The sequence below is a fragment of the Rhizobium indigoferae genome (assembly GCF_034554815.1).
GTDB lineage: Bacteria > Pseudomonadota > Alphaproteobacteria > Rhizobiales > Rhizobiaceae > Rhizobium > Rhizobium leguminosarum.
The window spans coordinates 1,288,238-1,401,551 of sequence record NZ_CP140635.1 but is presented as its reverse complement, the minus strand read 5'-3'; the positions used below and the strand labels follow the sequence as shown (position 1 = coordinate 1,401,551).

Sequence of the window (113,314 nt, the reverse complement as noted above, 5' to 3'; positions counted from 1 at the left end):
GAGCCAATCCTGAAGCCGCTCTGGCACGCCTATGAGGTGATGAAGCGCGGACGCGACCGGCGCCAGCCGCTCGAACTCGACATGCCGGAGCGCAAGATCCTGCTGAAGCCCGACGGTACGGTCGACCGGGTCGTCGTGCCGCCACGGCTCGACGCGCACAAGCTGATCGAAGAGATGATGATCCAGGCGAATGTCTGCGCCGCCGAGACGCTGGAAAAGAAGCGGCAGCCGCTGATCTATCGCATTCATGACGGCCCGACGCTTGCCAAGCAGGAGATCCTGCGTGAGTTCCTGGCCACGCTCGGCATCTCGCTTGCCAAGGGCGGCAACATGCGCGCCAACAACTTCAACGGCATCCTGGCGAAGGCGGACGGCACGCCGCACCAGACCATGGTCAACGAGATGGTGCTGCGTTCGCAGAGCCAGGCGATCTACGGCCCTGAGAATATCGGCCATTTCGGCCTCAATTTGATGAAATACGCCCACTTCACCTCGCCGATCCGCCGCTATGCCGATCTCATCGTGCACCGCGCGCTTGTCGGCTCGCTCGGTTTCGGCGAAGGCGGCATCACACCCGACGAAGAGGCGGCGCTCGACGATATCGCCGCCGAAATCTCGACCTTCGAGCGCCGGGCGATGGCAGCCGAGCGCGAGACCGTAGACCGGCTGATCGCGCATCACCTCAGCGGCCGCGTCGGCGAGGAGTTTGCCGGACGGGTCTCGGGCGTGACGAAATCGGGGCTTTTTGTCGCCCTGCCAGACTATGGCGCCGATGGTTTCGTCCCTATATCTACGCTCGGCACCGATTATTTCATCTATGACGAGGCGCATCAGGCACTCTCGGGTGAACGAACAGGGCTCGGTTATCGCCTGGGCGATAGCGTTACCGTGAAGCTTGCCGAAGCGATCCCGCTTGCCGGCGCGCTGCGTTTCGAGATGATCAGCGAGGGCCGCGAGATGCCTGCAGCGGTGCGCTCCTTCCACAAGGCGGGCCGCCGCGACAGAGGCCAGGTCCGCAAGAAACCTGGAACAAGGCCGCCACGCGGACGCCACTAAGCATCGCGCCGAAAGCGGACGCTGGTTTTCGGCAAAACGCTGCAACAACGAAGATCGCCGGCGTTGGACGTGGTTCACAAGACGAATCCGATGCTTTCGGCTGAAAGAGGAACATGCGATGAGCACACCGACCGATCCGGTTGCCCGCTACGGGGATGCGCCCGAGGTCGAGCGTCCGCTTGGGCGCTCCATCATGCGCGGGCTGATGAACCGGTGCCCGGCCTGCGGCAACGGCAAGCTCTTTCGTGCCTTCCTGAAACCGGTCGATCATTGCGCGGCCTGCGGCGAGGCGATGCATCACCAACGCGCGGACGACCTGCCGCCTTATATCGTCATCCTCGTCCTCGGCCACGTCGTGGTCGGCGGCTATATGCTGACCGACATGACTTTCGTGCTGCCGGTCTGGGTGCATATCGCCATCTGGGCGCCGATCACCGTCATCACCGCGCTTGCCTCGATCCAGCCGATCAAGGGCGGGGTCATCGGTCTGCAATGGGCGCTGCGCATGCACGGCTTCGGTGGCGAGAGTGACGGTCCGGACGATTATGACATCCCCGGCCGGCCGAATTAGCGCCTTCACCTTCCAGACATATTTAACGTGTAGTGCCAGCCCTCCACCGACCACCACCCGAATGCGAGAGCCGAAGATCCTCAAGACCCGACATGGTAAGCGTTTCTTGCCCCAACGGGCTTTACATTCCGCAGATGGTCACTCACATCGGAAATACTGCGAAGCGGCATCCGTCACCTGGATTTGGCACGTCTGTGTCTATCTATCTGACGGGAATTGGCCGTTTCGTTCGCGCAGCTTTCTAAGGATGGATAAATGTCTCAGCCGAGAACCGGCACACCGGGCGATGTCGAAGAAATCCATTGGCCTTCTCTGGTGGCAGCCATCTCGTCCATATCTGCCGTTGGCATAGCAATCGGCCTCGGTCTCCCGCTTCTCAGCATCATCCTCGAAAAACGCGGCGTCTCGTCCACCCTGATCGGGCTCAACACGGCAATGGCCGGGGTCGCGGCGATGGCCGCCGCACCGATCACCACCAAACTCGCCCATAAATACGGCGTTGCGCCGACAATGCTCTGGGCCGTGCTGATTTCGGCGCTGAGCGCGCTCGGTTTCTATTACGCCCAGGATTTCTGGATGTGGTTTCCGCTGCGCTTCGCCTTCCATGGCGCGACGACGACGCTGTTCATCCTCTCCGAATTCTGGATCAACGCCGCTTCGCCGCCTTCCAAGCGCGGTTTCGTGCTCGGCATCTATGCGACGGTGCTTTCCCTTGGCTTTGCGGCCGGACCTCTGCTCTTTTCGGTCCTCGGCAGCGACGGCATCTTCCCATTCCTGATCGGCGCCGCCGCCATCCTGCTTGCGGCCATCCCGATCTTCATCGCCCGCGACGAGAGCCCGGTGCTCGAGGAAAAACCGGAGCTGCATTTCATGCGCTACGTTTTCCTGGTGCCGACGGCGACGGCGGCGGTCTTCATCTTCGGCGCGGTGGAGGCCGGCGGGCTGTCGCTTTTCCCGATCTTTGCCGTGCGCGCCCATTTCACCGAATCGCAGGCCGCGCTGCTGCTCACCATGATGGGCGTCGGCAACGTCATCTTTCAGATCCCGCTCGGCCTGCTTTCCGACCGCATCGCCGACAAGCGGCCGCTTCTGGCCGGCATGGCGCTGATGGGCTTCATCGGCTCGATGATGTTGCCGCTACTGCTCGACAACTGGCTTCTGATGGCCGGGCTCCTGCTTTTCTGGGGCGGCTGCGTCTCAGGCCTCTATACGGTCGGCCTCAGCCATCTCGGCTCGCGGCTGACCGGCTCCGATCTTGCGGCAGCCAATGCTGCCTTTGTCTTCTGTTATGCGATGGGGACCGTGGCCGGTCCGCAGGCGATCGGCGCGGCGATCGATGTCGCTGGAAATAACGGGTTTGCCTGGGCGATTGCCGCTTTCTTCGGTCTTTACGCCCTACTTTCGGGCATCAGACTGATGTTCATTCGAAAACGGGCTTGACTTTTCGGGCGGGATTCGTAGTTTCGCGCCAGGATTTGCCGTGGAGCCCATCCGGCTTCCACGGCTTTCATTTTCTTAAAGGCAGGACGACCATGGCCAAGGCTACAACAATCAAGATCAAGCTGCTGTCGACAGCCGACACCGGTTTCTTCTACGTCACCACGAAGAACAGCCGCACGATGACGGACAAGATGACGAAGACGAAGTACGACCCGGTTGCAAAGAAACATGTCGAGTTCAAGGAAACCAAGATCAAGTAATCACTTGGCCTGACGGATTTCACAAAAGCGCGCGCTTTCGGGTTGCGCGTTTTTTATTGTCCGGCTTTGTGGTTTTCAAGATGATAGCGCAAACAGACAAAACGCCGCCCTTCCATCGTCGGGAAGTGGCGGCGTTTTCTTGAAAGGGGGTCGGCCAGCATGCAAAACGGCACGAGGAACCGCTATAACTTGCCTACTAGCCGACCGACCCCACGACCCAGGAGATGCGGCGGACCTGAGCATCATGGGGTATCGACAACTCCTCAACGGGAGCGCTTCTCTTATGAGCCGATAATTTGCGCAAAAATGAAAGAAAATCAACAAATTCTTAATGATGAATTTTCTCATCTTGATTCTATGGTTAAAAGTCCAGATTTGGGACATACAAAGATTTGTCGTCTCTGCTTTGGATCGAAGCGTAGCACCTGCTCTTTCCAAGAAATTCGACAATATAACTTAATAACTTACGCCACCCCTCCCCTTACGTGAGGTGACGCCGCCGCAATCTATTTGACCCTGTCGGCGGCAGGCATTTTTTATAGTCTTCATTTCATTTTGAGCTACGGCCTGACGCTCTCAAGACTATCGCGCGGCGCCACATCCGCGGCAACGCGGCGAGTCCATTTTTGAGCTATTGAGCTGCAATTTTTTCGCCCCGCAGTGCACAGGCGAAGATTAAAAATCGGTAACAATTCGCTTACCGCAGTGGAAAACCCGCAAATGGCGCATATGGCGGCAAGTGATTCGTCAGGCGGCTGCGGCGACCACACGGTTGCGGCCGGTATTTTTGGCCTCGTAAAGGGCCAGATCCGCCTGTTTCATCAGCTGGTCTGGTGTCAGCACCGACGTAATGCGCGAGGCGATGCCGAACGAAGCAGTGACATTCAGCGCTTCTCCGGCGTGTTTCAGCATGAAGGGAGCGTTTTCGATCGCCGCACGCAGGCGCTCGGCGACGGCGGCGGCAATTTCCGGCGAGGTGTCCGGCATCACAACAACGAATTCCTCTCCACCGTAGCGGCAGGCGAGATCGGCACCGCGGATGGTCGAACGGACGCGATTTGCGAATTCCCGCAGCACCTCATCGCCGCCGTCATGGCCGTAGGTGTCGTTCACATGCTTGAAGCGGTCGATATCGGTGATCAGCACCGAAAGCGGCCGGCCCCGCGCCATAGAACGGTTGAAAAGCACGTTCAGGTGATTGTCGAGATAGCGCCGGTTATAAAGGCCGGTCAGCGGATCGGTCACGGCAAGCTCGATCGTCTGCTTGACGCTGGCGCGCAGCCGGTCGTTGTAGCGCTTGCGGCGGATCTGCGTCAGGCTACGGGCGACCAGTTCGTTGGGATCGACCGGGCGGATGATGTAGTCGTTGACGCCGAGATCGAGCGCGCGCACGACCATGTCGTCAGCGCCTTGCTCAGTGATGATCAGGACCGGCAGAAAGCGCGTGCGCTCCAGCGAACGCAGCTGCGAGCAGAGGCGAAGCGGATCGTAATCGTCGAAGTTGGCATTGACGATGACGAGATCGAAGGCGCTTTCGGCCGCCTCGAAGAGGGCGGCCTGCGGATCGGAGAGGGCAAGCACGTCGGCGACGGGCTTCAGCGCCTTGATGATGCGCTCCTGCGAATTGGCGCGGCCGTCGACGAGCAGGACCTGAGCGGTCTCGTCGGCGCGGCCCTCGCCTGCCCGCGTGAGGTCGTCGATGCCCATCGTATGGGCGGTGTCGGCGCGGATGCGCAGCTCATCGCTCAACGTCTTCAGCCGCAGCAGGCTCTTCACCCGGGAGATCAGCTGCAGATCGTTGACCGGCTTGGTGAGAAAATCGTCAGCGCCGGCCTTCAGGCCGCGTACGCGATCGGTCGGCTGGTCGAGCGCGGTGACCATGACGACTGGAATATGGGCGGTCTTCTGGCTGGCCTTCAGCCGCTCGCAGACCTCGAAACCGTCTATGCCGGGCATCATGATGTCGAGCAGAATGAGATCGACTTGATTGCGCTCGCAGATCGCCAGTGCCGTGTAGCCGTCCGCTGCGGTCATCACGTCGAAATACTCCGCAAGCAGCCGCGCTTCGAGCAGCTTCACGTTGGCCGGAATATCGTCAACCACCAGTATTCGCGCAGTCATAAGCGTCTTTCCGATGCGTCAGGCATCGCCCAGATAGGTCTTGATCGTCTCGATGAATTTCGGAACCGAGATCGGCTTTGAAACATAGGCCTCGCAGCCGCCTTGGCGGATCCGCTCCTCGTCCCCCTTCATCGCGAAAGCCGTAACGGCGATGACGGGAATCACGTGCAGCTCGTCGTCTTCCTTCAGCCACTTCGTAACTTCGAGGCCGGAGACCTCGGGAAGCTGAATATCCATCAGGATGAGGTCGGGACGATGCTTGCGCGCCAGATCGAGCGCCTCCATGCCGTTTCTGGTCTGGATCGTCGTATAGCCGGACGCCTCGATGAGGTCGCGAAAGAGCTTCATGTTGAGCTCGTTATCTTCTACAATCATCACCTGTTTGGGCATGACAAGCTGTCCCTACGTCCGTTCGCGCAGCGGTTCGTCCCATGACAAAGGCACATGCGGACAAATAGCTCCGTGAAACCGATAGCGCACGCTACCGGTATTTGGTTGAAGAAAAGGTAACTTACCCAGCGAAATGCAAAGCAACTTCAAGACTTCGAAACAACAGGCTGCCGACCCGCACGAGACGGCGATCGCCGTGCTCGGCTGGCTTGCCGACGATCCCGAAATGTTCGGCCGCTTTCTCGCCCTGACGGGCGTGGCGCCCGGCCAGGTGCGCAACGCCGTCAACGATCCGGGATTCCTCGCCGGCCTGATGGATTTTCTGATGAACCACGAACCGACAGCCATGGCCTTCTGCGCGGCGAGCGGCATAAGCCCGGAGACGGTGACCGGCGCCTGGCAGCATTTCTCTTCGCCGGGCCTCGATTCCGGAGAATACTGATCGTGGCCTCCGAAGAATTCGATATCTCGCACATCCGCCTCGGCAAGCGGCCGTTGATCGTCTGTGACGTCGACGACGTCGTGTTGCAGTTCATCGGTCCCTTCCAGCTTTTCCTTCAGAGCCGGGGCCACACCTTTCTGCCGCGATCGTTCCGGCTTCATGGCAACATCGTCTCGCAAGCCGACGGCGCGGAGATCGAAGATCATGAGGTCAGCCGGCTGATTGAGGAATTCTTCGAGGCCCAAGAGCTGTGGCAGACGCCGCTCGACCGCGTGGTCGAAACGCTCGACCGACTTTCGGAAGAGGCCGACATCCTTTTCCTGACAGCCATGCAGCCGCGGTTCCAGGACCAGCGCCGTCGGCTGTTGGACAGGATGGGCCTGCTCTTTCCGCTGCTTGCCACCGAACAACCCAAAGGGCCGATCGTTCACGCATTGCATGCCAGCCGCTCCCTTCCCGTCGTCTTCATTGATGATATGGCGCGCAATCTGCATTCCGTTAGGGAACACGTCGCCGATTGCCTGCTGATTCATCTGATGCCGAACTCGCCCGTCCATCGTTTCGCGCCAGCGGCGGCCGACGACATCACCCGCGCCACCGACTGGACGCACGCGGCCGAGCTCATCGAGGCGCATTTTGTTTCCGGCACGTTCACGCGCGCAGTTCCAGCCGCATGAGCGGACGACCGTCCTTGCGCCGCGCTACTGTCTCGAAACCGGCCGCATCGAAGATCGCCGTCGAGCCGATGCAGAGCGTCACTGATTTCGACTGCTTCACATGATCGATCGGACAGGCTTCGAGCAGCCGTGCTCCCTGGCGCCGCGCATGGTCGATCGCGCCAGCGAGCAGGCGGTGGCTCATTCCCTTGCCGCGCAGTTTGGGCAGCAGGAAGAAGCAACTGACGGCCCAGATAGATGGATCATGCGCATCTCCCTCTTCCAGCGGCCGCGAGACGGTGCGCGGCGAATTGAACTGCGGCACGTCGTGGCGCGGCCCGACCTGCACCCAGGCGACCGGCGCGCCCTCGGCATAACAGAGGATGCCAGGCGGCGGACCCGCGTTAATCCGTCCCCGCATATGCGCCTTGCGTTCGTCGGCCGCCATCTCAGTCCTTATCGCATGCGGCAGGCGCAGCGCCACGCACCAGCAATTATAGAAGGCACCCTGCGGCCCGAACACGATTTCGAAATCGTCCCAGCGTGCTGGCGTTACCGGCTCGAAACGAAGATCGTTATCCAAAGGCAAAGCTCCCGCCCTCTCTTGAGACTCGGAAGCTTAAGGCGTAACCTCGCCACGTTCAATCTTTGTTCTCATCATGACACCCGCCCCTGACAAGACACCCGGCTTCTGTCGCGACTGCCTTGCCGAGCAGAAGGGCGAGGCGCGCCGCTGCGTTTCCTGCGGCAGCCCCCGTCTCGTGCGCCATCGCGAACTCTACGCATTGACGCTTGCACATATCGATTGCGACGCCTTCTACGCAGCAGTGGAGAAACGCGACAATCCGGAGCTTGCCGACAAGCCTGTCATCATCGGCGGCGGCAAACGCGGTGTGGTTTCCACTGCCTGCTATATCGCCCGTATCCACGGCGTGCGTTCGGCCATGCCGATGTTCAAGGCGCTGGAGGCATGCCCTGAAGCGATCGTCATCCGCCCCGACATGGAGAAATATGTCCGTGTCGGGCGCCAGGTGCGCGCAATGATGCAGGATCTGACGCCGCTGGTGCAGCCGCTATCGATCGACGAGGCCTTCCTGGAGCTCGGCGGTACCGAGAGGCTGCATCACGATCCCCCGGCGCGTACGCTGGCCAAATTCGCTCGTCGCATCGAAAGGGAGATCGGCATCACCGTTTCGGTCGGGCTTTCCTACTGCAAATTCCTCGCCAAGGTCGCCTCCGACCTGCAGAAGCCGCGCGGCTTTTCGGTCATCGGCCGCGAGGAAGCGGTCGAGTTCCTGGCACCGCGTCCCGTCACCACGATCTGGGGCGTCGGCAAGGCCTTTGCGGCGACGCTGGAGGCGGACGGCATCCGTACCATCAGCCAATTGCAGCAGATGGAGGAGAACGACCTGATGCGCCGCTACGGCAGCATCGGTCAGCGGCTCGCCCGGCTGTCGCGCGGCATAGACGACCGCGAAGTGCATCTCAACGATGCGGCCAAGAGCGTCTCGTCCGAGACGACTTTCTTCGACGATATCTCACGTTATGACGATCTGGTGCCGATCCTGCGCAACCTCTCCGAAAAGGTCTCCTGGCGGCTGAAGCAAAACGGCATTGCCGGCCAGACCGTGGTTCTGAAGATGAAGAGCGCCGATTTCAAATCGCGCACCCGCAACCGCAGGCTCGAAGACCCAACCCAGCTTGCCGACAAGATCTTCCGCACCGGGCTCGAGCTTCTCGAAAAAGAGACTGACGGTACGAAGTTCCGCCTGATCGGCATCGGCGTCACCGATCTCGGCGATGCCGCCCGCGCCGATCCGCCCGATCTGATCGACCAGCAATCGGGCCGGCGAGCGGCGGCCGAAGCGGCGATGGACAAGCTGCGCGACAAGTTCGGCAAGCGGACGGTCGAGACCGGCTATACGTTCGGCAACAGCAAGCGCGATCACTAGCGCATAATCCCGAAAATCTGCATCGATTTTCGGGGTTATGCGCAGATTCAAAGTGATAGAGCGTCCTTAGCGCGTCAGAAAAGACGCACGGCGCTCTAACGCGTGAGGCCTGTCAGCCAGGCGGCCTATAAAATCTTCCTTAAACTTCGTCCCATAATGTGCCGGGCAAGTATTGCGTATGGTTGGGTATCATGTTCTCGCGTCTCGTCTTCGGCCTCGGCTTGCTGTCGGCCACCGCACTCGTGCACCCTGCTCTTGCCGCGGATGCTGCGCGCACGCTGCAGATCTTCGTCTCGAAGGACAAGCAGTCGCTTGCGGTCTATGACGGCACCGAGGTCGTCGCGACCTCGAAGGTCTCGACCGGCAAGGACGGCCACACGACGCCGAGCGGCATCTTCTCGGTGCTGGAAAAGCAGAAATACCACGAATCCAATCTCTATTCGGCGGCCCCGATGCCGTTCATGCAAAGGCTGACCTGGTCCGGCATCGCGCTGCACGAATCCAATTCCGTGCCGCGTTATCCGGCCTCGCATGGCTGCGTGCGCATGCCCGGCGCCTTCGCAAAAATGCTCTATGGGATGACCGATCCCGGTGTCCCCGTCATTATCAGCGACGGTGAACTGGTGCCGCAGCCGATCGACCATCCGACCCTTTTTCATCCGGATGCACCGGCGGCGATGCCACTGCTTTCGGACGTCGAACTGCGGCCCTCCATGCCCGACAGCCCCGAGAAGCCGGTGCAGGTGGCGATGAACGATACCGCTGCAATGCCGATGCCGGCAGCGCAGCCGATTGCGGCGCCCGAACCCGAGCCGCCGTCCGAGCCGATCAGCATGCTGATTACGCGCCGGACGCTGCGCGAGACGGTGATCGACATCCAGACCCTGCTCAACCAGCTCGGTTTTTCCGCCGGCAATCCGGACGGCTTGCTCGGTCCGTCGACCGTGCAGGCGATCAAGGCTTTCAAGACGCTGCGGCCGGCGGAATTTGCCGCCGACAAGAGCCTGGTCTCCGACACGCTCCTCAGAGAAGTCTATGCCGCGGCTGGCAAGGGCGAGCCGCCGAACGGCGTCATCATGGTGCGGCAGGCCTTCAAGCCGATCTTCGAAGCGCCGGTGACGATCACCGATCCGGGACTGGCGCTCGGCACACATTTCTTCACGCTGCATGCAGTCGATGAAAGCGCCGGCACGGCCGACTGGCTCGGCATCACGCTCGAGAACAATCTGTCTCGCGAGACGATGAAGCGGCTCGGCATTACCAATCAGGAAAGCTCGATCATTACAGGCAAGCCGATCGCCCGTTCGCTCAGCCGGATTACCATCCCCGATGAGACCCGCCGCAAGATCGACGCCCTCATCGCGCCCGGCTCGACGCTGACAATCTCCGATACCGGCCTCGGCCGGGAGACCGGCGAAGGCACGGATTTCATCACAATCACCCGCGGGTGATGCGCATCACGCTAATGCGTGTCGCCAAAAGTGCGCAGCGGTTTTGGGATAACGAGATGCACAAATCAAAGACTTAAAGCGCGCGCATGAATCCGGAATGACGCGGCGCGCTTTAGGCTGATCAGACAAGCTCGACGTCGACGACGCCGGGGGCCGCACGAAGGGCGGCGGCGATCTCCGGCGTGATGCGGTATTTCTCCGGCAGCGCCACTTCCACCTCGCGTTTGCCCTCCTCCTTGATGACGATGAAGGAAACGAGGCCGTCGCCCTTGGCGTTCAAATGGCCGGCAACCATTCTCAGCGGTCCGGAATCGCGGACATAGACGCGCAGCGCCTTCTGCATCTGCAGCGACTTTTCCTCCAGCGACTGGATCGTCTGGATGCGCAGGCCGATGCCCTCCGGCCGCTCCTCGCCCGTCGCGGTCAGCACGAAGGATTTGCCTGACTCCAACACGTCGCGATACTGGTTCAGCATTTCCGAAAACAGCACCGCTTCGAACTGGCCCGAAGAATCCGAAAAGACGATGATGCCCATCTTGTTGCCGGTGCGAGTCTTGCGCTCCTGCTTGGAGATGACGGTGCCGGCAAGGCGCGCATTGGCCGCGCCCTGTTTGATGGCCGCGGAAAATTCGGCAAAGGTCTGCACCCGCATCTTCTGCAGGATATTGTTGTAGGAATCGAGCGGGTGGGCTGTGAGATAGAAGCCCAGCACCTGGAATTCCTTGAGCAGCCGCTCGGAGGGGAGCCAGGGCGAGAACGGCGGCAGGGAGATCTTCTCAGGCCCCGACGTCAACGTACTGCCGAAAATGTCCGACTGGCCGCTCAGCTTGTTCTCCTGGGCGCGCTGGGCATAACCGAGAATGCGGTCGAGGCCGGCAGCTAGCTGGGCGCGGTCCATGTCGAAACAATCGAAGGCGCCGGCATAGATCAGGCTTTCGAGCACGCGGCGATTGACCTGACGCGGATCGATGCGCAGGCAGAAATCCTCGATGCTGGCAAAGGGCTTGTCGCCACGCACCTCGACGATATGGTCGACGGCGGATTCGCCGACGCCCTTGAGGGCGGCGAGCGCGTAATAGATGCGGTTATTGCCGGTCTCGAAATGGCGGAAGGAGGTCTGCACCGAGGGCGCGATCACCTCGATGCCGAGGCGCTTGGCATCCTGACGGAAATCATTGACCTTTTCCGTGTTGGACATGTCGAGCGTCATCGAGGCGGCGAGGAATTCGACCGGATAATGCGCCTTCATGTAGGCCGTCTGGTAGGAGACGATGGCATAGGCGGCGGCATGCGACTTGTTGAAGCCGTAATTGGCGAACTTCGCCAGCAGTTCGAAGATATTGTCGGCCTGCGGCTTCGATACGCCATTCTTGACGGCGCCAACGACAAAGCGTTCGCGCTGCTGGTCCATCTCGGCCTTGATCTTCTTGCCCATGGCGCGACGCAGAAGGTCGGCTTCGCCCAGCGAATAGCCGGACAGCACCTGGGCGATCTGCATCACCTGTTCCTGGTAGACGATGACGCCCTGGGTTTCCTTGAGCAGGTGGTCGATCATCGGATGGATCGATTCCAGCTCTTCGTCGCCGTGCTTGCGGGCATTGTAGGTCGGGATGTTCTCCATCGGGCCGGGACGGTAAAGCGCCACCAGCGCGATGATGTCCTCGATGCAGTCCGGCTTCATGCCGATCAGCGCCTTGCGCATGCCGGCACTTTCCACCTGGAACACACCGACCGTCTCGCCGCGCGACAGCATCTCGTAGGTCTTCTTGTCGTCGAGAGGAATGGCTGCGAGATCGACCTTGACGCCGAGCTTGGCGACGAAATCGACCGCGACCTTCAGCACAGTCAGCGTCTTCAGGCCGAGGAAGTCGAACTTGACGAGGCCCGCCTGCTCCACCCATTTCATGTTGAATTGGGTGACCGGCATGTCCGAGCGCGGATCGCGATACATCGGCACCAGCTTGGAAAGCGGCCGGTCGCCGATGACGATGCCGGCGGCATGGGTCGAGGCATGGCGGTAAAGCCCCTCGATCTTCTGAGCGATGTCGAGCAGCCGCGCGACAACAGGTTCTTTCGCCGCCTCCTCCTGCAGCTTCGGCTCTTCCTCGATCGCCTTGGACAACGGCGTCGGATTGGCGGGATTGTTCGGCACGAGTTTGCAGATCTTGTCGACCTGGCCATAGGGCATTTCCAGCACGCGGCCGACGTCGCGAAGGGCGGCGCGCGCCTGCAATGAACCGAAGGTGATGATCTGCGCCACCTGCTCGCGGCCATACTTGGCCTGGACATAGCGGATCACCTCTTCGCGGCGATCCTGGCAGAAGTCGATGTCGAAGTCGGGCATCGAGACGCGTTCCGGATTGAGGAAGCGCTCGAACAGCAGCGAAAAACGCAGCGGATCGACGTCGGTGATCGTCAATGCATAGGCGACCAGCGAACCGGCGCCCGACCCGCGGCCGGGACCGACCGGAATGTCATGCTGCTTGGCCCATTTGATGAAGTCGGCAACGATCAGGAAGTAACCGGGGAAACGCATGCGCTCGATGACGCTGAGCTCGAATTCCAGCCGCTCGCGATAATCCTTCTCCTCGTAACCCGGCGACATGCCCAGCGTCGAAAGCCGCATGTCCAGCCCTTCGACCGCCTGGCGGCGCAGCTCGCTCGCCTCGGCGCGCTCGGCCTCCTCGGCATCGTCGGTCGCACCGGTGAAGCGCGGCAGGATCGGCTTTCGCGTCTTCAGCACGAAGGAGCAGCGCCTCGCGATCTCGATCGTATTTTCCAGCGCTTCCGGCAGGTCGGCGAAGAGCTTGGCCATCTCGGCCCGGCTCTTCAGATAATGATCCGGCGTCAGCCGGAAGCGGCTGTCGTCGGACACGATGGCGTTGTGCGCGACCGCCATCAGCGCATCATGGGCGTCGTAATCGTCGCGTGTCGGAAAGAACGCCTCGTTGGTCGCAACCAGCGGCAGGTCGTGGGCATAGGCAAGCCCGACAATCTTCTGTTCGTGCCGCTTGTCGTAAGTGCCGTGCCGCTGCAGCTCGACATAGAGCCTGTCGCCGAAGAGACGCTTCAGCGTGAGCAGCCGGGCTTCCGCCTGAGCGGGATGGCCTTCCTTGATCGCCACGTCGACCGGCCCGGTCAGGGCGCCGGTCAATGCGATCAGCCCTTCCGTGCCTGCCTCCTCCAGCCAGGAGGCGCTGATATGAACGGCCTGATTGCTCTCGCCGCCGAGATAGGCGCGGCTGACGAGATCGACCAGCCTTTCGTAACCGGCATCCGTCGCAGCGAGAAGAACGATCGCCGGCAGCTTGACCAGGGCCTGCTGGCCACCGCGCTTTTCCGTTTCCAACCCGTCTTCCATGTCGATCGAGACCTGACAGCCGATGATCGGCTGCAGGCCGTCCTCCATCGCCTTCTGGGAGAATTCGAGGGCGACGAACAGATTGTTGGTGTCGGTAATCGCAATTGCCGGCTGGCTGTCGCCGGTCGCCTTGTAGAGAATCTTCTTCAGCGGCAGTGCGCCCTCGAGGAGCGAATAGGCGGAATGGACCCTCAGGTGGATGAAGCCCGGCGTGCCGCCGGTCGCCTCACCCGTTGAACCCTTTGCCGTATCCGCCATGACATGCCTTCCCAATCACCCGAATGAATCGGACGCATTGTCGGCATAGAGGGCGATGATGTCCAGAAGAAGTCCCGCATCCGGACCGCATGATGACCATGCGGTCCCCTGAAAACTTTAGAGCGCCATGACGATGAGCGAGAAGCTGGCAACGAACATTGCGATGGAGGTGAATGCTGCGATATCACGGATCATGTCAGTCATCGGGCTCTCCTTTACTCGTTATGTTGTCAATTTGTTCCATGTATGTTCTGTTGTCAACAGGAATCTTTTCCTTCTTTCTTGTGTTTGAAAAATGCCGGGATGCGCACCTTCGAATCGCTGGGAGCCAGTACCCGATGATATGGGCGGCAGCTGTCCCTTCTGGCCTGCCACAGATCGGTCATGGCGCCTAGACGGCCAGCCTCCTCGAGGCGACCCGTTTATTTCAAATCTTTGTTCCTCTTTTGTTCTTTACACCTCGCAGCATATTTGCCAGCATCCAGCCGAGAAGAGGAGAACGAGATGTTCGATATTCCGATGCTGAACGAATTCGTCGTGGAGGCGAAGGCTGCGACCTATGTCGGCGGCGGCGTGGCGCGCGTACCCTGCCGGCCGAGCTCCCACGATATCGGTTACGAACGCGGCGACTGGCGCTATCTCGACAGCTATTTCGGCGGCACCGATTTCGCCGGACAGGAGGTGGTGTGGCTTGCCGACGAGCCCATCTGGGCGATGAATTATTTCGGCTGCGTCATCGCGCCGAAGCTCATCGACGGCACAGTAGCCGGGACGGTGATCAAGGCTGCACTTTCGGCGATGTATCGAGAGGGCCGATTTCTTGGCGGAATGGAATTCGACCATCCGTTCGGCCGCTATCTCGATCGCAACGAAGGCGGCTGCGAGCGGTTCAGCGGCCACGAATGCATCATGGTCGGCGGCCAGAAGGCCTATGCGCTTGATTATCGCGGCGGGCTGATCGTGCCCTGATCACAGCCTTAAAGTGCATCGCGTCAATCTGGATTCATGCGATGCACATTAAGTCTCTGATTTATGCATGTCGTTATCCCAAAACCACTGCAGGCTTTTGGGCGACATGCATCAGAAATCGACGATCTTGCCGTCAGAGATCGTCACGCGGCGATCCATGCGGCGGGCGAGCTCGTGATTATGGGTGGCGATGAGGGCAGCAAGGCCGGACTGGCGCACCAACGCTTCCAGCGCATCGAAGACGTAGCTTGCCGTTTCGGGATCGAGATTGCCGGTCGGCTCGTCGGCAAGAAGAAGAGTCGGCGCATTGGCGACGGCACGGGCAATCGCAACGCGCTGCTGCTCGCCGCCGGAAAGCTCGCCCGGGCGATGCGAGCCACGATGGCCGATGCGCATATAATCGAGAAGCTGGCCGGCCCGCTCTCCGGCTTCCTTCCAGGACAGCCCGGCGATCAGTTGCGGCATCATGATATTTTCAAGCGCCGAGAATTCCGGCAGCAGGTGATGGAACTGGTAGACGAAGCCGATTTCACTGCGGCGGATCGCGGTGCGTTTCTCGTCGCTCAGGCCGTCACAGGCATGGCCGTTGATGTTAACTTCACCGCCGTCCGGATGCTCCAGCAGGCCGGCGATATGCAGCAGCGTCGATTTGCCGGTGCCGGAGGGCGCGACAAGAGCGACGATCTCGCCCTTCGACATCGAAAAATCCGCGCCCTTCAGGATCGGGAGCAGCGTATCGCCCTGCCCGTATTGGCGCTCGACGCCGGTAAGCTTGAGAACGACGTTGCGTTTCATGAAGGCGGCATTCCTTATTCGTAGCGCAGGGCCTGCACCGGATCGAGCCTGGAGGCACGCCAGGCCGGGAAAATGGTCGCGATGAAGGAGAGCGTCAGCGCCATGATGACGATCGAGATCGTTTCGCTGAGATCCATCTCGGCCGGCAGCTGGCTGAGGAAATAGACCTGCGGATTGAAGAGCACGGTGCCTGAGATCCAGGAGAAGAACTGGCGGATGGATTCGATGTTGACGCAGACGAGGACGCCGAGCAGAACGCCGGCAATGGTACCGACGATGCCGATCGCCGCCCCGGTCATGAAGAAGATGCGCATGATCGCACCGGCGCTGGCGCCCATGGTGCGCAGGATGGCGATATCGCTGCCCTTGTCCTTCACCAGCATGATGAGGCCGGAGATGATGTTCAGCGCCGCCACGAGCACGATCAGCGTCAGGATCATGAACATGACGTTGCGCTCGACCTGCAGCGCCGAGAAGAAGGTCTGGTTGCGCTGGCGCCAGTCGGTGATGGCGATCTGGCGGCCGGCTGCCTCCTCCACCTTGGGCCTTAGATTGTCAATATCGTCGGGGTTGTCGACGAAGAGCTCGATCGACTGCACCAGTCCCTCGGCATTGAAAAAGAGCTGCGCTTCCTCGAGCGGCATGAAGATGATCGAGGAGTCATATTCCGACATGCCGATCTCGAAGAGCCCGGAGATCTTGTAGGACTTGATGCGCGGATTGACGCCCATCGGCGTGATGTCGCCTTCCGGCGAGGTCAGCGTGATGAGGTCGCCGACGCGCAGACCGAGCTGGTCGGCCATGCGGGTGCCGATCAGCACGCCTTCGCCGGAGGCATAACCCACCATGTCGCCTGATTTGATGTTGTCGGAGATCGTCTTGAGCTTGGTCAGGTCCTCGGCGCGCGCGCCACGCACCAGCGCACCGGTGCTGCCGCCGGCCTGGGCGGAGGCGAGCACCTGGCCTTCCACCAGGGGTAGCGCCATCTTGATGCCGGGTACGGCGGCGAGCTTGCCGCTGAGGACAGGATAATCGGTGAAGGGGCCGTCGACCGGCTGGACGATCATGTGGCCGTTGATGCCGAGAATACGCGAGACGAGTTCGGTGCGGAAGCCGTTCATCACGGCCATGACGATGATCAGCGTCGCAACACCCAGCATGATGCCGACGAAGGAGAAGCCGGCGATGACTGAAATGAAGGCCTCCTTGCGGCGGGCGCGCAGATAACGCCACGCCACGAGGCGTTCAAAGGTGGAAAATGGCTTGCCAGCCGGACCCAAGCCGGATTTTGAACTCCGGTCCACTGCTGCCTCTGCCATTTCGCCTCCGTTTCCTAAGCCACAAACCGATTGATCGCCGCTTCGATGGTCATCGTTTCGCGGGCGCCGGTCTTGCGGTCTTTCACCTCAACTTCGCCGTTTGCGACCGCGCGCGGGCCGGCGATGATCTGGACAGGCACACCGATCAAGTCGGCGGTCGCGAATTTGGTGCCGGCCCGGTCGTCGGTATCGTCGTAGAGCACATCCTTGCCGGCCTTGGTCAGCGCGGCATAGATCAGCTCGCAGGTATCGTCGCAGGCCTGATCGCCCGCCTTCATGTTGATCACAACGATATCGAAGGGCGCGACCGATGCCGGCCAGATGATTCCGTTATCATCATGCGATGCTTCGATGATGGCGGGAACAAGGCGTGTCGGGCCGATACCGTAGGAACCCATGTGAACGAAGTGTTCCTTGCCATCAGGTCCCTGCACTTTCGCGCCCATCGGCTCGGAATATTTCGTGCCGAAATAGAAGATATGGCCGACCTCGATGCCGCGTGCCGACAGGCGGTCGCCTTCGGGAACGGCGTTGAAGGCCGCCTCGTCGTGCATTTCCGAGGTCGCCGCATAGAGCGAGGTCCACTTGTCGAAGATCGCCTGCAAACCCTCGACACTGTCGAAATCGGTATGTTCACCAGGAATATCGAAATCGACGAAATCCTTATGGCAGAAGACCTCGGATTCGCCCGTGTCGGCGAGGATGATGAATTCATGGCTGAGCTTGCCGCCGATCGGGCCGGTGTCGGCGCGCATCGGTATGGCGCGCAGGCCGAGCCGGTCGAAGGTTCTGAGATAGGCGGCGAACATCTTGTTATAGGAATGCTCCGCCCCTTCGCGGGTCAGATCGAAGGAATAGGCATCCTTCATCATGAATTCGCGCGAGCGCATGGTGCCGAAGCGCGGACGGATCTCGTCACGGAACTTCAGCTGGATATGATAGAGATTAAGCGGCAGGTCCTTGTAGGACTTGATGGAGGAGCGGAAAATATCCGTCACCATCTCTTCGTTGGTGGGGCCGTAGAGCATCGGCCGATCCTGACGGTCCTTGATGCGCAGCATCTCCTTGCCGTAGGCGTCATAGCGGCCGCTTTCCTGCCAGAGCTCGGCCGATTGCAGGGTCGGCATCGAAAGCTCGATGGCGCCGGCACGGTTCTGCTCCTCGCGGATAATGGCGTTGACCTTGTCCAACACGCGTTTGCCCAGCGGCAACCAGGAATAGATGCCCTGTGACTGCTGGCGGATCATGCCGGCGCGCAGCATCAGCCGGTGCGAGACGATTTCCGCCTCCTTGGGATTTTCCTTGAGGATGGGCATGAAATAACGGGACAGACGCATGGCGGATTCCGGAGCAGTTGAGATCCCGCGGCAGGCGGAATCGAAGGCAAGTGTTGATGTGGGAGCGTTCATAGCCGCTTCGCGGCAGGAAGGAAACCCGCAACGGATGTCGGCAACCTCCCGGAAGCGCATGTTCGCACCCGCAAAATGGAAGGGCGTGAAAAAGCGCGTGTTTATAAGGACTTGAACGAAAATCTTGTCAACAGAAAAATTTTGCTAGAGTGTAGCAAAAATGCAAAAAAAGCTGATGACAAAGCCCAATGTTTGAGCTAGTTTTAGCTCACAAAACAGGCAGGGAGTTAAATTCTTGCCGAATTCGCGGTCAAGTCTTGGGAGGATCAGATCTTAGGCGCGCTCGTCGCAGCCCCGGCAACGGTTACAGATCACGCGATACTTAAAACAAGGCTTTTAGCCTTGTTTTTTTTTGGCATTTCGGCCTCGCCCCATCCAAAAGTCCCGCCGACTTCCGTAACGGGACGATCCTCATTCCGTTACGCGAGCTCTTTGCCGCAACAGCATGACGCTGGTATGACGAAGTTCGCTTTCATTAAGCTTGCATCTGCTCAAAGTTTGAGCAAAAGCCACAGTTCAATAGAAGCTGGGGCCGAGTTGCGGCAGTGCGTCGAAGCCCCAGCCGAAATAGGTGTCGCAGACATACCATAGGCCGTAGATCAGAGCCGAAATCAGCGTCGTCAGTGAAAACACGAAAGCAGCGCGAAACCGGGTGGGCGCGCTCGGAACGGTGCCGAGCACCACGTCGTTGTCGTCCGCCTGGGTGCGCAGGCCGATCGGCAGGACGGCAAAAAGCGTCATCCACCAGATGATGAAGTAGACGGCAAATCCCTGAAGAAAGATCTGGAGCATTATGGTTCCCGTTGATGCCGCGCTGATATCGCGTCCTTATACGGCGGAATGGCGACCAACTCAAAGCAGGCGAAGCGTTTAACCGCCTTCTGGTCACTCTGCCGCAGCAGGGCTGCAGGCTCAGGCCTGTTCGAGTTCGATCAGCGTGCCGAAGAAATCCTTGGGATGCAGAAAGAGCACCGGCTTGCCATGCGCGCCGGTTTTCGGCTGGCCGTCGCCGAGCACCCTGGCACCCGCCTCTAGCAGTCGGTCACGGGCGAGAAGAATATCGTCCACCTCGTAGCAGATGTGGTGCATGCCGCCGGATGGGTTCTTTTCGAGGAAGGCTGCGATCGGCGAAGTATCGCCGAGCGGCTGCAGCAATTCGACCTTGGTGTTCGGCAATTCGACGAAAACGACGGTGACGCCATGCTCCGGCAGAGCCTGCGGCTGCGATACGGCAGCACCCAGCGTATCGCGATACGCCGCCGTCGCCGCGGCCAGGTCGGGCACGGCGATGGCGATATGGTTGACCCGGCCGAGCATGGTCAGACCCTGGTGACGAAGGCGGTGACGACGGGCTTCTTGCCCCAGGCCTGGTTCGCAGCAGAGCGAATGGCGCGGCGCACGGCCTCCTGCAGCATATCGATATCCTTGCGACGGGCGCGCGGAATGCTCTCGATGGCGCTGATCGCGGCGTCGAAGAGGGTGTCCTCCATCTCCTCGCCCTCGTCGTCATATACCGGCAGGCCGATCGAAACGAGATCGGGATCGCCGACGATGTCATAGCGGGCGTCGAGCACGACGTTAACAGCGACATGGCCGACATAGGAGAGCTTCTTCCGCTCGCCGATACCCATCTCGTCGAAATCGCCGATCAGCGTGCCGTCCTTATAGATGCGGCCATGCGGCGCCTCGCCGATCACCTCGACGGGACCGGGCGCCAGCCGTAGGATATCGCCGTTGCGCACGCGCGGCACCACGGCGATGCCGGATTGCTCGGCAAGTTCCTTGTGCGCCGTCAGATGCGTCGCCTCGCCGTGCACCGGCACGACGATCTTCGGCCGTGTCCACTCGTACATCCTCTGCAACTCGTTGCGGCGCGGATGGCCTGAAACGTGGACCAGCGCCTCGGTATCGGTGATGATGTGCACACCTTGCTCGACGAGGCCGTTCTTGATGTCCTGGATCGCCTTCTCGTTGCCGGGAATGGCGCGCGAGGAAAAGACGACGATATCGCCTGCCGCAAACGCCACATTGCGCATCTCGTCGCGGGAGAGCTTGGCAAGTGCTGCCCGCGCCTCGCCCTGGCTGCCGGTCAGGATGACGACCACCTTGTCGCGCGGGATATAGCCGTATTCGTCCTCGGAGATGAAGGGCTTCACGCCTTCCATCAGGCCGATGTCCTGGGCGACGTTGACGACGCGCTTCAGCGAACTGCCGAGCAGCAGCACTTCACGGCCTGCCGCCTCGGCAGCCTCGGCAACGGTACGGATGCGCCCGACATTCGACGAGAAGGTGGTGATCGCCACCCGGCCCTCGGCATTCTCGATGATCTTACGCAGGCTTTCGGACACATCCTTCTCGGAGGGCGAAACACCGTCGCGCAACGCATTGGTGGAATCGCACATCAGCGCCAGCACGCCCTCGTCGCCGAGCTGGCGGAAACGTGTCTCATCGGTTAGGGGGCCGAGCGAAGGCTCGTGGTCGATCTTCCAGTCGCCGGTATGGATGACATTGCCGACCGGCGTGCGGATCATCAGCGACATCGGCTCAGGGATCGAATGGTTGACGGCCACACCTTCGATGCTGAAGGGGCCGACATTGATCGTATCGCCTGCCTTGAACGGCGTCACCGGCACTTCGCCGATCGTCGCCTTCTCGAAATTGCGCTTGGCTTCGAGCAGGCCTGATGTAAAGCCAGAGGCATAGACCGGCACGTTGAGGCCGGGCCAGAGGTCGGCGAGCGCACCATAATGGTCTTCATGCGCATGGGTGATGATGATCGCCTTGAGGTTCTTTCGTTCGCTGGCGAGGAAGCGGATATCGGGCAATACGAGGTCGACGCCCGGCAGGTCAGGCCCCGGAAAAGTGACGCCACAATCGACCATGATCCACTGGCGATGCTCGGGCGGGCCGTAGCCATAGAGAGCGAGATTCATGCCTATCTCGCCAACGCCGCCCAGAGGCAGGAATACCAGTTCGTCCTGTTTCGCCATAATTTTCGTTTGTTCCGCTATCCAAAAAACACATCACCGGCAGCAATGGGCATTATCCTGCCAGCGCCGGTATCGAGCATCAACAAGCCATTATCATCAATTCCCGCGAATTGTCCGGAAATCGATCTGTCCGGCAAATTCACCGTAATCTTTTCGCCGATGCCGCAGGCGATCGCGCGCCAGAGCGCCGTGATCTCGCCGATGCCGCGGCCCTGGTCCCATATTTCAAGCACTTCCGCCGTGGCGGCGAAGAGGTGCGCGAAGAGTTCCTCCGGCGAAGCCGCGCTTCCCTGCTGGCGCAGGCAGGTGACCGGGTAAAGCGGATTGTCCGGCATCACAGAGATATTGACGCCAATGCCGACGATCAGCGCGTAACGTCCGTCCGGCAGCCCTTCACCTTCGACGAGAATGCCGCAGGTCTTCTTTCGACCGATGAGGATATCGTTCGGCCATTTGACCTCGAGCGGTTCGGCACCCGGCGGCAGCACCCGGCGGATCGCCTGATGCACCGCAACGGCGATCGCCAGCGGCAGAGAGCCCAGGCGCTCCATCGGGGCCGGGTCGATCAAAAGAAGAGAAGCGTAGAGATTGCCGCGTTCGGAAACCCAGAGCCTGCCGCGGCGGCCGCGGCCGCCCGTCTGCCTCTCGGCGGTCACCCAGAGATTGCCGCCATCGCCCGCCCGAGCCCGGGCGAGGCATTCGCTGTTGGTAGACGATGTTTCCGACAGAGCCTCGTGCCTGAAATCGCCGAGCGATATCCGGCGCCGTCTGTCGGAAGCCATCAAAAGAGCGTCGCAGCGGCAAGCTCTGCCGCGCCACCGATCGGGCCGCCGATGAGGACATAGGCGGTGACGAAGAGACCGGAGAGACCGAAGACCAGACGCAGCGTTCCGGAGACACGGGCGAATTCGCCGGTCGCCTCATCGAACCACATCAGCTTGATGACACGCAGATAGTAGTAAGCGCCGACGACCGAGGCGAGAACGCCGATGATGGCGAGCGCATAGAGCTTGGCCTCGATGGCGGCAACGAAGACGAAGTACTTCGCGAAGAAGCCGGCGAGCGGCGGGATGCCGGCGAGCGAGAACATCAGCGCCGTCAGCACCACGGCCATGAACGGGTTCGTTGTGGAGAGGCCGGCGAGATCGTTGACCTCCTCGACGACGGTGCCGTCCTTGCGGCGCATCGACATGATGATCGCAAAGCTGCCGAGCGTCATCACCATGTAGATGACCATGTAAAGCATGACGCCGGTGACGCCGGTCTGGTTGCCGGCGGCAAGGCCGACCAGCGCATAACCCATATGACCGATCGAGGAATAAGCCATCAGCCGCTTGATGTTCTTCTGGCCGATCGCCGCAAACGAGCCGAGCAGCATCGAGGCGATCGAGATGAAGACGACGACCTGCTGCCAGTCCGCCAGAACCGGCTGGAAGGCAGTGATGACGATGCGGGTCATCATCGCCATGGCGGCGACCTTGGGTGCTGCGGCAAGGAAGGCGGTGACCGGCGTCGGCGCGCCTTCATAAACGTCCGGCGTCCACATGTGGAAGGGAACGGCCGAGATCTTGAAGGCGATGCCGGCGAGGATGAAGACCAGGCCGAAGATGAGGCCGAGCGAGCGCGCACCCTCGACGGACAGCGCCTGGGCGATCTCGGAGAAGTGGGTGTGGCCGGTGAAGCCATAGACCAGCGACATGCCGTAGAGCAGCATGCCGGAGGAAAGCGCGCCGAGGACGAAGTATTTCAGGCCGGCTTCGGTCGACTTCAGGCTGTCGCGGTTGATCGCGGCGACGACATAAAGCGCCAGCGACTGCAGTTCCAGCGCGAGATAGAGCGAGATCAGGTCGTTGGCCGAGATCATCAGCAGGATGCCGAGGGTCGCAAGCACCAGGAGAACCGGGAACTCGAACTTGTCGAGCTGATTTTCGCGGGCGTGGCCGATCGACATGAACATGGCAACCAGCGAACCGATGAGCGCCACCAGCTTCATGAAGCGCGAGAAGCCGTCGGCCATGTAGACGCCGCCATAGGCAAGGCCTTCTGCCGGCACGAAGAGCAGCCACAGGCCGGAGGCCAGGAGCAGGACGATGGCCAAGCCGGTGACGACAAGGCCCGACCGCTCGCCTGAGAAGACGCCGACCATCAACAGGACAAGGGCGCCGACCGCGAGGATGAGCTCCGGCGCGGAAAGATGCAGACTGAGGAGAATTGTTTCAGCGGTCATGTCCAATAAGTCCCGTCATCATTTCATAGACAGCGCAACATTCTGCGCTGCGTGCACGGCGGCCGTGTAGTTGTTGACCAGCAGATCCACCGAGGCGGCCGTCGCATCGAAGACCGGAGCCGGATAAACGCCGAAGAAGATGGTCAGCGCGACCAGCGGGTAGAGGATCAACTGTTCGCGTCTGGAAAGATCGAGCAGCGCCTTCAGCTTCTCCTTCTCCAGCGCGCCGAAGATCACCCGGCGATAAAGCCAAAGCGCGTAGGCGGCCGAGAGAATGACCCCAGAGGCGGCAAAGAGCGCTACCCAAGTGTTGACCCGGAAGACGCCGATCAGTGTCAGGAATTCGCCGATGAAGCCCGACGTGCCGGGAAGCCCGACATTGGCCATGGTGAAGACCATCATCGCCACGGCATATTTCGGCATGTTGTTGACGAGGCCGCCATAGGCGTTGATCTCGCGGGTGTGGGTACGGTCGTAGACGACGCCGACGCAGAGGAAGAGCGCGCCGGAGACGATGCCGTGCGAGAGCATCTGGAAGATCGAGCCCTGGACGCCCTGCATGTTGGCGGCAAAGATGCCCATGGTCACGTAGCCCATGTGCGCCACGGAGGAATAGGCGATGAGCTTCTTGATATCGTCCTGCATCATCGCCACCAGAGAGGTATAGATGATGGCGATGACGGACATGGCGAAGACGAGCGGCGCGAAGTAATCGGACGCGACCGGGAACATGCCGAGCGAGAAGCGGATCAGACCGTAGCCGCCGAGCTTCAGCAGCACGCCGGCCAGGATCACCGAACCTGCCGTCGGCGCCTGAACGTGGGCATCGGGAAGCCAGGTATGGACCGGCCACATCGGCATCTTCACCGCGAAGGAGGCGAAGAAGGCAAGCCATAACCAGGTTTGCAGCGCCGGCGGGAACTTGTAGGCGAGCAGCGCGGTGATATCGGTCGTGCCGGCCTGCCAGTACATCGCCATGATGGCGAGCAGCATCAGCACCGAGCCGAGCAGCGTATAGAGGAAGAATTTGTAGCTCGCATAGACGCGGTCCTTGCCGCCCCAGACGCCGATGATCAGGAACATCGGAATGAGGCCCGCCTCGAAGAAGACGTAGAAGAGCACGATATCGAGCGAGACGAAGACGCCGATCATCATCGTTTCGAGGATGAGGAAGGCGATCATATATTCCTTCAGGCGCTTCTCGATCGAGAGCCAGCTCGCCAGCACGCAGAAGGGCATGAGGAAGGTCGACAGGATGACGAACAGCATCGAGATGCCGTCGACGCCGACGTGGTAGCCAATGCCGGTGCCGAGCCAGTCATGCTTTTCGAGCATCTGGAAGCCCGGATTGGCATTGTCGAAGCCGGTCCAGATGAAGAGCGAAACGACGAAGGTGAAGACGGTGGTGATCAGCGAGATCCACAGCACGTTCTTGCGGCCGGTTTCGCTCTCGCCGTTCATCAGTAGCAGGAGCACCACGCCGACGAGCGGCAGGAAGGTGACCGTTGAAAGAATAGGCCAATCGGTCATCAGAAGGAACTCCCGAGCATCATCCAGGTAACGAGCGCCGCAATGCCGATCAGCATGGCGAAGGCGTAGTGATAGAGGTAACCGGTCTGCAGGCGAACCACGCGATCGGTGACGGCGACGACGCGGGCGGCGACGCCGTTCGGGCCGTAGGTGTCGATGACGCCGACATCACCCTTCTTCCACAGGAAGCGGCCGAGCGCCTTGGCGGTGCGGACGAAGAGGAAGTCGTAGAGTTCGTCGAAATACCACTTGTTCAGCAGGAACTGGTAGAGCACGCGGTGCTGCTGCGCCAGGATACGCGGCGTCTGCGGCGAGCGGATATACATGTACCAGGCGGTGACGAAGCCGAGCACCATGGCGATGAAGGGGCTCAAAGCCACAAGCGCCGGCACATGGTGGAACTCTTCGACCAGTTCGTTCTCGGCGCCGGTAAAGAGCGCACCCTTCCAGAACTCGGCATATTCCTCGCCGTAGAACCGGCCCTCGAAGAAGTAGCCGGCGAAAACTGCTCCAATTGCGAGGAGATAGAGCGGCACCAGCATGACCTGGGGCGACTCGTGGACGTGGTGCATCACCTCGTGCGAGGCGCGCGGCTTTCCATAGAAGGTCATGAAGATCAGGCGCCAGGAATAGAAGCTGGTGAACAGAGCCGCGATAACCAGCAGCGAGAAGGCAAAGCCCGAGACCGCCGAATGCGAAGCATAGGTCGCCTCGATGATCACGTCCTTCGAATAGAAGCCGGCAAGACCGAATGGTGTGAAAGGAATGCCGACGCCGGTGATTGCCAGCGTACCGACAATCATCATACGGAACGTCCACTTAATATGCGGCCGCAAGCCGCCCATGTAGCGCATGTCCTGCTCGCCATCGACGGCATGGATGACCGAACCGGCGCAGAGGAAGAGCAGCGCCTTGAAGAAGGCGTGGGTGAAGAGATGGAAGATCGCCGCGCCATAGGCCCCTACCCCGAGCGCCACGAACATGTAGCCGAGCTGCGAGCAGGTGGAATAGGCGATGACGCGCTTGATGTCGTTCTGCACGAGGCCGACGGTTGCCGCGAAGAAGGCGGTGATGGCGCCGATCACGGTAACGACAACCAGCGCATCCGGCGACAGTTCGAAGAGCGGCGACATGCGGGCGACGAGGAAGACGCCGGCGGTGACCATGGTGGCGGCATGGATGAGAGCCGAGACCGGGGTCGGGCCTTCCATGGCGTCAGGCAGCCAGGTGTGCAGCAGGAACTGCGCCGACTTGCCCATCGCGCCCATGAAGAGCAGCAGGCAGATGCCGGTCAGCGCATGCGCCTTGTCGAGCTGCATGCCGAAGAGATTGAGGAACACCTCGCCCGCTTCGCCGCCGCCTTCATGCGGAGCGAAGTTCGAGGCATTGGCGAAGATCGTGTCGAGATTGATCGAGCCGAACAGCACGAAGACGCCGGCAATGCCGAGCACGAAGCCGAAGTCGCCGACGCGGTTGACGATGAAGGCCTTCATTGCCGCAGCCGTCGCCGACGGCTTCTTGAACCAGAAGCCGATCAGCAGATAGGAGGCGAGACCGACGCCTTCCCAACCGAAGAACATCTGGGCAAGGTTGTCAGCGGTCACCAGCATCAGCATGGCGAAGGTGAAGAGGGAGAGATAGGCGAAGAAGCGCGGGCGATGCGGATCAGTATGCATGTAGCCGATCGAATAGACATGCACCAGCGTCGAGACCGTGTTGACGACGATCAGCATGACGGAGGTCAGCGTATCCACGCGCAGCGACCAGGAGACGTCGATGCCGCCGGACTGGATCCAGCGCAGCACCTCGACCTTGATCGGGCCACCTTCGGCATGGCCCATGCCGACGGTGAAGAAGACAACCCAAGACAGGATGGCGGCGATGATCATCAGGCCGCTGGTGACATATTCCGAAGCCTTGGCGCCGATGGCGCGGCCGAAAAGGCCGGCGACGATCGCACCGATCAAGGGAAGAAAGACGATAGCCTTATAGAGGAACATGAGCCACTCAGCCCTTCATCATATTGACGTCTTCGACCGCGATCGAGCCGCGGTTGCGGTAGAAGACAACGAGAATTGCAAGACCGATCGCCGCTTCGGCAGCCGCGACCGTCAGGATGAACAGCGCGAAGACCTGGCCGACGATGTCGTTCAGGAAGGAGGAGAAGGCGACCATGTTGATGTTGACGGCAAGCAGGATCAGTTCGATCGACATCAGGATGACGATGACGTTCTTCCGGTTCAGGAAGATGCCGAAGACGCCAAGCGTGAAGAGGATGGCGCTGACCGTCAGGTAGTGGGAAAGTCCGATGACCATGTTCTTTGTTCCTTGACCTGCCTTTAGACGCCCTGCCCGGGCTTGACCGAAACCACCTCGACGGCGGTGGCGGGCGTGCGGGCAACCTGCCTGGGAATATTCTGCCGCTTGATGTTGGTGCGATGTCTCAACGTCAGCACGATCGCGCCGATCATGGCGACCAGCAGCACCAGACCGGCGATCTGGAAGAAATAGACGTAGTTGGTGTAGAGCACGTCGCCGAGAGCGGCGGTATTGGTGCGCTCGCTCAGCGCCGGGATCGGCATGGCGACTGATTTGGCGATCTCAGGCGAGATGACACTGCCACCGATGACGACGATCAGTTCGGCTGCGAGGATCACCCCGATCAGCCCGCCGATCGGCGCATATTCGAGAACGCCGGCCCTCAGTTCGGTGAAGTCGATATCGAGCATCATCACCACGAAGAGGAAGAGAACGGCGACGGCGCCGACATAGACGACAAGCAGGATCATCGCCAGGAATTCGGCACCGAGCAGCAGGAAGAGGCCGGCCGCATTGAAGAACACCAGGATCAGGAACAGAACCGAGTGAACCGGGTTCTTCGCCCAGATGACCATGAACGCCGACGCCACCGCGACAAAGGCGAAAAGATAGAAAAATAGAGCCTGCAGACCCATGTTGGTGCCTTTTTCATCTTCCCCCGGGCAGCCGGGAGTTTTTCTGCCCGATAGAACTTTGCGCGGCTGACCGGCAAAACTCCTGTGCATATTGACCGCGACCGAAGCGCTCAAGCTCCATTACGGCATTTCAAAAACTCGATCAGCGGTACGGCGAGTCGATCGCGATGTTGCGGGCGATTTCGCGCTCCCACCGGTCTCCGTTGTCCAGAAGCCGCGCCTTGTCGAAATAGAGCTCTTCGCGGGTTTCCGTCGCAAATTCGAAATTCGGGCCTTCGACGATCGCGTCGACCGGGCAGGCTTCCTGGCAGAAGCCGCAATAGATGCACTTCACCATGTCGATGTCGTAGCGCACCGTACGGCGCGTGCCGTCATTGCGGCGGGGACCCGCCTCGATGGTGATCGCCTGGGCAGGACAGATCGCCTCGCAGAGCTTGCAGGCGATGCAGCGTTCCTCGCCGTTCGGATAACGGCGCAGCGCATGCTCGCCGCGGAAACGCGGGGAGACCGGGCCTTTTTCGAAGGGATAGTTGATCGTCGCCTTCTGGCGGAAGAAATAGCGCATCGACAGAAAGAACGCGCCGACGAATTCCTTGAGAAACAGCGAGCTGATGGAGCCGGACAAGCTAGCCATCTTCAACCTCCAATTTTGCCGGAAACAAGAGCGGGCATGATCATGCCCAACCCGTCAGTTTCAGCACGAATGCAACGATGACGACCATGGCGAGCGACAGCGGCAGGAAGACCTTCCAGCCGAGGCGCATGAGCTGGTCGTAGCGGTAGCGCGGAACGAAGGCCTTGACCATCGCGAACATGAAGAACACCAGGCAGGCCTTCAGCGTGAACCAGATGATTCCTGGGACCCAGTTGAGGATCCAGATATCGACCGGGGGCAGCCAGCCGCCGAGGAAGAGGATCGTCGTCAGCGCGCACATCAGACAGACGGCCGCATATTCGCCGAGCATGAACATCATGTAGGGCGAGGAGCCGTATTCGACCATGAAGCCGGCAACGAGTTCCGATTCAGCTTCCGGAAGGTCGAAGGGCGGACGGTTCGTCTCGGCGAGTGCCGAAATGAAGAAGATGATGAACATCGGGAAGAGCGACAGCCAGTGCCAGTCGAGGAACGACGCCGGCAGGCCGAGCATGGTGCCGAGGCCGGTATGCTGCGCATTGACGATATCGGTCAGATTCAGCGAGCCGACGCAGAGAAGCACGGTGACGATGACAAAGCCGATCGAGACTTCATAGGACACCATCTGGGCCGCCGAGCGCAGCGCACCGAGGAACGGATACTTCGAGTTCGAAGCCCAGCCGCCCATGATGATGCCGTAAACCTCGAGCGAGGAGATCGCGAAAATATAGAGGATGCCGACATTGATGTTGGCGATCACCCATCCGTCGGCCAGCGGCACCACCGCCCAGGTGGATAGCGCCAGAAGCACCGTCACCAGCGGGGCAAGCAGGAACACCGCCTTGTTGGCGCCGGCCGGAATGATCGGCTCCTTGAAGACGAACTTCAAAAGGTCGGCGAAGGACTGAAACAGGCCGAAGGGACCGACGACGTTCGGCCCGCGGCGCAGCTGCACGGCCGCCCAGATCTTGCGGTCGGCGAGCAGCACGTAGGCGATGAAGACGAGCAGGCAGACGAGAAGCAGCAGCGACTGACCAATCATGATGATCGCCGGCCAGACATAGGTCGAAAAGAAAGAATCCATAGTCCCCTGCCCTTACTCTGCCGCGACTTTGAAGTTGTTGCGGGCCAATGCCGAGCACTCCGCCATGACAGCCGAGGCACGCGCTATCGGGTTCGTCAAATAGAAGTCTTTCACCGGCGACGCAAACCCGGATTTGTTCATCTTGCCGGCTTTTTTCGCAACTGCGGCAATTTGGGCGCTATCGGTTTCGGCGATCTCGTCGATGGCGGCGAAATGCGGGAAAGCGGCATAGAGGCGGACACGCAATTCACTCAACGAATCGAAGGGAAGCTTCTTGCCGAGCACGTCGGAAAGGGCACGGATGATCGCCCAGTCCTCGCGGGCGTCACCCGGCGCAAAACCTGCGCGATTGCCCATCTGGACGCGGCCTTCGGTGTTGACCCAGGTGCCGGACTTTTCGGTATAGGCTGCCGCCGGCAGGATGACGTCGGCATGGTGTGCGCCGTTGTCGCCATGCGAGCCGATATAGACGGTGAGCTTGGCCTTCTTGGCGGTGAAGTCGAGCTCGTCGGCACCGAGCAGGAAGAGCACGTCCATCGCCGTCAGCATCTCGGCAGCGTTGACGCCCTTGGTGCCCGGCACGAAGCCGAGATCGAGGCCGCCGACACGCGAGGCAGCGGTATGGAGGACGGCAAAGCCGTTCCAGCCTTCGACGACCGCGCCGACCGAACCGGCGAGCTTGGCAGCACTGGCGAGAACGCCGGCGCCATCGGTGCGCGACAGCGCGCCCTGGCCGATGATGATCATCGGCTTGGCGGCGTTCTTCAGCACGTCGGCGAAGGCGTGGGTGCCGTCGACCAGATCCTTCAGCGTGTCGGGACCGCCGCCGAGGTAATCATAGCTGTAGCGCAGTTCGCCCGGCTCGCCGATCACGCCGATCGGGAACTTGCCGCGGCGCCAGCGCTTGCGGATGCGGGCGTTGAGGATGGCGGCCTCGAAGCGCGGATTGGCGCCGATGATCAGCAGCGCATCGGCCTGGTCGATGCCCGATATGGTCGGGTTGAACAGGTAGCTTGCACGGCCGAGCGACGGATCGAGTGCCGCCCCATCCTGGCGACAGTCGAGATTGGCTGACCCCAGCGACTTCACCAGTTCGGAGAGCGCATACATCTCCTCGACGGAAGCGAGATCGCCGGCGATAGCGCCGATCTTGTCGCCCGAGGTCGCGCCGACCGCGGCCTTGATGGCGCCAAAGGCTTCGGCCCAGGTAGCGGGCTGCAGGCGGCCGTCGCGGCGAACATAAGGCCGATCGAGGCGCTGGGTCTTCAGGCCGTCCCAGATGAAGCGGCTCTTGTCGGAGATCCACTCTTCGTTGATCGTCTCATTGACGCGCGGCAGGATGCGCATGACTTCGCGGCCGCGGGTATCGACGCGGATCGCCGAACCGACGGCATCCATGACGTCGATCGATTCGGTCTTGTTCAATTCCCACGGGCGCGCGGTGAAGGCGAAGGGCTTCGAGGTAAGCGCGCCGACCGGGCAAAGGTCGACGACGTTGCCCTGCAACTCGGAGGTCATCGCCTGTTCGAGATAGGTGGTGATCTCGGCATCCTCGCCGCGGCCGATCAGGCCGAGTTCCGAAATGCCGGCGACCTCGGTCGTGAAGCGGACGCAGCGCGTGCAGTGGATGCAGCGGTTCATCACCGTCTTGACGAGCGGGCCGATATACTTGTCTTCGACGGCGCGCTTGTCTTCCTGATAGCGCGAGGTGTCGATACCAAAGGCCATCGCCTGGTCCTGCAGGTCGCATTCGCCGCCCTGGTCGCAGATCGGGCAATCCAGCGGATGGTTGATCAGCAGGAATTCCATCACGCCTTCGCGGGCCTTCTTGACCATCGGCGTGTTGGTGAAGACCTCAGGCAGTTCGCCGTTAGGGCCGCCGCGGATATCGCGCACGCTCATGGCGCAGGAAGCCTGCGGCTTCGGCGGTCCGCCCTTTACCTCGACGAGGCACATGCGGCAATTGCCGGCAACCGACAGGCGCTCGTGGAAGCAGAAGCGCGGAACCTCGGCACCGGCATCCTCACACGCCTGCAATAGCGTGAAATGATCCGGAACTTCGATCTCGTTGCCGTCAATCTTCAGTTTTGCCATCGTCGCTCAGTCCTGTTTCCCGTTTGCCTGATGACGGCAAACAAACCTATTTTTGCAACACTCTCATTGCCAAGCCGGATCTTTCGTCCTGCCGACATCTGATGTCGCCCAAATTCTCTGTCGCGCATTCCAGACCCGGAACCCGCACCGGCATCTACAGCTTGAGGTCCCCGCCCGTCCGCCGATCTGCCCATCCTTCCGGCCGATTGCACGGCCGGACAGTTCATTTCTTCCTGCGGCCCCGTCCCGCCAGAATTTTCGCCTGACCGGTCCAGTCGTCACGGCCGATGCGGCCATTGAAGCCGAGTTCGGCGTCGAGCCGGGCGATTTCCTCGTCGGTCCAGGCGGCGATCTCAGCGAAGTTGCGAATGCCCTTGGCATTCAGCACCTGCTCCAGCTTCGGGCCGATGCCGGCGATCAGCTTCAGATCGTCGGCCTTCCTACGCGCAACCGGTTTTGCCTTCACAGCCGGCTTTGGTTGGCTGGTCTTCACTTGGCTTGCTGGCTTCGTGTGGCTGGCTGGGGTCGGCTCGCTGACCGGCTTGACAACAGTCAGGGTCGGCCTTGCCTTCTTCTCAGCCGGCGGCTTGGTGAAAGCCCTGACATCCGGGCGAATATTCTCCGGCCGGATATCGACATCGGGCTTCAGTTCGTCCGGCGGCGTGTCATCGAGGGCGGCCGCGACCTTGCCGGTCGTTTCCAGGGCGCTCTGGAAGGCGCCGAAGAAGGCGCCCGCCATCTGGGTCGAGAAACCGAAGCCGATCGCCGTTGCGGCAGCAAAGGCTGCAGCGGGATGTGCCATCAGCGGATGCACCGGCATCGCCCGTGCATTTTCCAGCATCTCGGCGGCAAGACGGCCGAAACCGGCCGCGAAATCGGTGACTTCTTCCTTCTTCCCAACCTTGGATGCGTTGTCCGCCATGATTATTCAGCCGCCTCCAGAACCGCACCGTGATCGAGGGCGCTTGCCGTATACTGGTCGATGCGCTTTTCGATCTCGGGACGGAAGTTACGGATCAGACCCTGCACCGGCCATGCGGCTGCATCGCCCAGCGCACAGATGGTATGGCCCTCGATCTGCTTCGTCACCTGGAACAGCATGTCGATTTCGCGCTTCTGGGCATTGCCCTTGGCCATGCGTTCCATCACGCGCCACATCCAGCCGGTGCCTTCGCGGCAGGGCGTGCACTGGCCGCAGCTCTCATGCTTGAAGAAGGCGGAGATACGGGCGATCGCCTTGATGACGTCGGTGGACTTGTCCATGACGATCGCGGCGGCAGTACCGAAGGAAGAGCCGACGCCGCGCAGGCCGTCGAAATCCATCGGGCAATCGATGATGTCCTTGGCCGGAACGATCGGGCAGGACGCCCCGCCCGGAATGACGGCAAGCAGGTTGTCCCAGCCGCCGCGGATGCCGCCGGCATGGCGGTCGACCAGTTCGCGGAAGGTGATACCCATTTCCTCTTCGACCGTGCACGGCTTGTTGACGTGGCCGGAGAGCATGAACAGCTTGGTGCCGACATTGTTCGGGCGGCCGATGGCCGAGAACCAACCGGCGCCGCGGCGCAGGATCGTCGGCGCAACAGCGATCGATTCGACATTGTTGACCGTCGTCGGGCAGCCGTAGAGACCCATATTGGCCGGGAACGGCGGCTTCAGGCGCGGCTGGCCCTTCTTGCCTTCGAGGCTTTCGAGCAGCGCGGTTTCCTCGCCGCAGATATAGGCGCCGGCGCCGTGATGGACGAAGATGTCCATGTCCCAGCCGAGCTTGTTGTTCTTGCCGAGCAGGCCATAATCATAGCATTCGTCGATCGCCGCCTGCAGCGCTTCGCGCTCTCTTATATATTCGCCGCGCACATAGATGTAGGCCGCATTGGCGCCCATGGCGAAGCTCGCGATGACACAGCCTTCGATCAGCGTATGCGGATCGTGGCGCATGATATCGCGGTCCTTGCAGGTGCCGGGCTCCGATTCGTCAGCGTTGACGACGAGGTAATGTGGGCGGCCGTCGCTTTCCTTCGGCATGAAGGACCATTTGAGACCTGTGGGGAAACCGGCGCCGCCACGACCGCGAAGACCAGACGCCTTCATCTCGTTGATGATCCAGTCGCGGCCCTTTTCGAGGATCTGCTTGGTGCCGTCCCAGTGGCCGCGGCTCATCGCGCCCTTCAGGGATTTGTCCTTGAGGCCGTAGATATTGGTAAAGATGCGGTCTTTATCTTGTAACATGCTTCACCTCTTACCGCGGCTTCTTGCCGAAGACCTTGATATATTCCGCTTCCCCGCCCTTGGCGAGCGCCTTGGCCTGCTTGACCCAGTCATCGCGCTCGATGCGGCCGCGGAAGTTCAGGTAGCCGTCGACCCATTCGCGTTCGGCCGTCTTCCAGCCTGCGACCTGCGCAAAGGTGAAGATGCCGATTTCGTTCAACGTCGCCTCGATTTTCGGGCCGACACCCGAGATCATCTTCAGATCATCCGGTGCGGCAGGCTTTTCGACGCCGGCCGGACGGTTCTTGTCGGTCAGAGCAGGCTTTGCCGCAGGGGCAGCTTCAGCCTTGACGGCAGCTTTCGGCGCCGGTTCGGCAGCCGCAGTGCCTGATATCGGCTGCTGCTCGGCAGCCTTGGCGTTTTTCGCAGCCGCCTTCGGCGCCGTTGCCGGCGTCTTCAGGGCAGCATTGGTCTCGGCGTCGGTGCTCTTCGGGCGGGCGGCCTCGGAGGGCGGAACCGGCGCGGCGTCGACTTGAGCCGACACGGTTTCGGCATTGGCCTTCTTGGCGCGCGTCCTTGCCTTCGGCTCTTCCGTCGTCAGCGAGGTCAGGCCGCCTTCAGGCGCCGAAAACACGCGGTCGATCTGGGTGCCGGGCTTGATGCTGGCGCCATTGCCGGCGGCAAAGACGTCGATGATCTCTTCGAGACGCTCGGGCGTCAGGTCCTCATAGGTGTCCTTGCCGATCATCACCATCGGGGCGTTGACACAGGCCCCGAGACATTCGACCTCTTCCCAGGACAACGTTCCTTCGGCGTTACGCTCGAAGGCATGGGCATGGATCTTGCTCTTGCAGACCGACATCAGCGCTTCCGAGCCGCGCAGCATGCAGGGCGTCGTGCCGCAGACCTGGACATGGGCGCGCGTTCCCACAGGGTGCAGCTGGAACTGCGTATAGAAGGTCGCGACCTCGAGCACTCTTATATAGGCCATGTCGAGCATGTCGGCGATCTTTTCGATCGCCGCGCGCGTGACCCAGCCGTCCTGCTCCTGCGCCCGCATCAACAGCGGAATGACCGCCGATTGCTGGCGGCCGGCGGGGTATTTCTGGATCGTCTTGTCCGCCCAGACCGCATTCTCATCGCTGAAGGCGAATGCGGCAGGCTGGAATTGATCTTCGGCTAATCGACGAACGGACATTCTTCCTCACGCCTTGTCAGTTTAGGGTTCCACACCGCGAAGCGGTCAAAGACTGCATTTCGCAGGCATAGGCCGACTGGTCTTTTTGCATAAACACTACGAATTTGCTGCCGTTCGGAATGGCAGCCTTGATCTGATAGCCCTTGGACAAAAGCTCGCCCATGGACGATTGCTGCGCCGGCGGCGTCTCTTCCTTACGGCCCAGCGGCGTGCCGAGGCTATCGGACTCCTGAGCCGAAACCCCGGATGCCGAAAGAAGGATTACGACGGCCAGCGGCAGAAGCTGCATCAGCGGTCCACCTCACCGAAGACGATGTCGAGCGAGCCGAGGACGGCCGCGACGTCGGCAAGCTGGTGGCCGCGGCACATGAAATCCATGGCCTGCAGATGGGCGTAGCCCGGGGCGCGGATCTTGCAGCGATAGGGCTTGTTGGTGCCGTCGGAGACCAGATAGACGCCGAACTCGCCCTTCGGCGCCTCGACGGCGGCGTAAACCTCGCCGGCCGGCACGTGGTAGCCTTCGGTATAGAGTTTGAAGTGGTGGATCAGCGCTTCCATCGAACGCTTCATCTCGCCGCGCTTCGGCGGCACCACCTTGCCGTCAATCGACGAGAAGGGACCGGTCTTGGCATCCGAGAGCAGCCGGTTGACGCATTGCTTCATGATGCGAACCGACTCGCGCATCTCGATCATGCGGATCAGATAGCGGTCGTAGTTGTCGCCATTCTTGCCGATCGGAATGTCGAATTCGAGATCGGAGTAACATTCATACGGCTGGGCGCGACGCAGATCCCAGGCCGCACCCGAACCGCGCACCATGACGCCGGAGAAGCCCCAAGCCCAGCATTCCTCCAGCGAGACGACGCCGATATCGACGTTGCGCTGCTTGAAGATACGATTGCCGGTCAACAGGTTGTCGATGTCGTCGAGCGCCTTCAGGAACGGGTCGCACCAGTTGCCGATATCCTGCACGAGCTGTTCGGGCAGATCCTGGTGGACGCCACCCGGACGGAAATAGGCGGCGTGCATGCGTGAGCCGCTGGCGCGCTCGTAGAACACCATCAGCTTTTCACGCTCTTCGAAGCCCCAGAGCGGCGGCGTCAGCGCGCCGACGTCCATGGCCTGCGTCGTGACGTTCAGAAGGTGCGAGAGGATACGACCGATTTCCGAATAGAGAACGCGGATCAGCTGGCCGCGAATCGGGATCTCAATGCCGAGCAGCTTTTCGACGGCCATCGCATAGGCATGTTCCTGGTTCATCGGCGCGACGTAGTCGAGACGATCGAAATAGGGCACGGCCTGAAGATAGGTCTTTGTCTCGATCAGCTTCTCGGTGCCGCGATGCAAAAGGCCTATATGCGGATCGACACGCTCCACAATTTCGCCGTCAAGCTCCAGGACAAGACGAAGAACGCCATGCGCCGCCGGATGCTGCGGTCCGAAGTTGATGTTGAAGTTGCGGACGTTATGTTCTGTCATGGCGATGGGCTCGCGTTCTCAGATAACCAGTGAATGGCGGGCTAAGCCCACCAGCCGCCTTGAATTTATTGCTTCGCTTTTTCGTCGCCGGGCAGCACATACTCCGTGCCTTCCCAAGGCGACATAAAGTCGAAGTTGCGAAATTCCTGCTTCAGCTCGACCGGCTCGTAGACGACGCGCTTTGCGGCGTCGTCGTAACGCACTTCGACGAAGCCGGTGGTCGGGAAGTCCTTGCGCAGCGGATGGCCTTCGAAGCCATAGTCAGTCAGGATGCGGCGCAGGTCCGGATGGCCGGTGAAGAGCACGCCATACATGTCCCAAGTCTCGCGCTCGAACCAGTCGGCACCTGGATAGACGGGGCAGGCCGACGGAACCGGCGTATCCTCGTCGGTCGCGACCTTGACGCGGATGCGCAGGTTCTTCTTCGGCGACAGCAGGTGGTAGACGACATCGAAACGCAACTCGCGCTGCGGCCAGTCGACCCCGCAAATATCGATCAGGTTGACGAAACCGCATTTGGCGTCGTCGCGCAGGAAGGTCAGAAGCGCGACCAGGTTTTCACCCGTCGTCGTCAGCGTCAGCTCGCCATACTTCATCTGCGATGCGGCGATCAGGTTGGCGCGCGCTTCGCCAAGGTAGGACGCAAGCTCAGTCAGGGCTTCACTCATATGCCTTGTCCTTAACCCTTAGCGTTCGATCGTGCCGGTACGCCGGATCTTCTTCTGCAGCAGAAGCACGCCATAAAGCAGCGCCTCTGCCGTGGGGGGACAGCCCGGCACGTAGATGTCGATCGGCACGATGCGGTCGCAACCGCGCACCACCGAATAGGAATAGTGATAATAGCCGCCGCCATTGGCGCAGGAGCCCATCGAGATGACATAACGCGGCTCGGGCATCTGGTCATAGACCTTACGCAGCGCCGGCGCCATCTTGTTGGTCAGCGTGCCGGCGACGATCATCACGTCGGACTGGCGCGGCGAGGCGCGCGGCGCAAAACCAAAGCGCTCGACGTCGTAACGCGGCATCGACAGCTGCATCATTTCGACGGCGCAGCAGGCAAGGCCGAAGGTCATCCACATCAGCGAGCCGGTGCGGGCCCAGTTGATCAGCTCGTCGGTGGAGGTGACGAGAAAACCCTTGTCGGCGAGCTCGTTGTTGATCTCACCGAAAAATGGGTCGTTGCTGCCGATCGGCTTGCCGGTCGAAGGATCGATGATCCCTTTTGGCTGCTGTGCGACGAGCGGCTGATTGCTCACAGGGGCTACTCCCATTCCAGGGCTCCCTTCTTCCATTCATAGATAAAGCCGATGGTCAGCACGAGAAGGAAGACCATCATGGACCAGAAGCCGAACCAGCCGATGGCGCCGAAGGAAACGGCCCAGGGGAAGAGGAAGGCGACTTCGAGGTCGAAGATGATGAAGAGGATCGACACGAGGTAGAAGCGGATGTCGAACTTCATGCGGGCGTCGTCGAAAGCGTTGAAGCCGCATTCGTAAGCCGAGAGCTTTTCCGAATCTGGCGCTTTGAAAGCCACGGCGAACGGCGCGATGAGCAGCGCCAGACCGATCACGAGCGCAATAGCAATGAAGATAGCGATTGGAATATAAGAACTGAGTAGTTCAGTCATCATGTTCATCCCTGTTTGCCGGAGACGCCAGGTGGCGCATTTGGGCAAATGCCCGGCAAGCGAACGTGCGTTGCAACAAGCCGTGGTTAGCGCAGCCGAAGCCCCGGCGCAAGACTTTTACAGAAGCAATTCGACGAGTAGCCGAGGGACACTATCAAGCACATGCAATGATGTCGCGACAAATCCGCGCAAGCCGCTTCAGCGCGCATGCCGGACCACTGGAAACTGCATAGCTTTCAAGAGAAATGGCGCGAGTGACGGGGCTCGAACCCGCGACCTCCGGCGTGACAGGCCGGCACTCTAACCGACTGAGCTACACCCGCGCATTGATCGGCCATTTTGCGGCCGCGAGGAAGAAGAGAACCGGACAAACGACAAATCGCATTTGCGTTTTACAAGACTTGAAATGGCGCGAGTGACGGGGCTCGAACCCGCGACCTCCGGCGTGACAGGCCGGCACTCTAACCAACTGAGCTACACCCGCAATTCATTTCAAGCAGTCCGGATGCCTTCGCACCCTCTCCAAAACGGCTGCCCGTTTCGATGAGCGGCTAACTACGGGGTTCGCCTTTTAGTGTCAAGCAGGTTTGGAGACAAAACCATGACAGTCCGTGAAATGTTTCTGCGGGTTGGGTGCCAGACGAACAAAAGCCGGCACTTCCGTCTTCCGCAGCGATGCTCAGGCGCAGACGCACCGCCTTCGAAACGGAGATGCTCGCCGCCCTCCCCTCACTTTTCCACAGCCGAGCCAAACCTAAGCGGCATTGAAGACACGGGGCCACCGCCAAAAAAATCAAAAAATCTTCACAAACACTCTTGCGGTTTTGCCGCGATCCGCATAGATCACGGCCACCAACGCGGCAGGCCGATCCGGCTTCGTTTGCGATGGGCGATTAGCTCAGTTGGTAGAGCGCCTCGTTTACACCGAGGATGTCGGGAGTTCGAGTCTCTCATCGCCCACCATTTTCAATCTTTCCTGCTGCTTGTTCATCGGAATTAGACTCCCGAATTAGCTCGCTAATCCGATCAGGATCTGCGCAAGGTGTTTTGTCAGGAGACACCTCATGAAAACCGTTGCCATCATCTCTACGCTGCTTCTCGCCAGCGTGGCTGCGCCGCCGTGCATTGCCAGAGAGCCAGCGCAAGAGGTGTTCCTGTCTGCCGGGGATCAGGCGATTACAACCTCGGGAGAAACCCCGGCGCGTGAAGCCAGAACATATCTGCTGAGAATGCAGTCAGATCTGCCGATTAATTTTTCGGTCGATGCCGACAATTCAGCCTGCAGCTTGGAAATCAGCAAAGCCAGCCAGCGCGGCGTCTTAAGCACCATCAGCCGATTCCCCGCGTCTTTCAGAGACAGCGGTCAAAGTGGCGATAAATATACGTTTTCGTTTTTCCAAAACCGCGTTTCATTTATGAGCGGCGCCCGGTGCGCCTTCTCATTTTCTCTCACGCAGAAGTGACTGTGGGGTGATGGGCATCCCTCGCCGTTTGGAGGACGCCCATCGTCTGCCATTTCATGCGATTACATCCACGCCGAAAACCCACCCGCTGCCTATCGCTTCGTCACGACTCTCCGTATCCGGTGAACTGGCTGCCGATGCCCCCGTTCGGCGGCACACCACGGTCCGAGTTGTGGGCAGGACTGCGTTCTCGAGGCAGCATGCGGCAAGACGTTCCGGCGCAGCAAGACGTACATCCCGGCAGCTTCAGATGCGCGCCGTCCCGCCAGCGCTCCGCAAAACGGACTACTCCCAACCACCGCGCCACCTCCTATTGGGCGAATGGATAGGGGCCGGCAAAAGTGGGAGAATTCGCCGCCCGGAAAGTCTCCGCGCTTGAAGGTTCATCACGCCTGGAGGTGTGCCATGAGGACCCTGCGCTCCGCATTGATGCTGTGCATCGCGATTGCCCTTGGCACGCCAAGTGCCACATACGTCGCCCTGCCCGGATATGCATTCAAGACGAATCCGACATGCCAGCGCCACGAACCAAAGACGAAATTCGACAAGAGGTGCGACTGGCCGAGGGTGGGCTTCAAGAACTTTACGCCCCCGCTTGTGACCGTGCTTGGGATCTGAGGATCTTGGAACGGCGCCGGATGCGCTTTCTCATTTTCTCCGACTGAGATGTGAGAGCGTGATCGGGGTAGTGAGCATCCCGCTGTCCGGTGGGTGCTCATGGCCCACCATTCATGCCTTCGCCAGTTCTTTATCCACAGCGGAAACCAGCCGCGAATCGTCCGCCGTCACGTCAGGCGCGAAACGGGCGGCGACTTTGCCGTCGCGGCCGATCAGGAATTTCTCGAAGTTCCAGAGGATGTCGTCCTCATCTCCGCCTGTCATGCCATGGGATTTCAGGCGTTCGCGCATCGGGCCGTCACCCGTCGTCGCGACACCCGACTTGGTCAGCTGCCGGTAAAGCGGGTGCTGGGCCTCGCCCTTGACCGAGATCTTCGAGAAGATCGGGAAGGTGACGTCATAGGTGCTGGTGCAGAAATCGAGGATCTCGGCGTCGGTGCCGGGCTCCTGACCCTTGAAGTCGTTGGCGGGGAAAGCGGCGATGACGAAGCCGCGCTCGCGCTTTTCCCCATAGAGCTTTTCCAGCCCCTCATATTGGACGGTCAGCCCGCATTTCGAGGCGACATTGACGACCAAGAGCACCCTGCCCCTGTATTCGTTGAGCGTGGTCTCACGACCATCCACAGTCTTGACCGGGATATCCAGCACGTTGCCCGTCACGGGAACCTCCAATTTCGTAAGGATATGGTTCGCCCAAGCTTAGCGATATCGCCGCCGTTGTCATCAGCGTCGGGATCAACTTGGCTTCCACAGGACGCCGGTACGGCTTCCGGCCGCACCGGGCCTTAGCCTCAGGCGGGAGACGTTTCCTTCACGTCGTCGAGCAGGAAGTGCACGACGAGATAATCCGTCTTGTAATGGCGGCCGCTGTCCGACACGGAATCGACGCTGCCGCCGTCCTTCGGGTGCCAGGCGTGGTAGTGGGGATTGGTGGTGATCAGCGTGATGGCCTTGCCATCTCTTTCACCAAGCCGGAAGCGCATCTCGGCGAGCGGCCAGATCCGCTCGTAATCCTGCATGGTGATTCGCGCCTTCAGCGCCTTGCGCTGCAGCGGCGCTTCGCCGGCCTCGGCTGGTGTTTCCAACATCACCTCCTCAGCTCCGCTGATGATGGCGTTGAATTCTTCAGGCCACATGCGTCTCATGAAATCGCTCCTCCCGAGGCTTTTTCGTCAGTTCACAGATGGAACTTAGCGGTTTGTTCGAAAGAAGCAAATTCCCGTCATGCGGTTGTCATCGGTGCCGGCTGCTCCTACCTTGCCGTCAAACCGCATCAGGGCTGTCAGTCGCCCGCAATCCCGAGATCAGAAATGAAGACACGTGAAGAAAGGCAGGCGCTCCGGGCGAGCATGCCGCGCACCCCGCTCAGCGCCCATCATATGGAAAACGCCCGGCTGCTGCCGGATCGCGGCGAATTGCTTTATCGGATCCCGAACGGCGGCATCGGCGTCGAGGTCGGGGCAGCCTTTGGCGAATATACGGCGGAGATCCTGGAAAAGAATCGCCCGGCGCAGCTCTACCTCATCGATCCCTGGTCAATGGATCGCTACAGCTCCGGGCTCGATGCGATCCACACGAATTTCGCGGCCGAGATCGCGGCCGGCCGGCTGCATCTGATGCAAGGCACATCGCTCGACAAGCTTGCCGAATTCGAGGACGATTTCCTCGATTGGGCCTATATCGATACCGACCATTCCTTCGAGCTCACCTGGCAGGAACTCCAGCTCTGCGAAAAGAAGGTGAAGCGGACGGGGCGTATTGCCGGGCATGATTTCTGCACCGGCAATACGGTCAAGCCGATCGTCTATGGCGTCGTCGAGGCGGTCACCAAATTCTGCAAGGATTACGGCTGGCAATTCGAGTTCCTGACGGTCGAATCGCACGCGCATTTTTCCTATTGCCTGAAACGGCTCTGATCAGCTCACATTTTACCGGAATATTGCTCGTCGCTGACCTTTTCCATCCAGTCGACGTGGCTGCCGTCCAGCGCTTCATGGATGGCGATATGCGTCATCGCCGTGTCCGGGGCAGCGCCGTGCCAATGTTTTTCGCCTGGCGCGAACCAGACGGTATCGCCGGGGCGGATCTCGCGGATGTCCTCGCCCCAGCTCTGGGCGAGGCCCTTACCTGATGTCACGATCAGTGTCTGGCCGAGCGGATGCGTATGCCAGGCCGTGCGGGCGCCGGGTTCAAAGGTGACGGAGACCGCCCTCGCCCGTGCCGGCGCCGGCGTTTCCATCAGCGGATCCTGGCGAACGGCGCCGGTGAAATAGTCGGCCGGTGGCTTCGTCGAGGGGCGAGAGCCGGCGGGTTTGATCTCCATGATCTTTCCTTTTCCATTCATTGCGGTTGAAGCCTTATATCGCGACGATATTTCATCGAGGCGACCAATCAAAGCCGGATCGGTAATTGCCGCGGAGTCACCCGCCTGATAGTTCCAGTGGCTTTCATCACCAAAGCGCGTCGCATCGTGCTTGATTCATGCGATGCGCTTTGGCTCTTTGTTTTTATGCATGTCGTTGTCCCCGCACACTTCCGGGCGACATGTAGTAGGGAGGATTTTTCATGAAACACCATGCTTTTGGCCGCATGCCCTTCACCGTCACCAATGTCGGCTTCGGCGCCTGGCAGATCGGCGGCTCCTGGGGCGATATCAGCGAGGCCGACGGACGCGCGGCGCTCAATGCCGCGCTCGATGCCGGCATGACATTCATCGATACGGCTGACGTCTATGGCGACGGGCGCTCGGAAAAGATCATTGCCGACGTGCTGAAGACGCGCGGCGATGTGCGTCCGATGGTCGCTACCAAGGCGGGCCGCCGCCTCAACCCGCATGTCGCGGAAGGCTACACCAAGGCTAATCTCGAAGGCTTCATCGACCGCAGCCTGACGAATCTTGCCGTCGACAGTCTCGACCTCGTGCAGCTCCACTGCCCGCCGCGTGAGGTGCTTTACCAGCCGGAGGTCTTCGAGGACCTGAACGAGCTGCAGAAGGCCGGCAAGATCAAGGGTTACGGCGTCAGCGTCGAAAAGGTGGAGGACGGCCTGAAGGCGATCGAATATCCCGGCGTCGTCAGCATCCAGATCATCTACAACATCTTCCGCCAGCGCCCCGATCACCTGTTCTTCCAGGAAGCACGCCGCAGGAACGTGGCGATCATCGTCCGCGTACCGCTCGCCAGCGGTCTTCTCTCCGGAAAGATCACCCGGGACACACATTTCGCCAGCGACGACCACCGCAATTTCAACCGCAACGGCGAAGCCTTCGATGTCGGCGAGACCTTTGCCGGGGTGCCCTTCGAGGTCGGCCTGCAGGCGGTGGAAGAGGTGCGCAAGCTGGTGCCCGAGGGCGCCACCATGGCCGCCTTCGCGCTCCGCTGGATCCTGATGAGCGACGCCGTCACCGTCGTCATCCCCGGCGCGCGTAACGCCGAGCAGGCCAAGGGCAATGCGGCTGCTGCCAATCTGGCGCCGCTTTCGGCCGATGTCATGGCAGCAACGCGCGAGATTTACGAGCGGCTGATCGCGCCGCATGTGCATCAGCGCTGGTAGGCCGTCCGACATTTCGAAACGAAAATGGCCGGGCGAAAACCCGGCCATTTTCGTGTCATCGATCCGTCAAGGTCAGTTGGTGGGCTCAGTTCGTGCCGACGAGATCGACCGGAAAGAACAGGGTCTCGCCGGAGGAGTCGCTGACGCCGTCATTGTCGGTGACCGCATAGGGCTTGCCCGATGCGTCGAAGGCGAAGCCTTCAAGCTTGTCCAGCACGTAGCCGTTGGTCGCGGTCTTCAGCTCACCGAGGAAGTCGTGGGCTTCGGTCTTCTTGACGACCGGCAGCTCGCCGCCGAGCTTGGCGGGCTTCAGGTCCGATATCGCGACCTTGTAGAGCTTCTTCAGCCTGGCGGCATCACCGACGAGGTTGTCGCGCTCGATGATGTAGACGCTGTCGCCCTGAGCCGAGATTTCCGACAGGCCGACCCAGCCGCTTTCCGTCTTGTCGAGTGGATAGCGCACAGCACCCCATTCCTTCTTCTTCGGATTGTAGGAGACGAGCTTGACGAAGCCCTTCTCGTCATCGCTCCACTCACGCTGGACCGCCATCCACAGCGTCGCATCGTCGCCGGTGCCGACAACGGTCACGCCTTCGAAGCCGTAGCGGATTTCGTTAGCGACGAGCTCCTTCGGCAGGGCGATCTCGACCTTGATGTCGCCCTTGGCATTGACGTTGTAGAGGGCATGCGGAACCAGACGCTCGCTGTAACCTTCCGAGGCGAGCCAGAAGGAGCCATCGGCAGCAGCCGCGATGCCTTCGATGTCGAGCTTCTGGGCCGGGGCGCCGTCACGCTTGACGACGAGGGCATCGGTGATGACGGCCGGCTTCTTGCTGGCATCGATCGTGTAGATCGTCGGATGCGAACCCAGAACGCTGTCGCTGACGGCGTAGAGCATGCCCGGCTTGCCCGGAACGGCTGCGAGACCCGAAAGGGCTGCAAAGCCGATCGGATTGCCGTCCTTCTCGGCGGAGACGATCTGCGGATAGGCCTTTTCGCCTTCCGAGCGCTCGTAGATCATCACATGCGAGCGCGCGCCGCCATCCTTGCCGAGGTCGAGTTCGTTGGCAGTCGCGAGGAGATTGCGCCTAGGGATGGCGATCGCGCCTTCCGGCGACATGCCGGACGGCAGCAGCTGGACGAGTTCGGGATCGGCACCGGTATCCTTATAGACGCCGACGACCGAAGCACGCTCGGCGAGCAGGAAGAAATACTGATCGTCCCCGAACTTGGCGGCTTCGAGGCCTTCCGGCTCGACGCCCTTCGATGCTGACCGGCTTTCCGGATAGTGGCCGATATGGGCGACGGCGCGTTCGAAGGATGCGCCCGATTCGTAGAGAAGCTTACCCGTCTTGTCGAAGATGGTGAAGCCGCGCGAGCCGCCCTGGTAGTCGCCTTCATTGGCGACGACGAGGCGGTTGTCGTCCAACCACTTCACAGCATCGGGCTCGCGCAGCACGCCTTTGGCTTCGCCCGAGAATTTCAGGGCGCCGTCACGCTTGGTGTCGATACCGGTGAGATCGACGCTGCCGGCGGTGAAATGCGTCTTCACTTCAGCCGTGTTGGCGTCGATGATGACGATTTCGTTGTTTTCCTGCAGCGTCAGAGCAATCTCGTTCAGGCTGTTGAAGGCGACGAATTCCGGCTCCGGATCCTCCGGGGCGACGCCGGCAAGCCCGGTCAGCGCCACGTGCTTGATCGTGCCGCAATCGACGGTGCCGTTCTTGACCTGGAAGACGACGAGGTCGCCAGCCGGCATTTGCGGGATCTTGCCGTCATTGACCTTTTCGTCGCGCTCGTTTTCGATCGCGATGGTGCCGAGCGTCTTATCCTTGTTGAGGGCGATCGAATCCGGCTGGCCGCCGAGATCACAGCTGTTCTCGATCTTCTTGGTCGCCACGTCGACGATGGCGAGACGGCCCGAGGGCTTCGCCTTGTTTTCGGAAGTGTTGACGGCAACGAGCGCCTTGCCGGCGCTCGAGGTGACCGATGTCGGCTCGCCGTCCATCATCACCGCGCCGCCGGCCTTCGGAGCCTTGGCATCGGTAATGTCGATGAAGCCGATCGCGCCGAGCGGGCTGTCGCTATAGATCAGCGTGTTGCCGTCGTCGGTCGCGGTGATGATTTCGGCGGAGCTCACCGAAAGCTTGTCCTTGTCAGCCGGCAGGTTCTGCGCAACCGGGAAGGAAGCGATGCGATTGAAAACCGGTTCGGCCGCGGCCGGAAAGGCAACGGATGCGAGAAGCACGGCAGCGAGCGCTGCCTTGCGCGATGAAATTGTCATGAAATCCCCCATGTGTCGAACATTCGAAACAGGAGTTTTCTGCGCGAGCGGCATGACAGAGGCATGACAGAGGCGACATTTTGCGCCAGACCACGTCAGGCTGGTTTGCGCTCCCGGCGCATCTCGTTTCGCATGATGAAGAGCGAGGCAGACAGGATGAGAGCTGCTCCCAGCCAAAGGTAACCCGCCGGCGCATAGCCAAAGAACAGCCAACCGGCCAGCACGTTCAACGGCAGCTTAAGATCATCGAATGGCTGGACGTAGGCGGCATCGGCTGCGGCATAGGCAAGCGTCAGGAAATACTGCGCTGCGGCGGTCAGCAGCCCCGCCAGCAGGAACAGGGCAAGTGTTGCACCCGTCGGCACTGCAAAACCTGCCGCAAGCGCCAGCCCGCCGTTTATCGGGGTCAGCAGAACGAGCAGCCAGACGGTGATCGTCTCCGGTCGTTCAATGCCCGTTAGGCTTTTGGTGATCAACGACGAGGCGCCCCACAGCAGCGCCGAGAGCACAGGCAGGAGTGCTGCCCAGCCAAAGCCGTCCGACCATGGCTGCAGGATGATCATCGCTCCGGTGAAACCCGCCGCCGTCGCGGCCCAGCGGGCCGGGCCGACGCGCTCACCGAGGAAAAGCCGGGCACCCAGAATGATGAAGAAGGGCGAGGTCATCACCAGTGCGATCGCCTGCCAGATCGGCACGGCGGCAAGGCCGGCGACCCAGGCCTCGACGCCGAGCGCGGCAAGCGCGACGCGCGCGAGGTGACGCCAGGGATAGTGCGTGCGCATCGCCGCGAGGCCGAGCCTCTTAAGGAACGGCAACGAAAACAGGAAGGCGAAGCCATATTGCCAGAAGGCTGCCGACGCCGAGGGAAAGGCAAGCTTCATCGTCAGCCATTGGGTGACGACGTTGAGAAGCGAAAAAGCAATGCCGGCAAGCACCATCCAGAGTGCACCGACAACGGCGCGGGACGGCGAGACTGCAAGGGAAGTCTGATTCATGTCTTTCATCCAAAACAGGGACCAACATAAATCAGGACGCATGAGCCACGACCAAGCGACACAGGACAGACCCCTGCCCTTCGCACGACCGACACTCATTCTCTTCCATCCGGACTTTAACCGTCGGCTCCGGAATCGCACCGGATCTGCTGACCCTTCCCCCGCTTGGACACGAGGGAAGGCGCTCGCGGGCTCGAGCCGAAACTCTTACCGCCGGTGGGGAGTTTCACCCCGCCCTGAGAACAGAAATGTCGTAGATCAAAGCCCGCGCGGCGGCAAGAGTGCTCCTAAAGCAAAAGGGGTCCGGCAAAGCCGAACCCCTCTCAAATCCTGGACAACCGGTCTCGTTTCCGGCTGACGGATAATATCAGATCAGCCGTTGACGGCGTCCTTCAGGCCCTTGCCGGGCGTGAATTTGGGCACGTTGCGAGCCGGAATGTCGACTTCAGCGCCCGTCGACGGATTACGGCCCTTCGTTGCGGCACGATGAGAAACGGTGAAGCTGCCGAAACCCGCGAGGCGGATGTCGCCCTTGTTCTTGAGTTCAGCCTGGACAACGTCGAAAACCGCGTCAACAGCGGAAGCCGCGTCAGACTTCGTCAGTCCTGCCTTTTCGGCTACTGCGGACACGAGTTCATTCTTGTTCATGTTTCCACCCCTTTCTAAATGGTATGAAACGACTCAAAAGTAAGCTAGGCGCAGAATAGGTTTCATCAGGCCCGCCGAAAACCCAAAAGCCCTGCAAATCAAGGAAAAGCAAGCGTCTACATGACGTTTTCACAAAAAAGGCTGGCGTTTCCGCCAGCCTTTTTGCGTGTTTTGCCCCAATTGGGCGTAAATGTGGCAAAGGCCACTCAATGCGCTATGGTTGCGCCTGTCTCATCGAGGCCTTCGACCGTTGCGATGACGGGCGTTTCTACCGTGCCGTCCCATTCGATCGGCTCCGGTCGCCGGATCAGCGCATGCTTGATCACCTCGCCCATGCGGGATACCGGGATGATCTCCATGTTGTTCTTCACGTTGTCAGGAATCTCCGCCAGGTCCTTGGCGTTTTCCTCCGGAATCAGCACCTTCTTGATGCCGCCGCGAAGCGCTGCGAGCAGCTTTTCCTTGAGACCACCGATCGGCAGCACACGACCGCGAAGGGTGATTTCACCGGTCATGGCCACATGCCTGTCCACTGGGATGCCGGTCATGATCGAGACGATCGCGGTTGCCATGGCGACGCCGGCCGAGGGGCCATCCTTCGGCGTCGCGCCTTCCGGCACGTGCACGTGGATGTCGCTCTTGTCGAAGCGCGGCGGCTCGATGCCGAAATCGACAGCGCGCGAGCGAACATAGGAGGCCGCTGCCGAGATCGATTCCTTCATGACTTCCTTCAGATTGCCGGTGACCGTCATGCGGCCCTTGCCCGGCATCATCACGCCTTCGATGGTCAGCAGCTCACCACCGACTTCCGTCCAGGCAAGACCGGTCACGACGCCGACCTGATCCTCGCCCTCGGCTTCGCCATGGCGGAAGCGCGGGACGCCCAGGTAGTCGGAGATGTTGGCAGCCGTCACATGAACGGCCTTCGTCTTGCCCTTGATGATCTCGGTGACCGCCTTGCGGGCGAGTTTCATCAGTTCGCGTTCGAAGTTGCGGACGCCGGCTTCGCGGGTGTACTGCTGGCTGATCGCCATCAGGGCGTCGTCGCTGACCGAGAATTCTTCCGGCTGCAACGCATGTTCCTTGATGGCCTTCGGCAGCAGGTGCCGCTTGGCGATTTCGCGCTTTTCATCCTCGGTGTAGCCGGCGATACGGATGATCTCCATGCGGTCCATCAGGGGCGCTGGAATATTCAGCGTATTTGCCGTCGTGATGAACATCACATCCGACAGGTCGTATTCGACTTCCAGATAGTGGTCCATGAAGGTCATGTTCTGCGCCGGATCGAGCACTTCCAGCAGGGCCGAGGACGGATCGCCGCGATAATCCTGGCCGAGCTTGTCGATCTCGTCGAGCAGGAAGAGCGGGTTGGACTTCTTCGCCTTCTTCATCGACTGGATGACCTTGCCGGGCATCGAGCCGATATAGGTGCGGCGGTGACCGCGGATTTCGGCTTCGTCACGAACGCCGCCAAGCGCCATGCGGACATACTCACGGCCGGTCGCCTTGGCGATCGACTGGGCGAGCGAAGTCTTGCCGACACCCGGAGGGCCGACGAGGCAGAGGATCGGGCCCTTGATCTTGGTGGCGCGAGCCTGCACGGCCAGATATTCGACGATGCGCTCCTTGACCTTGTCGAGACCGAAGTGATCGGCTTCGAGGATCTTCTCGGCATTGTTGAGATCGGCCTTGATCTTCGACTTCTTGCCCCAGGGGATGCCGAGCAGCCAGTCCAGATAGTTGCGCACGACGGTGGCTTCCGCCGACATCGGGCTCATCTGGCGCAGCTTCTTCAGTTCCGCATCGGCCTTTTCACGGGCCTCCTTGGACAGCTTGGTCTTGGAGATGCGCTCTTCCAGTTCGCTCATCTCGTCGCGGCCTTCCTCGCCGTCGCCGAGTTCCTTCTGGATCGCCTTCATCTGTTCATTCAGGTAGTACTCGCGCTGGGTCTTCTCCATCTGGCGCTTGACGCGCGAGCGGATGCGCTTTTCGACCTGCAGGACCGAGATCTCGCCTTCCATGAAGCCGAGGGCCTTTTCGAGGCGCTGCTTGACGCTGGTGGTCTCCAGCATCTCCTGCTTCTCGGTGATCTTGATCGACAGATGCGAAGCGACCGTATCGGCGAGCTTGGAATAGTCGTCGATCTGGCTGGCGGCGCCGACCACTTCGGGCGAAATCTTCTTGTTGAGCTTCACGTAGCTCTCGAATTCGGAGACGACCGAACGCGACAGGGCTTCCAGTTCGACCGGATCGTCATGCGGCTCCTCGAGCACATGGCCGAGCGCCTCATAGAAATCCTCGCGGCTGGTGTAGGTGTCGATCTCGGCGCGGGCGCGGCCTTCGACCAGAACCTTCACGGTGCCGTCGGGCAGCTTCAAGAGCTGCAACACGTTCGCCACGGTGCCGACATTGTGGATCGCGGAAGGATCCGGATCGTCGTCGCTGGCGTTGATCTGCGTCACCAGCATGATCTGCTTGTCGGAACCCATGACCTCTTCGAGCGCACGGATCGACTTTTCCCGTCCTACGAACAGCGGCACGATCATATGCGGGAAAACCACGATGTCGCGCAGGGGCAGAACAGGGTAGGCAGTGCTGCTCGCTACAGACGTTTTCTTCGTCATTTTATGTCCTTTCCATCGTCCCGTTGCCGGGCTCTTTGCACGGCCGCTTGGGACCGGCCGGCACTCTCACTTGTTGCTACAAGTGGAGGTTCTGACTACGCTTTTCAAGCCACGCAAACGCCCGCGTCCCTCGGATGTGACAGCTTTATTACAACGGAACGCCAACACTATGAAGCGCGTGGCTGGACCGGCGCTTACCACTTCCGACCCGGCTAAAATACAAACGCCAGCAAGAGACTTACGGAATCATTGCATGATTGCCAAGCACTACCCCTTGCGCAACATCGGCAAAGGCAATGTCGGTTCCCACCGGCAAATACTAGCAGCGCTTCGCATGGTTTTTCAAATAGAAAGGGGCCTGCCTATGGCAAGCCCCCAAAATAATCACACGAAAGCCCAAGCTCAAGCCGAAGCGTTGGCTTTTTCTTCCTGGCGATCGGCATAGATGTAGAGCGGACGGGCCGAACCGCGCACCACTTCCTCGGAGATGACGACCTCGCGCACGCCTTCCAGCGTCGGCAATTCGAACATCGTGTCGAGCAGGATCTTCTCCATGATCGAGCGAAGGCCGCGGGCGCCGGTCTTGCGCACGATCGCCTTGCGGGCGATTTCGCGCAGAGCGTCCTCGTGGAAGTTCAGTTCCACGTCTTCCATCTCGAACAGGCGCTGATACTGCTTGATCAGCGCGTTCTTCGGCTCGGAGAGGATCTGGATCAGCGCGTCCTCATCGAGGTCTTCAAGCGTCGCCAGAACCGGCAGACGGCCGATGAACTCAGGGATGAGGCCGAACTTGACCAGATCTTCAGGCTCCAGTTCGCGCAGGACCTCACCGACGCGGCGGTCATCCTGCGACTTGACGGTCGCACCGAAGCCGATCGAGGTCTTCTCGCCGCGGGCAGAGATGATCTTGTCGAGGCCGGCAAAGGCGCCGCCGCAGATGAACAGGATGTTCGTCGTGTCAACCTGCAGGAATTCCTGCTGAGGATGCTTGCGGCCGCCCTGCGGCGGAACGGAAGCGACCGTGCCTTCCATGATCTTCAGCAGTGCCTGCTGCACGCCCTCGCCCGAGACGTCGCGGGTGATCGACGGGTTGTCGGACTTGCGCGAAATCTTGTCGACTTCGTCGATGTAGACGATGCCGCGCTGCGCGCGCTCGACGTTGTAGTCGGCCGACTGCAGGAGCTTCAGGATGATGTTTTCGACATCCTCGCCAACATAACCGGCCTCTGTCAGCGTCGTCGCATCGGCCATGGTGAAGGGAACGTCGATGATGCGGGCGAGCGTCTGGGCAAGATAGGTCTTGCCGCAGCCGGTCGGGCCGACGAGCATGATGTTCGACTTCGCCAGTTCGACTTCGCCGTTCTTGGAGGCGTGCGCCAGGCGCTTGTAATGGTTGTGAACGGCGACCGACAGGATCTTCTTCGCCTGCCGCTGGCCGATGACGTATTCGTCGAGGACCTTGATGATGTCCTGGGGCGTCGGAACGCCGTCACGGGACTTGACCATCGAGGACTTGTTCTCCTCGCGGATGATGTCCATGCACAATTCGACGCATTCATCGCAGATGAAGACGGTCGGTCCGGCAATCAGTTTCCGGACTTCGTGCTGGCTCTTTCCGCAGAACGAACAATAAAGCGTGTTCTTGGAGTCGCCGCCGTTGCTGCCGCTGACCTTGCTCATATCACTTTCCTTCCAGCACGCCGCATTTCAACGCGAAATCGCGGTCCACTCTATCAGCTCCTGGCGGCACTCCGTTTCCGGAGCCTTTGCCGAGAAGGGCTTCAGGGGGTACGAACCGGGCCCAATCAATCATGTCCGGGTTCCGGCGGCAACGAATTCCCCTTCGAATGCCGAATGCTATGTCATAAAAATTCAACATAGCATTAATAGTTACTATTAGCGTCTTCGTCGCCGTATGAAAGCCCCTGTTCAATCACAAATGGGATAGAACTGTGGCGACAAAAACACCATCCCTATTAATTACTAGGCCTGTTCGCCTTCCATTTCGAGGCGCGACGTCAGAACCTTGTCGATCACGCCCCAGCTCTGGGCTTCGTCCGCATCCATGAAATGGTCACGATCGAGCGTCTTTTCAACTTCTTCGTAGGTGCGGCCGGTGTGCTTGACGTAGACCTCGTTCAGGCGGCGCTTCATTTTGAGGATGTCGCGGGCGTGCCGCTCGATGTCCGAGGCCTGCCCCTGGAAGCCGCCCGAGGGCTGGTGCACCATGATGCGGGAATTCGGCGTGGCAAAGCGCATGTCCTTGTGGCCGGCAGCCAGCAGCAGCGAGCCCATGGATGCGGCCTGGCCGATGCAGAGCGTCGAAACCGCGGGCTTGATGAACTGCATCGTATCGTAGATCGCCATGCCGGCCGTGACGACGCCACCGGGCGAATTGATGTAGAGGGCGATTTCCTTCTTCGGGTTTTCGGCCTCGAGGAAGAGCAGCTGGGCGCAGACGAGCGTCGCCATATGGTCTTCGACGGCACCCGTCAGGAAGATGATGCGTTCCTTCAACAGGCGGGAATAGATGTCGTAGGAGCGTTCACCGCGGTTGGTCTGTTCCACGACCATCGGCACGAGGGCCATTGCGGTATCGACTGGGTTTCTCATGTGCGTCCTTTGTCAACGTCTCGCCGGCCGGCGCCGGGAATCAAAGAAAAATGTCTTACCCCTACATAGAGTGTCCCGGCCCTCCTCTTCAAGACACGCATGAGGATAACGTTAAGAAGGCGGGGCAAGGCGGCTCCAGGTAGCCTCTTTCCCCCAAACGCCTGTTAACGGCGAGCCCTTGCTACGATCTCCCCCGGCTTTTCTCCATGACAGTGTGAAGGAAGGCTTACTCTATTCGACTGTGCTCATGCACGTTTACCCAACGGAAAGCCTACCGGCAGATATCGGCCTGAAACAATGCCGCAGCGCAGCGACATTAAGGAACTGGCGAGCTTCCTCGGCAAGGATGAGAACCGACAGACAAGGGGTTGCTGCCGTGTTCAATATTGCTACAGGTCTCGCTATCTGGTGTTCCGAGGCCATGACGCTCGCTTTGGTGCTGTTCGTCGCCTGGCGCCACAACGTCAGGAACGAGGCCTATCTCTATTGGGGCTTGGGCTTCCTCCTGACCGGCATTGGCTTTGCGATGGTCGCGCTGCGCGGCGAAATCCCCAGCGTGCTTTCCATAGAGGCAGGCAATGCCATCGCGCTGCTCGGCCAGAGCGCCTGGGTGGCGGGTTTTCTGGCGCTCGACCGCAAGCGGATCGAATGGTGGGCGCTGCTGCCGCCAGTCATCTGGCTCGCCGGGGTCTTCCTGCCCTGGGTCAACAGCGATTATTCAAACCGGGTGGTGCTCTATAACCTTGCTTCAGCGACAGGTGCGACGGCACTTGCTATGGCGGTCGCCGCCGGCGACATGCGCCGCGAGCGTACCCGCGTCAAGCTGATGGGCGTGTTCGTCATCCAGGGCTGCCTGTGCTTCGGCTCAGCGCTGATGATGGCGCTGACGCTGCCGAGCGATATCGAAGCGACCAATCTCGGCGGCGCCTCCGCCATGGCCAGCGCCTTCCTGCTGACCATCGCCTTCGCGTTCACCTGCCGGCTGATCATGGAGCGCTCCGAACGGCACCTGCGTGCGCTCACCCTGACCGATTCGCTGACCGGCGTGCTCAACCGCCGCGGCCTGCTTGGCTATTTCGACGGCATCCAGGAAAAGGCCCATGACGACCAGCGCCAGGTCGCGGTGATGCTCTTCGATCTCGACCATTTCAAGCGTGTCAACGACCGTTTCGGCCACCAATCCGGCGATGCCGTGCTGACCGCATTCGCGCGGATGGCCCGCCAGTATATTCCAAACAACATCTTCGGCCGCATGGGCGGCGAGGAATTCGCCGCCTTCGCCGCAGTCACGGACCAGACGGAAGCCGAGGCGATCGCCGAAGCGATCCGCACCGAATTCTGCCGCCTTCCCGTCAGCACCGGCGAAGCGATCGTCCCGGTCACGGTCAGCATCGGCATCGCGCTTGCCTCCTCGATCGAAGCTAATATCGACAAACTGATCTCGGCCGCCGACCGGGCGCTCTATGCGGCGAAGGCGGCCGGCCGCAACTGCACGGTCACCTTCGGCGAAGCGGAGGCCGCTGCCCCGGCACCGGCCACGCCGAGCGGCACCGCCGGCGAACTCGTGCCGACGGTCGACGACCAGGTCGAGGCGCTGCGACGCATGGGTACGCTGTCACGGGCCGGGTAGTCCGGGATCCCTCACCCCGCATCTTTCCGAGGCTCGGCAAATCCGATAAGCCTCGTGGCATGATGATCCCATCCTTTCTCTCGATCGACCGCGCCAACCGCCATGTCTCGCTGGACGGCCGCAATCCGGCCTTCTACGGCAACCCGAATGCCGTCTATGCCGCACTTCACGCCCATTGCCCGACCTTCTACTGGAGTGAGCAGAAGCAGTGGTTCTTCACGGGTTACGACCATGTGAACGGCCTGCTGCGCGACCGCCGCTTTGGCCGGCAGATCCTGCATATCGCCAGCCGCGAGGAGCTCGGCCTTGCCGAGCCGATGCCGCATCTTGCCAGTTTCGATCTCTCGGAACGTTATTCCCTGCTCGAACTCGAACCGCCGGAGCACACGCGGCTGCGCACGCTCGTCAACCGCGCCTTCGTCTCCCGCCATGTCGAGAAGATGAAACCGGAGCTTGCCGAACTCGCCAACCGGCTGATCGACGGTTTCGCGGAGAAGCGTGAGGTCGAGCTACTCTCGGCCTTTGCCGACATCATCCCGGTGACCATGATCGCCCGCATGATCGGCATTCCCGAAGAGATGGGACCGCAACTGCTTACCTGGTCGCACGCCTATGTTCGCATGTACATGTTCGGCCGCACGCGCGAGCAGGAGGAGGAGGCCGAACAGGCGGCGAAGGAATTTTCCGACTACGTCAAAACGGTCATCACAGAACGCCGCGCCGAACCGCGTGACGACCTGCTGACCCACATGATCCATACCGAGCACAAGGGCCAGTATCTGACCGATGAGGAGCTCGTGTCGACGACGATCGTGCTGCTCAATGCCGGGCACGAGGCGACCGTGCACCAGATCGGCAATTCCGTGCGTACCATCCTCGACAGCGGCTGCGATCCGGCAGAACTCTTCCGGGACGAAGCGACGACAGAGCGCACCGTCGAGGAAACCTTGCGCATCTGCGCGCCGGTCCACATCTTCCAGCGCTGGGCGCTGGAGCCTGCGGAAATCGATGGGGTCTCCTTCAAGCGCGGCGACAAGGTGAGCCTCATCCTCGCCGCCGCCAATCTCGACCCGACAAAATTCACCGATCCGCTGACCTTCCGGCCCGATCGTAACGAGGCGGCGAACCTCTCCTTCGGCGCCGGCATCCATTTCTGCATCGGCGCGCCGCTGGCGCGGCTGGAGCTCAACGTCGTGCTGCCGATCCTGTTCGAGCGGCTTGCCGGCCTGAGGCTAGCGAAGACGCCGGTGGTCAAGGATGTCTACCATTTCCACGGGCTGGACCGGCTGGATTTGCAGTGGTGATCCATCCCTCGCAGAGGTGATCCACCGCGCGAGGATCAACCGTAACGTCCGGTAATGTAGTCTTCCGTACGCTTGACCTTCGGCGACTGGAAAATCTCAGCGGTCGGGCCGTATTCGACCAGCTCGCCCAGATACATGAAGGCGGTGTTATCGGAGATGCGGCTTGCCTGCTGCATGTTGTGGGTGACGATGACGATGGTGAACTCCGTCTTCAGCTGGGCGACCAGCTCTTCCACCTTGGCGGTCGAGATCGGGTCGAGGGCGGAGGTCGGCTCGTCGAGGAGAAGCACCTCGGGGCGAAGCGCCACGGCACGCGCGGCTTTTGAAATGCTGCAGAGGGCAACCGGTCCAGGTTAACGGTCAGGACATCGGGCAGCGAATGAAAGGGAGCCGTGTTCAGCGGTCACCGCTCTGCTGGAACGCCGGCGACAGGCCATCAATACCGAGCATATTGCCACGATCTTGGCGGCATCATGCAGCTGACTCTTCTTCCAGTTTGCTGGATATGTCATATGCCGACATAGGTTTTCCAATCAGATATCCTTGAAGCTGGTCGCAGCCGGCATCGCGCAAGATCGCCGCCTGGCGGGTAGTCTCGATACCTTCCGCGGTAACCGGAATCCGCAGCGCGGTCGCGAGCGAGATGGTTGCCCGAAGAACATCGGCGCCATTTGCACCTTCGTCGAGAGCCCACACGAGCGAGCGGTCGATCTTCATGCGATCAAACCCGAACTGCCGCAAGGCGCCAATGCTTGCGTAGCCGCAGCCAAAGTCGTCGAGCGCGAACTTAATGCCGACGCGTTTGAGCTGGTCTATCGACCGCCGGGCCTGATCCGGATTGGTCATCAGAACACCTTCGGTGATTTCCAATGTCAGGCGGTTTGGATTGAAATCAAGCTCCTGCAGGACCGAGATCACTTCTGCGGCAAATTCCGGATTGCAGAGCTGGATTGGCGAAACGTTCACCGACAATGCCAGATCGGGCCAGCTCTTGGCATGCTCGATCGATGTTCTCAGCATGTGAACGCCGAGGGCATCGATGAGGCCGCACCTCTCGGCAAGAGGAATGAAAATCTCCGGGCTGATGTTTCCGGTTGCAGTTCGCCAGCGCGCCAGTGCTTCAAGACCAGTCACAGCGCCGGTCGAAGCCGAGACGAGAGGTTGGAAAACGGCTTCGATTGCGCCGCTGTTGATGGCGCTCTTCAACAGGCCCTCCAGTTCGGCGACCTGTTGGCGTTCCCGGTCCAGCTCGGGATCGTATTCGATTGCCTGGCCTCTGCCATTTGCCTTGGCCCGATAGAGGGCCATGTCTGCTCTGCGGAGAAGCTCCAGGGGCGGGACGTCGCCGTTGCGAGCAGCGGCTCCGATGCTTGCGCCAATTTCGATCGTTCGCCCGTCGATTTTGAAGGGCTCGGCAAACAGTGCCAAAATCGTCTTTTCGATCTCTCCGCACGTGGCAGAACCGATGTGTACCAGCGCAAATTCGTCGCCCCCGAGCCGCGCCACGGCAATGATTTCGGGGTGGCAGCCTGTCAGCGCCTTCGAAACCAACCGGATCAAATCGTCCCCCACCGCATGCCCCCAGGCATCGTTGACGGCCTTGAAGCCATCAAGGTCGACTAAATGGAGCCGGGGTGGCGGAGAGCCAGAATTATCCAGCTCTGCCAGCAGGTTGAGAAGCCCATGTCTGTTCAACAGGCCACTCAAGCTGTCGTGGCCCGCTTCGAAAAGCGCTGTTTGCGCCAGTTGGCGCAGGCGCCGCGCCTCGGAGGCCCCAACCAACAGAACGCCGATCAAGAATAGCGAAAGGATGACGGTAGAAGCTGCAAGATAAGGATAGACCTGATGAAACACGGCGCTTCCGGGCGCTTTGCTGGGCCAAACGAGATAGCCGATGACGGCTCCCTTCATGTCGGTGATCGGCGTATTCAGGGATCCCGGCTTGGGCGTCGTCTCGAGGCTCAGCCCCTCGAGTTCATGTTCGTTGGAGAGAGTGTCGAGAACCTCCGACGTAAACTCCTTGTAGAAAGTCAGCACGCTGAACTTCGGAACCTCGACGGCGGCGTCGAACGGCTGGATCGCCTGCGAGGCGATCAGCGCTATACCGCTTTCGGTCTTGATGAAATTGACCACCGGCACCTTCGCCGGATCTGCAGCCGCATTGATCTGCTGATAAAAGGCTGCCCCGAAAAACGTGCCCGGCTGGAAGGGCTTGCCCTTGGCATAGGCCGAGACGACCAAAGACCGCTCAGGGCCGGTCACGATCGCGCCGTCATAAAGCGCGTAATCCTCGCTGGTCTTTCCCCAATTCTCATAGGCCCAATCCGCGGCAGTGGGAGACGAGATCGCGCTATAGGCATCGTCCCATACGGCGTTATCCGTCGTTGTCGCGCCGAGGCGAGCCACAAACGCACCGATTGCCGCGCGGGCGGCGCGACTGGCCCTGGCATCATCGATCTCGTTGGCCGACCGGGTCATCGTGACGACGACGTGTGCCACAAGGCCAGTCAGGACGAGGGCGACGACAAGGAAGCAGACCGTTGTCGCGATGATGGAAGACGTCTGGGTCCGAACGTGCCGACCTGCAAGATTCGACGACATGCAAATTCCGAAAAGATTAATTGCAAGGCCATGTCTGTGGGACGGCAGGAGACATCATGTCCGCAATGCGCTGCAGATAAGGTTTAGCATTTGACGATGTAGGCACGATTAATGGGAATGGTTAAAAGCGTTCTATCCCGGAAACAGGTGCAGCCATTCGCTGAAAGACGGGCCATCATCGCCGCAAATCGGGACAAGCGCGGAATCGTCAACGTCGATTTTCTGGCCCGCTCAAACCTTGATCACATAATCCTTGCGAGTCGTTTCAACGACTTCCCACGTTCCCTTGAAGCCGGGTCTGAGGATCATCCGGTCGCCCGCCTTCAGATGAACCGGCTCACCGTCCTCCTCCGTCACGATGGAATGGCCGGACAGCAGGCTGAAATATTCCCACTCCTCGTAGACGATCCGCCACTTGCCCGGTGTCGCCTCCCAGATACCGGAATAGAGGCCGCCTTCGGCCTCCTCCAGATTCCAGGTACGGAAATGCGGATCGCCGGAGATGATCCGGCCGGGCTCCGGGGCGCCGAACTCGGGTTCGACGCCGTCGATGCTGAGGGTGATGTAATTTGCCGTGGTCACCATGGGTCCCTCTGATCTCAGATGTGGTTCGTCACATACCTTTGACACGTACCCCTTTGAAATCGTAGAGTTTTTTCAGTGGAGGCGTCATGTACGTCTGGTTGTTTCCTCACATACCTTTGCTCAAGTATGTGCCTTTCGTCAAATACCCTTGAGCAACTCTGCAACCGCAAGTTAAACCATTGTTTTCTTGACGATTTATCGCAGCCTTGCCTTGCGCCGAACTGGCTGTCGTACAGCCGCGAGGGGAGGACGATGAGAGTTGTTGTTTCCGAAACCGTAGTCGTTGAGTTCCAGAGCTCATGACCCGCACCTACGAACAGCTTATCCCGCGCGCCGAAAGGGAGAAGCTCGAGCTAGCCCTTGAAATGGGCCAAGGTTACGTCCTCGATCTTTCGGACCGGACCTTCAACGATTTCTTCTATGAGAGACTGGGCATCGACCCAGAGACTGAAGGCCGCCTCTTCAACGGGCGCGGCACGTCGAAAGCGAAGCGCCTGAGGTCCTTCATTGAGCGCGCCCCGGCGTCCTTGATTGCGAAGCTGCTCCGCGAACTCTGGAACTACCGCGGCTCCATCGCCACCCGTGCGACGACGCCCGCTGATCAGGTGCTCGAGGCCAGCTATTTCATCACCGTTGGCAGGTTCGAAGGGGTAAGCCAGGACATCGACAGCTCGGTGATCGAGTCTTTCGAACCCAGTGAAACACTCGACGAACTCGTGGCATCATTCCGCCGCGACCTCGACGCCAAGAAGCCGCACGCCGCGCTTGATCGACTTCACACATACTGAATGAAGCGCTTCGCATCACTGGTCAGAAAGCATGGCGGCGGACAGTGGGCGGGTAGCGTTGCCGACGGCGAGAACGTGCAGGCGTATCGCGAAGACCGAGCCTGCTCACAACTCCGTCTTGCCCTCCTCCACTCGCTCCCGCCTCGCCTGCAGTCGGTCGAACTTGCCAAAATCGGTCATGATGCTAACGAGAACGCTTGCAGTCCAACCGAAGGTGAACAGGCCCGACATACCGATGATAGGACCGAGCAGACGCCATCGGTCTGGAAGAGTGACGTTGCCCTCGCCGAGAGTGGTATAGCTTTCGAGGACGTAGTAGTAGCTATCGCGCAGCGAAGGGATAATGTCCCTGACATACAGGGGAACTGCCCAAATAAGAGTCTCCGCGAAGTGCAGAACCGCTAGCGCGGCGATTGTTACGGCGAGCCTCAAATTCAGCCGCCAATGCGGCGTGGCTGGGGTGACGTGTGCCCATGACTTGCTGAACTGAAGCCCGATGCTTCGGATTCCGACGCCATGCACAAAGATCACAACGATCAAAAACACGGTGCCGACAAGAATCTCCAGAACTGGATTCGGGTGGGTGAGATGGTCCAATCGTTTGCGTCCTCAGTGTTCAGCCTGCGGTGGGACGCGTCGTGCAGCGTCCCACGACCGAACCCAGCGCGAGCATGGACTTTGCCCTGAGTGCTAGTAGCAGGGCGGATACGGATAATAGCCACATGCCGGAGGCGGGTAATAACGTCGCTCCGCAGCGGCCGCACCAATCGCCGCCCCCGCCACGACGCCCGCCCCATAGTACGCGCCTGGATGGGCGTACCATCCGCCACGCCAAACCGGCGCGCGGAACCCAGCGCCTCCCACGGCGACGCCCCCATAGGGACCACGTGCCGCGAACCAGTCGATAAACAGCGATGCGGGCCCATCGGCTCCGGCGAGGTCCCCTTCGAGCACTGCTACGTCGAACGTCAGGTCTCCGCCCTCAAGCTTCGGCATTTTCAGGACGACCACCACGTCGGCAACAGAATCACCCTTGGCGCTGAGTACCGATATCGTCGCGTTGGGTGGGTCCTTCGCGAAGCTGTCGGGCCCCTCACCCCAATGCTTGATGAACTCGGAGGTCAGCACGTGGCCCGCCGATCGGACCGGGCGGTCGGCAAACACGATCGACACCGCCGAGATGCCACTCATCGTTAGCTTGCCACCCTCGAGCTTCGCCCCACCGGAATTCAGCACGGCAAGCGACGGCACCATTTTTGACTTGGTCGCTCCTATCGTCTTTTCCGCTGGAGCCGAAATGGCGTCCTGCGCGAAGACAGGCGATGCCGCTAGAAGGCTCGCCGCGACGGCGATCATGCTTATTGCTGAGAGTCTTAGCATCATACATCCTCCAGTTTGATTATGACCACTCCCTATTTCAGGAGCCCTAGATTGATCAGTTGAACGCGCCTGTTGTCGATCACGGTGGCGATGAACATCAACTGCCCGATCTCGACGCCTACATTGAAGAACAGCAAGGCTAGCGGAATGTCCCCTGAAGGAAGGGCCAGTTCAGACAGTGCCCCCGCGAACCCCAGCCCGTGCAGCAGCCCGAACGCAAAGGCGACCAGCCAAGGGCGTTTCGCAAGGGTGCGAGCGGGCTGTAGAGCCGCAGGATCGTGAACCAGCCCTTGCCGGGAACCGTCTGCACCCAGTTGCCTCGCTTGACGTATTTCGGCTGATCGGGGCCGAAATAGATCGTGGTAGAGCCATCCGCGGCTGCGAGTAACGAGACCGTTCTTTTAAGCGCCGTCATGATGTTCCCTCGGTTGCAGACCTATCATCCAGCGGCTCTGTCATGCAGACTCAGGACACGGAGCTACTCATCGTGACCGTGCATCGCGAATGCGCAAGTATGTAACGGTAACATACGGGGTAGTTGGTGGTACGGGACGCTATGTTCGAAGCCAGCGGCGGCCGGGCGGCAGAAGAGATCGTCATGACAAGGGATGCCGACATAACCATATTAAGAAAGCGCGGAATGCTGGCGACCGTGCGCGGCGTCCCTGCGCATAGCGTGGGCGGGGCCGAAGTGGAGACTAAGCCCTGCGATATGCTACTGGGTAATGCAATTCTGCATGTCGCGAGACTGGACGTTTCGGTTTGCACGACCGCCGCCGCGAGTGTCTTTGCGGAGGGCATTATGTTGAATTGCGAGGACTGCCGTCGGCTCCCTTGAAATATGGCGACAAGCTTGAAGTTCGTGAGTAGGAAGCAAGAGCCCTGAGCACTGGCCGATCAGCTTGGACATCAACACGACATCCGACCTCGGAGCCACGAGAGAATTCAGTTCGATGATGGTGTTCGGGAGTTTCATGGTTGAGACGTGGGGCATTGAACCCGCCTCGGCTGATGCTCTTTCGTCCACCATTCTTCACCTTTGAGTTCTCGTAATCGGGCAGCGTAGTGAAGCAGATGGGGATTGCGTTCATGTCGGCCTCCGATGACGGACGCCGCATGACGTAGAAGAATATCTCCTGACATTCAGTGCGAGGTGATCGCACGACCGCTGGACGCGAGATGCTCAGTAATGGCGCGCCGGATTTCGGTAACCGTGTCGAAGAGCCTGTTGTCCAAATCGATGACATTGAACCGGACAGCGATGAATTTGAGGCGGTTTTCGACAGGGACCGCGATCCCGACTTCCTGACCGTTGAATACGACAGCTTGCTTTTGCATAACAAACCTCGGGCGCGCCACACGGGAGCACCATCTTAGAAAAGTGGAACAAAGGGTTTACGACGCGTCAGATTGCCGTCGTAGGTCGGTATCGGATCGAGGCACTCGCTGCACCGTTGCGAAGAAACGAAGTCGGACAAACAACGTCATCATCCTCCTCAAGCGAGGTCAAACGACCGCTGAGTATCGCCGGCGAGGGCCGGTTATTTCGGCACTCTTCTGTAAAAAACGTAGTCGAGAAACTTCGAGTAAGCAACTGATTTTTGTTATTATTTAGCGTTTTGAATCGTATGACAATTACCGCAGATGCGAAGTAACAAATGATGTACGTTCGTCCGACCCCATCATCGAAAGCCCTTCGAGGCTACCGCACACGAACCGCGCAAGAAATAGCCGCTGAGCGAGGGCCTTCCGAGCGCCGAAGCGGTTGCGATACCCCTAGACACTTCATACGTTCCTGTATCCCAATCTCGACAGGATTAAGGAAGGGAATCCGGCCAAAATGAAGCACAATGAACTCGCTACAAGCAGGCAACTATTGCAATGATGCGGGGAAAGCGCAGGATTGTCCAAAGGGCCTTCGCCTGCGACAGGACATTGCGCGATGAGTCAATTTGGTAGCGAACCAGTTCGTGATCCTGGGGACCTCGGCTTCGACAAGCCGCGGCTGGCGCGACTGAAGCGGTGGATGCAGCGATATGCCGACACCGGGCGCTGGCCGGGTGGTGCGGTGCTCATCGCGCGTCATGGAGAACTCGCCTTTTTCGACTGCGCCGGGCACGCCGACGTCGAAGCCAAGCGGCCTTGGCAGCGCGACCTCATCGCCCGCATCTACTCGATGACCAAGCCTGTCACCGCCGTAGCGCTGATGATGCTGTACGAGGAGGCGCGCGTGCATCTCGACGATCCGGTCGAAACTTACCTGCCGGAATTCAAAAATAGGCAACTTCTGATACCGGACGCAACGTCGCTCGACCAAACGGTGCCCGTCAAAACGAAGATGACGATCCGTCATCTGCTGACCCACACATCTGGCCTAAGCCTTTTTACGAACCCCGGTATACTCGGCGAAGCTTATGCCAAAGAAAAACTCGGCCTCGCCCTTGCCTACGGTGGGCTCGACAAGATGGTGTGCAGGATCGCCGAGCTGCCATTGGAATGGGAGCCGGGTACGAAATGGCAATACAGCACCGGGTTAGATGTCATCGGCCGCATCGTTGAAGTCGTTTCCGGAATGACGCTCGACAAGTACTTCGCGACTCGCATCTTCGAGCCCCTCGGCATGACCGACACCGGCTTCTCTGTGCCGGGGTCTGAGATCAGCCGTTTTCCCCCACTCTATGAGGCCATGGCTGGCGGAATGGCTTTGCACGAAGCGCCGAAGGTTTCGGAGTGGCGGCAAGGCAAGGTTGACACGTTCTGCGGCGGAGGCGGGCTCGTCGGAACCATCGACGACTATTGGCGGTTCGCCGAAATGCTGCGGGCTGGAGGTGAACTCAACGGCGAACGCATCCTCAGTCCCCGCACTTTGAGATTGGCGGCGTGCAATCACCTGCCGGGCGATCTTGCCTCGCTGGCAGCCGAAGTTTGGTCCGAAACCCAGTTTGATGGCGTCGGGTTCGGTCTGTTGGGCTCTGTCGTCCTTGATCCGGCCAAGGCACAAATTTCGGCGCAGGTGGGAGACTATGGCTGGGGCGGCGCGGCAGGCACCTTCTTCTGGGTAAGCCCGGTCGACGACATGGTTGTCATTCTCTTCACGCAACTTCTGCCTTCAAGCGCCATTCCTGTGCGCAAAGAGCTGCGCGCACTCGTCTATGGTGCGTTGACAGGGGCCTGAAGAAGTGCAGCCCATAGAAGAAGCAAAAGCAGCATTAACGTGACGATGCCGCGAAAGCTCGCGCTACGAGTCCGTCAGGCCACTTCACCAGGTATTCCGCGCAGGCGTAGTCATCGCTCTGAACTCTCTGCTTGGAGCCTAGCCTCGGCAGGTCCTGTTCTGGCAAGCCGCTGCACTTGATCCGACGTCATCTCATATTTGCCTCATGCCAATTCACGATTGTGAGCTTGGGCCAGAATTTGATCCATCGGTCGACCTTCCGCTCGTATACCTCGCGCGTGATCTGCCTTTTGTTCGCACGAACAACGCCGCCGAGAAGGTCGGAAAGGCCGAACGGAGCACAAAGTTCCAGGCCGCCATTGTGCAATCTGGCATTCTTTTGACCGCCGAAAACGCCCTGTTTTTAGGGGTTTCTCGGCGGTCGACTCAATACAACCTGCTCAAAAAAGTTGTCAAAGGAACTGACGTAGGTGTCAGAGGTATGTGACGAACTACATCAGATCTTTGAGAGCGCCTGCTCAAGATCGGCGATGATGTCCTTGACGTCCTCGATGCCGACGGAAAGGCGCACCACGTCAGGCCCCGCACCGGCGGCGATCCGCTGCTCGTCGGTCAACTGCCGGTGCGTTGTCGAGGCCGGATGGATGACGAGCGAACGGGTGTCGCCGATATTGGCAAGATGAGAGAAGAGCTCCAGCCCCTCGACCAGCGTCTTGCCCGCCTCATAGCCGCCCTTGACGCCAAAGGTGAAGACGGAGCCTGCGCCCTTCGGCGAGTAACGCTGCTGCAGGGCATGGTTCGGATCGTCGTCGAGACCGGCATAATTCACCCAGGCGATCTTGCTGTGCGCCTTCAGCCACTTGGCGACGGCGATCGCATTGTCGCTGTGGCGCTGCATCCTGAGCGGCAGCGTCTCGATGCCGGTCAGGATCAGGAAGGCGTTGAAGGGCGAGATCGCCGGCCCGAGATCGCGCAGGCCGAGCACGCGGGCAGCGATCGCAAAGGCGAAATTGCCGAAGGTCGCGTGCAGGACCATGCCGTTATATTCCGGCCGCGGGCTCGACAGCATCGGGTAATTGCCGGATTTCGACCAGTCGAAGGTGCCGCCGTCGACGATGAGGCCACCCATCGAATTGCCGTGGCCGCCGAGAAACTTCGTCAGTGAATGCACGACGATGTCGGCACCATGCTCGATCGGACGGATGAAATAGGGTGTCGCCATCGTATTGTCGACGATCAGCGGCAGGCCGTGGCGATGCGCGACGTCGGCGATGGCAGCGATATCGACGAAGGTGCCGCCGGGATTGGCCAGGCTCTCGATGAAGATGCCGCGCGTCTTGTCGTCGATCTGGCTTTCGAAGCTTGCCGGATCGGCGGCATCGGCCCAGCGCACCTGCCAGCCGAAATTCTCGAAGGCGTGGCCGAACTGGTTGATCGAGCCGCCGTAGAGTTGGCGGGCAGCGATGAAATTCTCGCCAGGACGCATGATATTGTGGAAGACGATCACCTGCGCCGCATGGCCGGAGGCGACGGCAAGGGCGGCCGTGCCGCCCTCGAGCGCTGCAACGCGCTCCTCGAGCACGGCCTGTGTCGGGTTCATGATGCGGGTGTAGATGTTGCCGAAAGCCTGCAGACCGAAGAGGGCGGCGGCATGATCGGAATCATTGAAGACGAAAGCGGTCGTCTGGTAGATCGGCGTTACCCGCGCGCCGGTCGCCGGGTCGGGCTGCGCGCCGGCGTGGATCGCCAACGTGTTGAATCCCGGATCATTCTTGGCCATGTCGTCCTCCCGTTATTGCTGACGGGAGGGATCATAGCCTCTCGCGAACGAAAGTTAATCGCGATCCGTTTCAACCCATGGGCGTTCCGTGGAAAATCCGTCTCCGCGAACCGCAACTCAGGCAATGAGACGAGGATATTCGATCGCCGGGCAGCGGTTCATCACCACCTTGATGCCGGCGGCCTCCGCCTTTGCCGCAGCCGCATTGTCGCGGACACCAAGTTGAGACCAGATGATCTTCGGCAGCGGCCTCAGCGCCAGCGCCTCCTCGACGACCCCGTCCAGATATTCGGAAGCGCGAAATACGTCGACCATGTCGACCGGCATGGGAATGTCGGCGAGCCGGGCATACACGTTGCGGCCCTGGATCTGTTTGCCCGCCTGCCCCGGATTGACTGGAATGACCTCGTAGCCGCGCGACAACAGATAGCCCATGACGCCGTTGCTCGGCCTGGCCGGATTGGGTGAGGCGCCGGTCAGCGCGATGGTCTTTACCGAATGCAGAATTCCGGCGAGGTAATCATCCGTGTAGACGTCGTGATTCATATCCGTTTCTCCACTCCCGAAAGCCCTTCGCCACGGCGCGCAGTTTTATTGCGTTTCCGTGAAACCGGCTGGGCATCTTTTCCGTATATATGAATTGGATACTCCCTGAGGATGATTCGATGAAAAAAATCGCTCTTGCCCTCATGCTCGTGCTCGCCGCATCGCCGGCGCTGGCGATCTCGCGCTACAATCCGCTCACCATGAGCTGCGCCAGCGTGCGCGCCGCCATCCACAATCAGGGCGCCGTCATCTTCCGCTACCAATCTCCCCGTGGCTTGCCGCTCTACGATCGCTATGTCCGCAACAGCAATTATTGCGACGCGACCGACTATGCGGAATGGACGCATATCCCCTCAAAGGACAATCCGCGCTGCCAGGTCCTGAACTGCCAGAGCATCGACAACCTTGACGGGATGCTCTTCGTTCCGCATCATCAGCTTTGATGTTTTCAACGTCGTGACAGCCGCCGAAACTGTACGTCTTTCGCGTTTGCGAAAGGTTTTGGCTCAATTGTGCGCTGCGATTTCTTGAAGATTCACAATCGGAAGCTTCAATTTCCCCCTATGTCAAAGCTATAGAATAATATCTATATTTCAGCAGCATAGAATAATCGGCTCCCTCGCTCCTGTAGATATTTTCTCTTTTTGTTCGTGGTAATTCCGCCCTTTGTTCTTCTATCCATTAGAAACATCTCATAGTTGAAAGGATCGCGCGGATTGAACGCATGTCGCGCGCACGTAAAAATTGCTCCAATGCGCCGCCATTGTTCACATAGTGGAAGGATGCTATTCGACATATGAACGCATAAGCGACCGCAGCCGTACATTTTCGTGCAAATCCCAGTTGTCTTTTCAGGAATTTGAAACGCCGAAGGCGAGACGTATTCCGCTTCCTGTCATCCTTTCCGGATTTACTCCCTTGCCTCTCGACGTCATCCTGCTCGTTCTCTTCGGCGCACTGCTGCACGCGACATGGAACGCCATCGTCAAGGCGGGGAGTGATAAATCCCTGGATGCGGCGCTGATCTCTGCCGGCGGCGCTGTTTCGGCGTTGCCGTTCCTGGCGTTCCTGCCGTTGCCGCACGCCTCGGCCTGGCCGTTCATCGGCGCCTCTGCCATCCTGCAGTTCGCTTATTTCCAGTTGGTCGCCGCCGCCTACCGGGCCGGCGATATCGGTCTCGTCTATCCGCTGATGCGCGGCTGCGCACCGCTACTGATCGCCGCGACAAGCGGTTTCATCCTGAAGGAAAATCTTTCCAGCAGCGCCCTTGCCGGCACGATGACGATTTGCGCCGGCGTCCTCACACTCGCTCTGGAGGCACGGCGCGGCAGCAGCCGCGCCGTCATGCTGTCGCTTGCCAATGCCTGTGTCATCGCCAGCTACACCTATGTCGACGGCATGGGCGCGCGTATCTCCGGCAATGCGGTTTCCTACACTTTGTGGATGTCGCTGCTGCCACCCGTCCTACTGTTTTCCTGGGCGGTTTCGCAACGCGGCACTGTCGCCGTCGTGCGTCACGTTCGTCGCAACTGGTGGCGCGGCCTCATCGGCGGCGCCGGCTCGATCGCCTCCTATGGGCTGGCACTCTGGGCGATGACGAAAGCCCCGGTCGCGACCGTCGCAGCGCTGCGGGAAACCGCGATCCTCTTTGCGCTGGTGATCTCGATCACCGTCTTCAAGGAAAAAGCCAGCATCTGGCGCTACGTCGCCGGCGTCGTCATCGCCATCGGCGGGCTGATTTTGAAACTGGCGTAGTCACTCGCCCTTCCAGTCCGGCTTGCGCTTGCCGAGGAAGGCACCGATCCCTTCCTGAGCATCCTGCGTCAGCATGTTCTCGACCATCACCCTGGCGGTATAATCATATGCCGCCTCCACTGGCAGTTCGAGCTGCCGGTTGAAGGCTTCCTTGCCAATCTTCAGCGTCAGCGGTGACTTGCTGGCGATCACAGCCGCATATTTGGAAACCACCTGCGCCAGATACTGCTTGGGCACGATGCGGTTGACGAGGCCGAAATCCTTGGCAGTTGAGGCGTCGATCGTCTCGCCGGTCAGCAGCATCTCCATCGCCTGCTTGCGGTGCGCGGCACGGGAAACGGCCACCATCGGCGTCGAACAAAACAGGCCGATATTGACGCCCGGCGTGCAGAATGTCGAACTATCCGTGCAGATCGCCAGATCGCAGGAGGCAACGAGCTGGCAGCCCGCAGCCGTTGCAAGCCCGTCGATCTCGGCGATGACAGGCTTCGGCAGATGCGCGATCTTGAGCATCAGATCGGCAGCGAGCCGAAAGGTCTTTTCGAAGAAATCGGCACCCTGATCTTCATCGGCGCGATGGGTCGTGAGTTCCTTGAGATCATGCCCGGCGGAAAAGACGTCACCGGTCGAGGCGATGACGACGACGCGTACATCCGGCTCCGCCTCGGCCGTCTCCAGCTCGCCCATCAGCGCTTCGAGAAGTGCGATCGAAAACACATTCGCCGGTGGGTTGCTGAGCACCAACCGCAGCACGCCGTCGCGCAGCGAGCGGATCAACAATCCGCCCTCTTCCGCTCTGGCTGCGTCCGGGAAAGATACGATGTCGGCCATGATGCTGCTCCCTGCGCTCGATTCAGGCAGACGTTTTGCCACAAGGCGCCGGCAATTTCGAGCAGGATCCGCACCCCGCCTTGGCCGCTGAAGTCAGGACCAGAACCACGACTTCGATGTCTCGGCCCTCGCCTGCGCACGGGTCAGACCGACATCGCAAAGCTCGTCGTCGGTGAGTTCCGAAAGCGTGCGACGGCTGCGGCGCTTTTCGAGGTGATGTTCGACCGTCATCAGCAGCCGCCGGCTCCATCGCGCCATCCAGCGAATTCTCGACCGAACGATATCGCGAGGTGTTTCGAAGATCTCGCTCAATTCCAGAGCCATCGCTTCTTCCTTTCTTGAACGGGTGAAAGATGCGCTGGAAAATGCCGCGAGAGAAGCTTATTGATATTATAATATGCATAAGGATTTCTTTGGTATGCCTCTCAATCTTGATCAGCTTGCCACCTTCGTCAATGTTGCCGATCTCGGAAGCTTTACGGCTGCGGCCGACAAGGAAAGCCTGACGCAACCGGCCGTCAGCCTGCAGGTCAAGGGGCTCGAACAGCGGCTCGGCGTCCGGCTGATCGAGCGCGTCGGACGGCGAGCACAGCCGACCGCTGCAGGCCTCGACCTGCTCGTGCATGCAAGGCGGCTACTTCAGGAATCGGCCGCCGCGGAAGAAGCGATGGTGCCGTACAGAGATGGTGCGAGCGGCCGCGTGCGCATCGGCAGCGGCGGCACGGCGTCGATCCATCTGCTTCCTCGCGCCATTGCTGCCGCCAGAAAACGCATGCCCGGGCTCGAAATCACCGTGCGCATCGGCGATGCCGACGGCATTCTGCACGAACTGGAAGCCAACAGCCTCGACATCGCTGTCGTTGCCCTGCCGGCATCGGGACGGAACTTCGAGATCGAACCGTTCTACGAAGAGGAATTGCTGGCCGTCGCCCCCGCGGGCAGCCTCATGCCCGAAGACGGGCCGGACGCCGCTTTCATGCGCGACAGGACGCTGCTGCTCTATGAGGGCGGCAATACCAGGCGCGCAATCGACGCGTGGTTAGCCGCCCCGGATACCAGGATCCGACCTGCGATGGAGTTTGGCAGTATCGAGGCGATCAAGGAGCTGGTGGCTGTAGGACTTGGCTGGTCGATCCTGCCGGGGCTGGCGCTGAAGCGCGACCGCGCCGGCCTCGTGACGACATCATCGCTGAACCCGCGGCTGACGCGCCGCCTCGGCATGGTTCTACGCCGGGACAAACATCTGACACGCGGCCTTCGCGAAATGATGAAATGCCTACGCGCGTTCAAAGGTTGAGAGCTGCTTTCGACCGTCGGACGTTACGTCAAACCGGCAGAGGCGACGCCAAAAACGTCCGGCGCAGCAGCCTGGGACCCCGACAAACATGAGGTATTATAATACCATATATCTAACTAATTGTTTTTGCTTTATTTTTTTTCCAAACCTCGGGAAAGTCGATATTGACCCCATGTCGTATTCCCTTTATACACCGCGCCAGAACGCAGCCTATCCGGGCTGCTTTCTTTTTGGCATGCCTCGAGCGTGCCAATCCAAGCAACAAGAAACGCCCTTCAAGCCTTCGGGCCAAGGGTCCCAAAAGAGAGTATTCACTATGGCAACCTTCTCCCAGAAGCCTGCAGAGGTGGAGAAGAAGTGGGTGATCATCGACGCCGAAGGGCTGGTCGTTGGCCGTCTCGCTTCCATCATCGCTATGCGCCTGCGCGGCAAGCACAAGGCAACCTTCACGCCTCACGTTGACGACGGCGACAACGTCATCGTCATCAATGCCGAAAAGGTCGTTTTCACCGGCAAGAAGTATTCCGACAAGGTCTACTACTGGCACACCGGTTATGCCGGCGGCATCAAGGAACGCAGCGCACGCCAGATCATCGAAGGCCGCTTCCCGGAGCGCGTCCTCGAAAAGGCCGTCGAACGCATGGTTCCGCGTGGCCCGCTCGGCCGTCGCCAGATGAAGAATCTGCGCGTTTACGCCGGTTCCAACCATCCCCATGAAGCCCAGCAGCCGGTCGCCCTCGACGTTGCCGCGCTCAACAAAAAGAACGTAAGGAGCGCCTGATATGGCTGACCTCTCCTCCCTAAAGGATCTCGGCACGGCTTCCGAAGCTGCTGCTCCGGCCCACGTCCGCAAGGTCGATTCGCTCGGCCGCTCCTACGCGACCGGCAAGCGCAAGAACGCCGTCGCCCGCGTCTGGGTCAAGCCGGGCTCCGGCAAGATCATCGTCAACGGCAAGGAATTCGCGGAATATTTCGCTCGTCCGGTGCTGCAGATGATCCTGCGCCAGCCGATCGTCGCGGCTGCCCGTGACGGCCAGTTCGACATCATCGCAACCGTTGCCGGCGGCGGCCTCTCCGGCCAGGCCGGTGCCGTTCGCCACGGCGTGTCCAAGGCGCTCACCTACTTCGAACCGGGCCTGCGCGCGGTGCTGAAGAAGGGCGGCTTCCTGACCCGCGACAGCCGCGTCGTCGAACGCAAGAAGTACGGCAAGGCAAAGGCCCGCCGCTCGTTCCAGTTCTCCAAGCGTTAATCGCTTCGGACAGACAGGATTTACGAAGGCCGGGGCAACCCGGCCTTTTTGTTTTGCTCTGTTAAGCCAATTGGAAGCGTGCCGGCATGCCATTGTCGCATTCCGGTTCTGCTGGTAGAAACTTGGCAAAACGCTTCGGGATTAAGCGAGGCCACATTCAAGGGTCGAATCATGGGAATAACCAAGTCCGCAGACAAATAGGCCGCAACAACTTTGCCCTGTTGTTGCGGCGTCTGTCCGGCCAATCCCGATACTGATGAAGAGACAGATCGCCGCCGAATGAAATCATTTGAGCGGGTTCTTTCCCATGTCCTATCCCAAAATCCAGCCCTGGAACTATTCCCTGCCGGCAGCTTTGCTGCTGATGGCACCGTTCGACATCCTGGCCTCGCTTGCCATGGATATCTATCTGCCGATCGTGCCGGTCATGCCGGAGGCGCTCGGCACCTCGCCGGCCGTCATCCAACTGACCCTCAGCCTCTACATGCTCGTGCTCGGCGCCGGGCAGATCGTCTTCGGGCCGATTTCCGATATTGTCGGACGACGGCCTGTCCTGCTCGGAGGCGCGGCACTCTTTGCCGCTTCATCCTTCCTGCTTGCCGCCTCCTCGTCAGCACCAATCTTCGTAGTGTTGAGATTGGTGCAAGCCATCGGCGCGTCGGCGACACTGGTTGCAACTTTCGCAACAGTGCGCGACGTCTATGCCGGGCGTCCCGAAAGCAGCACGATTTATGGCCTTCTCGGCTCCATCCTCTCCTTCGTGCCTGCATTAGCTCCGATCACCGGAGCCCTGATCGCCGATCACTTCGGTTGGCGCGCCATCTTCCTCGTCATCGGCCTCCTTTCGGTTGCCGCCCTTTTCAATGCCGGCATGCGGTGGCATGAAACCCGCCCCGCCGCCACTGCAAAGATCGCTCTCCGCCCGATCCTTACAAGCTTACCCTTCTGGGTTTATACAGTGGGCTTCAGTACGGCGATGGGCGCCTTCTTCGTCTTCTTCTCGACAGCACCCCGCATCTTGATCGATAAAGCCGGATTCTCCGGCATCGCCTTCAGCTTCGTCTTTGCCACGGTGGCGCTGGTAATGATCGTGACGGCGCGTTTTGCCAAACACTTCGTCATGCGCTGGGGCATTGCAGGCAGCCTTGCCAGAGGCATGGCCGTGCTGCTTTCCGGCGCTATGCTGCTTGTCTTCGGAGAGTTGTTTCTGCAGCCTTCCCTGGTCAGCTTCGTCGTGCCGATGTGGATCATCGCGATCGGCATCGTCCTTGCGACCGCGGTCACCGCCAACGGCGCGCTCGACGCCTTTGGCGACACGGCAGGAACGGCGGTCGCGCTTTATTGCTGCGTCGAGAGCATCATCGTCGGAGTTGCCGGAACTTTCTTCGTGCTTCTGCTCGGCGGCGACAGCGCCTGGCCGCTCGCGGCCTATGTCTGTGCGACCGCGCTGACGACGCTGGCTGGATTGTGGTGCCTGCCGGAGCCGGCCCGATAGGCAGACGAGCAAATGACGGTCGCTCGACGATAACGAGCGGCCGTCGTCCGAACGATCGCTTGAAATCTGTACGCACCTCGCCTACCCCTTTCTGCGCGCAGGGGATCGGCCAGTTCCTTCGCGAGAGAACCGCCGCCTGGCACCCTCACGTCAACGGCGATCATGCAATGCAGCGTCCGCATCGAGCGCGACTACGGTTTTGCGACCGAAAAAAGGAGCATGACTTGGCGAACAGATCGATTGACCACGCCTTCACGGCGACCAGCCTCACCTCCGCTGCCAGCGACCCGACATTTGCCGGCGCCCTGTCCTTCATGCGCCGCCGCTTCACCAAGGAGCTCGCCGGCGTCGACGTTGCCGTCTGGGGTATTCCCTTCGATGCCGCGACATCGAACAGGCCGGGCACACGTTTCGGGCCGCAAGCGATCCGGCGCGCCTCGGCGATCTTCGACAATGATGCGCAATATCCCTTCCACCGTGATCTCTTCGCCGAAATGGCCGTGATCGACTACGGCGATTGCCTGCTCGATTATGGCAATCATCAGGACACGCCAGCCGCCATCGAACGACAGGCGAATGTCATCCTCGACAGCGGTGCCTTCCTGCTGACGCTCGGCGGCGATCATTACGTCACCTGGCCGCTGCTGAAAGCCCATGTGGCAAAACATGGGCCGCTGGCGCTCGTGCAGTTCGACGCGCACCAAGACACCTGGTTCGACGAGGAACGCCGCATCGACCATGGTTCATTCGTGGCGCGGGCCGCCCGCGAGGGCATCATCGATCCCGACCGCTCGATCCAGATCGGCATCCGCACCCATGCGCCGGAGGATTGCGGCGTCAACATTCTCTACGGTCATCAGGTCGAGGAGATGAGCGCCAGCGATATCGCCTCGGCGATCATCTCCCACACACGCGGGGCGCCGGCCTATCTCACGTTCGATATCGATTGCCTCGATCCGGCCTTTGCGCCGGGCACCGGCACGCCGGTTGCCGGCGGACCGTCGAGCGCCAAGATCCTCTCGGTGCTGCAGCGCCTGCACCAGCTCGATATCCGCGGCGCCGATGTCGTTGAGGTGTCGCCGCCCTACGATCATGCTGATATCACCGCCATTGCGGGGGCAACGGTGGCGATGTATATGCTGGGTCTTCATGCCGAGCGACGCGCCATCGCCGTGTCACAAGGCTGACCTATCATCCTCAAACTGAATCCGGAAACCTTCAGAACCCATTGAAAGCGCAGGTTTAACATGGCACCGAAAATCTTCATTGACGGCGAACACGGCACGACGGGTCTGCAGATCCGCACGCGCATGGCCGGCCGCCGCGATGTCGAGCTTCTGTCCATACCCGAAGCCGAGCGGCGCAACGCCGCCATGCGCGAGGACATGCTGAACAGTGCCGACATCGCCATTCTCTGCCTGCCCGACGATGCGTCGAAGGAAGCGGTGCAGATGGTTTCGGCCAACAACAATGTGCGCGTCATCGACACCTCGACCGCCTTCCGCGTCAATCCCGGCTGGGCCTATGGCTTTGCCGAGATGGACGGCGCGCAGGCCGACAGGATCAAGGCCGCCCGTTTCGTCGCCAACCCCGGCTGCTATCCCACCGGAGCGATCGGCCTCATCCGGCCGCTGCGCGCCGCCGGCATTCTGCCCGACGGCTATCCGGTCACGGTAAACGCGGTCTCCGGCTATACCGGCGGCGGCAAGCAGATGATCGCGCAGATGGAAAACCCGGATCACCCGGATGCGATCACCGCGCCGCATTTCCTCTATGGCCTGCCGCTCACCCACAAACACGTGCCCGAGATGACCGTGCACGGCCTGCTCGACCGCGCGCCGATCTTCTCGCCGTCGGTCGGTAAGTTCGCGCAGGGCATGATCGTACAGGTGCCGCTGCATCTCGACGATCTCGCTGAGGGCACGACGATGGAAAGCATCCATGGCGCACTCGTCGCCCATTATGCCGGCCAGGATATCGTCAGTGTCGTGCCGCTGACCGAAAGCAAGGCCCTGCCCCGCGTCAACGCCGTCGAGCTCGAAGGCAAGGACACGATGAAGCTCTTCGTCTTCGGCACCTCAGGCGCTTCGCAGGTGAACCTCGTCGCGCTGCTCGACAATCTCGGCAAGGGCGCCTCGGGCGCCGCCGTCCAGAACATGGACCTGATGCTCGCCTCATAAGGCGCAGACGACGGCATCGAGGTGATGCCATTCGAGCTTTGTGTCGATCTCTTCATCATGATCTTTCCTCCGCGGCCGCCTCCCTCGGCGGCCGCAGCATCGCTTTCGGCTCGATCATCGGCGACGATTGGGCTATGAGAGCGGACTTTCCTCGCCCGCTATTCCCGAATCACGGAGCCTGATGTCATGACGCTCGATGCGCTGGTCGATGGCGTGCACGCATGGTTTACCGCTGCCCTGCCCGACCATGGCATCTATGCGCTGATGGCGTTTGCCTTCATCGCCGGGCTTGCCCGCGGCTTTTCGGGCTTCGGCGCCGCATTGATCTTCATTCCGCTCGGCGGTGCGATCGTCGGGCCGAAGCTGATCTCGCCGATCCTGCTCGTCATCGACGGCATTGCGGCGCTTGGGATGATCCCTCCCGCCTGGCGCGGAGCCAACCGGCCCGAGGTCTTCGTCATGGCGGCGGGGGCCGCCCTCGGCGTGCCGGCCGGCACGGCGATGCTGGCGCTGCTCGACCCGATGTTGCTGCGCTGGAGCATCACCATCATCGCCATCACCCTGCTCGCGCTTCTTGCATCCGGATGGCGCTACCATGGCGCCCCTTCTGCACCGCTCAGCAGCGGCGTCGGCCTGATCGCCGGGCTTTTCAGCGGCGCCGCACAGCTCGGCGGACCGCCGGTCGTCGCCTACTGGCTCGGCGGCAAGAGCGACTTCACGCGCGTCAGGGCGAATGTCGTGCTCTACTTCTCGATCTCGTCCGTTTTCAGCGCCATCAGCTATTATATCGGCGGACTGTTCGTGCCTGCCGTCTTCGCGCTGACCGCCGTGATCCTGCCGAGTTATGCGGTCGGGCTCTACGGCGGCTCGAAACTGTTCGGGCTTGCCGAGGAGCGGACCTTCCGCATCGCCTGCTACATCCTGATAGCCGCCGCCGCGATCATCGGCATGCCGCTGCTCGATGGGGTGTTGCGATAGATCCGCCCCGAGAAGGCAGCTCGCTTCAATCGCGTTCGGCGATCATCGTCCCATGCGGATATTCGCCGTAAAAGCCGCGCCAATTGGCGACGGCGAAACCGAAAACCACCAGCGCACCGGCTTGGTGCAGCAGGCCCCAGTGAAGCGGCACCTGCATCAGCAGCGTGGCGATGCCGATCGCCGCCTGCAGCGTCACCAGCGCGAAGAGCAGGACGGCGCGGCGTGCATGGGTGGTCCAAGGTGCTGCGCGAAGGGCGATCACCATGTTGATCAGCGTCAATGCGAAGAGGGTATAGGCGCCGATGCGGTGGATGAACTGCACCGTCTTCGGGTTCTCGAAGGCATTGATCCAGAAGGGCTGCTGGATCAACAGATCGGAGGGGATGACGGCGCCATCCATCAGCGGCCAGGTATTGTAGGAAAAACCGGCGTCGAGCCCAGCCACCAGCGCGCCGAGATAGATCTGGAACAGCGCGAAAATGGCGATCGCGGCGGCAAAACCGCGCGAGCTTCGTGCCGGCGCCGGATCATCGGAATGTCTGGCGAGACCGCGCATGATCCACATGCAGCCGGCAAAGATCAGGCAGGCCATGACGAGATGCGTTGCCAGCCGGTACTGGCTGACGTCGGTGCGGACGGAAAGGCCCGAGGACACCATCCACCAACCGATAAAACCCTGCAGGCCACCGAGCGCCAGGATGCCGACGAGTGGCCAGCGCAGACGCTTTTCGATCCGCCCGGTCAGCCAGAAATAGATGAGCGGCAGCGCGAAGATCACGCCGATGCCGCGGGCGATCAGCCGGTGCGCCCATTCCCACCAGAAGATGCCTTTGAACTCATCGACGGTCATGGAATTGTTCAGCTGCTGAAATTCGGGAATGCGCTGGTAGAGGCGGAATTCCTCCTCCCATTCGGCAGCCGACAGCGGCGGAATGACGCCGTGGATCGGCTTCCATTCGGTGATCGACAGGCCGGAATTGGTCAGCCGCGTGGCGCCGCCGACGAGGACGAGACAGAAGAGCGCCAATAGCACGAAACCGAGCCAGAGACGCAAGGCGCGGCGGTCACGATTTTGCCTGCGCACTTCGCTCAGGATCGCCTGTTCCGTGGTCGGGTTTGCGACGGCCATGATATCTCCTTCTATCCGGCAGTTGATTTGCCCCACCGGCTCATGCAAAACAAGCCCCGAACCTTTGCGGCATGCCGTCGCGCCGGTTCGACCCATCCATTGCAAGAGATAGCCGATGCCCATCCGCCTCCGCAAATTCATCGGCACAATCCTGATCATCGTGCTCGTGCTCGTCTATGCGCTGGTGGCGAATACGATCGCGGTGGCAACGCTCGGCAACGCGCCCTGGTGGGGACACTTGCTCTACTTCCTGTTCACCGGCCTGCTTTGGGTATTGCCGGCGATGGTGCTCATCAAATGGATGGCCGGGCCGCCGCAGAAGTAGGGCCATTAACGGCCGAATAACCGTGATCCGCGGAAAACCTCGTCCATCGCGTGCGGTTAAACCAAATATACGTCTGGCATACCTACCTTCCCGTTCAGCATTCTTGACCGGAGAAAACCGTGCAGACGCAAAAGCTCGATGTCCATGAACAGCCGTCCGACAAGGCGCTGGCCGAAGCGGCCATTTCGCGCTTGCGCCAGTTGAGCATGAAACTCGCCATGGCCGAAATCGACATCGAAGTCTTCGATACGATGCAGCCGCTGGAGGATGAGTGGCGGGCGCTGGAGCGCGACAATCTCCAGTCCCTGCATCAGAGCTACGACTGGTGCACCGCCTGGGTGAGCGCCTTCCAGCGGCCGCTTGCAATCCTCAAAGGCACCCATGCCGACCAGACGGCTTTCATTCTGCCGGTCGAAATCGTCAAGTCCCGGGGGCTCGCGGTCGCGAAGTTCATCGCAGCCGATCACAGCAACATCAATACCGGCTTGTTCTCCGAGAGTTTTGCAGAAAGCGGCGGAACCATCGACGCCGGCAAATTCGCCAGCCAGCTTCAGCAGGCACTCAAGGGCCGGGCCGATCTGCTGCTGCTGCAGAACATTCCGCTGGAATGGCGCGGGCGACAGACCCCGCTCACGGGGCTGCCGATGGTGCAGAACCAGAATCATGCCTACCAGCTGCCGTTCTTTCCCACGTTCGAGGAAACGCTGAAGCAGCTCAACGCCAAGAACCGGCGCAAGAAATTCCGCGTTCAATCGAAACGTCTCGAGGCGGCCGGCGGCTTCGAATACCTCATTCCCGGGACATCGGAAGAACAGCACCGCCTGCTCGATATCTTCTTCTGCCTGAAGAGCGCCCGCTTCGCCAACCTCGGCCTGCCCGACGTCTTCGCCGACAGGGAAACGCAGGCCTTTCTGCACGGCCTGCTCGACAAGCTGGATGACAGCAAGCAGTATTTCGGGCTGCAGATGCATGTACTCCGGCTCAAGGACGGGCATGAGGGTAAGATCGCAGCGATTTCAGGTATTTCGCGCAAGGGCGACCACATCATCTGCCAGTTCGGCGCGATCAATGAAGAACTCGTGCCGGATACGAGCCCCGGCGAATTCCTCTATTGGCAGACCATTTCGGGACTGCATGGCAAGGGTGTCGCGCTGTTTGATTTCGGCCTCGGCGACCAGACCTACAAGCGCTCCTGGGCGCCGGTCGAGACCCCACACTACGACGTGGTGCTGCCGGTCTCGCCGTTCGGTGTGATCGCCGGCGCCGCGCACCGGATCGTCACCCGCGGCAAGGCGCATATCAAGGCGCGCCCGAAGCTCTATAAATTCGCCCAGGGCATCCGGGCACGGATCGGTTGATCCCGTTCAGGCCGCCCGGCCGAGCGTCTGCTCGGCCCCCTCGCCGCCCGACATCAGCACGACGCGCTCATAGCCTGCGGCCTGGAATTCCGTCATCAGTGCAACGAAAATGGTCTCCTCGACCTCAGGTAGCGAAAGGATGATCTCGACGTCCCGGCTGCGCGTCAGCCGCGAGACGCCAGCGACATCGGCCGAACCGCATTCGACCACCACGAGATCGTAGGCGGCGGCGAGCGCATCGAGCAGCAACGACAGCCGGTCGACACCGCGCATGGCGCGGCGCACGTCGCTCTGGCCTTGAGGGATGAGATGGGCATCGGAAAGGCGGTCGCCGTGGATCGTATCGCCGAAGGCGGCCTCACCGCAAAGCAGATCGGTGACGCCGAGGGCGGCCTGGTCCTCGGCCATCAGTTCTGTGGGGTAGCCGGAACCGGTCATGTCGATCAGGATGACGCGGCGGCCGGCGTCGGCGAGCATGCGGGTTAGCGAAACCGTCGCCGCCGAGCCATTGTCACCAGTCGGAGATATGGCGATTGCCAGCGGCGCGCGGCTGCCAGTCAGATAGTCTGCAACTGAGGCGACGGAGAATTCATTCTCATCCTCTGGCGCCTCCTCGGCAGCCTCCGCGTCCTCGGTCGCATACTCTTCGTCCGCGACAACGGCGAGCATGCTCGGCTGAACGGGTTTTCTGGCGGGAGTGGCAATCGGAGCAGCCTGCGGCACATGCTTCTCCTCGACGACCGCTTCTGCCTCGATTGCCTCCGGGGTCGCATCTGCTGGGCGGAGCGCCCGGCCGCTGAAGAGTTCGGTCAGCATAATGACGATGGCGCTCATGATCAGCGTCGCGACAGCAGCGACGACAACGATCGGCACCACCTTGGGGAAATAGGGATCGACCGGCTCAACAGCCCTGGAAACGATCCGCGCATCCGCAGGGCTCGAATTGCTGTCGGCACGGGAGGCGGCCTCGCGGTAGCGCACCAGATAGGTTTCGAGCAACTGACGCTGGGCGTTTGCCTCACGCTCCAGCGCATTGAGACCGACCTCGTCCTCACCGGCGCGCGCGCTAGTGGCCTGCACCGTCTCCGACTGTCGCTCGAGTTCGCTCGCCCTCAAATCCGCGACCTTGGACTCGTTCTCGATGCTTGCCAGGATCTTCTGCGTCTCCTGGCGGATCTGGCTGCGGATATCCGAGAGCTGAGCACGCAGGCTTTTCAGTCGTGGATGATTGTTGAGAAGGCTGGTCTGCAGATCGGAGATCTGCGATTGCAGGCCGGATTCCGTCCCCTTCAGCCGCTGGATCGCCTGTGAGGACATGATGTCGGGCAGCGTATCGAAGGCCTCGCCCGAAGACAGTGCGTTTCGCACCGCCTGCGCCCTCGCCTCAGCATTGGCCTTGTCGCCCCGCACGCGGGTCAGCTCGGCGGAGATATCGTTCAATTGCTGGGCCGGAAAAGTGGTCGTGCCGTTCGTCTGCAACAGCCCGTGCGACGTGCGGTATTCGGCGACCTTCTTCTCGGCTTCGCTGACCTTCCGGCGCAGGCCTTCGATCTCCGGCTCCAGCCAGCGGGTCGCCTCGGAATTGGAATCGAGCTTGGCGCCGCTCTGGGTCGAAAGGTAGACATTCGCCATGGCGTTCGGAATGGCGGCGGCGAGCTTGGGGTCCTTGGAGGTGAAATTGATGCCGATGACGCGTGAACCCGGCACCTGATAGACCTGCAGGCGCTCGACGAAGGCGTCGATGACGCGCTCTTCAGGCGGATTTTCCAACGGGTTCTTCTTCAGGTGCAGCTTCACCAGGATACTGCTCATGGCCGAGCCGCTGGCGGCATCGTCGAATTCCGGCAGGTTATAGAGCTTCAGGTCGTTGATGACCCTCTTGAGGAGATCGGCCGATTGCAGAAGCTGCACCTGGCTGGCGATGTTCAGTTCATCCATCAGCGGACCGGCGCTGGCGTCATTGATCTGCTGCGTGCTGGCGAAGGCCGGCGCTCGGGGTTCGATGAGGATGCGTGTTTCGCTGCGATATTGCGGCGACATGATTTTGGCGCCGGCAAAGGCGACGCCCGCCCCCAGGAGGGTGATTGTCAAAATCCGCAGACGGCGCGCCCAGACCGCACGGACCAACTGGCCGAGGTCGATGTCCACATCCTGATCACGAGCCACGCCGGACATGCTCTTACTCCACAACAAAGGTGCCGTAAGCGTAAACGACCATGGTAACTCAACGGTTAATGGCGATCTCGCCGAGAAATGAGTGATGATCGATCGAGGAAACCAGGAAATTGCAAGCGCCCTTTACCGGGCATTAACCCTAACGGATCGATAACGACTGCACCGAGTTCATTTTTGTGAGCACAAGCGGATGTCTGTCGTCCAGCCCAAGATCCTTTTGGCCCTGAGCCTTGCAGCCATGATGGCAGCATTGGGCGGCTGCACGACGTACAAGCCGGCGCCGAAGGCCTTCAACGAGGCGACTATTCAGCCTTATACGCTGGACAGCGGCGATCGACTGCGCATCACCGTCTTCGACCAGCAGAGCCTTACCAACACCTATACGGTGGATCAGGCCGGCTATGTCGCCTTCCCGCTCATCGGCCAGGTCCCTGCCCGCGGCCGAACCCTGCAGCAACTCTCGGGACAGATAGCCCAGAAACTGCAGCAGGGCTATCTTCGCGATCCCGACGTCACCATCGATGTCGATCGCTATCGTTCGGTCTTCATCATGGGTGAAGTCGGCCAGCCCGGCCAGTATGCCTATGTTCCCGGCATGACAGTGCAGAATGCCATTGCGGTTGCCGGCGGCTTCACCAGCCGCGCCAACCAGCGCATGGTCGATGTCACGCGCAAGATCAATGGACAGGTGCTGACCGGCCGCATCAATATATCAGGGCCGATCATCGCAGGTGACACGATCTACGTTCGCGAACGGCTTTTCTGAGCGATGGAAAAACAGCAGCCGCTCCGCATCCTTCATTGCTTCAGGTCACCGGTCGGCGGAATTTTCCGCCATGTCCGCGATCTCGTCGAGGAACACAGCAAGGCCGGCCATGAAATCGGCATCCTCTGCGACAGCTCGACCGGCGGCGAGTACGAGGACAGCCTGTTCGATGATATCCGTCCCTATCTCTCGCTCGGCCTGACACGCGTGCCAATCCGGCGTTCGATCAGCCCGTCCGACATTGCGACGATGTGGGACACATACAAGAAAATCAAAAGTTTGCGGCCGGATGTGCTGCACGGACACGGCGCCAAGGGCGGCGTGCTCGCGCGACTTGCCGGCTCAGCGTTGCGGGTGAACAGGTATCGCGTAGCCCGCCTCTATACCGCGCATGGCGGAAGCCTGCATTATTCGCGCTCCTCCTTCGGAGGACAGTTCGTCCTCAAGATGGAGCGCCTGCAGGAATATTTCACCGATGCGCTGGTCTTCATCTGCGAATATGAGCGCGATACCTACGCGCGCAAGGTCGGGCGGCCGCGGACGAAGACGAGACTGATCTACAACGGCATCGGCGAGCGCGATTTCGAGCCGATCCCGACCCGCTCGGATGCCGTGCATTTCATCTATGTGGGAATGCTGCGGGACCTCAAGGGTCCCGATCTGTTTGTCGATGCCTTCGCCAAAACGGAACGGCTGCTCGGCAGGCCACTGTCGGCGCTGATGATCGGCGACGGGCCGGATCGCGACCGCTACCGCGAAATGATGGTCGAACGCGGCCTTGGCAAACGCATCGGCATGCTGCCGGCAATGCGGGTCCACGAAGCCTTCTCCATGGCGCAGAACCTCGTCGTTCCCTCGCGCGCCGAAGCCATGCCCTACATCGTGCTCGAGGGGCTCGGCGCCGGCAAGACGATCATCGCAAGCCGTGTCGGCGGCATTCCCGAGGTGCTTGGCGCCGACAGCGCAGCCCTGGTGGAGCCCGGTAATTCCGACGATCTCGCCCGCGTCATGGCGGAAACGCTGAGCACGCCCGATTGGCACGCCAGGACGATGCCGAAGCCCGAGGCGGTGAAGGCGGTGTTTTCATCCGCCGTCATGGCACGCGATGTCCTGAAATTGTATCATGAGCTCGTCAACCCGGCTGCCAGCCAAGCAATGCCCGTCGCCTCGTAAATATTTCTTAGGGGCTTTCTGGTACTTCGCTTGCTGACAACGAGCGACGATGCCCCATGAACAAGCTGGCCCCATGAACAAGCTGGAAAAAGGCGATCAATTCGACGTCGAAGCGCTGCGCAAGCAGGTCTCCGACATCGAGGTGCGCGGCGACACGGGTGAGGAGAAGCCTTCCGACCCGACCGAAATCAACCCCTATGCCCGGCAGATTGCCGAACAGTTCCGCGACGGAACCAATTCGCCTGCCATCATCATCGGGCAATTGCGGCTGCTGGAATTCCTGGCGCTCTTCGCGATCGCCCTGATCGTCCACTATTTCTGGCCCGGCGACGGCAGCGATTCCCTGCTGATGCGGACCGGCATGGCGGCGAGCGCTTCGGCCTTGACCGTCATCAGCCTGCAGCTTGCCGACACCTACACCATTCCCGCGCTTCGGGCGAAGCTGCGGCTGATGCCGCGCATCGTCGCCTCGTGGACATTCGCGCTTTTCCTCACAGTCGGGCTGTTCGCGCTCATTCGCGGCACCACATGGGCGATGGTCGACGCCTATATTCCATGGTTCGCCGCAGGCGCGCTCTTCCTTGCGGCCGAGCGTTTCCTCGTCGCCTACGGCATCCGCAACTGGGCGCGCAACGGCCTCATGGAACGCCGCGCCGTCATCGTCGGCGGCGGCGAGCCGGCCAAGGCCCTGATCCGCGTCCTCGAACAACAGGCCGACAACGACATCCGCATCTGCGGCATCTTCGACGACCGCGGCGAGAAGCGCTCGCCGATCATGGTCGCCGGTTATCCGAAACTCGGCACCGTGGCCGAACTCGTCGAATTCGTACGGCTGACGCGCATCGACATGCTGATCATCGCCCTGCCCCTGTCGGCCGAGGCCCGTATTTACGACCTTTTGAAGAAGCTCTGGGTTCTGCCGGTCGATATCCGCCTTGCCGCGCATGCCAACCGGCTGCGCTTCCGGCCGCGCGCCTATTCGCATGTCGGCTCGGTGCCGATGCTCGATATTTTCAAGAAGCCGATCCGCGACTGGGATTCCGTCGCCAAGCGCGGTTTCGACATCTTCTTCGCGCTCGTCGCGCTTGCGCTTCTCTGGCCGATCATGGTCGCGACCGCGATCGCCATCAAGGCGACATCGGAAGGCCCGGTCTTCTTCATGCAGAAGCGCCACGGCTTCAACAATGAAATCATCAACGTCTTCAAGTTCCGCTCGATGTACACCAACATGGCCGATCCCACGGGCAAGGCCGCGGTGACCAAGGGCGATCCGCGCGTCACCCGCGTCGGCCGCTTCATCCGAAAGACCTCGATCGATGAACTGCCGCAGCTCTTTAACGTGCTGAGAGGCGATCTCTCGCTGATCGGCCCACGCCCGCATGCCGTTCTCGCCCAGGCGCGCGACCGCGCCTTCGGCGACGTCGTCGAGGGTTATTTCGCCCGCCACCGCGTCAAGCCCGGCGTCACCGGCTGGGCACAGATCAACGGCTGGCGCGGCGAAGTGGACAATGACGAGAAGATCAAGTTCCGCACCGCTTACGACCTCTATTACATCGAGAACTGGTCGCTCTGGTTCGATCTCAAGATCCTGTTCCTGACGCCGATCCGGCTGCTCAACACGGAAAACGCCTATTGAGCGCGATCGAGGCGACATATTCCCGTGTCGCCCAGCCGCAGCGGATGACGCTGCGCCTGATCGGCTCGGCCTTTGTCGCCTTCGGCGTCTTCCTTTCCGGCTTCGTGATCGACGAGCCGGCGCCCTATGAACTCTGGATGGCGGGGCTGATCGGCCTCTGGTTCATCCTGGGCTTAAGGATTTCGCGCGGCGTGGCGCCGCTGCTCGCCCTTTTGCTTACTTTCAATATCGGCGGGATGCTGTCGCTGACGCAGATGAAGGACCTGGCGACGGGGCCGATGTATATCGCGGTGTCGACCTTCCTGGCGCTGACGGCAGTCTTCTACGCGGCGATCATCGAGGACAGCCACAAGCGGCTGCCGCTGATCTTCAACGCCTGGACCTTCGCCGCCGTCGCCACCTCAGCGCTCGGCATACTCGGCTATTTCCATGCCTTTCCGGGCGCGGAAGTCTTCACGCTCTACGACCGCGCCAAGGGCGCCTTCCAGGACCCCAACGTGTTCGGCCCCTTCCTGGTGCCGCCATCCCTTTATCTCATCCACGGCATCCTGGCCGGCGACCTGAAGAAATCGCCGCTGAAGGCCGCGGCCCTGCTCGTGCTTGCGCTCGGCATCTTCCTCTCCTTTTCCCGTGCCGCCTGGGGGCTCTTCGCGCTTGGCGTGGCGCTGCTGATCCTCATCATGCTGCTGAAGGAGCGCAGCGGCGCCTTTCGCTTGCGAGTCCTGGTCCTGTCGCTGGCGGCGATCATTATGTTGGTCGCCTCGCTCTTGGTGGCACTGCAGATCCCGAAGGTCGCCGAACTGTTTTCGGCGCGCGCCCAGTTGGTGCAGCAATATGACGGCGAACATCTCGGCCGTTTCGAGCGCCACCGGATCGGCTTCACCATGATGATGGAGCGCCCGTTCGGTATCGGCCCGCTGGTGTTCGGCACGATGTTTCCCGAAGACGAGCACAATATCTGGCTGAAATCGCTGACCACCTATGGCTGGCTGGGCTTCGTCAGCTATGTCGGCATGCTTCTCTGGACGCTGGCTCTCGGCTTTCGAAACCTGCTGCTCGACCGGCCGTGGCAACCCTTCCTGATGATCGCCTGGATCTCGGTTCTCGGCCATGCGACAATCGGCAACGTCATCGACATCGACCACTGGCGCCATGTCTATCTGCTGCTTGGCACGGTCTGGGGCTGCGCGGCACTGGAAGTGCGCCACAAGCGCGAGCGAAGAGCGAGGGGCGCGGCATGAGGTCTTGCCGCCGACAGCATCGGCTGTCTATTTCGTCGCTCCCGCTGTCAGGCCGGCGATGAACCGTCGCTGGAAAACCAGATAAGTCACGATGAGTGGGAAAATCACGATCACCGCGCCGGCGGTCAAAACCGGCGTGTTGACGGTATAACGCCCTTGGAAAAACAGCATGCCGAGGGGCAGCGTCCGATAAGCGTCGTCATTGACCAGAATGAACGGAATGAGAAACTCGTTCCAGGTCCATATGAACAGAAACAGCGCCAGCGTCGACATTGCCGGCACCATGAGGGGGATAACGATCTTGCGCAGGATATAGAAGCGTCCGGCGCCATCGAGAACCGCCGCTTCGAGAACTTCTTCCGGCAGCTGCTGCATCGCGCTGGCGAGGAAGATCGTTGAGAATGGTATCGACATCGCGATCTGCGGCACAATCAGAGCCGCATAGGTATTGATCAGTCCGAGATACCGCATTTCATAATAAAGCGGGATGATGAAGGCTTCCGCCGGCACCATCATGCCGAGCGTCAGGATAGCGAACAGCGTACGCCGCAGCGGAAATGACAGGTATGCGAAGGCAAAGCCGGTCAGCAGGCCCAAAAAGACGCTTGCAGCGACGACGGGTATGACAACGATGATCGAATTCCAAAAGTAAATGTTGAAATGTCCGGCATTCCAGGCATCGACGTAATTTTCGAAATGTGGATACGCCGGCAACGCGAATGCACCCTGCAGAACGTCAGCCTTGCTCTTTATTGAGGTTAGAAGCAGGAGCAGGAAGGGGATGATCGTGACGAAAGCAAGAAGCCAGAGGACAATACGGAGGAATAGCGGACCGGCGGAAATGTTAAATGAACGGCCCATCAAGCCAATCCTTTATGCTGCGATCCTACAAATCGGTGAATTGCATAGTTGATTACGAATGTGAGTATCGCGCCCACAATGGCGATGGCCGCTGCGGCGCCGAACCGATTAAGCTCGAAGCCGAGCTGATACATGTAGATATTCGGCACAAGCGTAGCGTTGGCTGGTCCACCCCGGGTCATTGTAAAAATCAGGTCGAAGCTTTTGATCGAGGCTATGACCGTCAGAAGCAAAACCACCCTTATTTCAGGCAATAGAAGCGGCAGCGTTATCCAGAAGAAGGTTTTTCGCGCCGAAGCGCCATCGACCTTGGCAGCGTCGAAAAGAGACGGGTCGATGCGCTGAATTCCGGTCAGGAAGATGACCATGCAAAAACCGAAGAAATACCATGTGGCAACGATCCCGACCGCGGGGAGCACAAAATTGAAATCGCCCAGCCACGGCAGCGCGAATGCGCCCAACCCCACCGCTCTCAGAAACTGATTGAACGGGCCAAAGGCAGGATTGTAGAGCCATGCCCAGATGATGCCCAACACGGCAGTCGGCATGATATAAGGCAGGAACAAGAAGGTCCGCAGGGCGAGTTGTTCGCGTTGCTTCAGATTCCAGACGCAAGCAGCAAGAGCTATACCGAGCACCAGCGGCAGGACACAGTAGAAGATCATAAGCTCGGCATTGTTACGCAAGGCAATATAAAAACGACTGTCAGAAAAGAGATCGGCGTAATTGCCCAAACCAACCCACTTGGGCATGCTCAAGCCGTCCCAGCTGGTCAGGCTCAAACCCAAAGCCGCGAGGATCGGTCCAAAGACAAAAGCCGCGTAGAACAGCAATCCAGGCAATAAATAGATAAAATTGGTATGTTGCGAGCCATCAAGTGCGGAGCGTTTCATCCAGTACTCCATAAAGCCAAAACTGTGATCATCACGCAGCAAGCCGATCACAGTGCTCATTTATTTGGATCGACGAGACTCAGGCCACGACCGCAGGGGACGGCCGTGACCTGCGCCCGCAGTCTTTATTTCTTGTCCTTCAGGTACGCCTGATAATCCTTGTCCATGGCATCGACAAAGGCTTCGGGGGTGATATTGCCGGACAGAAGAAGCGGCGTGTTGTCGTCTATTGTCTTCAGCATCGTTGGGCTCGACCAATCGGGGTAATGGCCGAGAGCGTCGTTTGCGTTGAGTGTCTTCCACATTTCGATGCCGGAGCTGAGGAGCGGCGTGAGCTTTGGCTTCGCGTCAGCCGCGAGCGAAGTTGCCGGGAGATAGCCAGCATTGGCCCAGGTTTCAGCAGCCTTCTCTGAAACCATATAGTCGATATATGCGCCGGCTAGGTCCTGTGTTGGCTTAGTTTTGGCAAGGCTCGTTATCGCCCAGGCAAGATCCACACCCCCGACACTCATGGGCTTGGAAATGCCTTTCGGGGCGGGGATGGCCATGAAGCCGATATCCGGATTGTGTTGCATGTCACCGAAATACCAGGTCCCGGAGATAAGAAACGCGCCCTGTCCGGAAATGAAAAGCTGGACGGCGTCGTCACCCGAGATGCCTTCGAAACCAGGGAAAAAATAACCGCCCTGTGCCCACTGCTGCACGAGTTTGGCGGATTCGATGTTCCCCTTGGTGTTCCAGGAGCCGCCTCGGCCGTAGATCAGATCGTCAAGTTCGGCGCGATTGCTCGCGTCGATATGCGCTTGGTCGATGGCGCCGATCATATGCAGGGCCAGATGCTGCTTTGCCGAGCCCATCATGAAGGGCGGAACCCCCTTTTCCTTCAGCTTGTCGAGATCGGCCAGGAACTCCTCGAAGGTTTGCGGCAGCGCTACTCCTGCATCGGCGAGGATCTTTTTATTGTAGAAGAGGCCAACGATCTCGCCGAGGCCGGAGATGCCGTAGGTCTTACCGACCCCAAATTTTCCATCCTCCCAGCGGTCTCGAGCAAGCACGGAATCCGACTGGAGCTTATCCCAGCCATATTGTTTGATGTAGTCGTCGACCGGCAGGAGCAATCCTTCCTTGACCATCGCCCCCATGTCACCGGCACCTTGGTTGACCTTCGTGATGACAGGGCCATCACCCGCTGAAACCGCAAGCTTCAGCGTCAGCTTCATGTCATCAAAGGTGCGGGCAGTGCGTTTGATAGTGACGCCGGGATGGGCAGCTTCGAAGTCCTTGTTAAGCTGCTCTATGACCGCACTCTGGCCTTCATAGGTTTGGTCATCCCACACGGCCAGGTCGTCAGCGCGCGCGGCTGCCGAAAGGCCAAAACTCAGAAGCGCCGCGCCAGCAAGCGCGACAGCTGCTTTCAATCCGTATGCCGGCAGTATGCTGATCGATTTCACAGTTCTTTTCATCTGCTCCACCTCATCTGGTTTATTCTCCACTCTCCGCTCAGGCCTTGCGCCAAGCACCGGCCGAACGTTTTCTTCCCCCAGAGCTTTGCCTGGCTGGCGAATCTGAGGTAATCGTCAATGCATCCGCACCTCTCGCGACCTAAAATGACAAAGCGCCACGCAGGAGGTGGCAAAGTGATGGACACCAGCTGCTTCATCCGCCCCGCGATTGAAGCGGATATCGACGCCTTTTTCGACATCTGCCTGAAAACCGCGAATGGCGGTCATGATGCCAGCACGCTTTATAGCGACCCGCATCTGCCCGGCTACATCTGGTCGGTACCCTACCTCAAGTTCGCCCAAGACTTTGCCTTTGTTCTCGTTCAGGACGGCCAGCCGGTTGGCTACGTCGTGGGGGTACCGGACACCGGCGGGTTCGACAGAGACTTGCAGACAAACTGGTGGCCGTTCGTCCGCCAGCAGGTTGCGGGACTGGCACCCACCCGTCCGCGCGACGCCGACGTGATGGAACGAATTCAAAATCCGCGCAGCGGAACGGCGTGGCTTCAAGACCAGTATCCGGCGCATCTTCACATCAACATCCTTCCCGGACTTCAGGCAAGCGGTTGGGGACGCAGGATGATCGGCACGGAGCTTCAAGCGCTTCGAAGCCGCGGGGTCGGAGCCGTGCATCTCGGTGTCGACCCAAACAACGAACGCGCCAAAGGTTTCTACCGTCACCTTGGCTTTTCCGAATTCGAGCGCGATGGCTCCGTCGCCTTTGCTATGCGGATTGACCAGGCATTGGGTTGAAGTACTTCCTGGTTTCTGCGAGGCACGGCAAGGCCCTGTCTCGTAGGTATAAGGACCCTTGATTGGAGAAAATCTCACACGCCCAGAGCTGCCTGCTCCCCACAAGGCGAGATCAGCGTACCTATCTGGATGAACGTTCGCCTGAAGGCGTGGTGCCATCATCGGCAGTAGAACAGGTTGCTCGGCGGAAAGCTGTCCATCAATCGAGGGCTTCATCATGAACAAATCCTCGGCAGCCAGGTTCAAGGAGTCGGGGGAACGCGAAAGAGGAAAGAGCTAGCTAAACCTAGCCTAATTCTTCTTCGGGCGATCTTGACGGGCGCACGGCTAACCAGACGATACGTATGGCGCATACTTCTACTCGACCCTCTTTATTTCATCGCGCATTTTCATCGCACGTTAATCTCAAGCCTACAGCTGGCCTCCCATTTGTCAAGGACATAGACAAATTGCCTTCTTCGATGTATTGAATTCCGGTTAGTCGCGATAATTGCCAACTCAATACCGCCCCCATTAAGTATGTGCTCCGAACTAATTGGACTGAGCTAGCCGGATGGCAATGACATCTTCTGTCGCACAGACTCCGATCGCACGAAAAATTTCAACCAATGCCGTCATCCGAACCGTGTTCGCGAACGGATCGATCTCTCGCGCCGATATTGCCAAGCTGACCGGCTTGTCAAAGCAGACGATTTCCGATGTCGTGCGCGACCTCGAGGATGACGGATGGCTGAAACCAGTCGGGCAGACTGATGGTCGCCCGGGCCGGAATGCGATCACCTATGAAATCAATGCCAGGGCGGGACTGGCCGTCTCTATCGATCTGGGGAGCACCAAGATTGCTGCGGCTATTTGCGATCTGTTAGGGAATGTGGTTGCTGAAACCAAAGTATCCACCGATCCGCGCGGCGGAATGCATCTCGTCAATCAGTTCAGTGATCTTATCGTGGAACTCGCATTTGCGGCCGGGACGACTGCCGACAAACTTCGTCTCGTCGTTCTCGGCAGTCCCGGTGTGCTCGATCCGGCCACCGGACATATCAACGTAGCGCCAAGCATCCCCGGCATCGACGCAATAAATCTGCGGCAAGTCTTCAGCGACAGAATGGGGATACCCGTGATCGTTGAAAATGACGTCAACCTGGCCGCGCAAGGGGAGAAATGGCGGGGACACGGTGTCGAAACCAGCAATTTTGCTTTCGTTGCTCTCGGCACGGGCGTCGGCATGGGCATCATCGCCAACGGAACTCTGTTGCGCGGCGCGCGTGGGGCGGCCGGTGAAATCGCCTATCTTCCGATCGGTGGAGATGCTTTTGATCCTGGTGGATTTACGCTTGGAACCTTTGAGAGTGCGGTCGGCAGCGTCGCTATGTTGCGCCGCTACGTCGGTTTCGGCGGGCGTAATGCATCCACCGTGGCCGATCTCTTCGCCGCGTTTAATGCGGGAGAAACAAGCGCCGTGGCCGCAATCGAAGAGACGGCAAGGCTGGTCGCAGTCGCCATTGCTGCGATCGGAGCGGCACTCGATCCTGAACTGGTAATCACCGGTGGCAGCATCGGCGCAAGACCGGAACTCGTAAACGCCATCCGCGGTTTCCTGCCGCGTTGCACACCTTATCCGCCGCGCATCGAGATCAGTCGCTTTGGGAACCGGGCCGCCCTCATGGGAGGAATGGGAATCGCGGTCGAGCGCATGCATGACGATCTATTTGGGGTAAAATTGAGGGAAGTTTGAAGAGTGTGTGCCTTAGGAAGCGAAACCGGCCAACGTGACAGCGCGGCCACTTGAGAAGCGCTGGAAATGCGCTAGATTTTCGATCATGATAACAGCAACGCAGATACGCGGCGCGCGCGCCATGATCGGAATGAGCATCGAAGAGCTCGCCGCCGCCAGCGGGCTGCCGGTCGAGACCGTGACAGCGCTGGAAAACGGCGAATTCGCGGGCGAGCCGCACGCGCTGTTCGATGTGCGCAGCACGCTCGAGGCGAACGGCATTATCTTCCTGTCGAGCGGCAATCAGGATGAAGGCGGCCCCGGCATCCGGTTACGCGCACGCAGTTCCAGCGATGACGGCATCCGACCGGAAAACCTCAACGCCGCCAACGACGACTGACGGAACCAATCGGTCGCCCGAGCGTTTTGCTGTCCCATAACATATCGGGGGCAATCTCTTGAATCGCAGCAATGGTCTCTACGTCATCATCGGCGTTCTTGTCGTCGCCGTCATCGGCCTCGGCGCCTATATCTTCCACGAGGAAAACAAGCCGCAGGGGATCGAGATGAGCATCGGTAAGAACGGTGTCTCGATCGAACAGAACTGATCTTCAAAGATAGGTTTTTGCAAGGTCGGCGAGTTTGCCGCCGTCCTTCACGCCCTGCCTGTAGAGCTGAATGATGACCGCACCAATCCGCTCGGCCTCCGGCGTCGTTTTGACGAGGCCGCGTTCATCGCAGACCTTGTCGAGCACTTGTGAAAGCAGATCGAGATCTTCCGAAAATAGCGGTAAATCATGCGGATGAATTGATGACCGTAACATCATGCCGCAATCCTCCGAGGGCAAACGCATCCACGCTTGGATCGCCGGCCGCCCTCCGCAACCGTCATAAAGTCATTATGCGCGAGGGCCTGAACTTTAGCAACTGCGCAAATTCCCGTGGGACAAAATTTGGAACAAAATTTTGTCCCACGCGTTGTGGCCGCGTTTTGTAGCAGGAATCCATGAGTGCAGATGTGAGTGAAAAACGCTTTCCCTCCCCCGTCCGGGTCGTTTCTCCAAACAGCAGCCTGATCGTTTCCACCGTCTGGGAGGCCGCCGAATATCTGAAACGGTGGCCGAGCAAGCGTGGGCGCGATTATCGAGTTGCGCGCCAGCACTGCCTGGATGCGCTCGACGGATTGTGCAGCCCGCGCGCAGCACAGACTTCCTTTATCACGGCAGCGAAAACGGCAGGATTGCTGGTGTAACAGGGGTTAGCTGTTGCTCCCGCCCGCGGCGACTCGTTGGGGATGGATGGAGCCTTCCATGATCACCTTGGCAGTAATCTCAATCACCCGCTCCTCGGCGAGTTCGGCAAGCGCGAGGGCGACATCGCCTTCCGACCAGCCGGCTTTGACGGCCTCGTCCGACAGTGCCTGGAACGCGCTGGCGAGGCTCTGCCTGCAAGTTAGATTGTGCTTCATATCCGCCATGCGCTCGACTAGGCTATCTGTGATCGGGATAATGTTAATCTACACATATTCGCGAGAATGCGAAGAGGTTTCAGATTTTTTTCAATCCAAAATTGGGTTGATAACTTCAAAACTGGGTATAGCCTTAACAAAAGGCAACAAATACCGCCTCCCCCACTGAGGGAGTACCAAAAAGAACTAAAGGATTTATTTGCGATGCACTCTCAAAGAGTATTTCATCGCCTTATTTATTTTAAATGGTCGACGCGGCCGGAGCCGATGCAGCGGCCCCTTGGGCCACGAGAATGCGGAAAACCCGAATGCGGCCCGTTTTCAGCATCTTCTCGGCACCCTGTCAATCAGCTTCGGGATCCCGATGGAGCGGGCGTCGGGCGCGTTGGAGGATGTCGCGCGCAGTCGGTACAGCCAAACGGCGGGCGCTCCCTTAGCCTAAGTAGCCGCGAACGCCTTCGGTGTTAATCACCTTAATACCACAACGACACCACACTCCCGTCAAAGTCCGCCCTACCATTGCGGTGGCGGCTCACTTCTTCAGATTTTCAGGAGGTAAAATGTCTATCGAACTAGACGCGACTACCTATGTACACGCCAAGCCGGCGACAGCCCATTCCTATATTTTGCCGGCCGTTGTCGATGTTCTCGAGAACAGTTTCCAGGAGGCAAATGAAACCGCAGTCTTCGACCTCGGTTGTGGCACCGGCGGTGCTGCCGCCGTGCTTGCGGAAAAAGGCTATGACGTCGTCGGCGTCGATCCCTCCCAGGACGGCATCGCGAAAGCGAGAACGGCCCACCCTGATCTTTCGCTGGAAATCGGTTCCGGTTACGAAGATCTTTCCAGCCGGTATGGAACCTTCGATGCGGTCATCAGTCTCGAGGTGGTGGAGCATGTCTATGATCCCAAGGCCTTCTCGACCACCATTTACGATCTGGTGAAGCCTGGCGGCATCGCGGTCGTATCGACGCCTTTCCACGGCTACTGGAAAAATCTGGCTCTGGCCGTGAGCGGAAAGATGGACGACCATTTTATGCCCCTCAAGGACCATGGCCATATCAAATTCTGGTCTCCCGAAACGCTCAGCACGCTGCTGGTCGAAACTGGCTTCGAAGACGTCGAATTCGAATATGTCGGAAGAATTCCGTTGCTGGCGAAATCGATGATCGCGATCGCTCAGAAACCGCACTGAAGGCGGCCCCAAGGCCCGCCGCCGTTTGCAATGGCGGCGCTATAGCTCGCCTGCAACATGAACAAATGACATTGTCGTTCGGGACGTTCGGTTCCCGTTTCAGCATTTCTGCCTATGTCTCGTTCCGTTTCCGCCGCTAGCGGGACGCAAAAAAATGAGATTCTGACTGGGATTTCAAGGGGATAAATGGTCGGGGCGACTGGACTCGAACCAGCGACCCCTTGACCCCCAGTCAAGTGCGCTACCGGGCTGCGCTACGCCCCGACCTGCCGAAACGGCTTGCTTCGTTTAGTTTTTCAGCGCGTGCAATGCAAGCGGAAAAACTTCGCCTCCAACAAAAAGGAAGCAGTTTGCCGGAATGGTCAGATCGTGGCGAGCTTCAGCCGGCCTTCGGCGGTTTGGATTGGCTGCCATGCCTGGTAGTTGGCGATCGAAAAATGCGGTGTTTCGAAGGGTGTGGCGTGGGTTTCGGTGATGACGGTAACGCCGGCGCCGGCAGCTTCGCCAGCGAGGATGCCGGCGACGGCATCTTCGAAGACCAGGCATTTTTTCGGATCGACGCCGAGGCGGCTTGCGCCGAGCAGATATCCTTCGGGGCTGGGCTTGCCTGATTTGACCTCCTGGCCGCTGACGATGACCTTCGGCATCGGGATGCCGGCGGCGGCCATGCGGCGCCTGGCAAGCTCGATCGGCGCCGAAGTGACGATTGCCCACCTGCCCTCGGCGATGGCGGAGAGGAAGCGGACGGCGCCGGGGATCTCGACGATGCCGGAGACATCCTGCATTTCCTCGGCGAGCAGCAGATCCGCCTCGTGGGCCGGATCGACGCCGGGCAGGCCGAGCCCGCGGATAACGTCGGAGGCGCGGATGCCATGGATCGTCTTCAGGAAGACCTCCGGCTCGAAGCCGTGGCGTCTTGCCCATTCGCTCCAGACGCGTTCGACAACGGCAATGGAATTCAGCAGCGTTCCGTCCATATCGAAAAGGAAGGCATCGTAGGACCTGTCGAGGATGTCATGGAGAGCGGGCACGGGCGTTTCCTTGCGGGTCCACAGCGCGCCGCTCGTCTTTGAAGACGCGCAAAGGACGCTGGGACATTTTGAAGCTAGGCAGGCGAGTAACGGAGAGCGGCGGCAGCGTCAACGTCAGTCGTTGACGTCGGGATGCGTGACGTTTCTAACGTCGGCCAGACCGCGGGCAGCATCGCGGCTGCCAGTCGCAGCAGCGGCTTCGAAGATGCGGGTCGCATCGCCGTACATTTTGAGATTGAGATAGCAGTAGCCGCGCAGAACCATCAGGTCGATACGCTCCTGCTGCAGTTGGGCGCGCTGATCGAGGTAGATGAGGGTTTCGCGATAACGACCGGCGTCAAAGGCTGAAAGCGCACGGTCGGCGAGGATCGCCACCTGAAGCTCGGCGGCACGCTGGCGGTTTTGCGGCGCCTTGGTGGCTGCGACGGCGGCATTGCCGGAGAGGCCGGCGCGGAGATAAGCGAGGCTCTGGCCGTAGGCTGCGTCTTCACGGACCTTGCGGGCCGGACTTCGCAATGCCGCCTCGAAGGCCGAGACTGCCTCCATCGGCCGGTTGATATCCATCAGGCACCAGCCACGCGACAGCGCGCCGGCCGGGCTGAGCTGCCCCGCATCGATTGTCGTCGAGCAGCCGCGCGTCTGGCGCGGACCGCGCGGAACGGTCACCGTCTCCATCGCCGGCCTCGCCGCGCGAACGACAACTTCCGACCCCGGCTGCAGGGTGACACGGCGCTCGGCCGGAAGTGGCTCGGTCGGGGGACGCTGCGTCGGTTGAGCCGGTTGCTGTGCTGCAAGCCCCCCCTTCTCCGGCGGCGGCGTGACGGCGTTCGGCGTCAGGGAGGACGTATCTTCGAGATTGGTGATCCGGCTCGACCGGCCGGCCCAGGCGCGCTGGAGGTCGAGCACGCCCTTGCGGTCGCTCAGCTGCTCGCGGGTGATGACAAGGCCATAGGCGGACGGTTCGTCATCTGGTTTCCAGGCAAGAGCCGTCTCGAACCACCGTGCAGCGGTCTGGAACTGGTTGAGGGAGCGGGCATACCAGCCGAACTGCTGCGCCGTCGGCACATATTTCCGGGCGATGACCTCGGTGGCGATGCGATGCAGCACGTCTTCGGCCAGATCGGCCGAAGGCTGCAACGCCATCAGGTTGGCGGTGGCGGCGAGATAGGTTGATGTCGCATCCTCGGAATCGGTGCGCCAGCGGAACATCACGTCCTCGGCTTCCTCAGGCGCCTTGCGGGCAATCAGCGCCAGCGCCAGCCCCTGCGAAGCGGCCGCCGAATCTTGCTTGGCTCGGGCGGCGCGGAACCACTTCTCGGCATCGGCATCATTGTTGCGGCGAAGCTGGTACCAGCCGAGCAGCAGCGCATCGGAGGCAAGCCCCCCAGTCTCGGCGAGTTTTTCGAGGCGGGCGACATAATCGGGCGCGATGGCGAGATTCGGATCGTCATTGCCCTCGGCCATGAATCGTCGGGCGAGGTTATCGCGGATCGCATCGAATTCCTTGCTGCCGTCGGCGGCAGGCCTCTCCAGCGTGAGCAGTGCCTGCATCGGCTGGTAGCCGAGCAGCGTCGAGGCCTTTTCGACCGTCGCCTGCCGCTCGGCGGGATTGGTGCAATTCTTCAGGATATAGGTGTAGGCATCTTGGCCGCGCCTCGCCCTCTCCGTCTGGATGAAGGCTTCGGCGACGCGCCAGAGAACATCGACCTCGCTGCAGGTGAGCAGGCTCGGTGTTGCGGCGGCAATATCGACCACCGTCGCATATTGCTTGAGGTCCGACGCGTTGACGAGGCGGGCACGGGCCTCGGCGACGTCGAGCCGGTCGAGCAGATCGGTCGGCGGCTGCCATCCGGCATCGGCTGCCTGGCGGTCGGCGACCGCCTTGCGCAGCTCCGCATAGCGGCCATCGGAATAGAGTTGCCACATGGCCTCGAGCCGTTTGTCGCCATTCTGCGGCACGGCGAGCGGATCGGCCGGCGGAACCCAGTTCGGGTAGAGCGCCTGAAGGCGGGAGATTTCGGCTTGCAGGCGCACCTTGTCGCCGCGGCTGGCGAAATAACGAAGCGCGCTTTCATCAACGGTAGGCGGCGCGGCGGCCTGTGGTGGAGTCTGTGGCTCGGAAACGATGGGGGGCGTGACCGGCGCCGGCTGGACGGCCGTCTGAGGTGCCACAGGTTGCGATGCTACGGGCGGCGAGCCTGCAGGCTGCTGTGCTGCGGCATTCGGCACGGGTGTATCCAGTGCTGGCGGTGACGCGGATGTGATCGCCTCGATCTTGTCGGCCACCAGCTGCGCATTGAATTCGGGATTGCCGGCGGAAGCATCAGTCGGCTTGATGCGGCCCATCATCATCAGTTCCGGCGCCGGCTTGGCGGCAGATCCAAGGCCGAACCTTTCCTGCAGAGCGGCACGATCTTTCAGCCCTGTGACGAGGGTCGCCACCACGACTGCCGCTGATACCGCCACGAGAGAAGACTTCACAGACACTCCGGATGCTTCTCCCCGATATAGGCCAGTCCCAGCAGCTGAAGCGTGGACGGATAATAGAGTGCGGGCGCAAATTGCAGGGCCGAGCCCGGCAGCTTGGTCCCGTCGAGTACACAGGCCACAACATCGTTAACAATTCGATAACCGGGGTCCGGCAGCACGGTCTTCGGCCGGCCGGTGGTCAGATCGATGGTCGCGGGAACACCGTCTTTCGACATCCCCTGCTGCAGACGGGTCAGCAGGGCCTTGTCGGTGACGCCGCCGCGAACGAGATAGAGCGGGATGCGGATGGCGTTATAGGCGAATTCGGCGTCGAAACCCTGCGCAGGCTGCGGTTGGCCGCTGAGACTGACCCATTCGGCGGGAAGCTTGCGCGGGCCGAACTGCATCGTCTTCAGCAGCGCCACGCCATCTTCCGACAGTTGTTTCCAGGCATCCGACGGAGCGAGCGCCGCCATCACCGGGATAGCCTCGTAAATCCAGTAGGACGGGTTGACGACGGGACCGTCGTCACGGTCGGTGCCGGTAAACCCCTCGCTTCCCGGCAAGAGGAGCGTCCGGTCGGCCGAGCGCACAACGGTTTCGGCAAGCAGCGCCTGCGCCATGCGGGAGGCGGCGAGAATATAGTCCTCGCGTTTCCACGCCGTGCCGGCCAGCGCCAGCGCATAGGCGATCAGCATGTCGCCATCCGAGGCATTGTTGGTATCGGTGACGTGCGGCTTGACGTTCGGATCCCATTTCCAGACGGCCAGGCCATCGTCGCGCAGCAGCAGTTCGGTGCGGGTAAAATACCAGATCTGCTCGAAATCGGCGGGGCTTGCAGCGAGATAAGCGAGCAGCATGCCGTAGCCCTGCCCTTCGCTATGGCTGATATTGCCGTTGCCGTTATCGACGATGCGGCCGGTCGCATCGAGAAACTTCGCCTTGTAGGCCGACCATGCGCCGGCATTGATCATCGCCTGCTGCGCAACGGCGGGCGTTCCCGCGGGAGCGAGCGCGACCGATGCCGCAAACAGGAGCGCGCGTAACCGTCTCATTTCGACCGACCCAACCTTTTGAGCATGCTCGAGGTGGTGATCCCGATCAGCAGTACAAAGACGACCAGAAGGAAGGCATAGGAGAGGATATTCGTCGACAGCCAGTTGGCGGCGATCAGGCGGTAATTGGCGATCGACCACGGGGTGGACGGCACGAAATCAAAGCGGGTGACGGGGACGGTGTCGATCTTGCCTGTCTTGCTCGAATAGGTGGTGATGTGGCCTGATATCTGCGGCCAGTTCAACTGCTCGGTCAGGACCTCGAGCCCCGCGCGCAAATCCTTCGCCGACGGCGCCGTCACCACCGTCCATGAGCCCGCTCCCGCGGGGCTGGAGCCCTGGGCAACCATAAGCGTGGCGGCGTTGGGCGGGATAAAGATCTCCTCGGCGCCGGGAACGAATTGCAGCGAACTGCGGGAGATATCGAAATTGCGCGACAGCCACTCGCGGAAAGCCGTGATCCGGCTGCGCAGGACACCGCCGCTGACCTTGGAGTTCCACTCTTCGAAGGCCGTACCGGTGTCGACGACGCCCGCCTGCGTTTCGACGACGGGGCGCCACGAGGCCTGGCTCGCCGTAGCGATATTGGTCTGCGTCAGCGCAGTTGCCGGCATCTGCGAGATGGAACCGATGAAGATGGCGTCGCGATCGCCGATCATGTTCGGCGAGGCGACGGTTTCGACGGCGATCGGATGGCCGGCCGTAATCGCCATCTGGCCGAGCAACGTGGCGGCGGCCGAAAGTGTGTCGGCATCGACGCGGTCGATAAAGAGCGGCGTCGGCTCCGTGGCCCGACCATAGGGATAGGCGGTGCCGGCCATTGCCGCCAGATTCGGACGCTGGCCGACGCGGGCGAAATCCGGAATCTCCAGCTCTGATGTATCGAACAGGGCAAAGCGCGGGGTGGCGCCGGCGGTCGCGCCCGGCGCGCAGGCGGCATCGTCCTTGGTCATCAGGATCGCCTCGATCGCCACCGAATTGAGACCTGGCTTGAAGTGCCGCATCGTCACGCGGATCGGCAGATGGCGGAGAATACCGCCAGTGGTCGTGGTGATCGGCACGGTGGAGGCGATGTTGTCGTTGACGTAGATATCGATGTGGCTGCCGGGCAGCACGTTGTCGGTATAGGCGGCGTCGAGCAGCACCTTCGCCTCGCCATAGGCATTGGCATAAAAATCCGCCGGCACGGCAATATTGAAGCTCGTACGCAACCGCCGGCCGGAGAATTCGGTGGTCTCCACACCGAGCTGAGACAGGGCGATATTCGTATCGGAAAAGACCAGCGGCGCGTTCGGCGCGCTCCAGCGCTCGGTGGTCAGCACGTCGCGGCGAACATCCGAGGACCGGTCTGTCGGCGAGACGATGGTATCGATCGCCGAGGAGACCGCCTGCCAGGAGGGGCCGCTGATCAGAAGTAGCGGCGAGCCGCTGCGCGGGTCGGTGACGAAAGCGGCGAGTGCCGCACTTTCGGCGCCGGGCGGCAGGCCAGGAAAGAGCGGCCGCAGTTCCGCCGCGGTGCCGACGAGCACACTGAGCTTGCCAGGGCCGGCGGCCGGAAGCGAAGCGGTGCTGAAGGCAAAGATCTGGTTCGGCATGCTGCTCAGCACCGACAGGCCCTGCGCCAGCCGCAGCAGCGGCTTGGTGGTTCCCGGCTGCTCCAACGCGGGGACAACGATGTCGAACTCCGTCTTGCCGGCGCCGTCAACGCCGATGGCGCGGATTGCGTCGGCGCTCGCCAGCTGGGAAACGTCCATGCCGGCAAAGCTCAGATAGGTCCCGGCCGGATCGATATTCGACCACAGTTCATAAGTGGATTGAATGCTGCAATCGGTTCGGTGGCGCTGGCCGGCTTCGAAGGTGACGAGATTGGCGCCCGGCTGCAGCAGACCAGTTGGAACCTCGAAGGTGACGGTCGAAGGGCCATCCGGTGAGCCGACGCGCTGCTGGCCGATCGGGCGATTGTTGAGATAGACGGTCAGCGCCGAGGCCTCAGGCGCGACGACGATCGAATTCTGGTAGGCGAAAGTGAAGCTTGCCTTGGCCGCCGCCTGCTCCGGTGTCAGATAAATAGACCATGACCGGCGATCGTATTCACCGCCGAGGCCGAGTTTCGAAAAGGGCACGACAAAGCGACGGACATCGCCGGCACGCGGCGGCGCAGCGCTGTTTGCCGCCGCTGCTGGCTGGAGCGCGGGCGGCTGCGACTGCGGTGACTGGACGGCGATCGGCGGAGGAACGAGAGCAGGAGCAGGAGCAGCCGGGGTTGCAGGTGCGGGTAAGACGGAAACCGGAGGCGCGGTGGCTGCGGACGGCGTGGGCGGCGGGGGCGGCGTCAACCTCGGGGCAACAGACGCACCGGGCGGCCGTTCGCCGGACATGTCGAAGGGTGCCGTCTGCGCTTGGGCGAAGGCGGAAGCATTCAGCAGGAGAAGCGAGGCGGCGACGATCCTTCTCATCCGGCGTTGACCTTTGCCGCCTGCTGCTGGGCTTCTCGCTCCGGCCGCATACTGCGGAAGAAGTAAACGAGGCCGCGGCTCGTCTGGTAGAACGACATGCCGAGAAACCAGATGGTGCCGCGGATCAGGCCCGGATTGCGGCGGCGGGAGGCCTGGAACTGGGTCCACTGGTCAGAATTGGCAAACATCAGATCGGCGATCAGGCGATGGTCGAGCGCGCTTTTCGGCACGTACTGGCAACCGACATTGCTGATGTCGCCCGACGGCTCAATGTTGCGGACGATGAGCGGCAGGGTTTCCAGATCCGCGCCGCTATAGGGCCGGAAGCGGATTTCGCCGACGGCGCCGACCAGCATCTCGTCGAGATGCTTGTTGAAGATGTGCAGTCTTGCGCCGTGGACGGAAACATCCTCGATCGAGGCCGTGTACCACTTGCCGTTGGCGCCGAATTCGCAGCGCCGGTTGACGCGGACGCGACGGGACGAGGCGCGCTCGCCGCGCTCCGACACGACACCAAGTGCGCAGCCGGCCATGATCAGATTGATGAGATTCCATCCGCCGACGACGAGCGTGACGTCGGCCTTATAGGGCTCGGCGTAGATCTTGTAGATGGTGATGATGAGCGCGACGATCTGCACCGCAAAGATGACGAAGAACGGGCGGCTGATCTCCGACAGACGGCTGACGGCGATCGATTCGTCTTTGGCGGTGACCTTGAAGGTCGGCTTCCTCGGATTGAGCATGACGGAGACGACAGCCGGCAGCAGATGCACGGTCTGGACATATTCGTAGAGCTCGGAAATCCAGGGCCAGCGAAACGACCCGTAGAGGTAGTTCTGCATCATCAGATTCACGAGCATATAGGCGAGCGTATAGGCAAGGAACTCGCCGCCGGAGGCGGTGAAGATCTCCAGATCGAAGAACAGGTAGAAGAGCGGCGCAAACAGGAAGATCGTGCGCGGGAACGGGAAGAGCCAGAAAAGCGTGGAGGACATGTAGCAGAAGCGTTGCGGGATCGTCAGGCCGCGCTTCAGCAGCGGGAAGCGGAAGCGCAGGATCTGCATCATGCCCTGTGCCCAGCGGCTGCGCTGGCCGATGAAGCTTGCAAAGGTGGCCGGCTGCAGGCCGGCGATCAGCGGCTTGTCGACATAGATGCTGTTCCAGCCGCTGCCATGGAGCGCCAGCGCCGTCTCGCAATCCTCGGTGATGCTGATGCCGCTGAAGCCGTTCTGGGATTCGAGCGCCCTGCGGCTCAGAACCGCAGCCGAGCCGCAGAAGAAGGCGGCGTTCCACTTATCGAGGCCGCGCTGGATGATGCCGTAGAACATCTCGTTCTCGCTCGGCATCTTGTCAAAGGTGCGCAGGTTGCGCTCCAGCGGGTCGGGATTGATGAAGAAGTGCGGGGTCTGGACAAGGAAAAGCTTCGGATCGTCCTCGAAGTAACCGACGGTCTCGAGCAGGAAATCGCGGGCCGGCGCGTGGTCGGCATCGAAGACGGCAATGAGTTCGCCGGTCGAAAGTTTCATGGCGTTGTTGAGATTGCCGGCCTTGGCATGCTCGTTGCGGTCGCGCGTGAGGTAGCTGACGTCGAGATCGTCGCAGAGCTGCTTCAGCTCGATATGGCGGGCAGCAGCAGCCTGGGCTTCGAGCAGCTTGCCGGAGTTGCGCTTCTGCAAGGTGCCGCCGTCGTCGAGCAGCCAGACATGCAACTTCTCGGCCGGATAATCCATGGCCTTGGCGGCGGCCAGCGTGTTTCCCAGCAGGCCGGCATCCTCGTTGTAGGATGGCACGAAGACGTCGACATGAGGGAAACGCTCATTCTTGGCGGCACGCGAGGGGCGCGACGGCAGCGGCGTCGCGACGATGAAGAGGCTGAGCGCCAGCATCGCAACGCTATACATTTCGGCAAGATAGAGCAGCAGGCCGGGAATGAAATTCTCAGGCTGGTTCAGAGGCGGCAGCGTATTGGTGGTGCGCCAGTAAACATAGCGCAGCACGATCGATGTGCCGAAGGCGAGCGCCACCAGGCGCCACGTCCCCTCGCCCTTCAGCACCTTGATCAGCGCCATCACAGTCACGACCGTGATGCTGGTGATGAGCTGGGTCTGCAGGTTGACCGGCAACGTGATCAGCACGATCATGCAGAGCGAAACCACGGCCCATATGATGACACTGCGGGCTTTGCGCATTGACGTTCCTTCAAAATTGCTCAACCAGGGCACCAACTGGCGCCCGCGGGCATGCATGCTCTATCTCCGGCAGGCGGCCGTCATAGCCGCGTCGCCTATGCAGTCCGGCGAAGGCACGGTGACGCCGATCGCCCTAACCGATTGTTCGATTGGCGCGGCGGCCGCATCCGGTCTTGCGCTCGTCTGGGGCGCCTCGCCCGGCAGCGGCACGCGCGGGCCGATGGGTGCAGGCACCGATGCGACGCCTTGAGCCGGTTGCGAGGTCGAGGCGCTGCGAACGGCAGTTGCCCGCGACCGGCTGACTATGGCCGGCGCCGGCTCGTAGCCGATCGGCATCGGGCTGGCGCGATAACCGCCCTCGTCCGGATAGATCGGCTCGCCGGTGCGTCCGAGCGCACCGTCGGCGGACGGCGGATTGCCGTAAGGGTTCCAGACCGCGCCGTCGAAGGTGCCTGATATGGTGTAGCCATAGACGATGCCGAGCAGCTGGCGCTCGCTCGCCCTCGCATCGCAAAGACGTAGACGCAGCTGGATCATGCCGAAATTGCGCGCCTGGGTATTGGCAGCAGTGCTCGAGCGGATCTGCTGCCAGGCATAGACGCAGGTGTCGCCGGCCCGGCTGCGGCCGGAGGCGTAACCGAAGGGGCCATAGGCGTTCTGCAGGAAGGTCGCCGACGTCGCCATCGGCACGCCAGGGGCCGAACGGGCCACCTCGCGGGCAATGCCGCTCTCGTTGATCATGCTGAAGCCCGCATTGCCGGTGCCGGGGTTGGCCCCGGAGGCGCCGAAGAACTGGACCTTCAGGAAATTCTGACCAGGCACGGAGGATGACGTAAACAGCGAGATCGTCTGCTCGACGCCGTTTCCACGCTTGCGCTCGACAACACTGACGATCGACGGACCGCCCGGCGGCGGGAGGACCAGCGCTTTTTCCGGCGCCACGGTTTCCGGCCCGGAAGGCTGGCGCACACCGCCCGTCGATGTGCAGCCGGCCATCATGCCAGCCACCGCCACCAGCGATATCGTCTTCCGCAAGCGCATGTCTCGAGCCGCAATCGCCTTTTCAGATATCCATTCGCAAACCGAAACGCGACGGACCTTCGAATCAACGACCACCTGGCCGTTCATCCGACATAAATCGCCAACATGGTTAACGAAGAGTAAAGAACCGGCCGCTGATGTCACCGGACGAACTCTCACTGAACGTTATTCGGACAACTGAACCCAATGATGTGGAAATCAATTTAGCAGCAACTTAATTGCTTTGATTGCGCCTGTCTTCCGCTGGGCGAAAAGCCCGTGGGGAACTATGCCGCATGGCCGGCGTTGCCTTGATGTCTGGGGTAGGAAAAGGAGAACATCCCATGCGCAAGACCATGCTGGCTGCGGCGGCCATACTGACCATCAGCTCCGCCGCCTTCGCGCAGAGCACCGTCATCGTCACAGATCCCGCACCGACCGGCTCCGTCGTATTGCCCGGCGAAGTGCGCACCTATGTGATGGAGCAAAACACGCCGTCCGCCGTCTATGACGGCGATATCGTGGTTGGCACGACGCTGCCCGATACCGTCGAAGTGCACACCGTGCCTGACATGGACGGTTACGGCTATACCGTCGTCAATGAGCGGCGCGTTATCGTCGAGCCGAAGACCCACCGCATCATCCAGGTGCTGGAATAACACGATCGGGAATTGTGGACGTGCGGCCGTATTCCGGCTTCACGTCCGCTCGTCTCCCACCCTCGCCTGTACATTCAAAAGTTCGCGGATCTTATGAGCCAGCTGCTCCAGGCTGAAGGGCTTGGCGAGCAGGGAAACGCCATGATCGAGCACACCATTGTGGACGATGGCATTGCGGGTGTAACCCGTGGTGTAAAGGATCCGGATCGTCGGCCATTTTTCCTGGACGACATCGCCAAGCTGGCGTCCGCTCATCTGCGGCATGACGATATCGGTGAAGATCAAATCGACTGCCGGATTTTCTTCGAGCAACAGAAGCGCCTCTATGCCGCTTGCCGCCTGCAATACGGTGTAACCGAGTTCATGCAGGCTTTCGGCCGTCATGGTGCGGACGTGCTCGTCGTCTTCCACCACCAGGATCGTATCATTGACGCTGCCGTGAGGAATCGGCTGGGTGCCGGCGGCGCCCGACCGGGCGTCCGTCGCGCCGACATGACGGGGAAGATAGATCTTCACCGTCGTGCCCCTGTCGATCTCTGAATAGATCTTGATGTGGCCGCCGCTCTGCTTGATGTAGCCGTAAACCTGGCTGAGGCCGAGGCCGGTGCCTTTGCCGGGTCCCTTGGTCGTATAGAAAGGGTCGAAGGCGCGCTCGATCACCTCCGGCGACATGCCGGTGCCAGTGTCAGTTATGCTGACCATTACATATTGGCCCGCCTCGACCTCCGAATGCATGCGCGAATATCGCTCGTCGAGTTCGGTATTGGCGGTCTCGATCGTCAGATTTCCGCCGCCCGGCATAGCGTCGCGAGCGTTGACGGCAAGGTTCAGGATGGCATTCTCGAGCTGGCTCAAATCGGCAAAGCTCGGCCACAGACCGCCGGCAAGCACGGTCTCGATCCGGATCTGCTCACCGAGCGTGCGCCGCAATAGCTCAGACATGCCGCCGACCAGCTTGTTAAGGTCGATCACCTCAGGGGCGAGCGGCTGCTGGCGCGAGAAAGCGAGAAGACGCGCGGTCAGTACCGCCGCCCTCTGCGCGCCGTCTTTGGCATTCTGGATGGAGTAAAGCAGGCGGGGATCCTCGCTGCCGCTCAGGCGCCGCTGGGCGAGGTCGAGGTTGCCGATGATGATCGCCAACATGTTGTTGAAGTCATGAGCGACGCCGCCGGTCAGCTGACCAATCGTCTCCATCTTCTGCAACTGGCGGACCTGCGCCTGAGCGGCGGCATTCTCTTCCATCTCGTGCCTGAGCTCGGCAGTGCGTTGGACGACTGTCTCTTCAAGGCGCGTGTTGAAGCTGTTGAGCTCACTGCGAAGGCGGCTCTGCCGCTCATGTGCGATAATGATCATCTCCATCAGGCCGACGATGATCGCGGCATTGACGAGATAAGTGGAAAGACCGACCCATTGGCCGGCGCTGACCGGCCAGAAGATGTTGTGCGGCTCGACGAAAAACTGCTGGACGATGAAAGCGGCAAGCAAGGCCGCAACCAGACCCGGCCCGGCCCCGCCTATGAAACTCGCCAGCAATATCGCCGGAAGGAAGCTGAGGAAGGGAAAGCCGGAGAGAGTGTCGCTGGCGGCAAGCCTCAGAAGAAAGGTCAGGCCAACGAAGGCAACGGCCAGCGGATAGGTAAAACCGGGCCTGTGACGCAGCCAATCCGTGGCACTCAGCAAATCCATTCGACACCCCTTCTTACAGCGCCGCCATGTCTTTTCAGACGCGCATAGGACGCTGTAACACTTTGGATTACTGCATAATTTTATCCATAGATCGATTCCGATTTAAGGAATTATGCAGTCGCCGTTGCGGAGACGGCATCCCAGCTTTTGCACATCAAATTTCACCGGGCAATATGCTGTTTCTTGCAGTGCCGGGCACGACGTCTTGACGAGCGGTGCAAGCGGTCCACATAAATCTCCATGCCCGGCGAGGGGAAATGGGTGGACGGGATCATGAAAGACATATTCATCGTCGAAGACGACGCGCTGATTGCCATGCTGCTCGAGGACATGCTTGCCGATCTGGGTTACCGGGTCTGCGCCAGCGCGCCCGATCTGGAGCGGGCGCTGGCAACCGCCAGGGATACGGAGTTCGACGCTGCAATCCTCGACGTCTCGCTTGCCGGGCAGAGTTCGCTGCCGGTCGCAAAGCTGCTCGACGAACGCGGCAAACCCTATCTCTACGCGACGGGATATGGCACTGCACCTGATGGCAGCAGCCCAAGCACGTTGCCCGTGCTGCAAAAACCCTTCCAGCTCAGCCAACTCGAACAGGCGATGAAGCGGCTTACCGAAGCCTGAGCTCCTGTTCAGCGCACCTGATCGAGCAGACGCTTGCATTCCAGGAGGTCGTAGAGCGCCTCCTGCAGCAGCGCCCTGTCTTCCTTGCCGACGCTCGACTTGCCGATCGAGACTTCCTGCTCGTCGTCTCCAGCGACGAAATTGAAGAACCGGCGGGTGATCGGCGGCTTGGCGCGGCCGACAATTTGGTCTTCGTCGGCCATGCCGACGCGCGGTTCCCCGCCAGCCGTATCCTGCACGCCCGACGCAAGCGCCTCGACGCTGGCGAGGTCGCCATGACCGACTGATATGACGAACTTGTTGCCGTTGGTCTTCAGAAGCTTCTGCACACCCTTGATCGTATAGCCATGATCATAGAGCAAATGCCGGATGCCCTTGAGGAGATCCACATCTTCCGGCCGGTAGTAGCGACGGCCGCCGCCGCGCTTCATCGGCTTTATCTGGGGGAAACGCGTCTCCCAGAAGCGCAGCACATGCTGCGGCAGATCAAGATCGTCTGCGACTTCGCTGATAGTGCGAAAGGCATCGGGGCTCTTGTCCAACGTCATACTGCTACGCGACCTCGCGGCTCGATCCAACGGCGACTCATCATATTTCAACGGTTTGGCGCCGACAATTCAAGTCATGTCTCGACGTTGCGCACAAGGATGGACAGTGCGAGAGAGAAAAAACCGCCGTTCCGAAACGAGATGCCGATATCAGGGAGCCGGATTCAGAGGCTTCAGCTTGATCTTGCGAGCGACATGCGCCTTGAGGATGCGCGTCTTCAGCACGTTCGACGCCTTGAAGGTCATGACCCGGCGGGGGGAAATCGGAACCTCCTCGCCGGTCTTCGGATTGCGGCCGATTCGCTCGTTCTTGTCGCGCACCTGGAAGGTGGCAAAGGAGGAAAGCTTGACGGTTTCACCACGCACGATGGCGTTGCAGATCTCGTCGATGACGGTTTCGACCAGTTCGGCAGATTCGGTCCGGGACAGCCCGACCTTTCGGAAAACGGATTCCGCCAGGTCTGCTCGCGTCACTGTTTTTCCGGTCATGGTTTCCCCGCCCATACAAAATATTTTGTGAAATCGCACGAAGAGTATTTGTCTTGCGCCTTACGGTCAAGCTCTTGTTCGCCGCCAGTTTTTTAGGATTCGTGCCTACCAGCGCAGCAGAACCGCACCCCAGGTAAAGCCGCCGCCCATCGCTTCGAGCATCACAAGGTCACCCTTCTTGATGCGGCCGTCGCCGGCAGCGGTCGCAAGTGCCAACGGGATTGAGGCGGCCGACGTATTGCCGTGCAGGTCGACGGTGATGACCACCTTCGCGGCATCGATGTTCAGCTTCTTCGCCGAACCGTCGATAATGCGGCGATTGGCCTGATGCGGCACCAGCCAGTCGAGGTCATCGGCGGTGGTGCCGGTCGAATCGAATGCCGCCTGGATAACGTCGGTGATCATGCCGACGGCGTATTTGAAGACCTCGCGGCCTTCCATGCGCAGCTTGCCGACAGTACCCGTCGTCGACGGTCCGCCATCGACATAGAGCTTTTCCTTGTGCGAGCCGTCGGAACGCAGATGTGCGGTCAGCACGCCGCGATCGGCAACGGTGCCCTCGCCTTCGGTCGCTTCGAGTATGATCGCGCCGGCACCGTCGCCGAAAAGCACGCAGGTGGTGCGGTCGTTCCAGTCGAGAATGCGCGAAAATGTTTCGGCGCCGATGACCAGAACGCGCTTGGCAAGCCCGCCGCGGATGTAGGCATCGGCTGTGGTAACCGCATAGACGAAACCGGTGCAGACGGCCTGGACGTCGAAGGCGAAGCCATGGCTCATGCCGAGGCGGTTCTGGATGTTGACCGACGTTGCGGGAAACGTGTTGTCCGGCGTCGAGGTGGCGCAGATGATAAGATCGATATCGGCAGGCGTCAGGCCGCCATTGGCAAGGGCTGCGCGTGCCGCGGCCTCGCCGAGCGACGCCGTCGTTTCGTCATCGCCGGCGACATAACGCTGGCGGATGCCGGTGCGCTGGACGATCCATTCGTCCGATGTGTCGACGATGGCCTCCATGCCACGATTGGTTATCACGCGCTTCGGAAGCGCTGCTCCGAACCCGCGAACCACTGAACGGATCATCTTTGATTGAACCCCATCGCTCATGCCGCTTCCGGGCCCATCGGGGGCAGCCGCTTGGCGTGATATTTCTTAAGATCGTTTTCTATTTTCTGATTGAGGCCGTTCTTGGCCATGTCGTAACCGACTTCAATGGCGGCGGCGATGCCTTCGGCATTCGCCCCGCCATGGCTCTTGATGACGATGCCGTTCAACCCGAGAAACACGCCGCCATTGACCTTGCTCGGATCGAGCTTCTCGCGAAGCATGTCGAATGCACTTTTGGCGAACAGGTAGCCGATGCGGGCCAGCAGCGTGCGCGACATGGCGGCACGCAGATATTCGCCGATCTGCTTGGCGGTGCCTTCAGCGGTCTTGAGCGCGATATTGCCGGAAAATCCTTCGGTGACGACGACGTCGACTGTGCCCTTGCCAAGGTCGTTGCCCTCGACGAAGCCGGAATATTCGAGCGAATCGATGTTCGCCTCGCGTAACAGCCGGCCGGCTTCCTTGACCTCTTCCTGGCCCTTCATCTCCTCGACGCCGACGTTCAGAAGGCCGACCGTCGGCCGTTCGACCTCGAAAAGCGCGCGCGCCATGGCGCCGCCCATCAGGGCAAAATCCATCAGCTGCTGCGCGTCGGCGCCGATCGTCGCGCCAACATCGAGCACGATGCTCTCACCCTTCAGCGTCGGCCAGATCGCAGCGATCGCCGGACGCTCGATATTGGCCATGGTGCGCAGACAGAATTTCGCCATCGCCATCAGTGCGCCAGTATTGCCGGCCGAGACCGCGACATCGGCGTCACCCGTCTTCACCGCCTCGATCGAGCGCCACATGGTGGAGATATAGCGGCCACGGCGCAGCGCCTGGCTCGGCTTTTCATCCATGGCGACGGCAAGCTCGCAGTCGTGAAAGAGCGATTTTTCCTTGAGTTTCGGAAACTTGGCGAGAACCGGATCGCACTGTTCCTTGAGACCATAGAGAACGAAGGAAATATCCGGATGCCGATCCAGCGCCTTGGCGGCGCCAGGGATGACAACTTGGGGACCAAAGTCGCCACCCATGAGGTCGAGAGATATTCTGATCACGCGTCCCTGATCCTTCTTTCCGCCGAGGGCGAAATTTCGGCCAAAATACCGGTTTTGGCGTCGCTTACAACTGAATTGTGTCAAATGCCAGAGGAGCTTCAGTCCTTTTTCCAGTCCTTGAGGGCTGCGAAAGCCGAGGGCTTTTTGTCCCCCTCGCCGCTATCCTCGATATGGCCGTCGAACTCAATCCCCTCTTTGCGCGGATAGGGATCGATCGCGAGAGCGGCGAATTCGGCAACCACCTCGCCGGCGTCGATCGTATCGCCGACAAAGGTCTCAGGCAGATCGGGACCGTCGGGATCGAGCAGCATCTCGCCGGCGTCGTTGCCGGCCTGGCGGGCAAGCTTGGAACCCTCCGGCACGAAGATCTGCTCGAAGCTCTCGTCGATGGCGGATTCGACCGGCTCCAGCGTCACGACGCAGGACTGGACGATCTTCGCCTGCACGCGGCCCTTGATGCGCACGCCGTCGCGCTTCCAGCGGGCAATCTGCAGATCGGCGCTGAGATCGTCGACGGAGACGACGTTCCAGGTCTCGGCAAGCGCCTTCAGTTCGCTGGTGTCGGCCTCGACATGGACTTCGACGGGGTTGGCCGAGATGTGGCCGACCTTGACTTGATAGGAGAAGGGAACATCGTCCCGAGCGTTCTTCATCGTTTCCTCCTTCAGGCGACCGCCGGGAGCGTTACCGAACCGGTGGTGATCACCTCTTCGGGGACGGCGGACAGATGCGATTCTGCGGCCATCATCCATCCGGCGAGGCCGGTCATATCGGCAGGCGCCGAGGTTTCGGGGTAGATATTGCGCTGAAGAGCGACAGCGAGGGCTTCGGCATCGCCTGTGTCCATCGCCTTCGAATAGGCTTCGAGCCGGCCGTAAAACATGCCGGCGAGCTTCTTCATGCGCTTTGGCACGCTGTTGTCGCCGATGCCGAGTTCGCGGATCGAATAGTCGATATCCTGGAAGAAAGCGTCGACGATCTCCTGGGCGATCTCCTGGCCGCTGGTGGCGGAAGCACGTGTGCGGCGAAAAAACAGAATCATCGCAATCGACAGCATCTCGAAACGGCCCATGACCGTATCCGGCACATTGAGCCGCTCATAGATCTCCGGCATGCGCGCGGCGGCCGTCAGGGCCGCATATTGCCTGTCGACGATCGCCTGATTGTTGTTTTTCTTGCGGAAGAGCCCGAAGATCATTGTTTTTTCCGGAAATGCCTCATTCTTCATGCCGGCCGGCGTCTGGCCTTGTTGCATGATTTCGAAAGCTGGTTTACCGAAGCAGGCGCGAATTGCAATGCCGATCATGGCCTGTTTCGGGACGACGCCTTCGATGCGTCAGCGAAGCGAATTCGGGAAATTCGACCCGGAATGGCCACAATGGTTTTGCAGGAGGAAAGCGTGCAAGGCCCCAAATGGCTGCTATCGACACTCAAGGGAGTAGATGTCGTTGAATAAACGGTATTTCAAGTCTGACGTGAAATTCTTCAGCAGCGCGGCCATTGCCTTCATAATCGCCTCCACCACCGCTCTCTCCGGTTGCCAGACCAGCACCGTGCTCAATGGCGGCTACGTCGCCGACCAGCAGTCGCTGAACCTCGTTCCGGAAGGCTCCAGCCGCGAGCAGGTGCTGCTTTCGCTGGGCACCCCGTCGACGACGGCGACCTTCGACGGCGAAGTCTTCTATTACATCTCGCAGCGGCGCACGCGTGCCGTCGCCTTCCAGAAGCTGAAGGTCGTCGATCAGAGCGTTCTGGCGATCTATTTCGACAAGGACGGCGTCGTCAGCCGCCGCGCCAACTATGCGCTGCAGGACGGCAAGGTGTTCGACACGATCGGACGCGTCACACCGACCGGCGGCAAGGAGCTCACCTTCCTGCAACAGATGCTTTCCGGCGGCAGCGCCGCGAGTGCT

107 protein-coding genes, 4 tRNA genes, 4 pseudogenes and 1 riboswitch (2 of these 116 cut by a window edge) are annotated in these 113,314 nt (G+C 60.6%); of the genes and pseudogenes, 43 read left to right on the top strand and 72 right to left on the bottom strand.

Annotated elements, in window-relative coordinates:
* The 4 genes from rnr to rpmG all read left to right on the top strand — a co-directional run.
* A protein-coding gene (rnr, locus tag U5G49_RS07165; protein WP_193444409.1) for a ribonuclease R crosses the window boundary here: on the top strand, nucleotides 1–1,056 show its 3' end. Its footprint begins 1,317 nt before the window's first position; the window shows 1,056 of its 2,373 coding nt (coding positions 1,318–2,373); its start codon lies beyond the left edge, outside the window; its stop codon occupies nucleotides 1,054–1,056.
* Nucleotides 1,057–1,174: 118 nt separating this feature from the next.
* Nucleotides 1,175–1,627, top strand: a complete 453-nt coding sequence (locus tag U5G49_RS07160) for a DUF983 domain-containing protein (protein WP_018447557.1) — start codon at nucleotides 1,175–1,177, stop codon at nucleotides 1,625–1,627.
* 255 nt (nucleotides 1,628–1,882) lie between these two features.
* Nucleotides 1,883–3,067: an MFS transporter gene (locus U5G49_RS07155; RefSeq protein WP_193444408.1), complete on the top strand. Its 1,185-nt coding sequence runs from the start codon at nucleotides 1,883–1,885 to the stop codon at nucleotides 3,065–3,067.
* A gap of 92 nt (nucleotides 3,068–3,159) precedes the next feature.
* Complete coding sequence (rpmG, locus tag U5G49_RS07150) at nucleotides 3,160–3,327, top strand: 50S ribosomal protein L33 (protein ID WP_003547442.1); 168 nt, start codon at nucleotides 3,160–3,162, stop codon at nucleotides 3,325–3,327.
* 747 nt (nucleotides 3,328–4,074) lie between these two features.
* Here the strand turns inward: rpmG and U5G49_RS07145 are convergent.
* Nucleotides 4,075–5,448 (bottom strand): PleD family two-component system response regulator, encoded by a 1,374-nt coding sequence (locus U5G49_RS07145; protein WP_047622597.1) that lies wholly within the window; start codon nucleotides 5,446–5,448, stop codon nucleotides 4,075–4,077.
* 18 nt (nucleotides 5,449–5,466) lie between these two features.
* Nucleotides 5,467–5,838 (bottom strand): response regulator, encoded by a 372-nt coding sequence (locus tag U5G49_RS07140; protein WP_003547430.1) that lies wholly within the window; start codon nucleotides 5,836–5,838, stop codon nucleotides 5,467–5,469.
* Nucleotides 5,839–5,971: 133 nt separating this feature from the next.
* On the opposite strand from U5G49_RS07140, the gene U5G49_RS07135 reads away from it, so the two are divergent.
* Nucleotides 5,972–6,280, top strand: a complete 309-nt coding sequence (locus tag U5G49_RS07135; RefSeq protein WP_018241613.1) for a DUF3572 domain-containing protein — start codon at nucleotides 5,972–5,974, stop codon at nucleotides 6,278–6,280.
* Between the two features lie 2 nt (nucleotides 6,281–6,282).
* The gene (locus U5G49_RS07130) at nucleotides 6,283–6,957 is read left to right on the top strand and encodes a hypothetical protein (protein WP_168338786.1); all 675 of its coding nucleotides are present in this window, start codon (nucleotides 6,283–6,285) and stop codon (nucleotides 6,955–6,957) included.
* Here the strand turns inward: U5G49_RS07130 and U5G49_RS07125 are convergent.
* On the bottom strand, nucleotides 6,932–7,519 hold the full coding sequence (locus U5G49_RS07125) for a GNAT family N-acetyltransferase (protein ID WP_130728996.1): 588 nt from the start codon (nucleotides 7,517–7,519) through the stop codon (nucleotides 6,932–6,934). The two genes, U5G49_RS07130 and U5G49_RS07125, sit on opposite strands and share 26 nt — an antisense overlap.
* Before the next feature lie 76 nt (nucleotides 7,520–7,595).
* On the opposite strand from U5G49_RS07125, the gene U5G49_RS07120 reads away from it, so the two are divergent.
* Together U5G49_RS07120 and U5G49_RS07115 are read left to right on the top strand one after the other, a co-directional pair.
* A complete protein-coding gene (locus U5G49_RS07120) occupies nucleotides 7,596–8,888 on the top strand; it encodes a DNA polymerase IV (RefSeq protein WP_193444407.1) in 1,293 nt (430 codons plus the stop codon).
* Between the two features lie 191 nt (nucleotides 8,889–9,079).
* Entirely contained in the window at nucleotides 9,080–10,339 is a 1,260-nt protein-coding gene (locus tag U5G49_RS07115; protein WP_115156952.1) for a L,D-transpeptidase family protein, read from the top strand.
* Between the two features lie 121 nt (nucleotides 10,340–10,460).
* Here the strand turns inward: U5G49_RS07115 and dnaE are convergent, their stop codons facing one another.
* The gene (gene dnaE / locus U5G49_RS07110; RefSeq protein WP_018447550.1) at nucleotides 10,461–13,958 is read right to left on the bottom strand and encodes a DNA polymerase III subunit alpha; all 3,498 of its coding nucleotides are present in this window, start codon (nucleotides 13,956–13,958) and stop codon (nucleotides 10,461–10,463) included.
* Between the two features lie 504 nt (nucleotides 13,959–14,462).
* Between dnaE and U5G49_RS07105 the strand changes: the two genes are divergently transcribed.
* Nucleotides 14,463–14,927, top strand: coding sequence for a DUF5680 domain-containing protein (locus U5G49_RS07105; protein WP_018241608.1), 465 nt, complete (start codon nucleotides 14,463–14,465; stop codon nucleotides 14,925–14,927).
* Nucleotides 14,928–15,038: 111 nt separating this feature from the next.
* On the opposite strand, the gene U5G49_RS07100 is transcribed toward U5G49_RS07105, so the two are convergent.
* From U5G49_RS07100 to U5G49_RS06980, 25 genes are all read right to left on the bottom strand, one after another.
* The gene (locus tag U5G49_RS07100; RefSeq protein WP_112902557.1) at nucleotides 15,039–15,722 is read right to left on the bottom strand and encodes an ABC transporter ATP-binding protein; all 684 of its coding nucleotides are present in this window, start codon (nucleotides 15,720–15,722) and stop codon (nucleotides 15,039–15,041) included.
* A 14-nt stretch (nucleotides 15,723–15,736) separates the two neighbouring features.
* Nucleotides 15,737–17,041, bottom strand: a complete 1,305-nt coding sequence (locus U5G49_RS07095; protein WP_112902556.1) for a lipoprotein-releasing ABC transporter permease subunit — start codon at nucleotides 17,039–17,041, stop codon at nucleotides 15,737–15,739.
* 14 nt (nucleotides 17,042–17,055) lie between these two features.
* Nucleotides 17,056–18,378 (bottom strand): proline--tRNA ligase, encoded by a 1,323-nt coding sequence (gene proS, locus U5G49_RS07090; RefSeq protein WP_018241605.1) that lies wholly within the window; start codon nucleotides 18,376–18,378, stop codon nucleotides 17,056–17,058.
* A 588-nt stretch (nucleotides 18,379–18,966) separates the two neighbouring features.
* Nucleotides 18,967–19,242, bottom strand: coding sequence for a DUF1467 family protein (locus U5G49_RS07085; protein WP_018241603.1), 276 nt, complete (start codon nucleotides 19,240–19,242; stop codon nucleotides 18,967–18,969).
* A gap of 120 nt (nucleotides 19,243–19,362) precedes the next feature.
* Nucleotides 19,363–19,767: a methylmalonyl-CoA epimerase gene (gene mce / locus U5G49_RS07080; protein WP_028733668.1), complete on the bottom strand. Its 405-nt coding sequence runs from the start codon at nucleotides 19,765–19,767 to the stop codon at nucleotides 19,363–19,365.
* Between the two features lie 2 nt (nucleotides 19,768–19,769).
* Nucleotides 19,770–21,440, bottom strand: a complete 1,671-nt coding sequence (locus tag U5G49_RS07075; protein ID WP_018241601.1) for a ribonuclease J — start codon at nucleotides 21,438–21,440, stop codon at nucleotides 19,770–19,772.
* 17 nt (nucleotides 21,441–21,457) lie between these two features.
* Nucleotides 21,458–22,222: a biotin--[acetyl-CoA-carboxylase] ligase gene (locus tag U5G49_RS07070; protein WP_047622592.1), complete on the bottom strand. Its 765-nt coding sequence runs from the start codon at nucleotides 22,220–22,222 to the stop codon at nucleotides 21,458–21,460.
* The gene (nuoN, locus tag U5G49_RS07065; RefSeq protein ID WP_018241599.1) at nucleotides 22,222–23,667 is read right to left on the bottom strand and encodes an NADH-quinone oxidoreductase subunit NuoN; all 1,446 of its coding nucleotides are present in this window, start codon (nucleotides 23,665–23,667) and stop codon (nucleotides 22,222–22,224) included. The genes U5G49_RS07070 and nuoN overlap by 1 nt, the downstream gene beginning before the upstream one ends.
* Before the next feature lie 18 nt (nucleotides 23,668–23,685).
* Nucleotides 23,686–25,197, bottom strand: coding sequence for an NADH-quinone oxidoreductase subunit M (locus tag U5G49_RS07060; RefSeq protein WP_047622591.1), 1,512 nt, complete (start codon nucleotides 25,195–25,197; stop codon nucleotides 23,686–23,688).
* On the bottom strand, nucleotides 25,197–27,197 hold the full coding sequence (nuoL, locus tag U5G49_RS07055) for an NADH-quinone oxidoreductase subunit L (protein WP_193444406.1): 2,001 nt from the start codon (nucleotides 27,195–27,197) through the stop codon (nucleotides 25,197–25,199). The genes U5G49_RS07060 and nuoL overlap by 1 nt, the downstream gene beginning before the upstream one ends.
* 7 nt (nucleotides 27,198–27,204) lie before the next feature.
* Nucleotides 27,205–27,513 (bottom strand): NADH-quinone oxidoreductase subunit NuoK, encoded by a 309-nt coding sequence (gene nuoK, locus U5G49_RS07050; RefSeq protein ID WP_003547388.1) that lies wholly within the window; start codon nucleotides 27,511–27,513, stop codon nucleotides 27,205–27,207.
* Nucleotides 27,514–27,536: 23 nt separating this feature from the next.
* Nucleotides 27,537–28,151 (bottom strand): NADH-quinone oxidoreductase subunit J, encoded by a 615-nt coding sequence (locus tag U5G49_RS07045; protein ID WP_003547387.1) that lies wholly within the window; start codon nucleotides 28,149–28,151, stop codon nucleotides 27,537–27,539.
* A gap of 142 nt (nucleotides 28,152–28,293) precedes the next feature.
* The gene (gene nuoI, locus U5G49_RS07040) at nucleotides 28,294–28,785 is read right to left on the bottom strand and encodes an NADH-quinone oxidoreductase subunit NuoI (RefSeq protein WP_003547385.1); all 492 of its coding nucleotides are present in this window, start codon (nucleotides 28,783–28,785) and stop codon (nucleotides 28,294–28,296) included.
* 40 nt (nucleotides 28,786–28,825) lie between these two features.
* Nucleotides 28,826–29,869, bottom strand: coding sequence for an NADH-quinone oxidoreductase subunit NuoH (nuoH, locus tag U5G49_RS07035; protein ID WP_018241596.1), 1,044 nt, complete (start codon nucleotides 29,867–29,869; stop codon nucleotides 28,826–28,828).
* A gap of 12 nt (nucleotides 29,870–29,881) precedes the next feature.
* A complete protein-coding gene (nuoG, locus tag U5G49_RS07030) occupies nucleotides 29,882–31,963 on the bottom strand; it encodes an NADH-quinone oxidoreductase subunit NuoG (protein WP_047622589.1) in 2,082 nt (693 codons plus the stop codon).
* Between the two features lie 223 nt (nucleotides 31,964–32,186).
* Nucleotides 32,187–32,885 carry a 5' DNA nuclease gene (locus U5G49_RS07025; protein WP_193444405.1) on the bottom strand — a complete coding sequence of 233 codons (699 nt, stop codon included), beginning with the start codon at nucleotides 32,883–32,885 and terminating at the stop codon, nucleotides 32,187–32,189.
* 2 nt (nucleotides 32,886–32,887) lie between these two features.
* Nucleotides 32,888–34,192 (bottom strand): NADH-quinone oxidoreductase subunit NuoF, encoded by a 1,305-nt coding sequence (nuoF, locus tag U5G49_RS07020; RefSeq protein WP_003547378.1) that lies wholly within the window; start codon nucleotides 34,190–34,192, stop codon nucleotides 32,888–32,890.
* A gap of 10 nt (nucleotides 34,193–34,202) precedes the next feature.
* Nucleotides 34,203–35,369 (bottom strand): NADH-quinone oxidoreductase subunit E, encoded by a 1,167-nt coding sequence (locus tag U5G49_RS07015; RefSeq protein WP_193444404.1) that lies wholly within the window; start codon nucleotides 35,367–35,369, stop codon nucleotides 34,203–34,205.
* Between the two features lie 16 nt (nucleotides 35,370–35,385).
* Nucleotides 35,386–35,658 (bottom strand): hypothetical protein, encoded by a 273-nt coding sequence (locus tag U5G49_RS07010; protein ID WP_018241592.1) that lies wholly within the window; start codon nucleotides 35,656–35,658, stop codon nucleotides 35,386–35,388.
* A complete protein-coding gene (locus tag U5G49_RS07005) occupies nucleotides 35,658–36,848 on the bottom strand; it encodes an NADH-quinone oxidoreductase subunit D (RefSeq protein WP_018241591.1) in 1,191 nt (396 codons plus the stop codon). Before U5G49_RS07005 ends, U5G49_RS07010 begins: the two co-directional genes overlap by 1 nt.
* Nucleotides 36,849–36,913: 65 nt before the next feature.
* Nucleotides 36,914–37,516, bottom strand: coding sequence for an NADH-quinone oxidoreductase subunit C (locus tag U5G49_RS07000; RefSeq protein WP_018241590.1), 603 nt, complete (start codon nucleotides 37,514–37,516; stop codon nucleotides 36,914–36,916).
* Nucleotides 37,517–37,534: 18 nt separating this feature from the next.
* Entirely contained in the window at nucleotides 37,535–38,119 is a 585-nt protein-coding gene (locus U5G49_RS06995) for a NuoB/complex I 20 kDa subunit family protein (protein WP_003547368.1), read from the bottom strand.
* Entirely contained in the window at nucleotides 38,110–38,475 is a 366-nt protein-coding gene (locus U5G49_RS06990; RefSeq protein WP_010055493.1) for an NADH-quinone oxidoreductase subunit A, read from the bottom strand. The genes U5G49_RS06995 and U5G49_RS06990 overlap by 10 nt, the downstream gene beginning before the upstream one ends.
* A 246-nt stretch (nucleotides 38,476–38,721) precedes the next feature.
* Nucleotides 38,722–38,798, bottom strand: a tRNA-Asp gene (locus tag U5G49_RS06985).
* A gap of 84 nt (nucleotides 38,799–38,882) precedes the next feature.
* A tRNA-Asp gene (locus U5G49_RS06980) sits at nucleotides 38,883–38,959 on the bottom strand.
* A 403-nt stretch (nucleotides 38,960–39,362) separates the two neighbouring features.
* On the opposite strand from U5G49_RS06980, the gene U5G49_RS06975 reads away from it, so the two are divergent.
* The 3 genes from U5G49_RS06975 to U5G49_RS06965 all read left to right on the top strand — a co-directional run bounded on the left by U5G49_RS06975 (nucleotide 39,363) and on the right by U5G49_RS06965 (nucleotide 40,556).
* Nucleotides 39,363–39,438: transfer RNA gene (locus U5G49_RS06975), tRNA-Val, on the top strand.
* A gap of 101 nt (nucleotides 39,439–39,539) precedes the next feature.
* Nucleotides 39,540–39,938, top strand: coding sequence for a hypothetical protein (locus tag U5G49_RS06970; RefSeq protein WP_028733659.1), 399 nt, complete (start codon nucleotides 39,540–39,542; stop codon nucleotides 39,936–39,938).
* A gap of 405 nt (nucleotides 39,939–40,343) precedes the next feature.
* A complete protein-coding gene (locus U5G49_RS06965; protein WP_018447536.1) occupies nucleotides 40,344–40,556 on the top strand; it encodes a hypothetical protein in 213 nt (70 codons plus the stop codon).
* Nucleotides 40,557–40,667: 111 nt separating this feature from the next.
* Here U5G49_RS06965 and U5G49_RS06960 read toward each other — a convergent pair whose 3' ends face one another.
* Nucleotides 40,668–41,216 carry a glutathione peroxidase gene (locus U5G49_RS06960; RefSeq protein ID WP_168298159.1) on the bottom strand — a complete coding sequence of 183 codons (549 nt, stop codon included), beginning with the start codon at nucleotides 41,214–41,216 and terminating at the stop codon, nucleotides 40,668–40,670.
* A gap of 131 nt (nucleotides 41,217–41,347) precedes the next feature.
* Complete coding sequence (locus U5G49_RS06955) at nucleotides 41,348–41,701, bottom strand: hypothetical protein (RefSeq protein WP_018241586.1); 354 nt, start codon at nucleotides 41,699–41,701, stop codon at nucleotides 41,348–41,350.
* Between the two features lie 165 nt (nucleotides 41,702–41,866).
* Between U5G49_RS06955 and U5G49_RS06950 the strand changes: the two genes are divergently transcribed.
* Nucleotides 41,867–42,472 carry a class I SAM-dependent methyltransferase gene (locus U5G49_RS06950; RefSeq protein WP_065276271.1) on the top strand — a complete coding sequence of 202 codons (606 nt, stop codon included), beginning with the start codon at nucleotides 41,867–41,869 and terminating at the stop codon, nucleotides 42,470–42,472.
* Nucleotides 42,473–42,477: 5 nt separating this feature from the next.
* Here U5G49_RS06950 and U5G49_RS06945 read toward each other — a convergent pair whose 3' ends face one another.
* Nucleotides 42,478–42,879 carry a (R)-mandelonitrile lyase gene (locus U5G49_RS06945; RefSeq protein ID WP_018516857.1) on the bottom strand — a complete coding sequence of 134 codons (402 nt, stop codon included), beginning with the start codon at nucleotides 42,877–42,879 and terminating at the stop codon, nucleotides 42,478–42,480.
* A gap of 242 nt (nucleotides 42,880–43,121) precedes the next feature.
* Between U5G49_RS06945 and U5G49_RS06940 the strand changes: the two genes are divergently transcribed.
* The gene (locus U5G49_RS06940) at nucleotides 43,122–44,108 is read left to right on the top strand and encodes an aldo/keto reductase (protein ID WP_130652184.1); all 987 of its coding nucleotides are present in this window, start codon (nucleotides 43,122–43,124) and stop codon (nucleotides 44,106–44,108) included.
* Nucleotides 44,109–44,193: 85 nt separating this feature from the next.
* Here U5G49_RS06940 and U5G49_RS06935 read toward each other — a convergent pair whose 3' ends face one another.
* The 6 genes from U5G49_RS06935 to clpP form a co-directional block, all read right to left on the bottom strand.
* Nucleotides 44,194–46,404, bottom strand: coding sequence for an esterase-like activity of phytase family protein (locus tag U5G49_RS06935; protein WP_193444403.1), 2,211 nt, complete (start codon nucleotides 46,402–46,404; stop codon nucleotides 44,194–44,196).
* Nucleotides 46,405–46,487: 83 nt separating this feature from the next.
* Nucleotides 46,488–47,396, bottom strand: a complete 909-nt coding sequence (ribN, locus tag U5G49_RS06930; protein WP_431312678.1) for a riboflavin transporter RibN — start codon at nucleotides 47,394–47,396, stop codon at nucleotides 46,488–46,490.
* An 84-nt stretch (nucleotides 47,397–47,480) separates the two neighbouring features.
* A riboswitch (FMN riboswitch) is annotated at nucleotides 47,481–47,635 on the bottom strand.
* Nucleotides 47,636–47,759: 124 nt separating this feature from the next.
* Nucleotides 47,760–48,035 (bottom strand): DNA-binding protein HupB, encoded by a 276-nt coding sequence (gene hupB, locus U5G49_RS06925; protein WP_003558438.1) that lies wholly within the window; start codon nucleotides 48,033–48,035, stop codon nucleotides 47,760–47,762.
* A gap of 206 nt (nucleotides 48,036–48,241) precedes the next feature.
* On the bottom strand, nucleotides 48,242–50,659 hold the full coding sequence (lon, locus tag U5G49_RS06920) for an endopeptidase La (RefSeq protein ID WP_017959927.1): 2,418 nt from the start codon (nucleotides 50,657–50,659) through the stop codon (nucleotides 48,242–48,244).
* A 402-nt stretch (nucleotides 50,660–51,061) separates the two neighbouring features.
* Entirely contained in the window at nucleotides 51,062–52,339 is a 1,278-nt protein-coding gene (gene clpX, locus U5G49_RS06915; RefSeq protein ID WP_017963839.1) for an ATP-dependent Clp protease ATP-binding subunit ClpX, read from the bottom strand.
* Nucleotides 52,340–52,642: 303 nt separating this feature from the next.
* Nucleotides 52,643–53,272: an ATP-dependent Clp endopeptidase proteolytic subunit ClpP gene (gene clpP / locus U5G49_RS06910; protein ID WP_003547334.1), complete on the bottom strand. Its 630-nt coding sequence runs from the start codon at nucleotides 53,270–53,272 to the stop codon at nucleotides 52,643–52,645.
* A gap of 214 nt (nucleotides 53,273–53,486) precedes the next feature.
* Between clpP and U5G49_RS06905 the strand changes: the two genes are divergently transcribed.
* Nucleotides 53,487–54,902, top strand: coding sequence for a GGDEF domain-containing protein (locus tag U5G49_RS06905; RefSeq protein ID WP_193444401.1), 1,416 nt, complete (start codon nucleotides 53,487–53,489; stop codon nucleotides 54,900–54,902).
* 59 nt (nucleotides 54,903–54,961) lie between these two features.
* Nucleotides 54,962–56,206, top strand: coding sequence for a cytochrome P450 (locus tag U5G49_RS06900; RefSeq protein ID WP_130728980.1), 1,245 nt, complete (start codon nucleotides 54,962–54,964; stop codon nucleotides 56,204–56,206).
* A 35-nt stretch (nucleotides 56,207–56,241) separates the two neighbouring features.
* Here the strand turns inward: U5G49_RS06900 and U5G49_RS06895 are convergent.
* The 3 genes and pseudogenes from U5G49_RS06895 to U5G49_RS06885 all read right to left on the bottom strand — a co-directional run.
* Nucleotides 56,242–56,523 (bottom strand): annotated as a pseudogene (locus tag U5G49_RS06895) (phosphate ABC transporter ATP-binding protein); the annotation flags it as partial.
* 154 nt (nucleotides 56,524–56,677) lie between these two features.
* Nucleotides 56,678–58,807, bottom strand: coding sequence for a bifunctional diguanylate cyclase/phosphodiesterase (locus U5G49_RS06890; protein ID WP_193444400.1), 2,130 nt, complete (start codon nucleotides 58,805–58,807; stop codon nucleotides 56,678–56,680).
* 231 nt (nucleotides 58,808–59,038) lie between these two features.
* The gene (locus U5G49_RS06885) at nucleotides 59,039–59,392 is read right to left on the bottom strand and encodes a cupin domain-containing protein (protein WP_018447526.1); all 354 of its coding nucleotides are present in this window, start codon (nucleotides 59,390–59,392) and stop codon (nucleotides 59,039–59,041) included.
* A 299-nt stretch (nucleotides 59,393–59,691) separates the two neighbouring features.
* Between U5G49_RS06885 and U5G49_RS06880 the strand changes: the two genes are divergently transcribed.
* Entirely contained in the window at nucleotides 59,692–60,180 is a 489-nt protein-coding gene (locus tag U5G49_RS06880; RefSeq protein WP_193444399.1) for a hypothetical protein, read from the top strand.
* 105 nt (nucleotides 60,181–60,285) lie between these two features.
* Here the strand turns inward: U5G49_RS06880 and U5G49_RS06875 are convergent, their stop codons facing one another.
* The 4 genes and pseudogenes from U5G49_RS06875 to U5G49_RS06860 form a co-directional block, all read right to left on the bottom strand.
* The gene (locus tag U5G49_RS06875) at nucleotides 60,286–60,777 is read right to left on the bottom strand and encodes an ion channel (RefSeq protein WP_130728978.1); all 492 of its coding nucleotides are present in this window, start codon (nucleotides 60,775–60,777) and stop codon (nucleotides 60,286–60,288) included.
* Nucleotides 60,778–60,870: 93 nt separating this feature from the next.
* A complete protein-coding gene (locus tag U5G49_RS06870) occupies nucleotides 60,871–61,563 on the bottom strand; it encodes a hypothetical protein (protein ID WP_376770322.1) in 693 nt (230 codons plus the stop codon).
* A 74-nt stretch (nucleotides 61,564–61,637) separates the two neighbouring features.
* A pseudogene (locus U5G49_RS06865) lies at nucleotides 61,638–61,805 on the bottom strand (HupE/UreJ family protein); the annotation flags it as partial.
* A gap of 2 nt (nucleotides 61,806–61,807) precedes the next feature.
* Nucleotides 61,808–61,942, bottom strand: a pseudogene (locus U5G49_RS06860) (DUF1214 domain-containing protein); the annotation flags it as partial.
* A gap of 216 nt (nucleotides 61,943–62,158) precedes the next feature.
* On the opposite strand from U5G49_RS06860, the pseudogene U5G49_RS06855 reads away from it, so the two are divergent.
* A pseudogene (locus U5G49_RS06855) lies at nucleotides 62,159–62,430 on the top strand (hypothetical protein).
* Nucleotides 62,431–62,703: 273 nt separating this feature from the next.
* On the opposite strand, the gene U5G49_RS06850 reads toward U5G49_RS06855, so the two are convergent.
* Entirely contained in the window at nucleotides 62,704–62,898 is a 195-nt protein-coding gene (locus U5G49_RS06850; protein WP_003577126.1) for a hypothetical protein, read from the bottom strand.
* Between the two features lie 604 nt (nucleotides 62,899–63,502).
* Here U5G49_RS06850 and U5G49_RS06845 point away from each other — a divergent pair.
* Entirely contained in the window at nucleotides 63,503–64,735 is a 1,233-nt protein-coding gene (locus tag U5G49_RS06845; RefSeq protein ID WP_026230849.1) for a serine hydrolase domain-containing protein, read from the top strand.
* 187 nt (nucleotides 64,736–64,922) lie between these two features.
* Here U5G49_RS06845 and U5G49_RS06840 read toward each other — a convergent pair whose 3' ends face one another.
* The 3 genes from U5G49_RS06840 to U5G49_RS06830 all read right to left on the bottom strand — a co-directional run bounded on the left by U5G49_RS06840 (nucleotide 64,923) and on the right by U5G49_RS06830 (nucleotide 67,061).
* A complete protein-coding gene (locus tag U5G49_RS06840) occupies nucleotides 64,923–65,102 on the bottom strand; it encodes a nucleotidyltransferase family protein (protein WP_018447515.1) in 180 nt (59 codons plus the stop codon).
* 129 nt (nucleotides 65,103–65,231) lie between these two features.
* A complete protein-coding gene (locus U5G49_RS06835) occupies nucleotides 65,232–66,515 on the bottom strand; it encodes an O-acetylhomoserine aminocarboxypropyltransferase (protein ID WP_017993606.1) in 1,284 nt (427 codons plus the stop codon).
* 117 nt (nucleotides 66,516–66,632) lie between these two features.
* On the bottom strand, nucleotides 66,633–67,061 hold the full coding sequence (locus U5G49_RS06830; RefSeq protein WP_018447514.1) for a CoA-binding protein: 429 nt from the start codon (nucleotides 67,059–67,061) through the stop codon (nucleotides 66,633–66,635).
* Nucleotides 67,062–67,180: 119 nt separating this feature from the next.
* Here U5G49_RS06830 and U5G49_RS06825 point away from each other — a divergent pair, with 119 nt between their 5' ends.
* On the top strand, nucleotides 67,181–67,504 hold the full coding sequence (locus U5G49_RS06825; RefSeq protein ID WP_024321130.1) for a hypothetical protein: 324 nt from the start codon (nucleotides 67,181–67,183) through the stop codon (nucleotides 67,502–67,504).
* A 475-nt stretch (nucleotides 67,505–67,979) separates the two neighbouring features.
* Nucleotides 67,980–68,816 (top strand): EamA family transporter, encoded by an 837-nt coding sequence (locus tag U5G49_RS06820; RefSeq protein WP_193445080.1) that lies wholly within the window; start codon nucleotides 67,980–67,982, stop codon nucleotides 68,814–68,816.
* Here the strand turns inward: U5G49_RS06820 and U5G49_RS06815 are convergent, their stop codons facing one another.
* Complete coding sequence (locus U5G49_RS06815; RefSeq protein ID WP_193445079.1) at nucleotides 68,817–69,647, bottom strand: enoyl-CoA hydratase; 831 nt, start codon at nucleotides 69,645–69,647, stop codon at nucleotides 68,817–68,819. It lies immediately after the preceding gene.
* Nucleotides 69,648–69,740: 93 nt separating this feature from the next.
* A complete protein-coding gene (locus U5G49_RS06810; RefSeq protein ID WP_018241563.1) occupies nucleotides 69,741–69,971 on the bottom strand; it encodes a DUF1127 domain-containing protein in 231 nt (76 codons plus the stop codon).
* Between the two features lie 94 nt (nucleotides 69,972–70,065).
* Here U5G49_RS06810 and U5G49_RS06805 point away from each other — a divergent pair, with 94 nt between their 5' ends.
* The 7 genes from U5G49_RS06805 (at nucleotide 70,066) to U5G49_RS06775 (ending at nucleotide 76,847) form a co-directional block, all read left to right on the top strand.
* Nucleotides 70,066–70,944: a LysR family transcriptional regulator gene (locus U5G49_RS06805; RefSeq protein WP_246289136.1), complete on the top strand. Its 879-nt coding sequence runs from the start codon at nucleotides 70,066–70,068 to the stop codon at nucleotides 70,942–70,944.
* Between the two features lie 316 nt (nucleotides 70,945–71,260).
* The gene (gene rplM, locus U5G49_RS06800) at nucleotides 71,261–71,725 is read left to right on the top strand and encodes a 50S ribosomal protein L13 (RefSeq protein ID WP_003558420.1); all 465 of its coding nucleotides are present in this window, start codon (nucleotides 71,261–71,263) and stop codon (nucleotides 71,723–71,725) included.
* A gap of 1 nt (nucleotide 71,726) precedes the next feature.
* Nucleotides 71,727–72,194, top strand: coding sequence for a 30S ribosomal protein S9 (gene rpsI, locus U5G49_RS06795; RefSeq protein WP_018241561.1), 468 nt, complete (start codon nucleotides 71,727–71,729; stop codon nucleotides 72,192–72,194).
* Nucleotides 72,195–72,501: 307 nt separating this feature from the next.
* Nucleotides 72,502–73,689, top strand: a complete 1,188-nt coding sequence (cml, locus tag U5G49_RS06790) for a CmlA/FloR family chloramphenicol efflux MFS transporter (RefSeq protein ID WP_130728973.1) — start codon at nucleotides 72,502–72,504, stop codon at nucleotides 73,687–73,689.
* Between the two features lie 224 nt (nucleotides 73,690–73,913).
* Complete coding sequence (speB, locus tag U5G49_RS06785; RefSeq protein WP_018241559.1) at nucleotides 73,914–74,876, top strand: agmatinase; 963 nt, start codon at nucleotides 73,914–73,916, stop codon at nucleotides 74,874–74,876.
* Nucleotides 74,877–74,936: 60 nt separating this feature from the next.
* A complete protein-coding gene (argC, locus tag U5G49_RS06780) occupies nucleotides 74,937–75,869 on the top strand; it encodes an N-acetyl-gamma-glutamyl-phosphate reductase (RefSeq protein ID WP_193445077.1) in 933 nt (310 codons plus the stop codon).
* Nucleotides 75,870–76,055: 186 nt separating this feature from the next.
* Nucleotides 76,056–76,847: a sulfite exporter TauE/SafE family protein gene (locus U5G49_RS06775; protein WP_193445076.1), complete on the top strand. Its 792-nt coding sequence runs from the start codon at nucleotides 76,056–76,058 to the stop codon at nucleotides 76,845–76,847.
* A gap of 25 nt (nucleotides 76,848–76,872) precedes the next feature.
* Here U5G49_RS06775 and U5G49_RS06770 read toward each other — a convergent pair whose 3' ends face one another.
* Nucleotides 76,873–77,976 carry a COX15/CtaA family protein gene (locus tag U5G49_RS06770; protein WP_018241555.1) on the bottom strand — a complete coding sequence of 368 codons (1,104 nt, stop codon included), beginning with the start codon at nucleotides 77,974–77,976 and terminating at the stop codon, nucleotides 76,873–76,875.
* Nucleotides 77,977–78,091: 115 nt separating this feature from the next.
* Here U5G49_RS06770 and U5G49_RS06765 point away from each other — a divergent pair, with 115 nt between their 5' ends.
* Nucleotides 78,092–78,301, top strand: coding sequence for a DUF2842 domain-containing protein (locus U5G49_RS06765; RefSeq protein ID WP_018241554.1), 210 nt, complete (start codon nucleotides 78,092–78,094; stop codon nucleotides 78,299–78,301).
* A 119-nt stretch (nucleotides 78,302–78,420) separates the two neighbouring features.
* On the top strand, nucleotides 78,421–79,659 hold the full coding sequence (locus U5G49_RS06760; protein ID WP_193445075.1) for a GNAT family N-acetyltransferase: 1,239 nt from the start codon (nucleotides 78,421–78,423) through the stop codon (nucleotides 79,657–79,659).
* Nucleotides 79,660–79,665: 6 nt separating this feature from the next.
* Here U5G49_RS06760 and U5G49_RS06755 read toward each other — a convergent pair whose 3' ends face one another.
* On the bottom strand, nucleotides 79,666–81,834 hold the full coding sequence (locus tag U5G49_RS06755) for a GumC family protein (protein ID WP_193445074.1): 2,169 nt from the start codon (nucleotides 81,832–81,834) through the stop codon (nucleotides 79,666–79,668).
* A 190-nt stretch (nucleotides 81,835–82,024) separates the two neighbouring features.
* On the opposite strand from U5G49_RS06755, the gene U5G49_RS06750 reads away from it, so the two are divergent.
* The 4 genes from U5G49_RS06750 (at nucleotide 82,025) to U5G49_RS06735 (ending at nucleotide 86,650) form a co-directional block, all read left to right on the top strand.
* Nucleotides 82,025–82,600, top strand: coding sequence for a polysaccharide biosynthesis/export family protein (locus tag U5G49_RS06750; RefSeq protein ID WP_018241551.1), 576 nt, complete (start codon nucleotides 82,025–82,027; stop codon nucleotides 82,598–82,600).
* A gap of 3 nt (nucleotides 82,601–82,603) precedes the next feature.
* Nucleotides 82,604–83,773 (top strand): glycosyltransferase family 4 protein, encoded by a 1,170-nt coding sequence (locus U5G49_RS06745; RefSeq protein ID WP_193445073.1) that lies wholly within the window; start codon nucleotides 82,604–82,606, stop codon nucleotides 83,771–83,773.
* Between the two features lie 73 nt (nucleotides 83,774–83,846).
* Nucleotides 83,847–85,409: an undecaprenyl-phosphate glucose phosphotransferase gene (locus U5G49_RS06740; protein WP_193445072.1), complete on the top strand. Its 1,563-nt coding sequence runs from the start codon at nucleotides 83,847–83,849 to the stop codon at nucleotides 85,407–85,409.
* Nucleotides 85,406–86,650, top strand: a complete 1,245-nt coding sequence (locus U5G49_RS06735; protein ID WP_193445071.1) for an O-antigen ligase family protein — start codon at nucleotides 85,406–85,408, stop codon at nucleotides 86,648–86,650. The genes U5G49_RS06740 and U5G49_RS06735 overlap by 4 nt, the downstream gene beginning before the upstream one ends.
* A 27-nt stretch (nucleotides 86,651–86,677) precedes the next feature.
* Here the strand turns inward: U5G49_RS06735 and U5G49_RS06730 are convergent, their stop codons facing one another.
* The 3 genes from U5G49_RS06730 to U5G49_RS06720 form a co-directional block, all read right to left on the bottom strand.
* Nucleotides 86,678–87,511, bottom strand: coding sequence for a carbohydrate ABC transporter permease (locus U5G49_RS06730; RefSeq protein WP_018447497.1), 834 nt, complete (start codon nucleotides 87,509–87,511; stop codon nucleotides 86,678–86,680).
* Nucleotides 87,511–88,404, bottom strand: coding sequence for a carbohydrate ABC transporter permease (locus tag U5G49_RS06725; RefSeq protein WP_026230847.1), 894 nt, complete (start codon nucleotides 88,402–88,404; stop codon nucleotides 87,511–87,513). Before U5G49_RS06725 ends, U5G49_RS06730 begins: the two co-directional genes overlap by 1 nt.
* A gap of 125 nt (nucleotides 88,405–88,529) precedes the next feature.
* A complete protein-coding gene (locus tag U5G49_RS06720) occupies nucleotides 88,530–89,867 on the bottom strand; it encodes an extracellular solute-binding protein (protein WP_028733645.1) in 1,338 nt (445 codons plus the stop codon).
* A gap of 177 nt (nucleotides 89,868–90,044) precedes the next feature.
* Between U5G49_RS06720 and U5G49_RS06715 the strand changes: the two genes are divergently transcribed.
* From U5G49_RS06715 to U5G49_RS06695, 4 genes are all read left to right on the top strand, one after another.
* Complete coding sequence (locus tag U5G49_RS06715; protein WP_130718830.1) at nucleotides 90,045–90,659, top strand: GNAT family N-acetyltransferase; 615 nt, start codon at nucleotides 90,045–90,047, stop codon at nucleotides 90,657–90,659.
* 553 nt (nucleotides 90,660–91,212) lie between these two features.
* Nucleotides 91,213–92,394 carry an ROK family transcriptional regulator gene (locus U5G49_RS06705; RefSeq protein WP_018241543.1) on the top strand — a complete coding sequence of 394 codons (1,182 nt, stop codon included), beginning with the start codon at nucleotides 91,213–91,215 and terminating at the stop codon, nucleotides 92,392–92,394.
* Nucleotides 92,395–92,479: 85 nt separating this feature from the next.
* Nucleotides 92,480–92,773 carry a helix-turn-helix domain-containing protein gene (locus tag U5G49_RS06700; RefSeq protein WP_018241542.1) on the top strand — a complete coding sequence of 98 codons (294 nt, stop codon included), beginning with the start codon at nucleotides 92,480–92,482 and terminating at the stop codon, nucleotides 92,771–92,773.
* Between the two features lie 58 nt (nucleotides 92,774–92,831).
* Complete coding sequence (locus U5G49_RS06695; protein WP_018241541.1) at nucleotides 92,832–92,981, top strand: hypothetical protein; 150 nt, start codon at nucleotides 92,832–92,834, stop codon at nucleotides 92,979–92,981.
* A gap of 3 nt (nucleotides 92,982–92,984) precedes the next feature.
* On the opposite strand, the gene U5G49_RS06690 is transcribed toward U5G49_RS06695, so the two are convergent.
* Nucleotides 92,985–93,200 carry a hypothetical protein gene (locus U5G49_RS06690; RefSeq protein ID WP_018069423.1) on the bottom strand — a complete coding sequence of 72 codons (216 nt, stop codon included), beginning with the start codon at nucleotides 93,198–93,200 and terminating at the stop codon, nucleotides 92,985–92,987.
* 179 nt (nucleotides 93,201–93,379) lie between these two features.
* On the opposite strand from U5G49_RS06690, the gene U5G49_RS06685 reads away from it, so the two are divergent.
* On the top strand, nucleotides 93,380–93,625 hold the full coding sequence (locus tag U5G49_RS06685; protein ID WP_018241540.1) for a DUF982 domain-containing protein: 246 nt from the start codon (nucleotides 93,380–93,382) through the stop codon (nucleotides 93,623–93,625).
* A gap of 6 nt (nucleotides 93,626–93,631) precedes the next feature.
* On the opposite strand, the gene U5G49_RS06680 is transcribed toward U5G49_RS06685, so the two are convergent.
* Nucleotides 93,632–93,850 (bottom strand): hypothetical protein, encoded by a 219-nt coding sequence (locus tag U5G49_RS06680; RefSeq protein ID WP_193445070.1) that lies wholly within the window; start codon nucleotides 93,848–93,850, stop codon nucleotides 93,632–93,634.
* A 551-nt stretch (nucleotides 93,851–94,401) separates the two neighbouring features.
* Here U5G49_RS06680 and U5G49_RS06675 point away from each other — a divergent pair.
* Nucleotides 94,402–95,034, top strand: a complete 633-nt coding sequence (locus tag U5G49_RS06675) for a class I SAM-dependent methyltransferase (RefSeq protein WP_018241538.1) — start codon at nucleotides 94,402–94,404, stop codon at nucleotides 95,032–95,034.
* Nucleotides 95,035–95,221: 187 nt separating this feature from the next.
* Here U5G49_RS06675 and U5G49_RS06670 read toward each other — a convergent pair.
* The 7 genes from U5G49_RS06670 to bcsN form a co-directional block, all read right to left on the bottom strand.
* A tRNA-Pro gene (locus U5G49_RS06670) sits at nucleotides 95,222–95,298 on the bottom strand.
* Between the two features lie 98 nt (nucleotides 95,299–95,396).
* A complete protein-coding gene (locus tag U5G49_RS06665) occupies nucleotides 95,397–96,065 on the bottom strand; it encodes an HAD family hydrolase (RefSeq protein ID WP_130716127.1) in 669 nt (222 codons plus the stop codon).
* 114 nt (nucleotides 96,066–96,179) lie between these two features.
* Nucleotides 96,180–98,546: a cellulose synthase gene (locus tag U5G49_RS06660; protein ID WP_193445069.1), complete on the bottom strand. Its 2,367-nt coding sequence runs from the start codon at nucleotides 98,544–98,546 to the stop codon at nucleotides 96,180–96,182.
* Nucleotides 98,543–99,589: a glycosyl hydrolase family 8 gene (locus U5G49_RS06655; RefSeq protein WP_028733641.1), complete on the bottom strand. Its 1,047-nt coding sequence runs from the start codon at nucleotides 99,587–99,589 to the stop codon at nucleotides 98,543–98,545. Before U5G49_RS06655 ends, U5G49_RS06660 begins: the two co-directional genes overlap by 4 nt.
* Complete coding sequence (locus tag U5G49_RS06650) at nucleotides 99,586–102,045, bottom strand: cellulose biosynthesis cyclic di-GMP-binding regulatory protein BcsB (RefSeq protein WP_193445068.1); 2,460 nt, start codon at nucleotides 102,043–102,045, stop codon at nucleotides 99,586–99,588. The genes U5G49_RS06655 and U5G49_RS06650 overlap by 4 nt, the downstream gene beginning before the upstream one ends.
* Complete coding sequence (gene bcsA / locus U5G49_RS06645) at nucleotides 102,042–104,234, bottom strand: UDP-forming cellulose synthase catalytic subunit (protein ID WP_130652159.1); 2,193 nt, start codon at nucleotides 104,232–104,234, stop codon at nucleotides 102,042–102,044. Before bcsA ends, U5G49_RS06650 begins: the two co-directional genes overlap by 4 nt.
* Before the next feature lie 60 nt (nucleotides 104,235–104,294).
* Entirely contained in the window at nucleotides 104,295–105,275 is a 981-nt protein-coding gene (bcsN, locus tag U5G49_RS06640; RefSeq protein WP_193445067.1) for a cellulose biosynthesis protein BcsN, read from the bottom strand.
* A 323-nt stretch (nucleotides 105,276–105,598) separates the two neighbouring features.
* Here bcsN and U5G49_RS06635 point away from each other — a divergent pair, with 323 nt between their 5' ends.
* Nucleotides 105,599–105,913 (top strand): DUF1236 domain-containing protein, encoded by a 315-nt coding sequence (locus U5G49_RS06635; protein ID WP_193445066.1) that lies wholly within the window; start codon nucleotides 105,599–105,601, stop codon nucleotides 105,911–105,913.
* 39 nt (nucleotides 105,914–105,952) lie between these two features.
* Here the strand turns inward: U5G49_RS06635 and U5G49_RS06630 are convergent, their stop codons facing one another.
* On the bottom strand, nucleotides 105,953–107,599 hold the full coding sequence (locus U5G49_RS06630) for an ATP-binding protein (RefSeq protein WP_193445065.1): 1,647 nt from the start codon (nucleotides 107,597–107,599) through the stop codon (nucleotides 105,953–105,955).
* A 273-nt stretch (nucleotides 107,600–107,872) separates the two neighbouring features.
* On the opposite strand from U5G49_RS06630, the gene U5G49_RS06625 reads away from it, so the two are divergent.
* Nucleotides 107,873–108,220 (top strand): response regulator, encoded by a 348-nt coding sequence (locus U5G49_RS06625; RefSeq protein ID WP_193445064.1) that lies wholly within the window; start codon nucleotides 107,873–107,875, stop codon nucleotides 108,218–108,220.
* An 8-nt stretch (nucleotides 108,221–108,228) separates the two neighbouring features.
* Here U5G49_RS06625 and U5G49_RS06620 read toward each other — a convergent pair whose 3' ends face one another.
* From U5G49_RS06620 to U5G49_RS06595, 6 genes are all read right to left on the bottom strand, one after another.
* Nucleotides 108,229–108,768 (bottom strand): MerR family transcriptional regulator, encoded by a 540-nt coding sequence (locus U5G49_RS06620; protein ID WP_018447481.1) that lies wholly within the window; start codon nucleotides 108,766–108,768, stop codon nucleotides 108,229–108,231.
* A gap of 150 nt (nucleotides 108,769–108,918) precedes the next feature.
* Entirely contained in the window at nucleotides 108,919–109,257 is a 339-nt protein-coding gene (locus tag U5G49_RS06615) for an integration host factor subunit alpha (RefSeq protein WP_018241528.1), read from the bottom strand.
* Nucleotides 109,258–109,362: 105 nt separating this feature from the next.
* Nucleotides 109,363–110,334 (bottom strand): beta-ketoacyl-ACP synthase III, encoded by a 972-nt coding sequence (locus U5G49_RS06610; RefSeq protein WP_193445081.1) that lies wholly within the window; start codon nucleotides 110,332–110,334, stop codon nucleotides 109,363–109,365.
* A 20-nt stretch (nucleotides 110,335–110,354) separates the two neighbouring features.
* Complete coding sequence (plsX, locus tag U5G49_RS06605) at nucleotides 110,355–111,401, bottom strand: phosphate acyltransferase PlsX (protein WP_020397442.1); 1,047 nt, start codon at nucleotides 111,399–111,401, stop codon at nucleotides 110,355–110,357.
* A gap of 98 nt (nucleotides 111,402–111,499) precedes the next feature.
* Entirely contained in the window at nucleotides 111,500–112,054 is a 555-nt protein-coding gene (locus U5G49_RS06600; protein WP_018447478.1) for a YceD family protein, read from the bottom strand.
* Nucleotides 112,055–112,065: 11 nt separating this feature from the next.
* A complete protein-coding gene (locus U5G49_RS06595) occupies nucleotides 112,066–112,707 on the bottom strand; it encodes a ubiquinol-cytochrome C chaperone family protein (RefSeq protein ID WP_018241524.1) in 642 nt (213 codons plus the stop codon).
* A gap of 136 nt (nucleotides 112,708–112,843) precedes the next feature.
* On the opposite strand from U5G49_RS06595, the gene U5G49_RS06590 reads away from it, so the two are divergent.
* Nucleotides 112,844–113,314: the 5' portion of an outer membrane protein assembly factor BamE gene (locus U5G49_RS06590; RefSeq protein WP_003547220.1), read on the top strand. It continues 63 nt past the right edge of the window; the window shows 471 of its 534 coding nt (coding positions 1–471); the start codon lies at nucleotides 112,844–112,846; the stop codon falls past the right edge of the window.

Coding starts and splice junctions, on each gene's coding strand:
- U5G49_RS06740 (WP_193445072.1), top strand. CDS start 83,847: ATGAACAAGCTGGAAAAAGGCGATCAATTCGACGTCGAAGCGCTGCGC.
- U5G49_RS06890 (WP_193444400.1), bottom strand. CDS start 58,807: ATGTCGTCGAATCTTGCAGGTCGGCACGTTCGGACCCAGACGTCTTCC.
- U5G49_RS06745 (WP_193445073.1), top strand. CDS start 82,604: ATGGAAAAACAGCAGCCGCTCCGCATCCTTCATTGCTTCAGGTCACCG.
- U5G49_RS06845 (WP_026230849.1), top strand. CDS start 63,503: ATGAGTCAATTTGGTAGCGAACCAGTTCGTGATCCTGGGGACCTCGGC.
- U5G49_RS06945 (WP_018516857.1), bottom strand. CDS start 42,879: ATGGAGATCAAACCCGCCGGCTCTCGCCCCTCGACGAAGCCACCGGCC.
- U5G49_RS06775 (WP_193445076.1), top strand. CDS start 76,056: ATGACGCTCGATGCGCTGGTCGATGGCGTGCACGCATGGTTTACCGCT.
- bcsN (WP_193445067.1), bottom strand. CDS start 105,275: ATGCGCTTGCGGAAGACGATATCGCTGGTGGCGGTGGCTGGCATGATG.
- nuoN (WP_018241599.1), bottom strand. CDS start 23,667: ATGACCGCTGAAACAATTCTCCTCAGTCTGCATCTTTCCGCGCCGGAG.
- nuoH (WP_018241596.1), bottom strand. CDS start 29,869: ATGGATTCTTTCTTTTCGACCTATGTCTGGCCGGCGATCATCATGATT.
- U5G49_RS07135 (WP_018241613.1), top strand. CDS start 5,972: ATGCAAAGCAACTTCAAGACTTCGAAACAACAGGCTGCCGACCCGCAC.
- U5G49_RS06885 (WP_018447526.1), bottom strand. CDS start 59,392: ATGGTGACCACGGCAAATTACATCACCCTCAGCATCGACGGCGTCGAA.
- U5G49_RS06770 (WP_018241555.1), bottom strand. CDS start 77,976: ATGGCCGTCGCAAACCCGACCACGGAACAGGCGATCCTGAGCGAAGTG.
- U5G49_RS06880 (WP_193444399.1), top strand. CDS start 59,692: ATGACCCGCACCTACGAACAGCTTATCCCGCGCGCCGAAAGGGAGAAG.
- U5G49_RS06700 (WP_018241542.1), top strand. CDS start 92,480: ATGATAACAGCAACGCAGATACGCGGCGCGCGCGCCATGATCGGAATG.
- U5G49_RS07010 (WP_018241592.1), bottom strand. CDS start 35,658: ATGCAGCTTCTGCCGCTGGCCGTCGTAATCCTTCTTTCGGCATCCGGG.
- U5G49_RS06680 (WP_193445070.1), bottom strand. CDS start 93,850: ATGGCGGATATGAAGCACAATCTAACTTGCAGGCAGAGCCTCGCCAGC.
- U5G49_RS06690 (WP_018069423.1), bottom strand. CDS start 93,200: ATGATGTTACGGTCATCAATTCATCCGCATGATTTACCGCTATTTTCG.
- U5G49_RS06940 (WP_130652184.1), top strand. CDS start 43,122: ATGAAACACCATGCTTTTGGCCGCATGCCCTTCACCGTCACCAATGTC.
- U5G49_RS07000 (WP_018241590.1), bottom strand. CDS start 37,516: ATGAGTGAAGCCCTGACTGAGCTTGCGTCCTACCTTGGCGAAGCGCGC.
- U5G49_RS07140 (WP_003547430.1), bottom strand. CDS start 5,838: ATGCCCAAACAGGTGATGATTGTAGAAGATAACGAGCTCAACATGAAG.
- U5G49_RS06765 (WP_018241554.1), top strand. CDS start 78,092: ATGCCCATCCGCCTCCGCAAATTCATCGGCACAATCCTGATCATCGTG.
- cml (WP_130728973.1), top strand. CDS start 72,502: ATGTCCTATCCCAAAATCCAGCCCTGGAACTATTCCCTGCCGGCAGCT.
- U5G49_RS06805 (WP_246289136.1), top strand. CDS start 70,066: ATGCCTCTCAATCTTGATCAGCTTGCCACCTTCGTCAATGTTGCCGAT.
- U5G49_RS06595 (WP_018241524.1), bottom strand. CDS start 112,707: ATGATCGGCATTGCAATTCGCGCCTGCTTCGGTAAACCAGCTTTCGAA.
- U5G49_RS06720 (WP_028733645.1), bottom strand. CDS start 89,867: ATGAAAAGAACTGTGAAATCGATCAGCATACTGCCGGCATACGGATTG.
- U5G49_RS06655 (WP_028733641.1), bottom strand. CDS start 99,589: ATGAGACGGTTACGCGCGCTCCTGTTTGCGGCATCGGTCGCGCTCGCT.
- U5G49_RS07100 (WP_112902557.1), bottom strand. CDS start 15,722: ATGAAACGCAACGTCGTTCTCAAGCTTACCGGCGTCGAGCGCCAATAC.
- U5G49_RS06610 (WP_193445081.1), bottom strand. CDS start 110,334: ATGATCCGTTCAGTGGTTCGCGGGTTCGGAGCAGCGCTTCCGAAGCGC.
- U5G49_RS06725 (WP_026230847.1), bottom strand. CDS start 88,404: ATGAAACGCTCCGCACTTGATGGCTCGCAACATACCAATTTTATCTAT.
- U5G49_RS06970 (WP_028733659.1), top strand. CDS start 39,540: ATGAAAACCGTTGCCATCATCTCTACGCTGCTTCTCGCCAGCGTGGCT.
- U5G49_RS06705 (WP_018241543.1), top strand. CDS start 91,213: ATGGCAATGACATCTTCTGTCGCACAGACTCCGATCGCACGAAAAATT.
- nuoG (WP_047622589.1), bottom strand. CDS start 31,963: ATGGCAAAACTGAAGATTGACGGCAACGAGATCGAAGTTCCGGATCAT.
- U5G49_RS07015 (WP_193444404.1), bottom strand. CDS start 35,369: ATGTCCGTTCGTCGATTAGCCGAAGATCAATTCCAGCCTGCCGCATTC.
- U5G49_RS06900 (WP_130728980.1), top strand. CDS start 54,962: ATGATGATCCCATCCTTTCTCTCGATCGACCGCGCCAACCGCCATGTC.
- U5G49_RS06600 (WP_018447478.1), bottom strand. CDS start 112,054: ATGAAGAACGCTCGGGACGATGTTCCCTTCTCCTATCAAGTCAAGGTC.
- U5G49_RS06990 (WP_010055493.1), bottom strand. CDS start 38,475: ATGACTGAACTACTCAGTTCTTATATTCCAATCGCTATCTTCATTGCT.
- nuoI (WP_003547385.1), bottom strand. CDS start 28,785: ATGGCTAGCTTGTCCGGCTCCATCAGCTCGCTGTTTCTCAAGGAATTC.
- nuoL (WP_193444406.1), bottom strand. CDS start 27,197: ATGTTCCTCTATAAGGCTATCGTCTTTCTTCCCTTGATCGGTGCGATC.
- U5G49_RS07115 (WP_115156952.1), top strand. CDS start 9,080: ATGTTCTCGCGTCTCGTCTTCGGCCTCGGCTTGCTGTCGGCCACCGCA.
- argC (WP_193445077.1), top strand. CDS start 74,937: ATGGCACCGAAAATCTTCATTGACGGCGAACACGGCACGACGGGTCTG.
- U5G49_RS07095 (WP_112902556.1), bottom strand. CDS start 17,041: ATGGCAGAGGCAGCAGTGGACCGGAGTTCAAAATCCGGCTTGGGTCCG.
- U5G49_RS07120 (WP_193444407.1), top strand. CDS start 7,596: ATGACACCCGCCCCTGACAAGACACCCGGCTTCTGTCGCGACTGCCTT.
- U5G49_RS06835 (WP_017993606.1), bottom strand. CDS start 66,515: ATGGCCAAGAATGATCCGGGATTCAACACGTTGGCGATCCACGCCGGC.
- U5G49_RS06755 (WP_193445074.1), bottom strand. CDS start 81,834: ATGTCCGGCGTGGCTCGTGATCAGGATGTGGACATCGACCTCGGCCAG.
- U5G49_RS06870 (WP_376770322.1), bottom strand. CDS start 61,563: ATGATGCTAAGACTCTCAGCAATAAGCATGATCGCCGTCGCGGCGAGC.
- U5G49_RS06625 (WP_193445064.1), top strand. CDS start 107,873: ATGAAAGACATATTCATCGTCGAAGACGACGCGCTGATTGCCATGCTG.
- U5G49_RS06750 (WP_018241551.1), top strand. CDS start 82,025: ATGTCTGTCGTCCAGCCCAAGATCCTTTTGGCCCTGAGCCTTGCAGCC.
- mce (WP_028733668.1), bottom strand. CDS start 19,767: ATGCTCGGCCGGGTCAACCATATCGCCATCGCCGTGCCCGACCTGGCC.
- U5G49_RS06615 (WP_018241528.1), bottom strand. CDS start 109,257: ATGACCGGAAAAACAGTGACGCGAGCAGACCTGGCGGAATCCGTTTTC.
- clpX (WP_017963839.1), bottom strand. CDS start 52,339: ATGAGCAAGGTCAGCGGCAGCAACGGCGGCGACTCCAAGAACACGCTT.
- U5G49_RS07145 (WP_047622597.1), bottom strand. CDS start 5,448: ATGACTGCGCGAATACTGGTGGTTGACGATATTCCGGCCAACGTGAAG.
- U5G49_RS06995 (WP_003547368.1), bottom strand. CDS start 38,119: ATGGGAGTAGCCCCTGTGAGCAATCAGCCGCTCGTCGCACAGCAGCCA.
- U5G49_RS06965 (WP_018447536.1), top strand. CDS start 40,344: ATGAGGACCCTGCGCTCCGCATTGATGCTGTGCATCGCGATTGCCCTT.
- U5G49_RS07025 (WP_193444405.1), bottom strand. CDS start 32,885: ATGGCGGACAACGCATCCAAGGTTGGGAAGAAGGAAGAAGTCACCGAT.
- rpmG (WP_003547442.1), top strand. CDS start 3,160: ATGGCCAAGGCTACAACAATCAAGATCAAGCTGCTGTCGACAGCCGAC.
- U5G49_RS07155 (WP_193444408.1), top strand. CDS start 1,883: ATGTCTCAGCCGAGAACCGGCACACCGGGCGATGTCGAAGAAATCCAT.
- U5G49_RS06815 (WP_193445079.1), bottom strand. CDS start 69,647: ATGGCCGACATCGTATCTTTCCCGGACGCAGCCAGAGCGGAAGAGGGC.
- U5G49_RS06715 (WP_130718830.1), top strand. CDS start 90,045: ATGGACACCAGCTGCTTCATCCGCCCCGCGATTGAAGCGGATATCGAC.
- U5G49_RS07060 (WP_047622591.1), bottom strand. CDS start 25,197: ATGACCGATTGGCCTATTCTTTCAACGGTCACCTTCCTGCCGCTCGTC.
- U5G49_RS06685 (WP_018241540.1), top strand. CDS start 93,380: ATGAGTGCAGATGTGAGTGAAAAACGCTTTCCCTCCCCCGTCCGGGTC.
- U5G49_RS06955 (WP_018241586.1), bottom strand. CDS start 41,701: ATGAGACGCATGTGGCCTGAAGAATTCAACGCCATCATCAGCGGAGCT.
- U5G49_RS06730 (WP_018447497.1), bottom strand. CDS start 87,511: ATGGGCCGTTCATTTAACATTTCCGCCGGTCCGCTATTCCTCCGTATT.
- U5G49_RS07075 (WP_018241601.1), bottom strand. CDS start 21,440: ATGGCGAAACAGGACGAACTGGTATTCCTGCCTCTGGGCGGCGTTGGC.
- U5G49_RS06630 (WP_193445065.1), bottom strand. CDS start 107,599: ATGGATTTGCTGAGTGCCACGGATTGGCTGCGTCACAGGCCCGGTTTT.
- U5G49_RS06830 (WP_018447514.1), bottom strand. CDS start 67,061: ATGAATCACGACGTCTACACGGATGATTACCTCGCCGGAATTCTGCAT.
- U5G49_RS07105 (WP_018241608.1), top strand. CDS start 14,463: ATGTTCGATATTCCGATGCTGAACGAATTCGTCGTGGAGGCGAAGGCT.
- U5G49_RS07005 (WP_018241591.1), bottom strand. CDS start 36,848: ATGACAGAACATAACGTCCGCAACTTCAACATCAACTTCGGACCGCAG.
- U5G49_RS07085 (WP_018241603.1), bottom strand. CDS start 19,242: ATGCTCCAGATCTTTCTTCAGGGATTTGCCGTCTACTTCATCATCTGG.
- U5G49_RS06675 (WP_018241538.1), top strand. CDS start 94,402: ATGTCTATCGAACTAGACGCGACTACCTATGTACACGCCAAGCCGGCG.
- U5G49_RS06850 (WP_003577126.1), bottom strand. CDS start 62,898: ATGCAAAAGCAAGCTGTCGTATTCAACGGTCAGGAAGTCGGGATCGCG.
- ribN (WP_431312678.1), bottom strand. CDS start 47,396: ATGAAAGACATGAATCAGACTTCCCTTGCAGTCTCGCCGTCCCGCGCC.
- U5G49_RS06935 (WP_193444403.1), bottom strand. CDS start 46,404: ATGGGGGATTTCATGACAATTTCATCGCGCAAGGCAGCGCTCGCTGCC.
- proS (WP_018241605.1), bottom strand. CDS start 18,378: ATGCGTCTGTCCCGTTATTTCATGCCCATCCTCAAGGAAAATCCCAAG.
- U5G49_RS07045 (WP_003547387.1), bottom strand. CDS start 28,151: ATGGGTCTGCAGGCTCTATTTTTCTATCTTTTCGCCTTTGTCGCGGTG.
- U5G49_RS07070 (WP_047622592.1), bottom strand. CDS start 22,222: ATGGCTTCCGACAGACGGCGCCGGATATCGCTCGGCGATTTCAGGCAC.
- U5G49_RS06620 (WP_018447481.1), bottom strand. CDS start 108,768: ATGACGTTGGACAAGAGCCCCGATGCCTTTCGCACTATCAGCGAAGTC.
- hupB (WP_003558438.1), bottom strand. CDS start 48,035: ATGAACAAGAATGAACTCGTGTCCGCAGTAGCCGAAAAGGCAGGACTG.
- U5G49_RS07160 (WP_018447557.1), top strand. CDS start 1,175: ATGAGCACACCGACCGATCCGGTTGCCCGCTACGGGGATGCGCCCGAG.
- U5G49_RS06825 (WP_024321130.1), top strand. CDS start 67,181: ATGAAAAAAATCGCTCTTGCCCTCATGCTCGTGCTCGCCGCATCGCCG.
- U5G49_RS06950 (WP_065276271.1), top strand. CDS start 41,867: ATGAAGACACGTGAAGAAAGGCAGGCGCTCCGGGCGAGCATGCCGCGC.
- dnaE (WP_018447550.1), bottom strand. CDS start 13,958: ATGGCGGATACGGCAAAGGGTTCAACGGGTGAGGCGACCGGCGGCACG.
- nuoF (WP_003547378.1), bottom strand. CDS start 34,192: ATGTTACAAGATAAAGACCGCATCTTTACCAATATCTACGGCCTCAAG.
- U5G49_RS06635 (WP_193445066.1), top strand. CDS start 105,599: ATGCGCAAGACCATGCTGGCTGCGGCGGCCATACTGACCATCAGCTCC.
- nuoK (WP_003547388.1), bottom strand. CDS start 27,513: ATGGTCATCGGACTTTCCCACTACCTGACGGTCAGCGCCATCCTCTTC.
- rpsI (WP_018241561.1), top strand. CDS start 71,727: ATGGCTGACCTCTCCTCCCTAAAGGATCTCGGCACGGCTTCCGAAGCT.
- U5G49_RS06810 (WP_018241563.1), bottom strand. CDS start 69,971: ATGGCTCTGGAATTGAGCGAGATCTTCGAAACACCTCGCGATATCGTT.
- U5G49_RS06650 (WP_193445068.1), bottom strand. CDS start 102,045: ATGAGAAGGATCGTCGCCGCCTCGCTTCTCCTGCTGAATGCTTCCGCC.
- bcsA (WP_130652159.1), bottom strand. CDS start 104,234: ATGCGCAAAGCCCGCAGTGTCATCATATGGGCCGTGGTTTCGCTCTGC.
- rplM (WP_003558420.1), top strand. CDS start 71,261: ATGGCAACCTTCTCCCAGAAGCCTGCAGAGGTGGAGAAGAAGTGGGTG.
- clpP (WP_003547334.1), bottom strand. CDS start 53,272: ATGAGAAACCCAGTCGATACCGCAATGGCCCTCGTGCCGATGGTCGTG.
- lon (WP_017959927.1), bottom strand. CDS start 50,659: ATGACGAAGAAAACGTCTGTAGCGAGCAGCACTGCCTACCCTGTTCTG.